The organism is Pseudomonas tumuqii, assembly GCF_013184545.1.
GTDB lineage: Bacteria > Pseudomonadota > Gammaproteobacteria > Pseudomonadales > Pseudomonadaceae > Aquipseudomonas > Aquipseudomonas tumuqii.
In genome coordinates this window covers 630,225-745,567 of the sequence record NZ_JAAOJA010000001.1, presented here as the reverse complement: position 1 = coordinate 745,567, position 115,343 = coordinate 630,225, and the positions used below count along the sequence as shown (strand labels likewise).

At 63.8% G+C, this 115,343-nt stretch carries 106 protein-coding genes, 1 tRNA gene and 1 pseudogene (2 of these 108 cut by a window edge); 41 read left to right on the top strand and 67 right to left on the bottom strand.

The genetic code is table 11. The features are described from left to right. The 5 genes in view from G9C89_RS03345 to G9C89_RS03325 are tightly spaced (at most 47 nt apart) and all read right to left on the bottom strand, a layout consistent with a single transcriptional unit that may run on beyond the window. Nucleotides 1-693, bottom strand: the 5' portion of a protein-coding gene (locus G9C89_RS03345) for an SGNH/GDSL hydrolase family protein (RefSeq protein ID WP_390623751.1). The gene continues 42 nt to the left of window position 1, outside the view; only the first 693 of its 735 coding nucleotides appear in the window; it begins with the start codon at nt 691-693; the stop codon falls past the left edge of the window. Continuing rightward, nucleotides 690-1,871, bottom strand: coding sequence for a formate-dependent phosphoribosylglycinamide formyltransferase (purT, locus tag G9C89_RS03340; RefSeq protein WP_172144404.1), 1,182 nt, complete (start codon nt 1,869-1,871; stop codon nt 690-692). The genes G9C89_RS03345 and purT overlap by 4 nt, the downstream gene beginning before the upstream one ends. A 47-nt stretch (nt 1,872-1,918) precedes the next feature. Continuing rightward, entirely contained in the window at nt 1,919-2,107 is a 189-nt protein-coding gene (locus G9C89_RS03335) for a DUF1289 domain-containing protein (RefSeq protein ID WP_372875458.1), read from the bottom strand. Beyond that, complete coding sequence (locus G9C89_RS03330; protein WP_172144402.1) at nt 2,107-2,631, bottom strand: gamma carbonic anhydrase family protein; 525 nt, start codon at nt 2,629-2,631, stop codon at nt 2,107-2,109. Before G9C89_RS03330 ends, G9C89_RS03335 begins: the two co-directional genes overlap by 1 nt. Before the next feature lie 42 nt (nt 2,632-2,673). Continuing rightward, complete coding sequence (locus G9C89_RS03325) at nt 2,674-3,276, bottom strand: CoA pyrophosphatase (RefSeq protein WP_172144400.1); 603 nt, start codon at nt 3,274-3,276, stop codon at nt 2,674-2,676. A gap of 167 nt (nt 3,277-3,443) precedes the next feature. Between G9C89_RS03325 and G9C89_RS03320 the strand changes: the two genes are divergently transcribed. From G9C89_RS03320 to G9C89_RS03305, 4 genes are all read left to right on the top strand, one after another. After that, nucleotides 3,444-4,001: an NUDIX hydrolase gene (locus G9C89_RS03320; RefSeq protein ID WP_172144398.1), complete on the top strand. Its 558-nt coding sequence runs from the start codon at nt 3,444-3,446 to the stop codon at nt 3,999-4,001. Nucleotides 4,002-4,020: 19 nt separating this feature from the next. Continuing rightward, a complete protein-coding gene (locus tag G9C89_RS03315) occupies nt 4,021-4,524 on the top strand; it encodes a L,D-transpeptidase family protein (protein WP_172144875.1) in 504 nt (167 codons plus the stop codon). Nucleotides 4,525-4,698: 174 nt separating this feature from the next. Further along, nucleotides 4,699-5,148 carry a MarR family winged helix-turn-helix transcriptional regulator gene (locus G9C89_RS03310; protein ID WP_172144396.1) on the top strand — a complete coding sequence of 150 codons (450 nt, stop codon included), beginning with the start codon at nt 4,699-4,701 and terminating at the stop codon, nt 5,146-5,148. Between the two features lie 229 nt (nt 5,149-5,377). Further along, entirely contained in the window at nt 5,378-5,806 is a 429-nt protein-coding gene (locus G9C89_RS03305; RefSeq protein ID WP_172144394.1) for an organic hydroperoxide resistance protein, read from the top strand. Nucleotides 5,807-6,119: 313 nt separating this feature from the next. On the opposite strand, the gene G9C89_RS03300 is transcribed toward G9C89_RS03305, so the two are convergent. The 3 genes from G9C89_RS03300 to purL form a co-directional block, all read right to left on the bottom strand. Further along, nucleotides 6,120-6,437, bottom strand: coding sequence for a Nif3-like dinuclear metal center hexameric protein (locus G9C89_RS03300; RefSeq protein WP_172144392.1), 318 nt, complete (start codon nt 6,435-6,437; stop codon nt 6,120-6,122). Between the two features lie 175 nt (nt 6,438-6,612). Next, a complete protein-coding gene (locus G9C89_RS03295; RefSeq protein ID WP_172144390.1) occupies nt 6,613-6,882 on the bottom strand; it encodes a CDGSH iron-sulfur domain-containing protein in 270 nt (89 codons plus the stop codon). Nucleotides 6,883-7,012: 130 nt separating this feature from the next. After that, nucleotides 7,013-10,909 (bottom strand): phosphoribosylformylglycinamidine synthase, encoded by a 3,897-nt coding sequence (purL, locus tag G9C89_RS03290; protein ID WP_172144388.1) that lies wholly within the window; start codon nt 10,907-10,909, stop codon nt 7,013-7,015. A 144-nt stretch (nt 10,910-11,053) separates the two neighbouring features. Here purL and mltF point away from each other — a divergent pair, with 144 nt between their 5' ends. Next, nucleotides 11,054-12,514: a membrane-bound lytic murein transglycosylase MltF gene (gene mltF, locus G9C89_RS03285; RefSeq protein WP_172144386.1), complete on the top strand. Its 1,461-nt coding sequence runs from the start codon at nt 11,054-11,056 to the stop codon at nt 12,512-12,514. Between the two features lie 205 nt (nt 12,515-12,719). Here mltF and tadA read toward each other — a convergent pair whose 3' ends face one another. The 4 genes from tadA to guaB all read right to left on the bottom strand — a co-directional run bounded on the left by tadA (nt 12,720) and on the right by guaB (nt 18,250). Beyond that, nucleotides 12,720-13,202 carry a tRNA adenosine(34) deaminase TadA gene (tadA, locus tag G9C89_RS03280; protein WP_178115412.1) on the bottom strand — a complete coding sequence of 161 codons (483 nt, stop codon included), beginning with the start codon at nt 13,200-13,202 and terminating at the stop codon, nt 12,720-12,722. Between the two features lie 78 nt (nt 13,203-13,280). After that, nucleotides 13,281-14,651, bottom strand: a complete 1,371-nt coding sequence (locus G9C89_RS03275; RefSeq protein WP_172144384.1) for a multicopper oxidase family protein — start codon at nt 14,649-14,651, stop codon at nt 13,281-13,283. Nucleotides 14,652-14,924: 273 nt separating this feature from the next. Beyond that, nucleotides 14,925-16,505, bottom strand: coding sequence for a glutamine-hydrolyzing GMP synthase (gene guaA, locus G9C89_RS03270; protein ID WP_172144382.1), 1,581 nt, complete (start codon nt 16,503-16,505; stop codon nt 14,925-14,927). A gap of 275 nt (nt 16,506-16,780) precedes the next feature. Further along, nucleotides 16,781-18,250: an IMP dehydrogenase gene (gene guaB, locus G9C89_RS03265; protein ID WP_172144380.1), complete on the bottom strand. Its 1,470-nt coding sequence runs from the start codon at nt 18,248-18,250 to the stop codon at nt 16,781-16,783. Nucleotides 18,251-18,419: 169 nt separating this feature from the next. On the opposite strand from guaB, the gene G9C89_RS03260 reads away from it, so the two are divergent. Then, nucleotides 18,420-20,543 (top strand): TonB-dependent siderophore receptor, encoded by a 2,124-nt coding sequence (locus G9C89_RS03260; RefSeq protein WP_172144378.1) that lies wholly within the window; start codon nt 18,420-18,422, stop codon nt 20,541-20,543. Between the two features lie 40 nt (nt 20,544-20,583). Here G9C89_RS03260 and G9C89_RS03255 read toward each other — a convergent pair whose 3' ends face one another. Continuing rightward, on the bottom strand, nt 20,584-21,135 hold the full coding sequence (locus tag G9C89_RS03255) for a sugar ABC transporter ATPase (RefSeq protein ID WP_172144376.1): 552 nt from the start codon (nt 21,133-21,135) through the stop codon (nt 20,584-20,586). Nucleotides 21,136-21,269: 134 nt separating this feature from the next. Here G9C89_RS03255 and xseA point away from each other — a divergent pair, with 134 nt between their 5' ends. From xseA to leuA, 4 genes are all read left to right on the top strand, one after another. Further along, entirely contained in the window at nt 21,270-22,649 is a 1,380-nt protein-coding gene (gene xseA, locus G9C89_RS03250) for an exodeoxyribonuclease VII large subunit (RefSeq protein ID WP_172144869.1), read from the top strand. A gap of 62 nt (nt 22,650-22,711) precedes the next feature. Beyond that, complete coding sequence (locus G9C89_RS03245; RefSeq protein WP_172144374.1) at nt 22,712-23,536, top strand: M23 family metallopeptidase; 825 nt, start codon at nt 22,712-22,714, stop codon at nt 23,534-23,536. Between the two features lie 45 nt (nt 23,537-23,581). Beyond that, entirely contained in the window at nt 23,582-24,124 is a 543-nt protein-coding gene (locus G9C89_RS03240) for a hydrolase (protein ID WP_172144372.1), read from the top strand. Nucleotides 24,125-24,449: 325 nt separating this feature from the next. Then, a complete protein-coding gene (gene leuA, locus G9C89_RS03235) occupies nt 24,450-26,120 on the top strand; it encodes a 2-isopropylmalate synthase (RefSeq protein WP_172144369.1) in 1,671 nt (556 codons plus the stop codon). Nucleotides 26,121-26,134: 14 nt separating this feature from the next. Here the strand turns inward: leuA and G9C89_RS03230 are convergent, their stop codons facing one another. Beyond that, a complete protein-coding gene (locus G9C89_RS03230; RefSeq protein WP_172144367.1) occupies nt 26,135-27,205 on the bottom strand; it encodes an SDR family oxidoreductase in 1,071 nt (356 codons plus the stop codon). A gap of 76 nt (nt 27,206-27,281) precedes the next feature. On the opposite strand from G9C89_RS03230, the gene G9C89_RS03225 reads away from it, so the two are divergent. Next, nucleotides 27,282-27,668 carry a MerR family transcriptional regulator gene (locus tag G9C89_RS03225; RefSeq protein WP_172144365.1) on the top strand — a complete coding sequence of 129 codons (387 nt, stop codon included), beginning with the start codon at nt 27,282-27,284 and terminating at the stop codon, nt 27,666-27,668. Here the strand turns inward: G9C89_RS03225 and G9C89_RS03220 are convergent. The 21 genes from G9C89_RS03220 to trmJ all read right to left on the bottom strand — a co-directional run bounded on the left by G9C89_RS03220 (nt 27,655) and on the right by trmJ (nt 46,323). Further along, a complete protein-coding gene (locus G9C89_RS03220) occupies nt 27,655-28,437 on the bottom strand; it encodes an amidohydrolase (RefSeq protein ID WP_172144363.1) in 783 nt (260 codons plus the stop codon). The genes G9C89_RS03225 and G9C89_RS03220 overlap by 14 nt on opposite strands. Before the next feature lie 14 nt (nt 28,438-28,451). After that, nucleotides 28,452-29,600, bottom strand: a complete 1,149-nt coding sequence (locus G9C89_RS03215; RefSeq protein WP_172144361.1) for a pyridoxal phosphate-dependent aminotransferase — start codon at nt 29,598-29,600, stop codon at nt 28,452-28,454. Between the two features lie 121 nt (nt 29,601-29,721). Next, nucleotides 29,722-31,194 (bottom strand): ribosome biogenesis GTPase Der, encoded by a 1,473-nt coding sequence (gene der / locus G9C89_RS03210; RefSeq protein WP_172144359.1) that lies wholly within the window; start codon nt 31,192-31,194, stop codon nt 29,722-29,724. 128 nt (nt 31,195-31,322) lie between these two features. After that, complete coding sequence (gene bamB, locus G9C89_RS03205) at nt 31,323-32,474, bottom strand: outer membrane protein assembly factor BamB (protein ID WP_172144357.1); 1,152 nt, start codon at nt 32,472-32,474, stop codon at nt 31,323-31,325. Continuing rightward, entirely contained in the window at nt 32,467-33,111 is a 645-nt protein-coding gene (locus G9C89_RS03200; RefSeq protein ID WP_172144355.1) for a tetratricopeptide repeat protein, read from the bottom strand. Before G9C89_RS03200 ends, bamB begins: the two co-directional genes overlap by 8 nt. 38 nt (nt 33,112-33,149) lie before the next feature. After that, a complete protein-coding gene (hisS, locus tag G9C89_RS03195) occupies nt 33,150-34,439 on the bottom strand; it encodes a histidine--tRNA ligase (RefSeq protein WP_172144353.1) in 1,290 nt (429 codons plus the stop codon). An 18-nt stretch (nt 34,440-34,457) separates the two neighbouring features. Next, entirely contained in the window at nt 34,458-35,570 is a 1,113-nt protein-coding gene (gene ispG / locus G9C89_RS03190; RefSeq protein ID WP_172144351.1) for a flavodoxin-dependent (E)-4-hydroxy-3-methylbut-2-enyl-diphosphate synthase, read from the bottom strand. 1 nt (nt 35,571) lies between these two features. Beyond that, nucleotides 35,572-36,552 (bottom strand): RodZ domain-containing protein, encoded by a 981-nt coding sequence (locus G9C89_RS03185; RefSeq protein ID WP_172144349.1) that lies wholly within the window; start codon nt 36,550-36,552, stop codon nt 35,572-35,574. Continuing rightward, nucleotides 36,552-37,310: a type IV pilus biogenesis/stability protein PilW gene (pilW, locus tag G9C89_RS03180; RefSeq protein ID WP_172144347.1), complete on the bottom strand. Its 759-nt coding sequence runs from the start codon at nt 37,308-37,310 to the stop codon at nt 36,552-36,554. Before pilW ends, G9C89_RS03185 begins: the two co-directional genes overlap by 1 nt. A 13-nt stretch (nt 37,311-37,323) precedes the next feature. Beyond that, nucleotides 37,324-38,472: a 23S rRNA (adenine(2503)-C(2))-methyltransferase RlmN gene (gene rlmN, locus G9C89_RS03175; RefSeq protein ID WP_172144345.1), complete on the bottom strand. Its 1,149-nt coding sequence runs from the start codon at nt 38,470-38,472 to the stop codon at nt 37,324-37,326. Nucleotides 38,473-38,496: 24 nt separating this feature from the next. After that, complete coding sequence (gene ndk / locus G9C89_RS03170) at nt 38,497-38,928, bottom strand: nucleoside-diphosphate kinase (protein ID WP_090504340.1); 432 nt, start codon at nt 38,926-38,928, stop codon at nt 38,497-38,499. A gap of 173 nt (nt 38,929-39,101) precedes the next feature. After that, complete coding sequence (gene iscX, locus G9C89_RS03165) at nt 39,102-39,302, bottom strand: Fe-S cluster assembly protein IscX (protein WP_090504343.1); 201 nt, start codon at nt 39,300-39,302, stop codon at nt 39,102-39,104. 22 nt (nt 39,303-39,324) lie between these two features. After that, on the bottom strand, nt 39,325-39,663 hold the full coding sequence (fdx, locus tag G9C89_RS03160) for an ISC system 2Fe-2S type ferredoxin (RefSeq protein WP_172144343.1): 339 nt from the start codon (nt 39,661-39,663) through the stop codon (nt 39,325-39,327). 2 nt (nt 39,664-39,665) lie between these two features. Next, the gene (gene hscA / locus G9C89_RS03155) at nt 39,666-41,531 is read right to left on the bottom strand and encodes a Fe-S protein assembly chaperone HscA (RefSeq protein ID WP_172144341.1); all 1,866 of its coding nucleotides are present in this window, start codon (nt 41,529-41,531) and stop codon (nt 39,666-39,668) included. 53 nt (nt 41,532-41,584) lie between these two features. Beyond that, nucleotides 41,585-42,106 (bottom strand): co-chaperone HscB, encoded by a 522-nt coding sequence (gene hscB, locus G9C89_RS03150; RefSeq protein ID WP_172144339.1) that lies wholly within the window; start codon nt 42,104-42,106, stop codon nt 41,585-41,587. 7 nt (nt 42,107-42,113) lie between these two features. After that, entirely contained in the window at nt 42,114-42,437 is a 324-nt protein-coding gene (iscA, locus tag G9C89_RS03145; protein ID WP_090504353.1) for an iron-sulfur cluster assembly protein IscA, read from the bottom strand. An 11-nt stretch (nt 42,438-42,448) separates the two neighbouring features. Further along, nucleotides 42,449-42,835, bottom strand: coding sequence for a Fe-S cluster assembly scaffold IscU (gene iscU, locus G9C89_RS03140; protein WP_040261926.1), 387 nt, complete (start codon nt 42,833-42,835; stop codon nt 42,449-42,451). Between the two features lie 41 nt (nt 42,836-42,876). Beyond that, entirely contained in the window at nt 42,877-44,091 is a 1,215-nt protein-coding gene (locus tag G9C89_RS03135) for an IscS subfamily cysteine desulfurase (RefSeq protein ID WP_172144337.1), read from the bottom strand. Between the two features lie 49 nt (nt 44,092-44,140). Beyond that, nucleotides 44,141-44,632 (bottom strand): Fe-S cluster assembly transcriptional regulator IscR, encoded by a 492-nt coding sequence (iscR, locus tag G9C89_RS03130; protein ID WP_172144335.1) that lies wholly within the window; start codon nt 44,630-44,632, stop codon nt 44,141-44,143. A gap of 139 nt (nt 44,633-44,771) precedes the next feature. Further along, the gene (gene cysE, locus G9C89_RS03125; protein ID WP_172144333.1) at nt 44,772-45,551 is read right to left on the bottom strand and encodes a serine O-acetyltransferase; all 780 of its coding nucleotides are present in this window, start codon (nt 45,549-45,551) and stop codon (nt 44,772-44,774) included. After that, on the bottom strand, nt 45,544-46,323 hold the full coding sequence (gene trmJ, locus G9C89_RS03120; RefSeq protein ID WP_172144331.1) for a tRNA (cytosine(32)/uridine(32)-2'-O)-methyltransferase TrmJ: 780 nt from the start codon (nt 46,321-46,323) through the stop codon (nt 45,544-45,546). Before trmJ ends, cysE begins: the two co-directional genes overlap by 8 nt. A gap of 145 nt (nt 46,324-46,468) precedes the next feature. Between trmJ and suhB the strand changes: the two genes are divergently transcribed. Beyond that, a complete protein-coding gene (suhB, locus tag G9C89_RS03115) occupies nt 46,469-47,284 on the top strand; it encodes a type III secretion system regulator SuhB (RefSeq protein WP_172144329.1) in 816 nt (271 codons plus the stop codon). A gap of 85 nt (nt 47,285-47,369) precedes the next feature. Here the strand turns inward: suhB and G9C89_RS03110 are convergent, their stop codons facing one another. The 6 genes from G9C89_RS03110 to queA form a co-directional block, all read right to left on the bottom strand. Further along, the gene (locus G9C89_RS03110; protein ID WP_172144327.1) at nt 47,370-47,906 is read right to left on the bottom strand and encodes a glycine zipper 2TM domain-containing protein; all 537 of its coding nucleotides are present in this window, start codon (nt 47,904-47,906) and stop codon (nt 47,370-47,372) included. Nucleotides 47,907-48,016: 110 nt separating this feature from the next. Further along, on the bottom strand, nt 48,017-48,922 hold the full coding sequence (gene secF, locus G9C89_RS03105) for a protein translocase subunit SecF (RefSeq protein WP_172144325.1): 906 nt from the start codon (nt 48,920-48,922) through the stop codon (nt 48,017-48,019). A 9-nt stretch (nt 48,923-48,931) separates the two neighbouring features. Continuing rightward, a complete protein-coding gene (gene secD / locus G9C89_RS03100; protein WP_172144323.1) occupies nt 48,932-50,800 on the bottom strand; it encodes a protein translocase subunit SecD in 1,869 nt (622 codons plus the stop codon). A 62-nt stretch (nt 50,801-50,862) separates the two neighbouring features. Then, on the bottom strand, nt 50,863-51,195 hold the full coding sequence (gene yajC, locus G9C89_RS03095) for a preprotein translocase subunit YajC (RefSeq protein WP_172144321.1): 333 nt from the start codon (nt 51,193-51,195) through the stop codon (nt 50,863-50,865). Between the two features lie 39 nt (nt 51,196-51,234). Then, entirely contained in the window at nt 51,235-52,350 is a 1,116-nt protein-coding gene (tgt, locus tag G9C89_RS03090; RefSeq protein ID WP_172144865.1) for a tRNA guanosine(34) transglycosylase Tgt, read from the bottom strand. Nucleotides 52,351-52,364: 14 nt separating this feature from the next. Further along, entirely contained in the window at nt 52,365-53,414 is a 1,050-nt protein-coding gene (gene queA, locus G9C89_RS03085; RefSeq protein ID WP_172144319.1) for a tRNA preQ1(34) S-adenosylmethionine ribosyltransferase-isomerase QueA, read from the bottom strand. Nucleotides 53,415-53,526: 112 nt separating this feature from the next. Here queA and G9C89_RS03080 point away from each other — a divergent pair. The 3 genes from G9C89_RS03080 to G9C89_RS03070 all read left to right on the top strand — a co-directional run bounded on the left by G9C89_RS03080 (nt 53,527) and on the right by G9C89_RS03070 (nt 54,894). Further along, nucleotides 53,527-53,611 (top strand) — tRNA-Leu (locus tag G9C89_RS03080). A 458-nt stretch (nt 53,612-54,069) separates the two neighbouring features. Further along, complete coding sequence (locus tag G9C89_RS03075) at nt 54,070-54,282, top strand: cold-shock protein (protein WP_172144317.1); 213 nt, start codon at nt 54,070-54,072, stop codon at nt 54,280-54,282. A gap of 111 nt (nt 54,283-54,393) precedes the next feature. Beyond that, a complete protein-coding gene (locus tag G9C89_RS03070) occupies nt 54,394-54,894 on the top strand; it encodes an RDD family protein (protein ID WP_172144315.1) in 501 nt (166 codons plus the stop codon). A 48-nt stretch (nt 54,895-54,942) separates the two neighbouring features. Here the strand turns inward: G9C89_RS03070 and lptG are convergent, their stop codons facing one another. Continuing rightward, a complete protein-coding gene (gene lptG / locus G9C89_RS03065; RefSeq protein WP_172144313.1) occupies nt 54,943-56,004 on the bottom strand; it encodes an LPS export ABC transporter permease LptG in 1,062 nt (353 codons plus the stop codon). After that, the gene (lptF, locus tag G9C89_RS03060) at nt 55,997-57,118 is read right to left on the bottom strand and encodes an LPS export ABC transporter permease LptF (protein WP_172144311.1); all 1,122 of its coding nucleotides are present in this window, start codon (nt 57,116-57,118) and stop codon (nt 55,997-55,999) included. The genes lptG and lptF overlap by 8 nt, the downstream gene beginning before the upstream one ends. 143 nt (nt 57,119-57,261) lie before the next feature. Between lptF and G9C89_RS03055 the strand changes: the two genes are divergently transcribed. From G9C89_RS03055 to rlmF, 8 genes are all read left to right on the top strand, one after another. Beyond that, on the top strand, nt 57,262-58,761 hold the full coding sequence (locus G9C89_RS03055; RefSeq protein WP_172144309.1) for a leucyl aminopeptidase: 1,500 nt from the start codon (nt 57,262-57,264) through the stop codon (nt 58,759-58,761). Between the two features lie 55 nt (nt 58,762-58,816). Then, complete coding sequence (locus tag G9C89_RS03050; protein WP_172144862.1) at nt 58,817-59,236, top strand: DNA polymerase III subunit chi; 420 nt, start codon at nt 58,817-58,819, stop codon at nt 59,234-59,236. 10 nt (nt 59,237-59,246) lie between these two features. Beyond that, the gene (locus G9C89_RS03045) at nt 59,247-59,648 is read left to right on the top strand and encodes a DNA polymerase III subunit chi (RefSeq protein ID WP_172144307.1); all 402 of its coding nucleotides are present in this window, start codon (nt 59,247-59,249) and stop codon (nt 59,646-59,648) included. Nucleotides 59,649-59,825: 177 nt separating this feature from the next. Next, the gene (locus tag G9C89_RS03040) at nt 59,826-62,675 is read left to right on the top strand and encodes a valine--tRNA ligase (protein ID WP_172144305.1); all 2,850 of its coding nucleotides are present in this window, start codon (nt 59,826-59,828) and stop codon (nt 62,673-62,675) included. Between the two features lie 327 nt (nt 62,676-63,002). Further along, nucleotides 63,003-64,379: a sodium:proton antiporter NhaD gene (nhaD, locus tag G9C89_RS03035; protein WP_172144292.1), complete on the top strand. Its 1,377-nt coding sequence runs from the start codon at nt 63,003-63,005 to the stop codon at nt 64,377-64,379. 72 nt (nt 64,380-64,451) lie between these two features. After that, nucleotides 64,452-64,748, top strand: a complete 297-nt coding sequence (locus tag G9C89_RS03030) for a winged helix-turn-helix domain-containing protein (protein ID WP_172144280.1) — start codon at nt 64,452-64,454, stop codon at nt 64,746-64,748. Between the two features lie 134 nt (nt 64,749-64,882). Beyond that, the gene (locus tag G9C89_RS03025; RefSeq protein ID WP_172144278.1) at nt 64,883-65,443 is read left to right on the top strand and encodes a VTT domain-containing protein; all 561 of its coding nucleotides are present in this window, start codon (nt 64,883-64,885) and stop codon (nt 65,441-65,443) included. 99 nt (nt 65,444-65,542) lie between these two features. After that, the gene (gene rlmF, locus G9C89_RS03020) at nt 65,543-66,559 is read left to right on the top strand and encodes a 23S rRNA (adenine(1618)-N(6))-methyltransferase RlmF (protein ID WP_172144276.1); all 1,017 of its coding nucleotides are present in this window, start codon (nt 65,543-65,545) and stop codon (nt 66,557-66,559) included. 67 nt (nt 66,560-66,626) lie between these two features. Here rlmF and G9C89_RS03015 read toward each other — a convergent pair whose 3' ends face one another. The 12 genes from G9C89_RS03015 to G9C89_RS02960 form a co-directional block, all read right to left on the bottom strand. Beyond that, nucleotides 66,627-67,871, bottom strand: coding sequence for an SLC13 family permease (locus G9C89_RS03015; RefSeq protein WP_172144274.1), 1,245 nt, complete (start codon nt 67,869-67,871; stop codon nt 66,627-66,629). Between the two features lie 226 nt (nt 67,872-68,097). Next, nucleotides 68,098-68,256, bottom strand: a complete 159-nt coding sequence (locus tag G9C89_RS03010) for a hypothetical protein (RefSeq protein ID WP_172143309.1) — start codon at nt 68,254-68,256, stop codon at nt 68,098-68,100. Between the two features lie 80 nt (nt 68,257-68,336). Next, nucleotides 68,337-69,092 (bottom strand): ABC transporter permease, encoded by a 756-nt coding sequence (locus G9C89_RS03005; protein WP_315852748.1) that lies wholly within the window; start codon nt 69,090-69,092, stop codon nt 68,337-68,339. Beyond that, the gene (locus G9C89_RS03000) at nt 69,089-70,033 is read right to left on the bottom strand and encodes an ABC transporter ATP-binding protein (RefSeq protein ID WP_172144272.1); all 945 of its coding nucleotides are present in this window, start codon (nt 70,031-70,033) and stop codon (nt 69,089-69,091) included. Before G9C89_RS03000 ends, G9C89_RS03005 begins: the two co-directional genes overlap by 4 nt. Further along, on the bottom strand, nt 70,030-71,196 hold the full coding sequence (locus G9C89_RS02995; RefSeq protein ID WP_172144270.1) for an ABC transporter permease: 1,167 nt from the start codon (nt 71,194-71,196) through the stop codon (nt 70,030-70,032). The genes G9C89_RS03000 and G9C89_RS02995 overlap by 4 nt, the downstream gene beginning before the upstream one ends. A gap of 7 nt (nt 71,197-71,203) precedes the next feature. Further along, entirely contained in the window at nt 71,204-72,124 is a 921-nt protein-coding gene (gene osmF / locus G9C89_RS02990) for a glycine betaine ABC transporter substrate-binding protein OsmF (protein WP_172144268.1), read from the bottom strand. A gap of 209 nt (nt 72,125-72,333) precedes the next feature. Beyond that, nucleotides 72,334-73,629, bottom strand: coding sequence for an ABC1 kinase family protein (locus tag G9C89_RS02985; RefSeq protein WP_172144266.1), 1,296 nt, complete (start codon nt 73,627-73,629; stop codon nt 72,334-72,336). Nucleotides 73,630-73,717: 88 nt separating this feature from the next. Next, nucleotides 73,718-74,143 (bottom strand): potassium channel family protein, encoded by a 426-nt coding sequence (locus G9C89_RS02980; protein ID WP_172144264.1) that lies wholly within the window; start codon nt 74,141-74,143, stop codon nt 73,718-73,720. Nucleotides 74,144-74,227: 84 nt separating this feature from the next. Further along, nucleotides 74,228-75,028 carry a substrate-binding periplasmic protein gene (locus G9C89_RS02975; RefSeq protein ID WP_172144262.1) on the bottom strand — a complete coding sequence of 267 codons (801 nt, stop codon included), beginning with the start codon at nt 75,026-75,028 and terminating at the stop codon, nt 74,228-74,230. A 113-nt stretch (nt 75,029-75,141) separates the two neighbouring features. Continuing rightward, on the bottom strand, nt 75,142-78,576 hold the full coding sequence (locus G9C89_RS02970; RefSeq protein ID WP_172144260.1) for an AAA family ATPase: 3,435 nt from the start codon (nt 78,574-78,576) through the stop codon (nt 75,142-75,144). Beyond that, nucleotides 78,573-79,793, bottom strand: a complete 1,221-nt coding sequence (sbcD, locus tag G9C89_RS02965; RefSeq protein ID WP_172144258.1) for an exonuclease subunit SbcD — start codon at nt 79,791-79,793, stop codon at nt 78,573-78,575. Before sbcD ends, G9C89_RS02970 begins: the two co-directional genes overlap by 4 nt. A 73-nt stretch (nt 79,794-79,866) precedes the next feature. Next, entirely contained in the window at nt 79,867-80,286 is a 420-nt protein-coding gene (locus G9C89_RS02960; RefSeq protein WP_172144256.1) for an Lrp/AsnC family transcriptional regulator, read from the bottom strand. 128 nt (nt 80,287-80,414) lie between these two features. On the opposite strand from G9C89_RS02960, the gene yjeH reads away from it, so the two are divergent. The 5 genes from yjeH to G9C89_RS02935 all read left to right on the top strand — a co-directional run bounded on the left by yjeH (nt 80,415) and on the right by G9C89_RS02935 (nt 86,289). Then, nucleotides 80,415-81,692 (top strand): L-methionine/branched-chain amino acid transporter, encoded by a 1,278-nt coding sequence (gene yjeH, locus G9C89_RS02955; RefSeq protein ID WP_172144254.1) that lies wholly within the window; start codon nt 80,415-80,417, stop codon nt 81,690-81,692. Nucleotides 81,693-81,814: 122 nt separating this feature from the next. After that, nucleotides 81,815-83,158: a TAXI family TRAP transporter solute-binding subunit gene (locus tag G9C89_RS02950; RefSeq protein ID WP_172144252.1), complete on the top strand. Its 1,344-nt coding sequence runs from the start codon at nt 81,815-81,817 to the stop codon at nt 83,156-83,158. A gap of 70 nt (nt 83,159-83,228) precedes the next feature. Continuing rightward, nucleotides 83,229-84,236, top strand: coding sequence for a nucleoid-associated protein YejK (yejK, locus tag G9C89_RS02945; protein ID WP_172144250.1), 1,008 nt, complete (start codon nt 83,229-83,231; stop codon nt 84,234-84,236). An 11-nt stretch (nt 84,237-84,247) separates the two neighbouring features. After that, complete coding sequence (locus G9C89_RS02940; protein ID WP_172144248.1) at nt 84,248-85,069, top strand: hypothetical protein; 822 nt, start codon at nt 84,248-84,250, stop codon at nt 85,067-85,069. Nucleotides 85,070-85,476: 407 nt separating this feature from the next. Continuing rightward, nucleotides 85,477-86,289 carry a DUF4344 domain-containing metallopeptidase gene (locus G9C89_RS02935; protein WP_172144856.1) on the top strand — a complete coding sequence of 271 codons (813 nt, stop codon included), beginning with the start codon at nt 85,477-85,479 and terminating at the stop codon, nt 86,287-86,289. Between the two features lie 21 nt (nt 86,290-86,310). Here the strand turns inward: G9C89_RS02935 and G9C89_RS02930 are convergent, their stop codons facing one another. The 4 genes from G9C89_RS02930 to G9C89_RS02915 all read right to left on the bottom strand — a co-directional run bounded on the left by G9C89_RS02930 (nt 86,311) and on the right by G9C89_RS02915 (nt 89,010). Beyond that, on the bottom strand, nt 86,311-87,246 hold the full coding sequence (locus G9C89_RS02930) for a glutathione S-transferase family protein (protein WP_172144246.1): 936 nt from the start codon (nt 87,244-87,246) through the stop codon (nt 86,311-86,313). Between the two features lie 65 nt (nt 87,247-87,311). After that, the gene (locus G9C89_RS02925; RefSeq protein ID WP_172144244.1) at nt 87,312-87,611 is read right to left on the bottom strand and encodes a GIY-YIG nuclease family protein; all 300 of its coding nucleotides are present in this window, start codon (nt 87,609-87,611) and stop codon (nt 87,312-87,314) included. 24 nt (nt 87,612-87,635) lie between these two features. Further along, nucleotides 87,636-88,346, bottom strand: a complete 711-nt coding sequence (gene pcsA, locus G9C89_RS02920) for a phosphatidylcholine synthase (protein WP_172144242.1) — start codon at nt 88,344-88,346, stop codon at nt 87,636-87,638. A gap of 193 nt (nt 88,347-88,539) precedes the next feature. Continuing rightward, nucleotides 88,540-89,010: a nuclear transport factor 2 family protein gene (locus G9C89_RS02915; protein WP_172144240.1), complete on the bottom strand. Its 471-nt coding sequence runs from the start codon at nt 89,008-89,010 to the stop codon at nt 88,540-88,542. 119 nt (nt 89,011-89,129) lie between these two features. On the opposite strand from G9C89_RS02915, the gene G9C89_RS02910 reads away from it, so the two are divergent. Continuing rightward, on the top strand, nt 89,130-90,083 hold the full coding sequence (locus G9C89_RS02910) for a GlxA family transcriptional regulator (RefSeq protein ID WP_172144238.1): 954 nt from the start codon (nt 89,130-89,132) through the stop codon (nt 90,081-90,083). 59 nt (nt 90,084-90,142) lie between these two features. Here G9C89_RS02910 and G9C89_RS02905 read toward each other — a convergent pair whose 3' ends face one another. Further along, nucleotides 90,143-91,012 carry an ATPase gene (locus tag G9C89_RS02905; RefSeq protein ID WP_172144236.1) on the bottom strand — a complete coding sequence of 290 codons (870 nt, stop codon included), beginning with the start codon at nt 91,010-91,012 and terminating at the stop codon, nt 90,143-90,145. A gap of 315 nt (nt 91,013-91,327) precedes the next feature. Between G9C89_RS02905 and G9C89_RS02900 the strand changes: the two genes are divergently transcribed. After that, nucleotides 91,328-91,645 carry a hypothetical protein gene (locus G9C89_RS02900; RefSeq protein ID WP_172144234.1) on the top strand — a complete coding sequence of 106 codons (318 nt, stop codon included), beginning with the start codon at nt 91,328-91,330 and terminating at the stop codon, nt 91,643-91,645. 25 nt (nt 91,646-91,670) lie between these two features. Here G9C89_RS02900 and G9C89_RS02895 read toward each other — a convergent pair whose 3' ends face one another. Then, complete coding sequence (locus G9C89_RS02895; RefSeq protein ID WP_172144232.1) at nt 91,671-92,663, bottom strand: NAD-dependent epimerase/dehydratase family protein; 993 nt, start codon at nt 92,661-92,663, stop codon at nt 91,671-91,673. 193 nt (nt 92,664-92,856) lie between these two features. Between G9C89_RS02895 and G9C89_RS02890 the strand changes: the two genes are divergently transcribed. Continuing rightward, nucleotides 92,857-93,915 carry a saccharopine dehydrogenase family protein gene (locus G9C89_RS02890; RefSeq protein WP_172144230.1) on the top strand — a complete coding sequence of 353 codons (1,059 nt, stop codon included), beginning with the start codon at nt 92,857-92,859 and terminating at the stop codon, nt 93,913-93,915. Nucleotides 93,916-94,013: 98 nt separating this feature from the next. Here G9C89_RS02890 and G9C89_RS02885 read toward each other — a convergent pair whose 3' ends face one another. Continuing rightward, the gene (locus G9C89_RS02885; RefSeq protein ID WP_172144228.1) at nt 94,014-94,919 is read right to left on the bottom strand and encodes a LysR family transcriptional regulator ArgP; all 906 of its coding nucleotides are present in this window, start codon (nt 94,917-94,919) and stop codon (nt 94,014-94,016) included. A gap of 91 nt (nt 94,920-95,010) precedes the next feature. Between G9C89_RS02885 and G9C89_RS02880 the strand changes: the two genes are divergently transcribed. From G9C89_RS02880 to G9C89_RS02870, 3 genes are all read left to right on the top strand, one after another. Beyond that, nucleotides 95,011-95,622 carry a LysE/ArgO family amino acid transporter gene (locus tag G9C89_RS02880; RefSeq protein WP_172144226.1) on the top strand — a complete coding sequence of 204 codons (612 nt, stop codon included), beginning with the start codon at nt 95,011-95,013 and terminating at the stop codon, nt 95,620-95,622. 188 nt (nt 95,623-95,810) lie between these two features. Further along, nucleotides 95,811-96,392: a superoxide dismutase gene (locus tag G9C89_RS02875; protein WP_172144224.1), complete on the top strand. Its 582-nt coding sequence runs from the start codon at nt 95,811-95,813 to the stop codon at nt 96,390-96,392. Nucleotides 96,393-96,832: 440 nt separating this feature from the next. Continuing rightward, entirely contained in the window at nt 96,833-98,899 is a 2,067-nt protein-coding gene (locus G9C89_RS02870; RefSeq protein ID WP_172144222.1) for a putative bifunctional diguanylate cyclase/phosphodiesterase, read from the top strand. Between the two features lie 76 nt (nt 98,900-98,975). Here G9C89_RS02870 and G9C89_RS02865 read toward each other — a convergent pair whose 3' ends face one another. Together G9C89_RS02865 and G9C89_RS02860 are read right to left on the bottom strand one after the other, a co-directional pair. Beyond that, nucleotides 98,976-99,872 (bottom strand): GIDE domain-containing protein, encoded by an 897-nt coding sequence (locus G9C89_RS02865; RefSeq protein WP_172144220.1) that lies wholly within the window; start codon nt 99,870-99,872, stop codon nt 98,976-98,978. 3 nt (nt 99,873-99,875) lie between these two features. After that, nucleotides 99,876-100,448 carry a LemA family protein gene (locus G9C89_RS02860; protein ID WP_172144218.1) on the bottom strand — a complete coding sequence of 191 codons (573 nt, stop codon included), beginning with the start codon at nt 100,446-100,448 and terminating at the stop codon, nt 99,876-99,878. Nucleotides 100,449-100,682: 234 nt separating this feature from the next. Between G9C89_RS02860 and G9C89_RS02855 the strand changes: the two genes are divergently transcribed. The 7 genes and pseudogenes from G9C89_RS02855 (at nt 100,683) to G9C89_RS02825 (ending at nt 112,310) form a co-directional block, all read left to right on the top strand. Further along, complete coding sequence (locus G9C89_RS02855; RefSeq protein ID WP_172144216.1) at nt 100,683-102,017, top strand: imelysin family protein; 1,335 nt, start codon at nt 100,683-100,685, stop codon at nt 102,015-102,017. A gap of 157 nt (nt 102,018-102,174) precedes the next feature. Next, nucleotides 102,175-103,587 carry a di-heme oxidoreductase family protein gene (locus G9C89_RS02850; RefSeq protein WP_390623750.1) on the top strand — a complete coding sequence of 471 codons (1,413 nt, stop codon included), beginning with the start codon at nt 102,175-102,177 and terminating at the stop codon, nt 103,585-103,587. A gap of 10 nt (nt 103,588-103,597) precedes the next feature. Beyond that, on the top strand, nt 103,598-104,659 hold the full coding sequence (locus G9C89_RS02845) for an imelysin family protein (RefSeq protein ID WP_172144214.1): 1,062 nt from the start codon (nt 103,598-103,600) through the stop codon (nt 104,657-104,659). Nucleotides 104,660-104,671: 12 nt separating this feature from the next. Further along, entirely contained in the window at nt 104,672-105,781 is a 1,110-nt protein-coding gene (locus G9C89_RS02840; protein ID WP_172144850.1) for a DUF1513 domain-containing protein, read from the top strand. Nucleotides 105,782-106,496: 715 nt separating this feature from the next. Next, nucleotides 106,497-107,768, top strand: a pseudogene (locus G9C89_RS02835) (methyl-accepting chemotaxis protein); the annotation flags it as partial. Nucleotides 107,769-108,063: 295 nt separating this feature from the next. After that, nucleotides 108,064-109,200 (top strand): efflux RND transporter periplasmic adaptor subunit, encoded by a 1,137-nt coding sequence (locus tag G9C89_RS02830; RefSeq protein ID WP_172144210.1) that lies wholly within the window; start codon nt 108,064-108,066, stop codon nt 109,198-109,200. Between the two features lie 50 nt (nt 109,201-109,250). Further along, nucleotides 109,251-112,310, top strand: coding sequence for a multidrug efflux RND transporter permease subunit (locus tag G9C89_RS02825; RefSeq protein ID WP_172144208.1), 3,060 nt, complete (start codon nt 109,251-109,253; stop codon nt 112,308-112,310). A gap of 197 nt (nt 112,311-112,507) precedes the next feature. Here the strand turns inward: G9C89_RS02825 and G9C89_RS02820 are convergent, their stop codons facing one another. The 3 genes from G9C89_RS02820 to groL form a co-directional block, all read right to left on the bottom strand. Continuing rightward, a complete protein-coding gene (locus G9C89_RS02820; RefSeq protein ID WP_172144207.1) occupies nt 112,508-112,738 on the bottom strand; it encodes a hypothetical protein in 231 nt (76 codons plus the stop codon). Next, entirely contained in the window at nt 112,735-113,424 is a 690-nt protein-coding gene (locus G9C89_RS02815; RefSeq protein ID WP_172144206.1) for a lipopolysaccharide kinase InaA family protein, read from the bottom strand. The genes G9C89_RS02820 and G9C89_RS02815 overlap by 4 nt, the downstream gene beginning before the upstream one ends. 408 nt (nt 113,425-113,832) lie before the next feature. After that, on the bottom strand, nt 113,833-115,343 hold the 3' portion of the coding sequence (gene groL, locus G9C89_RS02810) for a chaperonin GroEL (protein WP_172144205.1). The gene runs 133 nt beyond the window's last position; only the last 1,511 of its 1,644 coding nucleotides appear in the window; its start codon lies off the right edge, out of view; it ends in the stop codon at nt 113,833-113,835.

Genomic DNA, 115,343 nt, shown 5'->3' with positions numbered 1-115,343 from the left:
GGCCCAGATCCGGTAACCGAGGCTCGATGGGTGATAACCGTCGGGCGCCAGGAACTCCGCCGAAAACTCCAAGCTCAGTGGATGATGCCCCACCCCGAGGCGCCCGGCGAGCTGGCGCAGGCTGGCATCCAGCAAGGCGGCACGCATGCCGAGCACGCGCCGCAACAACCAGGGCAAGGCGCTGAAATGCTGCAGCGGCGGCACTCCGCTGAACGCCACCTGAGCACCACGCCGAGCCAACGCCTCGGCCATGCTGGCTAGCGCAACGCGCCAGTGCTGCAGCGAAGTGAGATGGGTGGTGTCGTTGACGCCGAAGACCAGCAGCACCAGATCGAACGGCTCGTCCAGCACCTGCGGCAACAACCGCTCACAGGCCTGCGCGGCGGTGATGCCATTCTCACCACAGGCACGCCAGGCCACCGGCCTGCCTTGCCGAACGGCCAGCGCCTCGGCCAACTGTCCCACCAGCGCCGCCCGCAAGCAGCTCACGCCAACCCCCACCACCGTGGACTCACCCACCACCAGCAAGCGCAATGGCTCGCCCGCCAGGTCAGCCCCGGCCAACCCGCGCTGCGGACCTTCGGCCGGCGGCAGCCTGAGTGCCTGCCTGCGCGTGCGCATGGCCAGCGGCACCAGCACGGGCGCCAGCGCCAGCACAGTCAGCCACCAGGCATAGGCGCGCAGAGGACTCACAGTTCGACGCTGACCGCCTGCGCCGCACGAGTGGCCTTGGCCCGCGCCGCCGGCAGCGACTCATCGCGCGCCAAGGCCACGCCCATGCGCCGCTGACCACTGACTTCGGGCTTGCCGAACAAACGCAGCGCCGTGTCCGGTTCGGCCAGCGCCGCACCGAGATTGGCAAAACTGACCTGCTGCGAATCACCCTGCACCAGTAGCACCGCCGAAGCGGAGGGGCCGAGCTGACGAATAAGCGGAATCGGCAGGCCGAGTATGGCCCGCGCATGCAGGGCGAACTCGGACAGATCCTGGGAAATCAGGGTGACCAGACCGGTATCGTGGGGCCGCGGCGAAACTTCGCAGAACCAGACCCGATCGCCCTTGACGAACAATTCGACGCCAAACAGACCGCGACCGCCCAGCGAGCCCGTGACGGCCAGGGCAATGCGTTCGGCCTCGGCCCGGGCCTTCGCGCTCATCGGCTGCGGCTGCCAGGATTCCTGATAGTCGCCCTTGACCTGACGATGGCCGACCGGCGCACAGAAGCTGGTGCCGCCGGCATGCCGCACCGTCAGTAGGGCAATTTCGTAGTCGAAATCGATAAAGCCCTCGACGATGACCCGCCCCTTGCCGGCGCGACCACCCGCCTGGGCATACTCCCAGGCCGCCGGCAGGTCATCGATGGTTTTCAGCAGTGACTGGCCCTTGCCCGAGGAACTCATGATCGGCTTGATCAGACAGGGAAAGCCGATCTGCTGCACCGCCACCCGGCACGCCTCGAGCGAGTCGGCGAACTGATAAGGCGAGGTCGGCAAACCCAACTCTTCGGCCGCCAGGCGACGGATACCCTCGCGGTTCATGGTCAACTGCGCGGCACGCGCGCTGGGAATCACGGTAAAACCTTCGCTCTCCAGCTCGACCAGCGTCGCCGTGGCAATCGCCTCGATCTCGGGAACGATGTAATGCGGCTGCTCCAACTCGATCACCGCACGCAACGCCGCACCATCGAGCATATCGATCACATGGCTGCGGTGCGCCACCTGCATCGCCGGGGCATTGACATAGCGATCCACGGCGATCACCTCGACGCCGAGGCGTTGCAGTTCGATCACCACTTCCTTGCCCAGCTCACCAGCACCGCAGAGCAAGACGCGGGTCGCACTCGGCGACAATGGGGTTCCGATACGGGGCATGAGGATTCCTCGAACTAACAGGGATGAAAGGCCACCAGGCGGCGGAGTTAGAGCAGTACACCCTGGGCTTGCGCCCGCGCATGGCAGAGCAGCAACACCTGACGACGCTCGGCATTGTCCATGCGACTCCAGCGGGTGATTTCGGCAACGTTACGCTGGCAACCGATACAGATGTCGTCATCGTCCAGCGCGCAGACCTGCACGCAGGGCGAGGCGACGGGGCGTTCGTGCTCCATCAGTCGTCCTGCTCGACCAGGTCGCGGGCGTAACGCTGGGCGTTGTGCACATAGTGCGCAGCGCTGGCCTCGAGCATGTTCTTCTGCGCCTCGCTCAGCTCGCGCACCACCTTGCCCGGCGAACCGACCACCAGCGAACCGTCGGGAATTTCCTTGCCTTCGCCGATCAGGGTATTGGCGCCGATGATGCAGTACTTGCCGATTTTCGCACCGTTGAGTATCACCGCATTGATGCCGATCAGGCTGTAATCGCCGACCGTGCACCCATGCAGCATGGCGTTATGGCCGATGGTCACGCCCTTGCCGACCGTCAGCGGAGAGCCCATGTCGGTGTGCATCACGGTGCCGTCCTGCACGTTGCTCTGCTCGCCGATGTGGATCAGCTCGTTGTCGCCGCGCAACACCGCGCCGAACCAGACACTGGCGCCCTGCTCCAGCTTGACCTTGCCAACCAGCGTGGCATTCGGTGCCACCCAGCTCTCGGGGTGGACGTCGACGCTGGATTGCCCCAGGCGATATTTCATTGATTGACCCTCGTCTCGCGATTGATGTGCGCTTTCGCGCAATTAGCGGAGCGTGATGAAATGTTCAGGCGGCTGGTGCAGCTTGATATCGGCGTCATAGACCAGGTTGACCAGCTCCACCAGCATGATCGCCGTAAGCCCCCAGATCTTGTATTCGCCATACCGGTAACTCGGCACGTACCAGCTCTGCCCGAGGTAGTCGATGCGATGGGTCATCTCGCGCGGATCGCTGCGGAAGAACTCCAGGGGCACCGAGAACACCGAGGCGATTTCGTCATCGTTGGCCAGGTATTCGACGTAATCCGGCACCAGCCCGACGTAGGGCGTGACCTGAATGCCGTGCCGCGAAACCAGGGTGCTGAGCGGCCCGACCACCTCGACCAGTCCCGGCGCCAGGCCGATTTCCTCTTCGGCCTCACGCAGCGCGGTACGAATCAGATCGGCATCTTCCGGATCCCGTCGACCGCCGGGAAAAGCCACCTCGCCGCCGTGAGTGGACAGGCCGCTGGCGCGCAGGGTCAACACCACTTCCGGTTGGTCGTTGCGGGTGAGCGGAACCAGCACCGCCGCCTCGGGGAAGTTGCGGTCGGTCTCCAGAAGACGCGGGTTATAGCCGCGCACGCGTTGGAGCAGTTCGTCCAGCATGGAGATTCTCGGTCTTTATTCTTGTTTCGATGATTGCACGAAAGCCACCCTCGGCCCAAGCCCCGCAACGCTGGCGACTATCATTCAGATAGCCGAGGCAGCACCTGATCGCGCTTGCCGCCCAGCCCCCTCGCGCGCCAAGATATGGGCAGCAAAGAGGATTCGCCATGAAGTTCTGCAGCCAGTGCGGCAGCCCTGTAACCCTGATGATCCCCGCGGGCGACAACCGCTTGCGCCATGTGTGCGAGCACTGCCACACCATTCATTACCAGAACCCGCGCATAGTCGCGGGCTGCCTGCCGGTGTGGGGCCAGCGCGTACTGCTGTGCCGCCGCGCCATAGAACCGCGCCGCGGCTACTGGACCCTGCCGGCCGGCTTCATGGAGAACGGTGAAACCCTGGAGCAGGCCGCTGCGCGCGAAACCCACGAGGAAGCCTGCGCCCGAGTACGCGACCTGAGCCTCTATACCCTGTTCGACCTGCCGCACATCAATCAGGTGTACCTGTTCTTCCGCGCCGAACTGGTTGACCTGAATTTTGCCGTCGGCGAAGAGAGCCTCGAGGTGCAGCTATTCGAGGAATCCGAGATTCCCTGGTCGGAGCTGGCTTTCCCGACTGTCGGGCGTACCTTAGAATGCTACTTCGCTGACCGGCAGCAGCACGTCTACCCGGTACGCAACGAGCCGCTGGAAGCCTTGCGTGCGCACCACAAGAAAGTTCATTGATCCCTGGGATACCGTTCCGATGCGCTGGTTGTTCATTCTGCTCTGCCTATCCCTTACCGCTAATGTGCACGCCACTGCTACGCCCTTGCAGAACGCCCCGTCGATCGACAAGGTGCTGGTGGTCAAATCGGAACGCCGACTGCACCTGATCAGCCGCGGCGAAACACTCAAATCCTACCGCGTGTCCCTCGGCAAACAGGCCAACGGCGCCAAACGGCGCGAGGGCGACCTGCGCACACCGGAAGGCATCTATTGGATCGACTGGCGCAGGACCAGCGAGAAATACCAACTGTCCCTGCACATCTCCTACCCCAATGCCCGCGACCAGGCCCACGCCCGCGAACAAGGCGTGTCCCCGGGCGGCATGATCATGATTCACGGCACGCCGCTGGATGAGGAATATCCGGAGTGGTTCTTCCACACCCTGGACTGGACCGAAGGCTGCATCGCCCTGAAAAACGACGACATGCGCGAAATCTGGAAGCTGGTCAAGGACGGCACCTTGATCGAGATCAGGCCCTGAAGGTCGCACGCCCTTCTCCTGCAGATCATGACTTGGCGCTTGCACCGTTCACTCGACGTTGGATTTCGGCCAACCCCACCCGTCAGCTGGTACGCGTCGCGTCCGCAAATATTTGCACACGCTAATCTTGCGCGCTAACTTGTTGTGCCAATCACCTGATCGCGGGACCGCCCCATGACACAGCCGCAAACCTGCGCCGCGCTATTGCTGGACAACCAGCTGTGCTTCGCCCTGTATTCGACCTCCCTGCTGATGACCAAGGCCTACAAGCCGCTGTTGCAGAGTATCGGCCTGACCTACCCGCAATACCTGGCCATGCTGGTGCTGTGGGAACGCGACGGCATCACCGTCGGCGAGATCAGCGCCCGTCTGCTGACCGACCCCGGCTCGCTGACGCCACTGCTCAAGCGCCTGGAAGCCGAAGGCCTGCTCAAGCGCACCCGCAGCAGCGTTGATGAGCGCGTGGTCGAGCTGTACCTGACCGAACGGGGCCGCGCCCTGCAGCAGCAGGCCGAGCGCTTCCCCGCTTGCATAGTCGAGGCCAGCGGGCACAGCACGGCCGAGCTGATGGCGCTCAAAAAGGAAGTGCTGGCCCTGCGCGACAAGCTACAACAGTCGATCTGACCCTGGTACCGGCGCACCCGAGCGTCGGGCGCCCCCCCTTGCCTCTGCCCCGACCCGCCCCCGCCTGAAATCCGCGCCCAGCCTGGCTTATTCCAGAACATACAAATACCTATAACTATTTAATCTTACATATATCTTGCGCGCTAAACTTAATCGCACTAAATTTCTGATCACGCACTTACTTAGTGCGCAAACATTTAAACCGCAAAATTAATCTGGAGACATCCCCATGCACCCCATCAAGGCCCTCTACACCGCTACCGCCACCGCCACCGGAGGCCGTGACGGCCGCGCCGTTTCTTCCGACGGCATCCTCGACGTGAAACTGACCACCCCGCGCGAACTGGGCGGCCAGGGCGGCGCAGCGACCAACCCGGAACAGCTGTTCGCTGCCGGCTACTCGGCCTGCTTCATCGGTGCGCTGAAATTCGTCGCCAGCCAGAAGAAACTGGCCCTGCCGGCAGACACCTCGATCACCGGCAAGGTCGGTATCGGCCAGATCCCTGGTGGTTTCGGCCTGGAAGTAGAACTCGACGTCAGCCTGCCGGGCCTCGAACAGGCCGCCGCCGATGAACTGGTCGCTGCTGCCCACCAGGTCTGCCCGTACTCCAACGCCACCCGCGGCAACATCGAGGTGCGCCTGAACGTCGCTGTGTGAAACGCCCATCCAGTGGTCGATGCGTTTAGTCGTTCCCTGAGATTCTGAGCCAAGGCGTTGTGACGAGTCATGGGCGGTCCGGGCGGCGATCCGTTCGGAGCGCAGCGACAGCCCGCCAGCTTTTGCGCGGCGCCGATGAACCATGGTGCACGGCCTGCGGCGAGTGAACGCCTACGGATCGCGGGTTGCTCGAGGTAATCGGTCGGCGCGCAGGCCGCCATGCGTCAGGCCGGCGCCGAGCTGAAGCAGCACCTGCAGTAAGCGGAAACGCAAAAGCCCCGGCAGTGCCGGGGCTTTTGTCATGGAAAATCGTTCAGAACTGCAGGTCGGACAGGCGCCACACATCGAACGCCGGCGTCTGGTAGGGATGCGTCTTCTTCATGGCCTTGACCACGTCGTGGATCAGCTCGTCGGCCACCACCAGCTCCACCTTCCACTCCGCCACCTCCTCGACGTGGCCGAGTTGGCCGAGGAACGGCTCACTGCCCTGCAGCGGGCGGAACTGGCCCTTGCCCAACACCTGCCAGCAGCAGCTGTCGTACTGGCCGACACGCCCGGCCCCCGCGGCGAAGACCGCAGCCTTCACCTCTTCCAGATGGCCTTGCGGGACATAGAAACACAGCTTGTACATCGAGTTCTCCATAATGCATCGACGAATACAGCAACCTTAAGCCGCTCTGCCAAAGCGATAATGGCATTTTGCCTCATCGCTTTCGCGTGGCCTAGTTCGCAACTCTGCATTGGAGCGCCAGAATGGCGGATCATCCATTTCCTGATTAGAGCAATTGGCCATAAGCCGAGGCGGCTTAATCACCCATGGCGAAGCGGCGCCAACGCGCTTTCAGGCCTTCGGCCGGCGGATTGTGACTGCCGTCGCAGTAAGGTAGGCGCTGCGATCGGCCACAGCGGCAGAGGAGAAGAAATTGCTGACGCACGGGTTCCAGGCGCAGGCCTTCGGCACAACCGGCAGAGCAATCGGGAAGCGCGGTCGAGCGCCCGCAGCGGCATAGCAGATGGGTTTCACCAGGGTTGACCTGGCGGACTTCGGGAAGCGCGGCGGAATCGGGCTCGGTCATGGGTAGCGCAATCCGGGATAACTCTCGAACACGCCCGGAGTGCATCCGGGCTCCAGCCCTCTCCAGCCCTCTCCCGCCCCTTCGGAGCACCCTCCCCCATAAATGGGAGAGGGTCGGCAGAAGAGCCGGGTCAGTCGACCCAGACCCGCGCGTTGCGGAACATGCGCAGCCAGCCGGCATCTTCCTGCCACTCGTCCGGCTGCCAGGAGTTCTGCACGGCGCGGAAAACCCGCTCCGGGTGCGGCATCATGATGGTCACCCGGCCGTCGCGGCTGGTCAGGCCGGTAATCCCGCGCGGCGAGCCGTTGGGGTTGGCCGGATAGGTCTCGGTGACCTTGCCGTGGTTGTCGATGAAGCGCATGGCCACGCAACCGGACAGATCGGCTTCGAGCAGGGCTTCTTCGTTCTCGAACTCGGCATGGCCCTCGCCATGAGCGATGGCGATCGGCAGGCGCGAGCCGGCCATGCCGCGCAGGAAGATCGACGCCGACTCCTGCACCTGGACCATGGCCACCCGCGCCTCGAACTGCTCGGAACGGTTGCGCACGAAGTGCGGCCAGAACTCGCTGCCGGGGATCAGTTCGTGCAGGTTGGACATCATCTGGCAACCGTTGCACACGCCGAGGGCGAAGCTATCCTTGCGCTCGAAGAACGCCTGGAAGCCATCGCGGGCACGACTGTTGAACAGGATCGACTTGGCCCAGCCCTCACCGGCGCCGAGCACGTCGCCATAGGAGAAGCCGCCGCAGGCGACCAGCCCCTTGAATTCGTCGAGGCTGACGCGGCCACTGAGGATGTCGCTCATGTGCACGTCGATCGCGCTGAAACCGGCCCGATCGAAGGCGGCGGCCATTTCCACCTGGCCGTTGACGCCCTGCTCGCGCAGCACCGCGACTTGCGGACGCAGGCCCTTCTTGATGTAGGGCGCGGCGATGTCCTGGTTGACGTCGAAAGCCAGCTTGACGCTCAGGCCGGGATTGTCTTCCTCGAGCAGCGCATCGAACTCCTGTTCGGCACACTGGGCGTTATCGCGCAGGCGCTGGATCTGATAGCTGGTTTCGCTCCACTGGCGCTGCAACAAGCGCCGCTGGCCGGCGAATACCGGCTGGCCGGCGAAGCTGATGCGCACCTCGCCATTGTTGACCGGCTGGCCGATCACCGCGACGCAGTCACCCAGACCGGCGGCGCTGAATTGCGCCAGGATGTCCGGGGTGGCGTCCTGGCGCACCTGAATCAGCGCGCCCAGCTCTTCGTTGAACAGCACGGCCGCTAATTCGTCAGGGCTACCGGCGAGTGAGTCGAGCGCCAGGTGGAGGCCGCAATGGCCGGCGAAGGCCATTTCCAGCGCGCTGACCAGCAGGCCGCCGTCGGAACGGTCATGGTAGGCCAGCAGGTGACCATCGGCGTTCAGCCCCTGAATCACCGCGAAGAATGCCTTGAGGTCTTCGGCGTCGTCGACGTCGGGGGCCTGCTTGCCGATCTGCCCGTATACCTGGGCCAGAATCGAGGCGCCCATGCGGTTCTGCCCGCGACCCAGGTCGATCAGGATCAGGTCGGTTTCGCCCTTGTCCATGCGCAGTTGCGGCGTCAGGGTCTGGCGGATATCGCTGACCGGGGCAAAGCCGGTAACGATCAGCGACAGCGGCGAGGTCACGCTCTTCTCCGCGCCGTCATCCTGCCAGCGGGTCTTCATCGACATCGAATCCTTGCCCACCGGGATGGTGATCCCCAGCTCCGGGCACAGCTGCATGCCGACGGCCTTGACCGTGTCGTACAGGCGCGCGTCTTCGCCGGGGTGACCGGCGGCGGCCATCCAGTTGGCGGACAGCTTGATGTCGGAAATCCTCTCGATCCGCGCCGCGGCCAGGTTGGTCAGGGTTTCGCCAATGGCGATCCGCCCCGATGCGGCCGCATCCAGCAAGGCCAGCGGCGTGCGCTCGCCCATGGCCATGGCTTCGCCGGTGTAGACGTCGAAGCTGGTGGCAGTGACCGCACAATCGGCCACGGGCACCTGCCACGGACCGACCATCTGGTCGCGCGCGACCAGGCCGGTGATGGTACGGTCGCCGATGGTGATCAGGAAGCTCTTGCTGGCCACCGCCGGGTGATGCAGCACGCGGGTCAGGGCGTCGTCGATGGCCAGGCCACTGGCATCGAAATCATCGCCCAGCTCGGTTTCGTGGCTGGCCGAACGGTGCATGCGCGGCGCCTTGCCGAGCAGCACATTGAGCGGCATGTCCACCGGCTTATTGCCGAAATGGCTGTCGGCAACGGTCAGGTGCGGCTCTTCGGTGGCCTCGCCGACCACCGCGAACGGGCAACGCTCGCGCTCGCAGATCGCCTTGAACCGCTCGAAGTCGGCGGCGTCGACCGCCAGCACGTAGCGTTCCTGGGATTCGTTGCTCCAGATCTCATGGGGCGCCATGCCCGGTTCGTCATTGGGCACATTGCGCAGTTCGAAACGTCCACCGCGACCGCCATCGTTGACCAGTTCGGGGAAGGCATTGGACAGGCCGCCGGCACCGACGTCATGGATGAAGCTGATCGGGTTCTGCTCGCCAAGCTGCCAGCAGCGGTCGATCACTTCCTGGCAGCGCCGCTCCATTTCCGGGTTTTCGCGCTGCACCGAGGCGAAATCCAGGTCGGCCGAGCTGGTCCCCGTGGCCATCGACGAGGCGGCGCCGCCGCCCAGACCGATCAACATGGCCGGGCCACCGAGCACGATCAGCTTGGAGCCGATGGTGATCTCGCCTTTCTGCACGTGATCGGCGCGGATGTTGCCCATGCCGCCAGCGAGCATGATCGGCTTGTGGTAACCCCGCACCTCGAGGCCGCGCGGGGTATCGACCGCCTGCTCGAAGGTGCGGAAATAACCGGTCAGCGCCGGACGGCCGAATTCGTTGTTGAACGCCGCGCCGCCGAGCGGGCCTTCAATCATGATGTCCAGCGCCGTGACGATGCGCTCCGGCTTGCCATAGGGCACTTCCCACGGCTGTTCGAAGCCCGGGATCTGCAAGTTGGATACGCTGAAACCGGTCAGCCCGGCCTTGGGCTTGGCGCCGCGGCCGGTAGCGCCTTCGTCGCGGATCTCGCCGCCGGAGCCAGTGGCCGCCCCCGGAAACGGCGCGATGGCGGTCGGGTGGTTGTGGGTTTCCACCTTCATCAGGATGTGCACCTGCTCCTGATGGGCGGCGTACTGACGGGTTTCGGCGTTCGGGTAGAAACGCCCGGCGGTATGGCCGACGATCACTGCGGCATTGTCTTTATAGGCCGAGAGCACGCCTTCGCTGTGCAGCTCATGGGTGTTCTTGATCATGCCGAACAGCGACTTTTCCTGGCTTTCGCCGTCGATGTCCCAGCTGGCATTGAAGATCTTGTGCCGGCAATGCTCGGAGTTGGCCTGGGCGAACATCATCAATTCGATGTCGTGCGGATTGCGCCCCAGATCGTTGAAACTGCTGACCAGGTAATCGATTTCGTCTTCGGCCAGGGCCAGGCCCAGCTCGACGTTGGCCTGTTCCAGGGCGGCGCGGCCACCACCGAGCACATCCACCGCGGTCAGCGGCTTGGGCCCGGCGTGACTGAACAGCGCCGCGGCGCCTTGCAGATCATTCAGCACAAACTGGGTCATGCGGTCATGCAGCAAGCCTGCGACCAGTTGCAGCTCGGCTTCGTTCAAGTCACCGGCGATGTAGTAGGCGATGCCGCGTTCGATGCGCTGGATCTTCGCCAGGCCGCAGTTGCGCGCAATGTCGCTGGCCTTGCTCGACCAGGGCGAGATGGTGCCGAAACGCGGAATGGTCAGGAGCAAACGTCCGCTAGGCTCCTGCACCGGCACGCTCGGGCCGTACTTGAGCAGACGGGCCAGCACCTGTTCTTCATCGGCGCTGAGCACCCCGGTGACATCGGCAAAATGCGCGAACTCGGCATACAGCCCAGTCACAGCGGGTACTTTGCTGGTCAGTTGCTCGAGCAATTTACCGTGGCGGAAAGCAGAAAGGGCGGGAGCGCCGCGCAGGATCAACATCGGGGACAGCCTCTGGGAAGGGGGTGTACTTTGAGGCCGTGCATTCTAGCCTAAAGCGCTCGCCGCGGCACCCGTAGCGGTGCCAGAACTATCGCCTGCACTGCCGAGATATGGTGAGCAGCACGCTTTGCGTATACTGCGACAATGTTTGCTCAATCTGCGTTCCGCACACGCTGCGCCAACTGGCTGTCGGTGATCGGAATCCTCCTAGTGCTCGTCAGCTGCGCTGAAGCCCCCAGCGCCCTCGAGCGCGTCAAGGCGGAGGGTGTACTGCGGGTGATCACCCGTAACAGCCCGGCCACCTACTTCCAGGATCGCAACGGCGAAACCGGCTTCGAGTACGAACTGGTCAAACGCTTTGCCGACGACCTGGGCCTGGAGCTGCAAATCGAGACCGCCGACAACCTCGACGAGCTGTTCGCCAGCCTCGGCAAGGAAAATGGCCCGGTACTCGCCGCCGCCGGCCTGGTAGCAAGCGACGGACGGCGGCAGGTCGCGCGCTTCTCCTCGCCTTATCTGGAAGTCACCCCACAAATCATCTACCGCGACGGCCAGCGGCGCCCCACTCGTCCGGCCGACCTGATCGGCAAGCGCATTCTGGTCCTCAAAGGCAGCAGCCACGCCGAGCAATTGGCCAAATTGAAGGTCGAACTGCCGAAACTGAACTACAAGGAATCGGCTGAGGTGGAAGTGGTCGATCTGCTGCGCATGGTCGACGAGGGGCAAATCGACCTGACTTTGGTCGACTCCAACGAGCTGGCGATGAATCAGGTGTACTTCCCCAACGTGCGGGTGGCCTTCGACCTCGGCGACTCGCAAAACCTGGCCTGGGCCGTCGCCCCCGGCGAAGACAGCAGCCTGCTCGACGAGATCAACAGCTTTCTCGAGCGCGCCCAGCAGAACGGCAGCCTGCAACGCCTGAAGGAACGCTATTACGGCCACGTCGACGTGCTGGGATACGTCGGCGCCTATACCTTCGCCAAGCACCTGCAACAGCGCCTGCCCCGCTACGAGAAACATTTCCGCCAGGCGGCCCAGGTCAATCAGGTCGACTGGCGCCTGCTGGCCGCCATGGGCTATCAGGAATCACTCTGGCAACCGACCGTCACCTCGAAAACCGGGGTGCGCGGCCTGATGATGCTGACCCTGCGCACCGCCCAGGCCATGGGCGTGTCCAACCGGCTCGACCCCAAGCAGAGCATCGACGGCGGTGCCAAGTACATCGTCCACGTCAAGGATCAGTTGCCCGCGAGCATCAAAGAGCCGGATCGGACCTGGTTCGCCCTGGCCGCCTACAACGTCGGCGGCGGCCACCTGGAAGATGCACGCAAGCTCACCGAAGCCGAGGGCCTGAACCCGAACAAGTGGCTGGATGTGCAGAAGATCCTGCCGCGCCTGTCGCAGAAAAAATGGTACAGCAAGACCCGCTACGGCTACGCCCGTGGCGGCGAGCCGGTGCATTTCGTGCGCAACATCCGCCGCTATTACGACATCCTCACCTGGGTCACCCAGCCGCAGCTGGAAGGCAGCCAAGTGGCCGCCAGCAACCTGCACACCCCTGGGGTGAACAAGACGCCGCCGGAGGAAGAACTGCCGCCGCTGTAACGCCTGCCGGATTACGCGGCGCTTGACCCAAACGCCTCGCCGTCACCCACCAGCAGGATGGCGCGGACCGCATAGGCTGAGCGCAGCGATCCCCATCACGGCGAATCGCCTCAGCTTGGTAGCCTGACGCCTGCACCTGCCCACCCCGGATTGCGCCTAGGCTTATTCGGGCTGCAGGCTGGTGAGCTACAGGGCAGGACGGTTTCTACCGCGTTGCGCGGCGCGCCTTGAAGAACTCGCTGAGTACCGCGCCACACTCCTCCGCCAGCACCCCACCCTCGATCAGCACCCGATGATTGAGAAATGCCTGACTGAAGAACTCGCCACGACTCAGCGCCACGCCGGCCTTGGGTTCGGTAGCGCCATACACCACCCGCTGAATCCGCGCGTGGACGATCAACCCGGCGCACATGCTGCACGGCTCCAGGGTCACATACAGGGTGCTGCCCGGCAGGCGGTAGTTGTCGACGGCCTGCGCCGCCGCGCGGATCGCCACCATTTCGGCATGCGCACTGGGGTCGTGGCTGGATATCGGGCAGTTGAAGCCGCGACCGATGATCGCGCCATCCTGCACCAGCACCGCGCCGACCGGCACCTCGCCCAGGACCGCCCCCTCGGCAGCCAGGGCCAGGGCCTCGCGCATGAAATAGGCGTCGCGACTGCGGTCGATGATTTGTGCTCTTCTCATGGGTTGAATCCGTAGGGTGGAAAACCGCGAAGCGTTTTCCACCAAAAAAGCCGGTGGATGTAAAAAGCGACATCCACCCTAGGCCACCTCGATGGAGGCCATCAGGCCGGTTTCCATATGGTCGATCACATGGCAGTGGAACATCCACACCCCAGGATTATCGGCGACCAGCGCCACCCGCGCGCGCTCGTTCTTGCCCAGCAGGTAGGTGTCGGTGAAGTAGGGAATGACCGGCTTGCGGTTCGAGGCCAGCACCTTGAAGGTCATGCCATGCAGGTGGATCGGGTGCTGGTACTGGCTGAGGTTGCGCAGCTCGAAGATATAACTCTTGCCCAACTGCAGGCAGGCGATGGGCTTATCGGCACAGCCCTTGTCATTGCTGTCCCAGGCCTGGCCGTTGATCTGCCAGAAGCTGTGCGCCGCGCCCTGCGCCAGGCCGACCGAAACCGCGCCAACCCATTCGAAGTTGAAGCTCAGGGTTTCGGCAGTGGCCAGGTCCGGCTCGGCAATCGGGTTGGCCGGCAGCGCCGGCGGCCAATCGGCGAGCGCTTCCGACGAAGCGACTGCGCGCAAGGTGGCCAGGCGCAGCGGGCCATTGCGCAGCGACCATTCGGTTCCGGCCATCGGCACCTGCAAACCCAGCTCGATGCGCATGCCTGGCCCCAGCCAATACGCCTTGCCCAGCGGCCGCGGCTCGACCGGATTGCCATCCAGTGCATAGATCCGCGCATCGGCGCCCGGCAGATTGAGGCGGTAAGTCAGGGTGTTATCCAGATTGAGCACGCGCAGGCGCACCACCTGCCCGGCCGGCAACTCCAGGATCGGCGCATGCGCACCATTGACCGTACTCAGCCGCCCCGGCGTGCCGCCGCGCGCAGCCTCACGGGGCACGCTGAAATCACTGAAAGCGCCCTGCTCGTCGACATGCCAGCTTTTCAGGCTCAAGGTGCGCTCGTGGCGGAAACCGCTCGGTTCACGCTCCTCGACAATCAGGGCGCCGACCAGGCCACGGCCCAGCTGCTCGCTGCTGGCAGTGTGCGGGTGATACCAGAAGCTGCCGGCATCGGGGGTGATGAAGTCGTAGTCGAAGTATTCGCCCGGCAGCACCGGCAGTTGCGACACATAGGGCACGCCGTCCATGGCCAACGGCAGGCGGATGCCGTGCCAGTGGATGGTGGTCGGCACCTCCAGCTGGTTGATGAAGCGCACACGCAAACGCTCGCCCTGCCGGCAGCGCAGCTCCACACCCGGTGCCTGGCCGCCGTAGGCCCAGGCCGGGGTGAGATGCCCCGGCACCAGCTCGAGATCCAGCGGTGCGGCGATCAGCTCGTAGTCATGGGTCGTCAGGTTTTCCGGGCGACCCAGCCAGTAGCGCACGCCGCCGGTACCGAGGCCTACGGCAGTCAAACCGAGCAGGCCACCGAGAATTTGTCGACGTGTAAATGACATGGGTACAGACACCTCTAGATAAGGGGGGACTTTCTAGAACAACACGCTGGGCCCATCGGGGAAATCAAGGTAGGCATGTAATAGCCGGTCTCTGATGGACCGGCTTTTTAGAAGCTTTAAAAACGAACAGGCGATGCAGAAAAAGGGTTACTGGGCTAAGGCTAGGCAAGGCGCCCCGAAGCTTTTAAGCGCAGCGTACTGCAGTACGTGAGCATTAAAAGCGAGGACGCAACGCCGCATGGCCGACGACCAGGAAGCCGTCCCGCTAATGCATCACTCCCACTCGATGGTCGCCGGCGGCTTGCTCGACACGTCGTAGGTGACGCGGGAGATGCCTTCGATCTCGTTGATGATGCGGTTGCTGACCTTCTCCAGCAGCTCGTAGGGCAGGTGCGCCCAGCGTGCGGTCATGAAGTCGATGGTTTCCACCGCGCGCAGGGCGACGACCCAGGCGTACCGACGGCCGTCACCGACCACGCCGACCGACTTGACCGGCTGGAACACCACGAAGGCCTGGCTGGTCTTGTGGTACCAGTCGAAGTTGCGCAACTCTTCGATGAAGATGTGGTCGGCGCGGCGCAGGATATCCGCGTACTCCTTCTTCACTTCGCCGAGGATGCGTACGCCCAGGCCCGGGCCCGGGAACGGGTGGCGGTAGACCATGTCGTAGGGCAGGCCCAGCTCCAGGCCGATACGCCGCACTTCGTCCTTGAACAGCTCGCGCAATGGCTCGACCAGCTTGAGGTTCATTTCCTCGGGCAGGCCGCCGACGTTGTGGTGCGACTTGATCACGTGGGCCTTGCCGGTCTTGGCGCCGGCCGACTCGATCACGTCCGGGTAGATGGTGCCCTGGGCGAGGAACTTGATGCTGTCCAGCTTGCTGGCTTCGGCATCGAAGACATCGATAAAGGTACGACCGATGATCTTGCGCTTCTTCTCCGGGTCGGCTTCGCCGGCCAGGTTACCGAGGAACTGTTCTTCGGCGTTGGCACGGATTACCTTGACCCCCATGTTCTCGGCGAACATGGCCATCACCTGCTCGCCTTCGTGCAAGCGCAACAGGCCATTGTCGACGAACACGCAGGTCAGCTGGTCGCCGATCGCCTTGTGCAGCAAAGCCGCGACCACCGAGGAGTCGACCCCGCCGGACAAGCCCAGCAGGACATTGGCACTGCCAACCTGGGCGCGCACCTGGGCGATGGCGTCTTCGACGATATTCGACGGTGTCCACAGCGCCTGGCAGCCGGCGATTTCCAGGACGAAACGCGAGAGGATGCGCCCGCCCTGCTTGGTGTGGGTCACTTCGGGATGGAACTGCACACCGTAGTAGCCCCGCGCGTCATCGCACATGCCGGCGATCGGGCAACTCGGGGTACTGGCGAGAATATGGAAACCTTCCGGCAGCTCGGTGACCTTGTCACCGTGGCTCATCCACACATCCAGGCCGAACACGCCATCGTCGTCGACATGGTCTTCGATACCCTGCAACAGGCGGCCCTTGCCGACGATATCGACGCGGGCATAACCGAACTCGCGCAGATCCGAGCCCTGCACCTTGCCGCCGAGCTGCTCGGCCATGGTCTGCATGCCATAGCAGATGCCCAGTACCGGTACGCCGAGGTCGAACACCGCATGCGGCGCCCGCGGGCTATCGGCTTCATGCACCGACTCCGGACCACCGGCGAGAATGATCCCGCGCGGGGCGAAGGCACGGATGTCCTCGTTGCTCATGTCGAACGGATGCAGCTCGCAATACACACCGATCTCGCGCACACGACGGGCGATCAGCTGGGTGTACTGGGAACCGAAGTCGAGGATCAGGATGCGGTGGGCGTGAATGTCAGGATGAGCCATGGCCGTCTCTCGTAGCGGAATTCACAAATGACAAGGGGCTGCCCCGTCGTTCTCAACAGCAACAGCCCCGTGCCTGAACAATTTCAAAAATGGATTTGCCACGTCGCGAGCGCAGTGCCCGCAAGGCAGCGCCCGATCCCTTCGGGCTCGCTGCATTCACCCCATCCATGGGGATCGCGGAAAGTAGCGAGCAAGCGCAGTTGACTGGAGCCAATGAGCATTGCGAGCTGCTTCCAACACCGCATGAGCCAGCGCAGCAGCGATCCGGCGGTTTTTCAGCCGACCCGGTAGTTCGGCGCTTCCTTGGTGATCTGTACATCGTGCACATGCGACTCGGCCATGCCGGCACCGGTGATGCGCACGAACTGCGGCTTGGTGCGCATCTCTTCGATGGTGGCGCAGCCGGTATAACCCATGGAGGCGCGCAAACCGCCCATCATCTGATGAACGATTGCGCTCATCGCGCCCTTGTAAGGCACGCGGCCTTCAATGCCTTCCGGCACCAGCTTCTCGGCACCGGCAGAGGAGTCCTGGAAGTAGCGATCAGAGGAGCCCTGGGCCTGGGACATGGCGCCCAGCGAGCCCATGCCCCGATACGCCTTGTAGGAACGGCCCTGGAACAGTTCGACTTCGCCCGGCGCCTCTTCGGTACCGGCCAGCATCGAGCCGATCATGACGCAGGAGGCACCGGCAACGATGGCCTTGGACAGGTCACCGGAGAAGCGGATACCGCCATCGGCGATCAGCGGCACGCCGGTGCCTTCCAGCGCGGCGGCGACATTGGCCACGGCGGAGATCTGCGGCACACCCACCCCGGCAACGATGCGGGTGGTGCAGATCGAACCTGGACCGATACCGACCTTGACCGCATCGGCGCCGGCTTCGACCAGAGCCTTGGCAGCATCGCCGGTGGCGATGTTGCCGCCGATCACCTGCACTTCGGGGAAGTTCTGCTTGACCCAGCGCACCCGATCGATCACGCCCTTGGAGTGACCGTGGGCGGTGTCGACGATGATCACATCGACACCCGCCGCCGCCAGTGCGGCAACCCGGTCGCCGGTATCGGCACCGGTACCGACCGCCGCGCCGACGCGCAGACGACCCTGGTCGTCCTTGCTGGCCAGCGGATAGGCCTTGGCCTTCTCGATATCGTTGACGGTCATCATGCCCTTGAGGCGGAACTGATCGTCGACGATCAGCACGCGCTCGATGCGGTGCTTGTGCAACAACTTGCGCACCACCTGGGTGTCTTCGCCTTCCTTGACCGTGACCAGACGCTCTTTGGGCGTCATCACGTCGCGCACCTTGGCGCTCATGTTGGTCTCGAAACGCACGTCACGCGAGGTGACGATGCCGACCAGATCACCGTGGTGCAGCACCGGCACGCCGGAAATGTTGTTCTGCCGGGTCAGGTCGAACAGGCCGCCCACCGTGGCATCGGCCTCGATGGTGATCGGATCCTTGACCACCCCGGACTCGTAACGCTTGACCTTGCGCACCTCGAGAGCCTGCTGCTCGATGGTCATATTCTTGTGAATAATGCCAATGCCACCCTCCTGGGCCATGGCAATTGCCAGACGGGCCTCGGTAACGGTGTCCATTGCAGCGGAGAGCAACGGAATATTCAGTTCGATACCACGAGTCAAGCGAGTCTTGAGACTGACATCCTTCGGCAGAACATCGGAGTAACCAGGAACAAGTAGAACGTCGTCGAAGGTAAGAGCTTCTTGACTGATACGCAGCATGGCGGGGGCTCCCAGGCGGGAAATTGGAAGCGCGCCATTATACTCAGGCAGGCCCTTGCACTCAATGCAAAGAATGACTTAGGCAAAGAGGGATTTCAGCATGCTATCCAGCCGCGGAGAAATATCCATATAATAATGATTCTCAAAAACATGTGCATTCGAGTAGCAAATGACCCGCCCTTACCCCGCCTCCGGCCAGCCACAATGGCGCGCCACCCTGCTCGCCCTTGCCTTGATACCGGGCGCCAACTGCCTGGCGGCGCAAACCGTCAGCGAACTTGAACTGCCCAGCCAGGAAATCACCGCAGTCCGCGAAGCGCAAGACGGCTACAGCGCCAAGACCGCCAGCACCGCGAGCAAAAGCAGCGTACCGATCATGCAGGAGGCGCAAGCCGTGCAGGTGGTCACCGCACAGCTGATCGACGACTACCAGGTACAAAGCCTGGACGACGCGATGAAGTTCGTCAGCGGCATGACCCAGAGCAACACCCTGGCCGGCACCCAGGATGGCTTCGTCAAGCGCGGCTTCGGCAGCAATGCCGATGGTTCGATCCTGCGCGACGGTATCCGCTCCAGCCTGTCGCGCAACTTCAGCGCCACCAGCGAGCGGGTCGAAGTGCTCAAAGGACCGGCCTCCCTGCTGTATGGCGCACTGGAACCGGGCGGTTTGATCAATGTGATCAGCAAACAACCGCAGTACCAATGGCGCAGTACCGTCAGCGGCGAAAGCACCAGCTTCGGCGGCGGCAACGCCATGCTCGACGTGACCGGCCCAGTGGCCGACAGCGGCCTGGCCTTTCGCCTGATCGCCGAGCGGCAGCACGAGGACTACTGGCGCAATTTCGGCACCGACGAATACAGCCTGGTCGCCCCGTCCCTCAGCTGGACCGACAACGACCTGCGCCTGACCCTGGCTTACGAGCGCAAGGAGTACTCGACACCGGTGGACCGCGGCAGCGTGATAGTCGACGGCAAGCCGGCCAGGACCGACTATGCCAAACGTTTCAACGAGGCCTGGGCGCAGGCCGAGGGCAGCGACGAGCTGGTCACCGCCAGGGCCGAGTACCAACTCAACCCCGATTGGCTGAGCCGCCTGACCTATGGCTGGAACAACGAGCGCTACGACTATGCCGAGGCGCGCCCCGACAGCCTGCTGGCGGATGGCGCCCTGCGCCGCCGGGCCGATGGCAGCGAACACGACAATCAGACCCAGTACCTGGCCTGGGACTGGATCGGCCAGAGCGACTGGCTCGGCCAGCGCCACGACCTGCTACTGGGGATCGATAGCGAACGGCTCGACAACTTCCGCGGTGACACCTACCGCGGCGCCCGCAGCGGCGCCCGCAGCGGCGGTTTCAACATCTATCAACCGGTCTACGGCAACCTGGCCGAGCCGTCGGTAATCAGCAACGTGCAGAGCGACAGAAGCGATGAACTGCATTCGCAGTCGCTCTACCTGAAGGACAACTGGCACCTGAATCAGCAGTGGATTCTGGTGCTGGGCGGGCGCTACCAACGTTTCGAGCAACTGTTCGAGCAAGGCCGCGGCGACGACCATGCCAAGACCACCGACCGCCAGGACAGCACCTTGCTGCCGTTCGGCGGCCTGGTCTACCAGCTCAACCCGCAGGTTTCCCTGTACGGCAACTACAGCCGCTCCTTCGTGCCCAATGCCTCCGACACCGACAGCGGGCAAGCCTTCGACCCCGAACAGGGGCGCAGCTACGAACTGGGCGTCAAGCTCGACCTGGCCGGCCTCAGCGCCAGCGCCGCGCTGTTCGATATCGAGAAGAAGAATGTGCTGGTCAGCAACAACGGCGTCTCGGAGGCCGCCGGCAAGGTCGGCTCGCGCGGGCTGGAAATCGATATCAGCGGGCGCATCGCCGAACGCTGGGAGCTGCTCGGCACCTATGCCTACACCGATACGGCAATCCTCGACGACCCGCAAAACCGCGGTAACCACCTGGTCAATGCGGCCCGCAACATCGCCAGCCTGTACCTGACCCACCACCTCGCCCTGCCAAGCGAGGCCGGGCACTGGCGGGTCGGCGGCGGCGCCCGCTACGTCGGCGAACGGGCCGGCGACAACGCCAACAGCTTCTGGCTGGACAGCTACAGCGTGGCCGACGCCTTTATCGCCTGGGACAGCCGGCTACTGGGCGACAAGACGCGCCTGCAGCTGAACGTGCGCAATCTGTTCGACCAGGAGTACTACCCCTCCAGCGGCGGCAACCTGCGGGTTGCCGTCGGCGAACCGCGCGAAGTACGCCTGCAGGCCAGCGTCGAGTTCTAACAGGCCGTTCAGGCTCAAGGACGAGCCCCATGCGCTTCCGTCAGCTATCTACACGCACCAACGTGATGGGATAACCCAAGCGTTCGGCGAACTCGTCGAGAAAATCTGGCTTGAAGATCGCCTCAGCCCAGTTATTGAAGATAAACCCCAGATTGGAAAAACCGCAGGGCTGCAGAAACAGGAAGCCATTGATGTCATCTTCGTGCCCGCACTCCGGGCAGGTGAAGTTGTCGCTATGGCCGGGCATCCACTCCTCCAGACGATCGAACAGCGCCGCGCCAACTTCCTGGCGACACTGCGGACAACCGGCCTCCTCGAGAAAGTCGTGCAGCGGGGTATAGATGCAGCGCTTGTAGATGATCTCCAGCCCATTGACCGGCTGGCCGAAAGGCAACAACTGCGGCTGCTCGACCACCTGCCGGGCCCCCGGGGCAACGGCATAGGCCATCTTGTTGAACGTCCGGCCACAGGTGCTCAACTGCTCCTCGATGACATTCTGCTGCACCAGCCAGCGCACGATCGCCCGCGCCCTGGCTTCATGCCCGGGGAAACTGGAGATTTTCGGCACTATGATGGCTTGCTGTTCGCGCATGGCGCACCCTCGAACTGACTGAAAGCCGCGCAGCTTAAAGAGCGCCTCGCAGTGGTCAAGGCAAACCTCGCTCATCCGCTGCTGCGCAACTTTCGCTATATGGCGGGCCCGGCAAAGCCTTTATCATGCCGAACATGATCAAAGACCCGTTCCAACGCCTGAACCTCGACCGCGAAGTGCTCAGCGTCAGCCAGCTCAACAACCGCGCGCGCCTGCTGCTGGAGGATGTATTTTCCAGCATCTGGGTCGAGGGGGAGATTTCCAACCTGGCCAAGCCGGCTTCCGGGCATATCTACTTCACCCTTAAAGATAGTCAGGCCCAGGTGCGCTGCGCGCTGTTCCGACAAAACGCCGCGCGGGTGCGTCAGGCGCTGCGCGATGGCCTGGCGGTCAAGGTGCGCGGCAAGGTCTCGTTGTTTGAAGGGCGCGGCGATTACCAGTTGATTGTCGACAGCGTCGAGCCAGCCGGCGACGGCGCCCTGCGCCTGGCCTTCGAAGCCCTGAAGGAAAGACTCGGCGCCGAGGGCCTGTTCGCCACCGAGCGCAAAGTCGCCCTGCCGGCCCACCCCAGGCGCATCGGCATCGTCAGCTCGCCGACCGGCGCGGTCATTCGCGACATCATCAGCGTGTTCCGCCGCCGCGCCCCGCAGGTCGCCCTGACCCTGATCCCCACCGCCGTGCAAGGCTTGGATGCCAGCGGCCAGATCATCCGCGCCCTGCAGCTGGCCGATCGCCAGGGCTTCGATGCCCTGATCCTGGCCCGCGGCGGCGGCTCCCTGGAAGACCTCTGGTGTTTCAACGAAGAAGCCGTGGCGCGCGCGGTAGCGGCCTGCGTCACGCCGATCGTCTGCGCGGTGGGCCATGAAACCGACGTCTCCATCTGCGATTTCGTCGCCGATGTGCGCGCGCCAACCCCCTCGGCCGCCGCCGAACTGCTGGCCCCCGACGCCAGCGAGCTGGTGCAACGCCTGCACAGCCTGCAGCGCCGCCTGGTCATGCGCATGCACAACCGCCTGGAGCGCGAACGCCTGCGCTTGGATGGCCTGACCCGGCGCCTGCGCCACCCCGGCGAACGCCTGCGCCAGCACGCGCAACGCCTGGATGACCTGGAAATGCGCCTGGCGCGCGCCTTCGAACGCCAACTGAACACTCGCCGCGAGCGCCTGGTGCGCCTGCAAACCCGCCTGGCCGGCCAGCATCCCGAGCGCACGTTGCAACTGCTGCGCCAGCGCCTGGGCAGCCTCGCCGAACGCCTGCCCCGGGCCATGCGCGAAGGCCTGAAGGAACGCCGCCTGCAGCTGCAAAGCCAGGTGCAGACCTTGCAGGCGGTCAGCCCGCTGGCCACCCTCGGCCGCGGCTACAGCATCCTCCTCGACGAGCGCGGCCGGGCCGTGCGCCGCGCCGCCGACACCCACAGCGGTCAGCGCCTGAAAGCGCGGCTGGCCGAGGGCGAGCTGGATGTGCGGGTCGAGGACAACCATATCCAGCCGACGACCCTGTCGTTGCTGGATTAACCTGAACGCCGCATTCACCGTTAACCGGTGGAACAAATCCACACTGCCCCCCTGGATAGCCCATGCGTTTGATTGTCTTGCTAGTCGCCTTCTGCCTCGCCCTGCCGCTGCATGCCGAAGGCTTTATCAGCCGCCTGCTGCACAAACCGGTGCCCGGCGGGGTCGCCGTAGTCGATCTCGGCCCCAGCGCCAGCGCGCCCAGCGTCACTTACCTGGGCAAACCGCTGCTGGTGATCTATGAGGACGGCCAGCGCTGGATCGCCCTCGTCGGCCTGCCCCTGACGACCAAACCCGGCAGCCAGCAGATCCAGGTGAACGGCAAGCGGACCCTGAGCTTCCAGGTCGCCAGCAAGCACTATGTCGAGCAGCGCATCACCATCAAGAACCAGCAACAGGTCAACCCCAACGCCGCCAATCTCAAGCGCATCGAGCGCGAACTGGCCGAGCAGACCCGCGCCTACCAGCAATTCAGCGCCCGCCAGCCGAGCAACCTGCTGTTCGACAAGCCGGTCAACGGACCGCTGTCCAGCCCCTTCGGCCTGCGCCGCTTCTTCAACGGCGAGGAGCGCAACCCGCATTCCGGCCTGGACTTCGCCGCCAACCGCGGCACCCCGATCAAGGCGCCCGCGGCCGGCACGGTGATCCTCACCGGCGACTACTTCTTCAACGGCAAGACGGTGTTCGTCGACCACGGCCAGGGGCTGATCAGCATGTTCTGCCACCTCTCGGAAATCGGCGTGAAGGTCGGCGATGAACTGCCCCGCGGCGGCGTGCTCGGCAAGGTTGGCGCCACCGGCCGGGCCACCGGGCCGCACCTGCACTGGAACGTCAGCCTGAACGATGCGCGGGTCGACCCGGCCATCTTCATCGGCGCGTTCAAACCCTGAAACACTGCCGTGATGCAGTGACTTGGCCATAACGAGGGACTACCGATGCGCATCAACGCCGCGACTTCAACCCTGCTGATCATCGATATCCAGGCCCGCCTGTTCCCGGCCATCCATGACAGCGCCGCCCTGGCGGAAAATGCCCTGTGGCTGCAGCAGGTGGCGCAGCGCATCGGCGTGCCCGTGCTGCTCACCGAGCAGTACAGCAAGGGTCTGGGGCAGACGATCCCGTCCTTGCGCGATGGCCACCAGGCCTCGGCCATCATCGAGAAGCTGCACTTTTCTGCGGTCAGCGACGGCGAACTGTTCAAGCGTCCTGGCGGCGCACGAGCACAGTTCGTGGTCTGCGGCAGCGAAGCGCATGTCTGCGTGCTGCAGACCGTGCTCGACCTGCTCGTCCAGGGCCGCCAGGTCTTCGTGGTGGCCGAGGCTGTCGGCTCGCGCCAGGCCTCGGACAAGGCGCTGGCCCTGGCGCGCATGCAGCAAGCCGGTGCCAGTATCGTATCGCGGGAAATGGTTGCCTTCGAATGGCTGGAACAGGCCGGCAACCCGCTGTTTCGTGAAGTGAGCAAGGCCTTCATTCGCTGACGCAGCGGACTCATGGCATGCGCAACCATGGCTGCGGATAGAAACCGCCGCGCAATTGCCGAGAATACCCGCGCCACTCCACGCAATAAAAAACCACAAATAAAGCGCTAACGACCTTTATCACCAATTTTCAAGCGATGCTTGCCAGCTTTAGCCCCACTGGTTAGGGTTTACGCCATGAACACTAACCACACCCTCTTTCTCCTGCGGCAACACGCCAACCTCTGCCTGGTTAGCCAGCGACTGCGTGACTGAACCGCACCGCCTCACTCACCTCGATTTCGCCTGGCCACCCTCCTGCGGCCGCCGCTAAAAGGATTGCACCATGAGCATGCGCAAAGACCCGTCCAGCAAGTACCGCGCCTTCCCGGCCATCGATCTGCCGGATCGCACCTGGCCGTCGAAGACCATCAGCGAAGTACCGATCTGGTGCAGCTCGGACCTGCGTGACGGCAACCAGTCGCTGATCGAGCCGATGGACGCGGCGAAGAAGCTGCGCTTCTTCAAGACCCTGGTGCAGGTCGGCATCAAGCAGATCGAGGTGGGCTTCCCTTCCGCCTCGCAGACCGACTTCGACTTCGTGCGCACCCTGATCGAAGACGGCCATATCCCCGACGACACCTGCATCCAGGTGCTGACCCAGGCCCGCGAAGACCTGATCAGCCGCACCTTCGAGTCGCTCAAGGGCGCCAAGCAGGCCATCGTCCACGTCTACAACGCCACCGCACCGAGCTTCCGCCGCATCGTCTTCAACCAGGACAAGGCCGGCGTAGTCGCTATCGCGGTGAATGCCGCACGGATCATCAAGAACCTCGCCGAACAGCAGCCGCAGACCCGCTGGACCTTCCAGTACTCGCCGGAGATCTTCACCTCCACCGAGCTGGCGTTCGCCGTGGAGGTCTGCGATGCGGTGCTGGACGTGTGGCAGCCGACCCCGGACAACAAGGTCATCCTCAACCTGCCGGCCACCGTGGAAGTGGCCACGCCGAACGTCTACGCCGACCAGATCGAATGGTTCGGCCGCCATATCAGCCGCCGCGACAGCGTGCTGATCAGCCTGCACACCCACAACGACCGCGGCACCGGCGTGGCCGCCAGCGAACTGGGCCTGATGGCCGGCGCCGATCGCGTCGAAGGCTGCCTGTTCGGCAATGGCGAGCGCACCGGCAACGTCGATCTGGTCAACCTGGCGCTGAACCTCTACACCCAGGGCATCCACCCCGGCCTGGATTTCTCCGACATCGACAACGTGCGCAAGGTGGTCGAGGAGTGCAACCAGCTCCCCGTGCACCCGCGCCACCCCTATGTCGGCGACCTGGTGCACACCGCGTTCTCCGGCTCGCACCAGGACGCGATCCGCAAGGGCTTCAGCCAGCAGGACCCGAACGGCATCTGGGAAGTGCCCTACCTGCCGATCGACCCGGCCGATATCGGCCGCAGCTACGAGGCGGTGATCCGGGTCAACAGCCAGTCGGGCAAGGGCGGCATCACCTACCTGCTGGAGCAGGAATACGGCATCTGCCTGCCACGGCGCATGCAGATCGAGTTCAGCCAGGTGGTGCAGAAGGAAACCGACCGCCTCGGCCTGGAAATGAGCGCCGCGCAGATCCACCAGCTGCTCGACTGCGAATACCTGCAAGCCACCACGCCCTATGCCCTGAAAGGCCACCGCCTGCAGGAAGAGAACGGCACCAGCGCGGTCGACGTGGAAATCCTTCATGCCGGCGAAAGCCAGCACTGGCGCGGCATCGGCAAGGGTCCGCTGGAAGCCCTGGTCGCCGGCTTGCCGGTGACCGTGGAGATCATGGACTACAGCGAGCACGCCATTGGCGCCGGCACCAACGCCAAGGCGGCGGCCTATATCGAACTGCGGGTCAACGGCGGCCGCGCCCTGTATGGCGTGGGCATCGACGAGAACCTGACCACGGCGAGCTTTCGCGCCCTGTTCAGCGCCTTGAACCGCGCACTGGCCCAGGCCGAGGCGCAGGCAGCCTGACGCCTTCCCCGCCGCTAATGGCGGGGAAGCCCCTCCTTGCTCAGGTAGCGTGCCGTGGCCTGCAAGGCCTGGGCGATATCCGGCCAGAGCAACTGATGCCGCTGCGCCAGTGCCTGGGTCGCAGCAGTATCGAAGCGTTTACGCTGGATAAAGTCCAGCGACTCGGGATCGGTGCGCAGCAGCCTGGGCACGCCCGGCACCTGCAATAACAGGCGCAACAAGGGTATTGGCAGATGTCGCCGCGGCGCGCTGACAGCCAGGCTCTGCGCCAGTTGCTGCAACATGCCCTGCAGATTCGGCGTGTGCCGATCCAGCGCCAGAATCTCCTGCCCCGCCTGATCCGCATCGAAAGCGGCGGCCACCATCAGCTCAGCCAAGAAATCCACGCAGACCAGCGGCAACCAATGCGCCGGCGAGCCCGGTATCGCCCCCAGCACGCCGCTGGCAAGATTGCCGATCAAGCCCGCCAGCGGCTGCGCCGGCAATATATGCCCAGTCCGGCTGTGGCCACAGACGGTCGCCGGATGCACCACGGTCAGCTCGGCGTCCAGCTCGCGCATCCGCGCCAATACCCGGAAATGCGCCTCCAGCTTGCTGCCCTCATAGGCCCCGGTTCGCCGATAGACCCTGCGCCAGTCGGTAGCCGCGGGGTTCTGCAGGTCGATGCCGATGCGCTGCAGGTGCTCGTGATTGGCCAGCATGAAGCCGCCCACCATCAGCAAACGACTGCGCTGGCCGGCCGCCAGTTCCGCCACTGCCAGGGCACCCTCGACATTCACCGCTCGCGCCTGCTCGGCCGACAAGCCCCAGGCGAACTGCACGCCAAGGTGAAACACCACAGCGGCTCGGCGCAGCTGTTCAGCCGCGGCTGCATTCAAGCCCAAGCCGGGTGCGCTCAAATCGCCCGCCACCGCGCCAAGCAGACCGCCGTCACCACCCAGCCGATCGATCTGCATGCGCAGCGCCGGCAAACGTTCCGGCGCGCGCAGCATGACCGTCACCGGATGCCCCTTGCGTGTCAGCGTGGCCAATAGATGCTGACCGATAAAGCCACTGCCGCCGGTAACAAAACATTGCTGATGCATGACCAATCCGCCTGAGTCGTTGATGACCCGCGCAGGCTAAACTGTCGAGCACACTCTACAGTCAAGGGATATTGCGATGCGCATTGGCGAACTGGAAAAACGCAGCGGGGCCAGCCGGCATACCCTGCGCTATTACGAAAGCCTCGGCCTGATCAGCGCCCAGCGCCGCGACAACAACTATCGCGAGTACAGCGCCCAGACCTTGAGCGACCTGGGCTTTATCCAACAGGCGCAGAGCCTGGGCTTCTCCCTGGGCGAGATCGGCGAAATACTCCGGGCCCGCCGTGAGCAGCAGCTGGATTGTGCCCAAGGCGCACTATTGGTGGCGAAAAAGCTGGCGGAGGTGGAACAGAAGATTGCCGACCTGCAGAGCCTGCGCAGCTTTCTATACAGTGAACAACAGCGCCTGGAAGCCAGCGCTGCCGAACAGGCGCGCCTGGCGCAGTTGACTACTGCAGGGTGAAAGGGTCGGCATCCTGATCAGCCGGGAAACGCTGGCGATAGGCGGCCAACTGCGCAGCCGACAGCAGCACCCGGAACACCCCGGCTTCGGCTCCCGCCTGCAGCAGGCTGTCGCCCTGAAAATCCAGCACCTGGGAATCGCCGCTGTAGGCATGCCCCTTGCCGTCCTGACCGATGCGGTTCACCGCCGCCACATAACACAGGTTTTCGATCGCCCGCGCCGGCAACAAACGGTTCCAGTGCTGACGTCGCGCCGCCGGCCAGTTGGCGACATACAACAGCAGGTCGGTGCTGTGCGGGTCACGGCTCCAGACCGGGAAACGCAGGTCGTAGCAGATCAGCGGACGAACCCGCCAACCGTTCAGCTCCAGCAGCAGCTGATGTTCACCCGCCGCGTAGTGCTTGTGCTCGCCGGCCATGCGAAACAGGTGGCGCTTGTCGTAATGCGCCAGGCTGCCGTCCGGTCGCGCCCAGAGCAGACGATTGCGGTAGGAGCCGTCGGCCGCCTGGATGATCAGGCTGCCGCAGATCACCGCCTGCAGGCGCGCCGCCTGGTCCAGTAGCCACTGGCTGGTCGGGCCGTTTTCCGGCTCGGCCAAAGCCGCCGAGTCCATGGAGAAACCGGTGCTGAACATCTCCGGCAGCACGATCAGGTCGGCGCCGCGGGCCTGCTCCAGTAACAGCTGAAACTGCGCGCGATTGGCGGCCGGATCCTGCCAAGCCAACTCGCTCTGGATCAGCGCCAGTTCGAGATCGGATTTATTGCTCATCGAGACTCCACTGCCTAGACAGCGCATAGTTTTTCCGCCGCCTGCGCCAGGGTTTCCTCGCGCTTGGCGAAGCAGAAGCGCACCAGGCGCAGATCCTTGGGCGGCTGCTGATAGAACACCGACACCGGAATGGCCGCCACGCCATGCTCGCGGGTCAGCCACTCGGCCATCGCCAGATCGCCCAAGTCTGGACGAATCAATGAATAGTCGGCCAGCTGGAAATAGGTGCCGGCGGCGCGAGTGAAACTGAAGCGCGAACCCGCCAACAGATCGCAGAACAGGTCACGCTTGGCCTGGTAGAACGCCGGCAACTCCTCGACATGCTCGGGATGCTCGGCCATGAAGTCGGCCAGCGCCCACTGCAGCGGGGTGACGCCGCAGAAGCTGACGTACTGGTGCACCTTGCGCAGCTCGACGCTCAAGGCCGGCGGCGCCACCACATAGCCGGTCTTCCAGCCAGTGACGTGATAGGTCTTGCCGAACGAGCTGACCACGAAGGCACGCTGGTACAGCTCCTCATGGGCCAGCACGCTGGCATGCCTGACCCCGTCGAACACCAGATGCTCATAGACTTCGTCGCTGATCAGGTAGATATCGCGCTCACGGATCAGCGCCGCCAACTGCTCCAGCTCGGCCGCCGAGATCAGCGCGCCACTGGGGTTGTGCGGGCTGTTGAGGATGATCAGGCGGGTCCTGTCGCTCAGGGCATCGCCCAGGCGTTGCCAGTCGATGGCGAAGTCCGGCAGCGCCAGCGGCACATGCACGCAACGCCCCCCGGCCAGCTCGACCGAGGGTTCGTAGCTGTCGTAACAGGGGTCGAAGACGATGACTTCATCGCCGGGCCGAATCAGCGCCTGGATGGCACAGAAGATCGCCTGGGTCGCCCCCGGCGTGATGGTCACTTCAGTGTCGGCGCTGAGGTTACGGCCGTAACTGCGGGCAATCTTGGCCGCCACCTGTTCGCGCAAGGCCGGCAAGCCGGTCATCGGCGCGTACTGGTTATGGCCGGCGGCAATATGCCGGCCGACCGCCTCACGCAAGGCTTGCGGACCATCGAAATCGGGAAAGCCCTGGGACAGGTTGAGCGCACCGGTTTCCATGGCGAGCTGCGACATGCGGGTGAAGATAGTGGTGCCGACTTGCGGCAGCTTGCTGATGATCATCGATGACGATATCCCTGGATCAAGCGCCGGGCGTGAGCGCTACTGATGCGGCAGGATAGCCCAACCCCGGGAAAGGCAAAAGGCACCCGCAGGTGCCTTTGTAGAGCGTCAGGTTACCGGTTCAACGCTTGTCCTTGCGCTTCTTCTCGGCTTTCTTGTGGTGACTCATCAAACGGCGCTTCTTGTTCACCTGGCGGTCGGTGAGGGTGTTCTTGTTGCCCTCGTAGGGGTTTTCGCCGCCCTTGAACTCGATGCGGATCGGCGTGCCGACCAGCTTGAGCACGCGCCTGTAGGTGTTTTCCAGGTAGCGCACATAGGACTTGGGCACCGCATCGACCTGGTTGCCATGGATCACGATCAGCGGCGGGTTGGCGCCACCGAGGTGGGCATAGCGCAGCTTGATCCGCCGATTGTTGACCATGGGCGGCGCGTGATCGCCGACTGCGTCTTCGAGAATCTGGGTCAGGCGGTTGGTCGGCCAGCGGGTGATCGCCGACTTGAACGAGTCCTGCACCGACTTGTACAGATGGCCGACACCGGTGCCGTGCAGGGCCGAGATGAAGTGGATGTCGGCGAAGTCGACGAAGAACAGCCGCCGCTGCAGTTCGGTCTTCACGTAATCGCGCTCGCTGGGCTCCATGCCGTCCCACTTGTTCAGGGCGATGACCAGGGCGCGCCCGCTTTCCAGGACGAAGCCGAGCAGGTTGAGGTCGTGGTCGACCACCCCCTCGCGGGCGTCCATGACGAATACCACGACGTTGGAGTCCTGGATCGCCTGCAGGGTCTTGACCACCGAGAATTTTTCCACCGCCTCGAAGATCTTGCCGCGACGGCGCACGCCGGCGGTATCGATCAGGGTGTACTTCTCGCCATCGCGCTCGAACGGAATATAGATGCTGTCGCGGGTGGTACCGGCCTGGTCATAGACGATGACCCGGTCTTCACCGAGCATGCGGTTGACCAGGGTCGACTTGCCGACGTTGGGCCGGCCGATGATCGCCAGCTTGATCCCGTCCTTCTCGCTCGGGCCCGGGATGCGCTTGGCTTCCTGACCTTCGAGGACGATCTCTTCCTCCTCGTCCTCTTGCGGCTCGGTTTCATCCTTGGGGAAGGAACCCAGCACGGCTTCGAGCATCTGGGTGATGCCGCGGCCGTGGGCGCCGGCAATCGCCAGGGCTTCGCCCATGCCCATGGAGGCAAACTCGGCGCGTGCCAGGTCGGGGTCGATATTGTCGACCTTGTTGATCACCAGGAAGCTGTGCTTGTTGCGCTTGCGCAGGTGCTCGCCAATCATCTGGTCCGAGGCCGACAAACCGGCGCGGGCGTCGACCATGAACAGTACGGCATCGGCCTCTTCGATGGCGTGCAGCGACTGCTCGGCCATCTTCGCGTCGATACCTTCTTCGTCACCGGAGATACCGCCGGTGTCGATGACGATATAGGTGCGCCCCTGCCACTTGGCCTCACCGTATTGGCGATCACGGGTCAGACCGGACAGGTCGCCGACAATCGCGTCGCGGCTTTTGGTCAAGCGGTTGAATAGGGTGGACTTGCCGACGTTCGGGCGGCCCACCAGGGCAATTACGGGAACCATTAGGCTCTCCACTTCGTTATTTCAAAAAATACAAAAGCCGCTGCATGGGCAGCGGCCGGAATTCACAGCGCGAAATGACCAGCTGCACCGTCTTGCCGTGCAGCCTGGCCAAGCCCGCTAGCAGTAGCTCACTTGACGGTCAGCGCGACCAGTTTGCCACCATTACCGAATGCATACAGCCAGTCACCGACCACCAGCGGACGAGCGCGCAGGCCGTCCCTATCGACGCGCGCACGACCGACGAAACGTCCATCTACCTGACTGATCAGGTGCAGGTAACCTTCCAGGTCGCCGACGGCGATGTAGCTGGAAAACACTTCCGGGGCCGAGAGCTGGCGACGCGCCAAGGCATCGTTGCTCCACAGTGCCGAGGACGAACGCTCGTCGATGCCTTCTACCGTACCGTTGGCCAGGCTCACATAGACGTTGCCGAAGCCCTGGGCCACACCCACCGAACTGGAAGCTTCGCGCTGCCACAGCACACGCCCGCTTTCCATATCCAGCGCCGCGACACGGCCCTGATAGCTGACCACGTACAGGTTGCCACCCGACAGCAGCAGGCCGCCGTCGATGTCCACCACGCGTTCAAGCTCGGAGCGGCCTTGCGGAATCGCCACGCGCTGTTCCCAAACCGGGATGCCGCGCTGGGTATCGAGGGCAATGACCTTGCCACTGGACAGGCCGGCGATGGCCAGGCTGTTGGTCAACACCGGGCTGCCGGTGCCACGCAGGGTCAGGACTGCCGGGGTGTTTTCAAAGATCCAGCGCTGGCTGCCGGTGTCGGCATCCAGGGCAATCAGACGATCGTCCTGGGTCTGCACCAGCACGATGTCGCCATTGATCGCCGGGGCTGCGAGCACTTCACTGCTCACCTTGGCGCGCCACTTTTCCTCACCGGAGCTGGCATCGAGGGCAATGATCTCGCCCTTGAGCGTGCCGACAAGCACCAGGCCGTAACCGGCACCCACGGCACCCGAGACCGGCAGTTCCAGGTCTTCTTTCCAGAGCACCTTGCCGGTCGTGCGGTCGAGCGCCATGACCAGGCCTTCGACATCGGCGGCATAAATACTGTCACCCTCGACAGCGGGCACCAGCATGTTGAAGGTTTTACCCTGACCTTCACCGATCGAACGGCTCCACTCTTTCTGCAGTACCACTTCTTCTTCGAAGTCAGGCAGCTCGGCGGGCGGTAATTCCTTTTTACTGTTGCTGCTGCAACCCACAGCCAAAACGGCCAGGGCCAGCAGTGCGACATTTTTCCAACGCATCACGTCACGCATCCCCTTTGGCCAAATCGTCGAGCTTCATTTGCAAGCCACCCACAGCGGCCTCTTCGGCGAGCGCTGCCTTGGCTTTTACATAGGCGGCATAGGCGTCATCGTTGCGCCCCAGCTTCACCAACAGATCGCCTTTGAGCTCTTCACGGCTGGCGAGATAGGCCTGATCGGCATCGCCCTCGAGCAGCTTGAGGGCCTCTTCGACCTTGTCCTGCGCGGCCAGAACACGGGCCAGACGCTGACGGGCCAATTCAGCCAGGGTGTCGTCCACCGGCTTGTCGACAATCGCCTGCAACTCGGCCGCAGCATCGTCCAGCTTGCCGGCTTCGACTGCCACCTTGGCGACGAACAGGCTGCCGTACTGGGCATAGTGCGTGCCGGCAAAATCGCTCTTGAGCGTGTTGGCCAGTTCGGCGACCTTGGCCGGATCAGGCTGGCCACTCGGGTTCAACGCGGTTTCCAGCAGCTGCTGATAAACCATCGAAGCGCCATGCGACTGGCTGGCCTGGTACTTTTGCCAGCCCTGCCAGCCAAACACCACCACCAGCGCCAATACGCTGCCAGTGAGCAATGGCTTGCCGTTGCGCTGCCACCAGTCCTTGATTACCGCCAGCTCTTCATCATCGGTACGCGAAACCACCCCAGATACTCCTATTCGCTAAATCGCTTAACAGCCTGTCAGGCCTGCAAGACGCAGGTCGCCAAATGGTCGGCCAATGCCGCCCAGGCGATACTTTGTTGTTCACCCTGGCCCCGCAGCGGCTTGCAACCTACCACTTGCTGGGCCAGTTCGTCTTCACCCATGACCAAGGCGTAAAGCGCGCCGCTCTTGTCGGCCTTCTTCAATTGACTCTTGAAACTGCCCGAGCCGGCATTGACCTGCAAACGCAGACCCGGCAGTTGATCGCGCAGGCGTTCGGCCAGGGTCAAGGCCGCCAATTCCGCCGGCTCACCCAGGGCACACAGGTAGACATCGACCTGCCGGGCGATTTCTGCCGGCACTTTATCCAGGGTTTCGATCAGCAGCACCAGGCGCTCGATGCCCATGGCGAAGCCCACGCCCGGCGTCGGCTTGCCGCCCATCTGCTCGACCAGGCCATCGTAGCGACCGCCGGCGCAGACCGTGCCCTGGGCACCGAGCTGATCGGTCACCCACTCGAACACGGTCTTGCTGTAGTAATCCAGGCCACGCACCAGCTTGGGGTTGATCACATAAGGAACGCCAGCCGCATCCAGGCGCGCCTTCAGGCCATCGAAATGCAGCCGCGATTCGTCGTCCAGGTAATCCGCCATCTTCGGCGCATCGGCCAGCAGCGCCTGGGTTTCCGGGTTCTTGCTGTCGAGCACGCGCAGCGGATTGCTGGTCATGCGCCGGCGGCTGTCTTCATCGAGCCGCTCGGCGTGGGCCGTGAGGTACTCGACCAGGGCGTCGCGATAGACCGCCCGCGCCGCGCTGGTGCCCAGGCTGTTCAGCTCCAGGGTGAGCGCATCACGAATACCGAGCAGGCCCCACAGGCGCCAGGTCAGGATGATCAACTCGGCGTCGATATCCGGGCCATCGATATTGAAGACTTCCACACCGATCTGGTGGAACTGGCGGTAGCGTCCCTTCTGCGGGCGTTCGTGACGGAACATCGGCCCGATGTACCAGAGTTTCTGGGTCTGCCCGCCACCGGCCAGGCCGTGCTCGAGCACGGCGCGCACGCAGGCGGCGGTGCCTTCCGGACGCAGGGTCAGGGAGTCGCCGTTGCGATCTTCGAAGGTGTACATCTCTTTTTCGACGATGTCGGTCACTTCGCCGATCGAGCGCTTGAACAGCTCGGTGAACTCGACGATCGGCATGCGTATCTGCCGGTAGCCGTAGCCATCCAGCAGGCGCGCCACGCTGTCCTCGAAGTAACGCCAAAGCGGGGTCTGCTCGGGCAGGATATCGTTCATGCCACGAATGGCTTGCAGGGACTTGCTCAATTCATTTCCTTAACAGTGTTAGCTGCGCACGATAACCGCGGCGTCAGCAGCGACCTTCTCGGCCGCCTTCTGGCGTATCAGCTTTTCCAGCTCATCCACCAGGTTGTCGTTGTTGAGTTTCTGCGCCGGCTTGCCATCGATATAGATCAGGTTGCTCGGCGAGCCGCCAGTCAGGCCGATATCCGCTTCCTTGGCTTCGCCCGGGCCGTTGACCACACAGCCGATCACCGCGACATCCAGCGGCACCAGCAGGTCTTCCAGGCGGCCCTCGAGGTCGTTCATGGTCTTGACCACATCGAAGTTCTGCCGCGAACAGCTCGGGCAGGCGATGAAGTTGATACCGCGCGAACGCAGACGCAGCGACTTGAGAATATCGAAACCGACCTTGATCTCTTCCACCGGGTCAGCGGCCAGGGAGATGCGGATGGTATCGCCAATCCCTTCGGCCAGCAGCATACCCAGGCCAACAGCCGACTTCACCGTGCCGGAGCGCAGGCCACCGGCCTCGGTGATGCCCAGGTGCAAGGGTTGCTCGATCCGTTTGGACAACAGCCGATAAGCCTCCACCGCCATGAATACATCGGAAGCTTTGACACTGACCTTGAAGTCCGGGAAATTCAGGCGATCCAGGTGCTCGACATGGCGCAGCGCCGACTCGACCAGGGCTTCCGGGGTCGGCTCGCCGTATTTCTTCTGCAGGTCTTTCTCCAGCGAACCGGCGTTGACCCCGATGCGAATCGAGATGCCGCGATCACGGGCAGCCTCGACCACGGCCTTGACCCGATCTGCACGGCCGATATTGCCCGGGTTGATGCGCAGGCAATCGACGCCCAGCTCGGCCACCCGCAGGGCGATCTGGTAATCGAAGTGGATATCCGCCACCAGCGGCAGGCTGACCTGCTGCTTGATTCGGCCAAAGGCTTCGGCGGCGTCCATGTCCGGCACCGAAATACGCACGATATCGGCACCGGCATCTTGCAGGCGACGAACCTGCGCCACGGTTGCAGCCACGTCGTTGGTATCGGTGTTGGTCATGCTCTGCACGGCGATGGGGGAATCGCCGCCCACCGGGACCGAGCCAACCCAAATCTTGCGCGTCAGGCGACGCTTGATCGGCGATTCGCAATGCATGTTACTGACCACCCAACTTGATGCGCGCGGTTTCACCCGTGGTAAAGGGTTCCAGGTCGACCGCCTGGCCGTTGTAGCTCACTTGCGCGCCCCGGGCAAAGCCCAGGCGCAACTCCAGCGGCGCCTTGCCGACCAATTGCAGACTCTCTCCCTTGCGCTTGAGCGCACTGACCAACACCTTGCCGCTGGCATCGGTCACCTGGGTCCAACAGTCGGCGACAAAGCTGACACCGACCATGCCCTCACCAGCCGCAACGGCCGGCGCCGCGGCAGTGTTGGCCGGTACAGGACTGACGGCGGCGGCAGCGGCATTCGTAGCCGGTTCGCTCTGCGCCACTTCTGCAGCCGGTTCAACCGCCGCCACCGCTGCCGGCTCTGCAGGGCTATCCACTTCAGGCTCTGCTGGTTCTTCGCTGGTTGCAGGCGGCAGACTCAGTTCAGTCTCCCCCTGGGCCGCCAGCACGGCCTGATCCTCTGGCTCATCCAGAGGATGAATCTGCGTCGTCCCATCGGCGCCGTCTACTTCAACCTGCTCGATACTGGTAACCGGCGACTCATCGGCATGCCGTTCGGCCTGCTCTTGCCACCAGTAGAAACCGACACCAGCAAGCACCACCAACAAGGCAAAGCTGACGAAACGCAGGATGCTTTGCGAATAACGCACTGGCTCCTCGATATGACCCAGGCTGTGCACATCGCTGCCCACGGCATCGCTACCGGTGAACTGATCGAACTCCAGCACCAGACGACTCTGATCCATGCCCAGGAGTTTTGCGTAAGCGCGAACATAGCCGCGAGCAAAGGTGTTGCCCGGCAATTTATCGAAAGCACCGGCTTCGATCTGACTCAAGCGCAGCGGCGTGAGGTTAAGCTGGGCGGCCACTTCATCGACGGCCCAGCCCTTGCTCTCGCGTGCCTCGCGCAGTGACTCACCGGGATTGACGCGCTGGGCTGTTACAACTTCAGGATGCGCCGCTTTCATTATTGCTCCGACCGATATTGCTGATATTCCGGCGTACCGGGATAAAGACGTTTCAATTGCAGACCCAGGCTGGCAGCCGTGTCGCGGTCCTCGAAGATGGTCGCCAGATTCGCGCCGAGCAACAGGCTACGCGCATTCTGCTCGGCCAGCTGGCTGTAGCTATCGTAATAACCGCGCGCCGGCACATATTGTTTTTCCTCATAGAGCATCACGGCCATCTCGAGCAGCGCCCGTGGCTGGCGGCTATTGAGGCGCAGCGAGCGCTCGAAGTAAGTTTTCGCCTGCTCACGCTGATTGAGTTTGAGGGCCGTCAAACCGAGGTTTTCGAACACCCGCGAACGCTCGGGGTAAAGCGTATCCTGGGAAGCTTGCAGATAAAGCTCAAGCGCTTCCTGATAGCGTTCCTGCTCGAACAGGAAGCCCGCGTAGTTATTCAACAAGCGGGCATCGCCACTGCGTTGCGATAACGCCTTGCGATAATGTTCATCGGCCAGCTTGTATTCCATTTCGCGCTGAAACACCAACGCCAGCGCGGCATGTGCATCCGCACTGGACGGGTCGAGCTCAAGCGCCTTTTTCAACGGGACCTTGGCGCGCTCGCCAGCGCCTTGCTGCAGATAGCCAAGCCCCAGCTGGATGTAGGCATCACGCGCATCATCACGTCCCTTGTCGGTTCTCATCGGGTCGACATCGCCAGTCGACACACAGCCTGCCAACAGGCTGGCGATCAACAAGAACAGCGCTGGGCGCAGGGTCATGGGTATCCTCTCTTCAAGTTCGATTGGCGGCGGAACTCGGCGTCTCGGCCTCGCTACTCAACTCACGCACGGCAATATAGCGTTCGCTACGACGGGTACGATCCATCACCTGGCCGACCAACTGGCCGCAGGCAGCATCGATGTCTTCGCCGCGCGTGGTGCGCACGGTGACATTGTGCCCGGCTTTATGCAGCAGATCCTGGAAACGGCGAATGGCATTGTTGCTCGGCCGCTCGTATCCCGAGAAGGGGAAGGGATTAAACGGAATCAGGTTGATCTTGCAAGGTACATTTTGCAGAAGTGCGATCATCTGCTCAGCATGCTCAGGTTTATCGTTGACATCCTTGAGCAGGGTGTACTCGATGGTCAGTACACGTTTCTCGCCGAGGCGCGCGACATAACGCTGGCAGGCCGCCAGCAACATCTCCAGCGGGTACTTCTTGTTGATCGGCACCAACTGGTTGCGCAACTCATCGTTCGGCGCATGCAGCGACAGCGCCAGGGATACATCGATGACTTCGCCCAACTTGTCGATCATCGGCACCACGCCCGAGGTGGACAAGGTCACCTTGCGCTTGGAGATGCCATAGCCGAGGTCGTCCATCATGATTTTCATGGCGGCGACCACGTTGTCGAAGTTCAGCAGTGGCTCGCCCATGCCCATCATCACCACATTGGTGATGGCGCGATCGACCTTGGCCGGCACGCTACCGAACGACTTGTTGGCGATCCACACCTGACCGATCACTTCGGCGGCCGTCAGATCGCTATTGAAACCCTGCTTGCCCGTGGAGCAGAAGCTGCAATCCAGTGCGCAACCAGCCTGCGACGACACACACAGGGTGCCGCGCGAACCTTGCGGGATATACACGGTTTCCACACAACTGCCTGACGCCACCCGCACCACCCACTTGCGCGTGCCATCAGTGGAAATATCTTCGCTGACCACTTCCGGGCCACGAATTTCAGCACAGGCCTTGAGCTTTTCACGCAAGGCCTTGCTGACGTTGCTCATGACATCGAAATCATCGACGCCAAAGTGGTGAATCCACTTCATCAACTGACCGGCACGGAAACGCTTTTCCCCGATGTCCTCGAAGAACTGTTCCATTTCTGCCTGGGTCAGACCCAGTAGATTGATTTTGCCGGTAGCTTCAGTCATGGCTTCACCCTCGCACGCGTCGCCTTAGCGAATGCGCGCGCACACCTCGGTAGCGGAGAAGAAGTAGGCGATTTCGCGGGCGGCGGACGCCTCGGAATCGGAACCATGTACCGCGTTCTCGTCGATGGATACGGCGAAATCGGCACGAATGGTGCCGGCAGCCGCTTCTTTCGGGTTGGTGGCGCCCATCAGCTCACGGTTCTTGGCGATGGCATCTTCACCTTCCAACACCTGAACGATGACCGGACCCGAGACCATGAAAGCCACCAGATCCTTGAAGAAACCGCGCTCGCTGTGCTCGGCATAGAAACCGCCAGCTTCGCGCTCGGACAGCTGCACCATCTTCGAGGCGACAATGCGCAGACCGGCTTTTTCGAAACGGCTGACGATCTCGCCGATAACGTTCTTGGCAACAGCGTCGGGCTTGATGATGGAAAAAGTACGTTGAACAGCCATGTGTAACTCCAGAAACGATGGGTAATACGAAAAATTAAACCCGCGAATTATACGCGGGTTCTGGTTGATTGCATAAGAGCAGCGGTGAGTGGCAAGCCGTAAGCCTCAAGTAGCAACCGCCAGAGCACGGGACTCGCGGCGAATGCCGGCTCGCTTGCCGCTTGCGGCCGACCTCACTCGGCCTCTTCGATCCAGGCGGCCTGAATGGCTTCAAGCACTTTCTCGCCACCGCGCTGCGGATCGTCGGAGAAATCCGGCAAAGCCAGCACCCAGCTATGCAGATCGACAAAATTGACGAAACGCGGGTCGACGTCAGGTTTGCTTTCCGCCAACTGGATCGCGATTTCCAGCACATCGGACCATTTGAGGCTCATGACCTGCTCCTTTGCCGAATACTCAGTGCCCTTCGGACACTTGATTGATGGTGTACCTGGGGATTTCTACCACCAGATCCTGCTCATCCACCACCGCCTGACAAGACAGCCGCGAATTAGGCTCCAGCCCCCAGGCCTTGTCCAGCATATCGTCCTCCAGCTCGTCGGATGGCTGCAGAGAAGCGAAACCCTCGCGAATCACCACGTGACAGGTCGTGCAGGCACAGGACTTCTCACAGGCATGCTCGATGTCGATACCGCTACGCAACGCGACGTTGAGCACGGTCTCGCCCGGCTGCGCTTCGATCACCGCCCCTTCAGGGCAGTGGTCGGCGTTGGGCAGAAAGATCACCTGCGGCATGCTTATTCCTCGATTTCATTAAGACTACGGCCAGCCAATGCGGCTTTGACCGTGGCATCCAGGCGACGAGCGGCAAAGGCATCGGTCACCCGGGTCAAACGTTTGGTTTGCTGCTCGATGGCCAGGCCATCGTTTCCGGCCATCAGTTCGCGCAACTGCTGGACTTGCGCATCGATAGCCAGGCGCTCATCGACATCCAGCAGACGCTCGCCATCAGCAAGCAAGGCGGCCTCTACCGCCTCCAGCAGACGCTGGGCATCCACCTGCTGCTCACGCAACACACGGGCGACCTTGTCGTCACTGGCATTCTGGAAAGAGTCCTGCAACATGCGCGCGATTTCGCCATCGGTCAGCCCGTAAGACGGCTTGACCTGGATGCTCGCCTCGACACCCGAGGCCAGCTCGCGGGCCGCCACGCTGAGCAGGCCATCGGCATCGACCTGGAAGGTCACACGGATCTTCGCCGCACCGGCGACCATCGGCGGAATGCCGCGCAATTCGAAACGCGCCAGGGAGCGACAATCGCTGATCAGCTCGCGCTCACCCTGCAGCACATGAATCATCATGGCCGTCTGGCCATCTTTATAGGTGGTGAAGTCCTGCGCCCGCGCCACCGGGATGGTGGTGTTGCGCGGGATAACCTTCTCCATCAGCCCACCCATGGTTTCCAGGCCAAGCGACAGCGGAATCACGTCCAGCAGCAGCAGCTCCTCACCATCACCACGCTGGTTACCCGCCAGGGCATCGGCTTGGATCGCGGCACCAATGGCCACCACCTGATCCGGATCGATATCGGTCAGGGGCTCGCGGGCGAACATCTCGGCGACCGCCTGGCGCACCCGCGGCACGCGCGTCGAACCGCCGACCATGACCACCGCCTCGACCTCTTCCAGCTCGATCCCGGCATCGCGCACGGCACGTCGACAGGCCTTGAGGCTGCGCGCCAGCATCGGCTCGATCAACGCTTCGAACTGCTCGCGACTCAACTGCCCCTGCCAGGCGCCATGACGGAGTTGGGCCGCAGCACAAGTGGTCAGGGCTTCCTTGGCCACGCAGGCGGCTTGCAGCAGGCTGCGCTGCTCGCCCGGATCGAGGTCGGCAGACAAACCGGCCTGTTCGACCATCCAGCCAGCAATCGCATGATCGAAGTCATCGCCACCCAGGGCACTGTCACCACCGGTGGCCAACACTTCGAACACACCGCCGGTCAGGCGCAGAATGGAAATATCGAAGGTGCCGCCGCCCAGGTCATAAATCGCCACCACGCCTTCGGCATGCTGATCCAGCCCATAAGCCACAGCAGCTGCGGTCGGCTCATTGAGCAAGCGCAGTACATTCAGACCGGCCAGACGCGCTGCATCCTTGGTGGCCTGGCGCTGGGAGTCATCGAAGTAGGCCGGCACCGTGATGACCGCACCGACCAGCTCGCCACCCAAGGCGGCCTCGGCCCGCTGACGCAGCACCTTGAGGATCTCGGCAGACACTTCGACCGGGCTTTTCGGCCCCTGCACGGTATCGATAAAGGGCATGTGCGACTCGCCCTCGACAAAGCGATAGGGCAACTGTTCGCCCAACTGCTTGACGTCAGCCAGGCCGCGACCCATCAGGCGCTTGACCGACAGCACGGTATTCAGCGGATCAGCGGAGGCGGCCAGCCTGGCAGCCTCGCCGACTTCGACACGATCGGCGTGATAGCGCACCGCCGATGGCAGTATGACCTGCCCAGCAGCATCGGCGATCGGCTCGGACAGACCACTGCGCACCGCAGCGACCAGCGAATTGGTGGTGCCCAGATCAATGCCCACCGCCAACCGACGCTGGTGGGGCTGGGGGCTCTGTCCGGGCTCAGCGATCTGCAGTAAGGCCATGATTAATAAATGCTTATCTGTATATCAGGCGTGCCAGGTTGGCTGCGCGAGGGTTAATCGTCGAGGCGCTCTTCCAGCTGGCGAACCTCGTGGGAAAGCTTGTCGAGAAACTGCATGCGGCGCATCAGGCGCTCGGCCTCGGCGCGACGCTGCGCATCATCCCAACAAACGGCAAAGCGCTCGTTCAGCTCATCCTGAGCAATCTTCAGGCGGCGCTTGAACGTCGCCACACCCGGCAAGTCGGCGCTGTCCTGCAGATCTTCCAATTCTTCGCGCCAATGCATCTGCTGCAGCAAGAAGTCCGGGTCTTGCACCGTAACCTCCAGGGGCAATTCCGGCCCACTCAGCGCGAGCAGGTAACGCGCGCGCTTGGGTGCACTTTTCAGCGTGCTATAGGCCTCATTGAGGCTGGCCGAATGCTCCAGCGCCAGGCGCTGCTCACGATCGGAGGCATCGGCAAAGCGGTCCGGATGGACATTGCGCGCCAGCTCGCGATAACGCACAGCCAGCTGCTCAAGATCCAGACGGAAGCTCGGCTTGAGATCGAACAGGGCAAAATGACAAGGACTACCCACAAACGCCTCAGATGTTGAAGCTTTCGCCGCAGCCACATTCGCCACGCACGTTAGGGTTGTTGAACTTGAAACCTTCGTTCAAGCCTTCTTTGACGAAGTCCAGCTCGGTGCCGTCGAGGTACACCAGGCTCTTGGGATCGATGATCACCTTGACCCCGTGAGTCTCGAACACCTGGTCTTCGCTGTCGGCTGCGTCGACGAACTCCAGCACATAAGCCAGGCCCGAGCAGCCAGTGGTGCGAACACCCAGGCGAATACCCTCACCCTTGCCACGCCCTTCAAGCGAACGCTGCACGTGCTGAGCGGCAGCTTCGGTCATGCTGATAGCCATCGACAACCTCCTTAGAGCAAACCTTTCTTCTGCTTGTAATCACGCACGGCCGCCTTGATGGCGTCCTCGGCGAGTACCGAGCAGTGGATCTTCACCGGCGGCAACGCCAATTCTTCGGCGAGCTGGGTGTTCTTGATGGTTTCCGCCTCATCCAGGGTCTTGCCCTTCATCCACTCGGTGGCGAGGGAACTGGACGCGATCGCGGAACCGCAGCCATAGGTCTTGAACTTGGCGTCTTCGATGACACCCTGCTCGTTGACCTTGATCTGCAAGCGCATTACGTCACCGCAGGCCGGCGCGCCGACCATGCCGGTACCGACATCCGGGTCTTCGGCATCCATCTTGCCGACATTGCGCGGATTTTCGTAATGGTCAATGACCTTTTCACTGTAAGCCATGCTGGTATTCCTCTCTCATCAGGGGCTGCTCAACGGCAGCTTTAGTGTGCTGCCCACTCGACCTTGGACAGATCCACACCCTCTTTGAACATATCCCACAGCGGCGACAATTCGCGCAGCTTGGTGACCGCCTCGCGAACCTTCTGCGCGGCGTAGTCGACTTCTTCTTCGGTGGTGAAACGGCCGAAGGTGAAACGGATCGAACTGTGCGCCAGCTCGTCATTACGACCGAGGGCGCGCAATACGTAAGACGGCTCCAGCGAAGCCGAGGTACAGGCCGAACCCGACGATACCGCCAGATCCTTGAGCGCCATGATCAGCGACTCGCCTTCGACATAGTTGAAGCTGAGATTGAGGTTGTGCGGCACTCGCGAGGTCATGCTGCCGTTCACGTACAGCTCTTCCAGGCCATCGAGCTGCGCGAAGAAACGATCACGCAACGCCTTGATGCGCTGGTTTTCCTGGACCATTTCTTCCTTGGCAATGCGGAAGGCTTCGCCCATGCCGACGATCTGGTGAGTCGCCAGGGTGCCGGAACGCATACCGCGCTCATGGCCACCACCATGGGTCTGGGCTTCCAGACGCACACGCGGCTTGCGGCGCACGTAGAGCGCGCCGACACCCTTGGGGCCATAGGTCTTGTGGGCCGAGAAGGACATCAGATCGACCTTGAGCTTTTCCAGATCGATTTCCACCTTGCCGGTGGACTGCGCCGCATCGACGTGGAAGAACACCCCGCGCGAGCGGGTCAGCTCACCGATGCCGGCGATGTCATTGATGGTGCCGATTTCGTTGTTCACGTGCATGATCGACACCAGAATGGTGTCCTCGCGCAGCGCCGCCTCGACCATGGCTGGGGTGATCAGCCCGTCTTCGCCCGGCTCGATATAGGTCACTTCGAAGCCTTCGCGCTCCAGCTGGCGGGTGGTGTCCAGCACCGCCTTGTGCTCGATCTTCGAGGTCACGATGTGCTTGCCCTTGCCACTGTAGAAGTGCGCAATGCCCTTGATCGCCAGGTTGTCCGACTCGGTGGCACCGGAGGTCCAGACGATCTCGCGCGGGTCGGCATTGACCAGCTCGGCGACCTGGCGGCGACCATTCTCAACAGCCTCCTCGGCCTTCCAGCCAAACACATGGGAGCGCGATGCCGGGTTGCCGAAGTTGCCATCGACCAGCAAACACTCACTCATCTTTTGTGCCACACGCGGATCGACCGGAGTGGTGGCGGAATAATCGAGGTAAATCGGCAATTTCATTGAGCTTCTCCTAATCAGGTTTCTGGCCACGCGGGCCGGCACCCCACGTTCAATCGACGGTGGATGCTTCAATCTTATCCAGGTGCGGCATCCTGCCATTGCTGCGGCGCTGATCCTGGCACTGCGCGATTTCCTGCACTTCGCGGCGCGTCACCAGATCAGCCAAACTGATCCCACTGAGGAACTCATGAATCTGCTGACTCAGGTCGCACCACAAATGGTGGGTCAGGCAGGTATCGCCGCCATGGCAATCGCCCTGGCCCTGGCAGCGCGTGGCGTCGACCGATTCGTTGACCGCATCGATCACCTCGGCGACCTGGATGCCCTGCATCTCGCGCGACAACTGATAGCCCCCACCGGGACCACGTACGCTGGAAACCAGGTTGCTACGGCGCAGCTTGGCGAATAGCTGTTCGAGATATGACAGGGAGATACCCTGACGCTCGGAAATATCGGCCAGGGACACCGGCCCATGCTGCGCATGTAGCGCCAAGTCGAGCATGGCGGTAACGGCATAACGGCCTTTGGTGGTCAGTCGCATGAAGGGTTACCACGGAGTAGCGATTTGCGGCGAGTATGCAATTCCCGAGTATTTAAGTCAACTATAAGACCTAGGGTTTTACTCGGGATTAGCCGCAATCGGAGGGCGCCCAGCATAGCAAACCACTGGCCAGGACGCATCAAGCCGCCGGCTTGCCATCCTGATCCTTGCACACACCGACGAAGTCCTCGTCACGCAGGGCCGGCAACTCCTTGGCGCGGTAGTCGCTGCCCAGTTCGTTGAGCGCCTTGCACATGCCCTCCAGGCGCCCGTCAACCGCCTGCAAGTGATCGAGCAACTGGCCAATGGCGCGCGCCACTGGATCCGGCATGTCCTGACCGACACCATAGGCATCGAAGCCCAGCTTTTCCGCCATGGCCTGGCGCTTGGCCGCCTGCTCGTCATCCACCTTGACGATGACCCGCCCGGGAATACCGACGGCGGTCGCCCCCGCCGGCACCTCTTTGGTCACCACCGCGTTGGAACCGATCTTGGCACCCGCACCCACCGTGAACGGCCCGAGCACCTTGGCCCCCGCACCGACCACCACGCCATCTTCCAACGTCGGATGACGCTTGCCCTTGTTCCAGCTGGTGCCGCCCAGGGTCACCCCCTGATACAGGGTGACATCGTTGCCGATTTCGGCCGTCTCGCCGATGACAATGCCCATGCCATGGTCGATGAAGAAACGTCGACCGATCTTCGCCCCCGGATGGATCTCGATCCCGGTCAGCCAGCGCCCCAGATTGGAGACCACCCGCGCCAACCACTTCCAACCGGAGGTCCACAGCGCATGGGCCAGACGATGCAGCCAGACCGCATGCAGACCCGGATAGCAGGTCACCACCTCAAGCGCATTGCGCGCCGCCGGATCGCGATGGAATACGCTCTGGATATCTTCCCGCATGCGCTCAAACATCAGTTTTCCCCTGCTTATGGTGCTCACCACGCGCCGCCTTGACGGTTTCCGTCAGAATGCCACGCAAGATATTCATTTCCAGCTTACTGATACCACTACGACCGTACAGGCGCCGCAAGCGGCTCATCAAGTGCCGCGGCTTGGCCGGATCGAGAAAGCCGATCTCGACCAGGGCGAGCTGCAGATGCGCATAAAAGGACTCCAGCTCATCCGTCGTCACCGGCTGGGAACTCTGAATCGCCGTGGTCTCCAACTTGAGCGTCTTGGTCGGTTTATTCTGCGCCGCCAACCAGGCCATGCGCACCTCATAGGCCAGCACCTGGACTGCCGCCGCCAGGTTCAGCGAACTGAAATCCGGATCGGACGGAATGTGCACATGGAAATGGCAACGCTGCAGTTCCTCGTTGGTCAGGCCTGCGTACTCACGACCGAACACCAAGGCCACTTCGGCGCCTTGCAGGGCCTGCTCGCACGCCGCCAGTCCGCACTCGCGCGGATCGAGCAACGGCCAGGGAATGCGTCGATCGCGCGCACTGGTCCCCAGCACCAGACTGCAACCGACCAGCGCCTCTTCTAGCGTGCCGACCACCTGCGCGCCCTCAAGAATATCGGTCGCCCCCGAGGCCCGGGCCACCGCATCGCCACTGGGAAAATCTATCGGATCGACCAGCACCAGGCGCGACAGGCCCATGTTTTTCATGGCGCGCGCAGCACCGCCGATATTACCGGGATGACTGGTATTAACCAGAACCACTCGAATATTTTGCAGCAACGCAAACGCTCACATGGGCAGCCAAGGGCAGCAAAGCTTACAGAACCACCCAGGGTAATGCCATGCAAGACACAGACGGCACTTCATCAACCAGCCTTTTCTGCTAATATGGCCGGCTTTCTTTAACGACCCAGGTGAATCGCCCATGCAGCCCATGCTGAATATCGCCCTGCGCGCAGCCCGTAGCGCCGGTGAAATGATTTTCCGCTCGATCGAACGCTTGGACGTCATCTCGGTCGACGAGAAAGATGCCAAGGATTACGTGACCGAGATTGATCGCTCTGCCGAGCAGTTGATCATCCAAGCGCTACGCAAGGCTTATCCGACCCACGGCTTCCTCGGCGAAGAAGGCGGCCTGATCGAAGGCAGCGGCGACGGCGCCGATTACCTGTGGATCATCGATCCGCTGGACGGCACCACCAACTTCATCCGCGGCGTGCCGCACTTCGCCGTCAGCCTGGCCTGCAAATACCGCGGCCGGCTGGAGCATGCAGTGGTCATCGACCCGGTGCGCCAGGAAGAATTCACCGCCAGCCGCGGCCGTGGCGCCGCCCTCAACGGTCGCCGCCTGCGCGTCAGCTCACGCAAGAGCCTGGAAGGCGCCCTGCTCGGTACCGGCTTCCCGTTCCGCGATAGCCAGCTCGACAACCTGGAAAACTACCTGGGCATGTTCCGCAACCTGGTTGGCCAGACGGCTGGCGTTCGTCGCGCCGGTGCCGCCAGCCTCGACCTGGCCTACGTGGCCGCAGGCCGTTTCGATGCCTTCTGGGAATTCGGCCTGTCCGAATGGGACATGGCAGCCGGCGCCCTGCTGATTCAGGAAGCAGGCGGCCTGGTCAGCGACTTCACCGGCGGCCACGAATTCCTCGAGAAAGGCCAGATCGTCGCCGGCAACACCAAGTGCTTCAAGGCCGTTCTGACGGCCATCCAGCCGCATCTTTCCGCCTCAATGAAACGCTGATGGCGCGATAAATAAAAACCGGCCAACGGCCGGTTTTTTATTACCCAGAAAAAAGCGCCCCGCAGGGCGCTTTCCATTTGCAGGGTTACTCGACCGTTTCGGCCAATACCAACTGCCCATCCTTGACCGGAATCCGACTGCCCGGATCGCTGTTCATGCGCACCCGCCCTTCCTTACCATCCAGCTGATACTTCACGTCATAACCGATCACTTCCTCGCTGGTATCGGTCACGGTACGGCAGCGGTTTTCAGTGGTGGTATAGGTGGCGCCGGCCTGCATATTTTCCTGCACCTTGTTACCGGCGTAACCACCACCGACAGCACCGGCCACGGTGGCGATCTTCTTGCCAGTACCGCCACCGACCTGATTACCCAGCAAACCGCCAACGACCGCACCGATAGCCGTACCGGCAATCTGATGCTGATCCTTTACCGGCTTCTGCCGGGTCACGGTAACGTCCTCACAGACTTCACGCGGCGTCTTGATCGTTTCCTTGATCGGCTGCACAGCTAGAACTTCCGCGTACTCGGGACCACTCACCAAGTTGTAAGTGGCGACCGCACCACCTGCCGTTACACCGACAGCCCCCAGCACAGCACCAACGAGCATTGATTTGTTCATGAGAACTCCTGATTTTCACTTATTCGGCGCATGGGCCTGATCTCCGAACCTTGGACCGGGGCGACGTGCAGCAAGTTCAATCCCCGCGCACAGCGCCCGCTCAGCCAGACTCAGGGCCGCTCATCGACCTCTTCGGTCGCCACCGGCGGAATCAGATCCTCGACAGTCAGACTCAGCCAAATCAGCGCTGCGTTGGAGATATAAATCGACGAATAGGTACCCACCAGCACCCCCACGAACAACGCGAACGCGAAGCCGAACAGATTATCGCCGCCGAAGACCAGCAAGGCGCCAATAGCCAGCAAGGTCGAGATCGAGGTAGCCAGGGTGCGCAACAGGGTTTGCGTGGTGGAGATATTGATGTTTTCGATCAAGTCGGCCTTGCGCAGCACCCGGAAATTCTCGCGCACCCGATCGAAGACCACGATGGTGTCGTTCAACGAATAACCGATGATCGCCAGCAGCGCTGCCAACACCGTGAGATCGAAGGTGATCTGGAAGAACGACAGAATGCCCAGGGTGACGATGACGTCATGCACCAGCGAGACGAAGGCGCCCACGGAAAACTTCCACTGAAAGCGAAAGGCCAGGTACAGCATGACCCCGCCCAGCGCCAGGAGCATGCCCAGGCCGCCCTGGTCACGCAGTTCCTCACCCACCTGCGGCCCGACGAATTCGACCTTCTTCACCTGCAGCTTGTCGCCCGCCTGCTGCAGCACAGCGGCAACCTTATTACCCAAATCCGGGTCATCGCCTTGCATGCGCACCACCACCTCGGTAGTGGCACCAAAGCTCTGCACCACGGCATCGCCATAGCCGGCGCCCGCCAGATGCTGGCGAATGTTGCCAAGGTCTGCCGGCTGCTCATAGGCCAGCTCGATCTGCGTACCACCGGTAAAATCCAGGCCAAAATTCAGGCCTTTGGTGGCCAGACTACCCAACGCGATAAAGGTCACGAGCAGGGTGAGGGCGAGCGCAATCTTGCGCACGCCCATGAAGTTAATTACACGACTCATCTCAGCCCCTTAAATCCACAACTTCTTCAGGTCACGCCCGCCGAAGCTCAGGTTGACCATGGCTCGCGTCACCAGAATAGCGGTGAACATCGAGGTGAGAATGCCCAGCGACAGTGTCACCGCAAAGCCCTTGACCGGACCGGTACCCATGGCGAAGAGGATCCCACCCACCAACAGCGTGGTCAGGTTGCCGTCGATAATCGCCGAGTATGCGCGATCGAAGCCCTCGTGAATGGCCCGCTGCACCGACATGCCGTTGGCGATTTCCTCGCGAATCCGCGAGAAGATCAGCACGTTGGCATCGACCGCCATACCCATGGTCAGCACGATACCGGCGATACCCGGCAATGTCAGGGTGGCACTCAGCAGCGACATCAGCGCCAGCAGCAGCACCATGTTGAAACCCAGGGCAATGGTCGCCAGCACCCCGAAGACGCGGTAGATGGCGATCATGAACAGCGAGACGAAGAGCATGCCCCAGAGCGAGGCATCGACACCCTTGCCGATGTTGTCGGCCCCCAGACTCGGACCGATGGTGCGCTCTTCGGCGAAGTACATGGGCGCCGCCAAGCCGCCGGCACGCAGCAGCAGCGCCAGCTCGGTCGACTCGCCCGGACCGTCGAGACCGGTAATCCGGAACTGGCTACCCAGCGGCGACTGAATGGTCGCCAGACTGATGATCTTCTTCTCTTCGATGAAGCTCTGGACGGCGACTTCCTGCTCGACGCCATCGACAACCTGGCGCAGGTAGCGCACGGTCGGCTTCTGCTCGATAAAGATCACCGCCATGCTGCGCCCGACATTGCTGCGCGTCGCCCGGTTCATCAACTCGCCGCCATGACCATCCAGACGAATGTTCACCTGCGGACTGCCATTCTCATCGAAGCTGGCCTGGGCGTCGGTCACCTGATCGCCGGTGATGATCAGCTCACGCTCCAACTCGGCAGGCGGACGCCCCTCCTCGCGGAACTCGAAGGCCTCGGTCGAGGCCCTCGACGCATCGGGGGCGGCAGCCAGGCGAAACTCGAGGTTGGCCGTCTTGCCCAGAATACGCTTGGCCTCGGCGGTGTCCTGCACCCCCGGCAACTCAACCACGATACGGTTGGCGCCCTGACGCTGAACCAGCGGCTCGGCCACGCCCAACTCGTTGACCCGATTACGCACGGTGGTCAGGTTCTGCTTGATCGAGTATTCGCGGATTTCCGCGAGCTTGGCCTGGGTCAGGGTCAAGCGCAGCACCTGCAAATCGTTACGCTCGACCGTATTCAACTCGAAATCGGAGAACTCCTTGCGAATCAGACTCTCGGCCTTTTCCAGGGTCGCCTCGTCGACGAAACCCAGCTGAATTGCACCGTTGAGCTCAGGCAGGCTGCGGTAGCGCACACGCTCCTTGCGCAGCACGCTCTTGACTTCTCCCTCGTAGACCTTGCGCCGCGCATCCAGCGCCTTGTCCATATCCACTTCCAGCAGGAAGTGCACACCACCGGACAAGTCCAGACCCAGCTTCATCGGCCCCGCACCCAGGTTGCGCAACCAATCGGGGGTGGTCTGCGCGAGGTTCAAGGCCACCACGAACTCTTCGCCCAAGGCCTTGCGCACCACATCCTTGGCCGGCAGCTGATCGGCCTGACTGGTCAACCGGAGCAGGCCGGCACGGCCCTGCGCGGCCAGACTCGAAGCCTTGACCTCAATCCCCGCTGCCTGCAAGGCACGAGTGGCGCGCTCCAGATCAGCTTGCTCGACCTGCATGGCCGTGCTGTTGCCGCTGATCTGGATTGCCGGATCATCTGGATACAGGTTGGGCGCGGAATAAAGAAAGCCGATAGCCAGCACAGCCAGGATCAGCAGGTACTTCCAGATAGGGAATCTATTGAGCATGACGCCGCCCGTTATGACGCGGGGCGCCTTAAGCGCCCCGTCGGATGGTAAGAGTGTGCCGCTTAAATAGCTTTCAGCGTGCCCTTGGGCAGGGTCGCGGCGATGGCCACTTTCTGAATCTTCAGCTCGACGGTGTCGGACACTTCCAGCACCACGAAATCATCGCTGACCTTGGCCACTTTGCCGGCGATACCGCCGCTGGTCACGACTTCGTCGCCCTTCTGCAAGGTGCCGAGCAGATTCTTGTGCTCTTTGGCACGTTTGGCTTGGGGACGCCAGATCATCAGATAGAAGATGACCAGAAAGCCGACCAGAAACACCCACTCGAAACCAGAACCAACCGGACCAGCTGGGGCAGCGGCATCGGCATAAGCGGCAGGGATCAAAAAGCTCATGTAACACTCCTGTTGGAAACTATTTAATAACGTTGATTATCAGTCCAGCGCCGGGACCGGCAGGCCACGACGGGTATAGAAGGCATCGACAAAGGCGGCCAATGTACCCTGTTGAATAGCCTCGCGCAAACCAGCCATCAGCCGCTGATAGTGCCGTAAGTTGTGGATTGTATTCAGCATGCTGCCCAGCATTTCGCCACATTTATCCAAATGGTGCAGGTAGGCACGGGAGAAATGCTGACAGGTATAGCAGTCACAGGTCGCATCGAGTGGCGAATCGTCATGCCGGTGCACCGCATTGCGAATCTTCAACACTCCGGTCTCGACGAACAGATGACCATTGCGCGCGTTGCGGGTCGGCATCACGCAGTCGAACATGTCGACGCCGCGGCGCACGCCCTCGACCAGGTCCTCAGGCTTGCCCACCCCCATCAGATAGCGCGGCTTATCGGCCGGCAGCAGCGCGGGCAGGTAGTCCAGCACGCGGATCATTTCTTCCTTCGGCTCGCCGACCGACAGGCCGCCAATCGCCAGCCCATCAAAATCCAGCGCATTCAGACCCTCCAGCGAACGCATGCGCAACTCTTCATGCATGCCGCCCTGCACGATACCGAACAGCGCCGCCGTGTTGTCGCCGTGCGCCTCCTTCGAGCGCTTGGCCCAGCGCAGCGAGAGTTCCATGGAACGCTTGGCCACATCGAATTCGGCCGGATAAGGCGTGCACTCGTCGAAGATCATCACGATGTCCGAGCCCAGATCGCGCTGCACCTGCATCGACTCTTCAGGGCCCATGAACACCTTGGCGCCATCCACCGGCGAGGCGAAATACACCCCCTCCTCCTTGATCTTGCGCATCGCCCCCAGGCTGAACACCTGAAAGCCACCGGAGTCGGTAAGGATCGGCCCCTGCCACTGCATGAAATCGTGCAGATCGCCGTGACCCTTGATCACTTCGGTGCCCGGCCGCAACCACAGATGGAAGGTATTGCCGAGGATCATCTGCGCGCCGATCGCCTCGATGTCGCGCGGCAACATGCCCTTGACCGTGCCATAGGTGCCCACCGGCATGAACGCCGGCGTCTCGACCACACCACGGGGGAAGGTCATGCGCCCGCGTCGCGCCTTGCCATCGGTCGCCAGCAATTCGAAAGACATCCGGCAGGTGCGCGTCATACGTGATCCTCTGGCCCGCGTGGCGCGGGGTTGCGGGTGATGAACATGGCATCACCATAACTGAAGAAGCGATAACCTTCGGCGACCGCACTTTTATAGGCCGCCATGGTTTCCGGGTAGCCGGCGAACGCCGATACCAGCATCAACAAGGTCGATTCCGGCAAATGAAAATTGGTTACCAAAGCATCGACCACATGCAGCGGCCGGCCCGGGTAGATAAAGATGTCGGTGTCGCCGCTGAACGCCTTGAGCACGCCATCGCGCGCCGCGCTTTCCAGCGAGCGCACGCTGGTGGTACCCACTGCCACCACACGCCCGCCACGGGCACGGCAAGCCGCCACGGCATCGACCACCTCCTGACCGACCTCCAGCCACTCGCTGTGCATGTGGTGATCTTCGATGCGCTCGACCCGTACCGGCTGAAAAGTCCCGGCCCCGACATGCAGGGTCACGAAGGCGCTCGCAACCCCCATCCCGGCGATGGTCGCCAGCAGCGCCTGATCGAAATGCAGGCCCGCAGTAGGCGCCGCCACTGCACCGGAGCGCTCGGCATAGACGGTCTGATAGCGCTCACGATCGGCGGCCTCATCCGGACGATCTATATAAGGAGGCAGCGGCATGTGACCGACCCGTTCGAGCAACGGCAAAACCTCTTCGGCAAAGCGCAACTCGAACAGCGCGTCATGCCGCGCCAGCATCTGCGCTTCACCGCCGCCATCGAGCAGAATCGTCGAACCCGGCTTGGGCGATTTGCTCGAACGCACATGGGCCAGCACGCGATGACTGTCCAGTACCCGCTCGACCAACACTTCGAGCTTGCCGCCAGACGCCTTCTGCCCGAATAGCCGCGCAGGAATCACCCGGGTGTTGTTGAACACCATCAAATCGCCGGGGCGCAAATACTCCAGCAGATCACTGAACTGACGATGCGCCAGCGCACCACTGGGCCCATCCAGCACCAGCAAGCGACTGGCGCGGCGCTCGGCGAGGGGATGGCGGGCAATAAGAGCGTCAGGCAGCTCGAAATCAAAGTCGGCAACGCGCATGTTCGGAAGGGGTCGTCTAGCAGGGCGGCAAAGCTTACCGGAAATAGTGCACTCTGACCACGCAAGTGGATTGACCAAGCCCCGAGGCATCCCTATACTTCGCCGCCATTGTGCCCCGGTGGCGGAACCGGTAGACGCGGCGGATTCAAAATCCGTTTTCGAAAGAAGTGGGAGTTCGAGTCTCCCCCGGGGCACCATATTTAGCGTCAAGCACTACCAGAAACACTCGAAGAACCGGCCCTGGAGCCGGTTTTTTATTGCCTGCGATTTCCCCTGCCCTTACCAGTCCACGGGAAGATAGATCGGCGAGCAGATTGGGTTCGGTCGAAGAATCCATTCTCGCCGGAGGCGATTCAGGCAACGGCTTGCAGTGCGCGCTCACCCACCGGCGAGCACGGCCGAAACGCCTATTGCAGCGGCACAAAATCCGCCTGATTACGCCTGAAACACAGGCCTGGCGGGGGTTGGCATTTGCCTTTGAGTTAGCGTAGAGTGTTTTCCACTGTGTTTGCATGGGTCGCCGTAAATCATGGCCTGGTGCAGTAGATCATCCAGATCCGCTACATCCCGTTCGACGTCGCACTACTCCTTGCAACCAGTCTCAGTCCTCTATCGATGGAGGCTGTCATTAACTAAAGTTTCAAGGAAATAAGACATGTCGAATCGTCAGCACGGTACCGTCAAGTGGTTTAACGACGAGAAAGGTTTTGGCTTCATCACTCCTGAAAGCGGTCCGGATCTATTCGTGCATTTTCGCGCGATCGAGGGCAACGGTTTCAAGAGCCTGAAAGAAGGCCAGAAAGTCAGCTTCGTTGCTGTTCAAGGTCAAAAAGGCATGCAGGCTGACCAGGTTCAAGTCCAGGAATAACCCTGCAGTTTTGAAGAACCCCTGATGGCAACGTCGGGGGTTTTTTTATGCTCCCGAATACCGCGATCGCACCATCCAGACTTAGCGCTTTATTGCATATCGAGCCCGCACATGCCCAAACACCTGCTGCGCCCGCAGGGTGATTTTCCCTCTGCCGGATTAATCCGCCGCCTGGCTGCCATGTTCTATGATTTTTTGCTGTGCCTGGCTCTGCTGATCGTCGTGACCTTTGCCTACAAGCTGATCCTGATGGGGTTCTACGGCGAAGCGCAGCTCAAACAGCTCTCCGATGCCGGCGCACTGGATGGCGACCCGCTACTGTCCACCCTGCTGGTACTCAGCCTGTTCGGTTTCTTCGCCAAGTTCTGGACGCACAACGGCCAGACGCTGGGCATGCAGGTCTGGGGCATTCGGATCCAGAACGCCGACGGCACGGCCATCAGTCTATGGCAGGCATTGCTGCGCTTCCTGGTCGCCATCGCCTCCTGGCTGTGCCTGGGTCTGGGGTTTCTCTGGGTGCTCTGGGACAAGGACAAGCGCAGCTGGCATGACATCTACTCCGCCAGCCGCACGGTGCAATTGCCGAAGAATATCCACAAGAACAAGCCGTAGAAAAACGAAAAAGCCGGCTCAGCGCCGGCTTTTTATCGACTGCAGCAACTAACCTGCGCGGCGCAATAGCCAGACACCGGCCAAGGCGCAAACCGCCGCGGGAATCAGCACGGCGAACAGCGGCGAGAAACCGAACACCAGACTGGAAGGCCCGAGCAGGTCCTGGGCGATGCGGAACACGAAGCCCACCACCACGCCGGTAAAGACCCGCTGGCCCAGGGTCACCGAGCGCAAGGGACCGAAGATGAAGGAGATCGCCAGCAACACCAGCGCGGCAGTCACTGCCGGCTGCAAGACCTTGCTCCAGAATGCCAGCCAATACTGACCGTTATTCAAACCCTGCTCGGCCAGGTAATGGATATAGCGCCACAAGCCGGTTACCGACAACGCTTCAGGCTCCAGCACCACAGTACCGAGCAACTGCGGGTTCAACTCGACGTCCCAGCGTTCATTCGGTGCTTTTACCACCTCGGTGCTGCGCTCACGGAAACGCGTGGTCGCCACATTTTCCAGCTGCCAGTGATCGCCCTGATACTGCGCGCGCCGGGCAAAGCTGGAAGACAGCATGTGGCGCTGGTCATCGAAGCGATAACGGGTCACGCCCAACAAGACGCCATCAGGCTGCACCGCATTGATATGCACGAATTCTTCGCCCTGGCGGTGCCACAAGCCGCGCCTGGAGCTCTGCGCCTCGCCACTGCCCTGAGCCATGGCACGATCGGCCTGAGCCTGGTTTTCGCTCCAGGGCGCCAGGTACTCGCCGATCAGAATGCCGGCCAGCATCAGCACCAGCATTGGCTTCATCACCGCCCAGACGATGCGTCCGATCGAAACCCCGGCGGCGCGCATGATGGTCAGCTCGCTGTTGCTGGCCAGGCTGCCCAGGCCGATCAGACAACCGATCAGGGCCGCCATCGGCAGCATCTCGTAGACCCGCCGCGGCAGGGTCAGAAAGACGTACCAGGCCGCCCCCTGCAAACCGTAACTACCCTCGATATCGCCCATCTCGTCGATGAAGGCAAACAGCAATGCCAGGCCGACGATGACCCCCAGCACCGTGAGGATCGCGAAAAATACCTGGGTGCCGATGTAGCGATCCAATCTAAGCATGAGCCACCTCCGACCCGGCGCGGCGACTCGCCCATTTCAGGCGCAACGGCTCCCAATAGAGCAGCACAAGTCCAATCAACAGAAATACTCCATGCACCCACCACAAGCCTAACGCCTGAGGGATTCGTCCTTTGTCCAGGGCGCTGCGTGCAGCGATCAGCAGCGCCAGGTACGTCATATACAAGAGAATGGCCGGCAGCAGCTTGAGAAAGCGGCCTTGCCGTGGATTGACCCGCGACAGCGGCACCGCCAGCAGGGTCACGATGAACACCAGCAGCGGCAGCGACAGGCGCCACTGCAGCTCGGATTGCAAGCGCGGATTATCACTGCCGATCAGGTCACGGGTCGGTACGGCTTCACGCTCACTGATCTCGCCACTGACCGATGGCTTGGGCAACAGCACGCCATAGGTGTCGTACTGGACCGCCCGGTAGTCGGCCTGGCCTGGATTGCCGTCGTAGCGGTAACCGTTCTGCAGAATCAGATAGCGACTGCCATCGGCCTGGATTTCCTGGCGTCCGCTTTCCGCCACCAGCACGGTGATGCCGCGCTCCTTGTCGCCCTCACGGGAAAACCGCTTCTCGGAGATGAAGATGTCGGCCAACTCACCGCGATCCGCCGACAACTCCTTGGTATAGGTCACCCGCGAACCGTCCTTCATGGCCTGGAAACGCCCAGGCACCAGGGTATCGAACTCGGTCAGGGCATCCTGCTCGTTGAAAATCTTCGCCACCTGCGCCACACCCTGCGGCGCCAGGCCCATGCTCAACCAGGCCACCAACAGGGCGACCAGCAGAGCCGGCGCCAGGCTGTAGACCAGCAAGCGCTGCTGGCTCATGCCCGTGGCCGAGAGGACTGTCATCTCGCTGTCGAGATAGAGCCGGCCGTAGGCCATAAGGATGCCGAGGAACAGTCCCAGCGGCAGGATCAGCTGCAGGAACCCCGGCAGGCGAAAGGCCATGATCATGAACAGTACGCCAGGGTCCAACAACCCCTGGGCCGCCTGCGCCAGGTACTTGATGAAACGGCCACTCATTATGATCACCAGCAGTACGGCACTCATCGCACTCAAGGTAACCAGCACTTCACGGGACAAATAACGGAACACGATCAAACCAGACACTCCAGGGTTGTCAGGCTCAGGCGGCTACGATCACACTAGCCGCACTGTTTGCCGGTTCGCACACAGACGAACCATCGAAAAAATAACCGGCATTATCCTGCAATAACGCCTCATTGTCTTGGGAACACCACGCCATGGAATTTATTGTCAAAAGCGCTCGCCCGGAAACCCTGAAAACCGCCACCCTGGTCATTGCCGTCGGCGAAGGCCACAAGCTCGGTGAAACGGCGAAAGCAATTGATAAGGCCAGCGCCGGGGCGATCAGCGCCCTGCTCAAGCGCGGCGACCTCGCCGGCAAACTTGGCCAGACCCTGCTCGCACACAACCTGCCCAATCTCAAGGCCGAGCGCGTACTGCTGGTCGGCAGCGGCAAGGAAGCTGAACTGTCAGACCGCCAACTGCGCAAAATGCTCACTGCCGTGTATGGCGTATTGAAGACCCTGGGCGGCAGCGATGCGGTGCTGGCCCTCGGCGAACTCCAGGTCAAAGGCCGCGACGCCTATGGCAAAGCCCGCCTGATCGTCGAAAGCCTGGCCGATGGCGGCTATCAGTTCGATCGTTTCAAGAGCGAGAAGGCCGACGCCAAGGCCTTGAAGAAGCTGATCCTGCTCAGCGACAAGTCCGACCAGGTCGAGGTCGAGCGCGCGGCCAAGCATGCCCAGGCGATTGCCGGCGGCATGGCGTTCACCCGCGATCTCGGCAACCTGCCGCCGAACCTGTGCCACCCCAGCTACCTGGCCGAAGAGGCCAAGACCCTGGGCAAGACCTACAAGAACCTCAAGGTCGAGATTCTCGACGAGAAAAAGCTCAAGGAACTCGGTGCCGGCGCCTTCCTCGCCGTGGCTCAGGGCAGCGACCAGCCACCGCGGCTGATCGTGCTCAACTACCAGGGCAGCAAGAAAACCGACAAACCCTTCGTCCTGGTCGGCAAGGGCATCACCTTCGATACCGGCGGCATCAGCCTCAAGCCCGGCCTGGGCATGGACGAGATGAAGTACGACATGTGCGGCGCGGCCAGTGTCTTCGGCACCCTCAAGGCCGTGCTCGAACTGCAACTGCCGATCAACCTGGTGTGCCTGCTGGCCTGCGCCGAGAACATGCCCAGCGGCGGCGCCACCCGTCCCGGCGACATCGTCACCAGCATGAGCGGGCAGACCGTGGAGATCCTCAATACCGATGCCGAAGGCCGCCTGGTGCTGTGCGACACCCTGACCTACGCCGAACGCTTCAAGCCGCAGGCCGTGATCGATATCGCCACCCTCACCGGCGCCTGCATCGTCGCCCTGGGCAGCAATACCTCGGGCCTGATGGGCAACGACGAGCAACTGGTGCAGCAGCTCCTCAAGGCCGGCCAGAGCGCCGACGACCGCGCCTGGCAGTTGCCGCTGTTCGACGAATACCAGGAACAGCTCGACAGCCCCTTCGCCGACATCGCCAACATCGGCGGGCCGAAGGCCGGCAGCATCACCGCGGGTTGTTTCCTCTCGCGCTTCGCCAAGAAGTACCACTGGGCGCACCTGGACATCGCCGGCACCGCCTGGATCAGCGGCGGCAAGGAAAAAGGCGCCACCGGCCGGCCAGTGCCACTGCTGACCCAGTACCTGCTGGATCGCAGCGACAAGGCTGCCAGCTGACACGACATGCGGCAGGGCCCCGGCCCTCGCCCGCTCCTACGCAATCTGGAGACCGATAGTGCGCATCGAGTTTTACGTCCTCTCCTCCGCCGCCCCGGCAGACCGCCTGCGCGCCGCCTGCCAGTTGGCGATGAAAGCCTGGCGGCATGGCTTGCCGGTGTTTCTGCGCGGTTGCGACAGCGCGCAATGCACGGCGCTCGACGAACTTCTCTGGCGTTTCAAGGCCGAAGCCTTCGTGCCGCACAATTTGCATCAGGACGACCCGCAAGCGCCGGTGGTAATCGGCCTGGATGAGGAGCCGAACACCCGGCAAGGCGTGCTGATCAACCTGAACCCGAGCCTTTCACCCTTTGTCGAACGTTTCAGCCGGGTGATCGAGATCGTCAACCAAGAACCCGATCTATTGTCCGCCTGCCGGGAGAATTTCCGCAGCTACCGCCAGCGCGGCTATGATCCGAAACGAGTCGAACTTTAAGTTCTGCACCATGGACACACCAAAACCACCGCAAAAACCCACCCATCTGCTGGACGACCTCGAGTCGATCCGCCAGCTGCTGGATGACGACAACCTCGATCCGCCACTGCTGACCGATTCGATCGACCCGGACAGCATTCCGCTGCTCTCGGACATCGTCACCCCGCCGCCAGCACCGCGTCAGCCGCCAGTCGCCGAGCCCGTCCCGGCGCCCCAGGCCAGGCCCCTGCGCAGCAGCATCCAGCAAACCTTCAACCGCGACAGCGAGTTGAACCGCCTGGACAACGAACTGCGCGCCGCCGCCGAGCTGATTCTGCAGGATGTGATCGACGACTTCGTGCCGCAGATCGAAGCCGAACTGAAACGCCGCCTGCAGGCCCGCCTGAGTCGCCTGCTACCGCCGCGCAAGTAACAATCCCCGTAGCCCGTATGCAATCGGGGCTGTGAAGAGCCTTCCCGGATTGCATCCGGGCTACGAGCTGATCCGCCCCACCAGTCCGCAACTCCCAGCCCGGCCTTACGCCCCACGCACCTTCCCCGCTATACTTGTCGGCTTTTCCGATCAGCCGTCATAAGGGTCCCGCCGCGCATGGACAAGACCTACCAGCCGCACGCCATTGAAACCGCCCTGTACCAGAACTGGGAGGCGAACAACTATTTCGCTCCGCAGGGTTCGGGCCAGCCCTACACCATCATGATCCCGCCGCCGAACGTCACCGGCAGCCTGCACATGGGCCATGGTTTCAATAACTCGATCATGGATGCGCTGATCCGTTTCCGCCGTATGCAGGGCCGCAAAACCCTGTGGCAACCCGGCACCGACCACGCCGGCATCGCCACGCAGATGGTGGTCGAGCGTCAGCTGGCCGCCCAAGGCGTCAGCCGGCATGACCTGGGCCGCGAAAAATTCCTGGAGAAAGTCTGGGAATGGAAGGAAGAGTCCGGCGGCACCATCACCCGGCAGATCCGTCGCCTGGGCAGCTCGGTGGACTGGTCGCGCGAGCGCTTCACCATGGACGACGGCCTGTCGGAGGCCGTGAAAGAAGCCTTCGTGCGCCTGCACCAGGACGGCCTGATCTACCGCGGCAAGCGCCTGGTCAACTGGGACACCAAGTTCCATACCGCGATCTCCGACCTGGAAGTGGAAAACCACGACGAGAAGGGCAGCCTGTGGAACCTGCGCTACCCGTTGGCGGACGGCAACACCACGGTTGACGGCAAGAATTACCTGATCGTCGCCACCACCCGCCCGGAAACCATGCTCGGCGACAGCGCCGTCGCGGTAAACCCGCTCGACGAACGCTACCAGGCGCTGATCGGCACCTTCGTCGAGCTGCCGCTGGTTGGCCGGCGCATCCCGATCATCGCCGACGACTACTGCGATCCCGAATTCGGTACCGGCTGCGTGAAAATCACCCCGGCCCACGACTTCAACGACTACGAAGTCGGCAAGCGGCACAACCTGCCGCTGATCAACATCTTCGACAAGGACGCCGCCGTCCTCGCCACTGCCCAGGTGTTCAACGTCGACGGCAGCGTCAACAGCGAAGTCGATGGTAGCCTGCCGGGCGAATACGCCGGCCTCGATCGTTTCGTTGCGCGCAAACAGATAGTCACTGCGTTTGAGGCCGCCGGCCTGTTGGAAAGTATCGATGCCCATGCGCTGAAAGTGCCGAAAGGCGACCGCTCCGGCACCATCATCGAGCCGTGGCTGACCGACCAGTGGTACGTCTCCACCAAACCGCTGGCCGAACCGGCCATCAAGGCCGTGGAAGACGGCGCGATCCAGTTCGTGCCCAAGCAGTACGAAAACATGTACTTCAGCTGGATGCGCGACATCCAGGACTGGTGCATCAGCCGCCAGCTGTGGTGGGGCCACCGCATTCCGGCCTGGTACGACGATGCCGGCAACGTCTATGTCGGCCGCGACGAAGCCGAAGTACGCGCCAAGCACAACCTCGGCGAGCAGCCGCTGCGCCAGGACGAAGACGTCCTCGACACCTGGTTCAGCTCGGGCCTGTGGACCTTCTCCACCCTCGGCTGGCCGCAGCAGACCGAGGCGCTGAAGACCTTCCACCCCACCGACGTGCTGGTCACCGGCTTCGACATCATCTTCTTCTGGGTCGCGCGGATGATCATGCTGACCCTGCACCTGGTGAAGAACGACGACGGCACGCCGCAAGTGCCGTTCAAGACCGTCTACGTGCATGGCCTGGTCCGCGATAGCCAGGGCCAGAAGATGTCCAAGTCCAAGGGCAACGTGCTCGACCCGCTGGACATCGTCGACGGCATCGACCTGGAATCCCTGGTGGCCAAACGCACCAGCGGCATGATGCAGCCCAAGCTGGCGGAAAAGATCGCCAAGCAGACCCGCGCCGAGTTCCCCGAAGGCATCGCCGCCTACGGCACCGACGCCCTGCGCTTCACCAACCTGGCGCTGGCATCCACCGGCCGCGACATCAAGTTCGACATGGGCCGGGTCGAGGGTTATCGCAACTTCTGCAACAAGATCTGGAACGCCGCCAACTTCGTCCTCGAGAACACCGATGGCCAGGACTGCGGAATCAATGGCGAGGCAGTCGAACTGTCCTCGGTGGATCGCTGGATCATCTCCGCCCTGCAGCGCACCGAAGCCGAAGTCACCCGCCAGCTCGATGCCTTCCGCTTCGACCTGGCGGCGCAGGCACTCTACGAATTCATCTGGGACGAGTACTGCGCCTGGTACCTGGAGCTGGTCAAGCCGGTGCTGTGGGACGAGAACGCCTCCATCGAACGCCAGCGCGGCACCCGCCGCACCCTGGTGCGCGTGCTGGAAGTGGCCCTGCGTCTGGCCCACCCGTTCATGCCCTTTATCACCGAAGAAATCTGGCAGCGGATCAAGGCGCAAGCTGGCGTCAGTGGCGAGACCATCATGCTGCAGGCCTGGCCAGTGGCCAACGAGAGCCGCATCGATGCCGCCGCCGAAGGCGATATCGAATGGGTCAAGCAGCTGATGCTCGGCCTGCGCCAGATCCGCGGCGAGATGAAGATCTCCATGGCCAAGCGCATCGACGTCATCCTGCAGAACGCCAGTGCGGAAGACCTGCGCCGCCTGGCCGACAACGCGCCGCTGCTGAACAAGCTGGCCAAGCTGGAATCGGTGCGCGTGCTGCAAGCCGGGGAAGAGGCGCCGATGTCTGCCACCGCCCTGGTCGGCGACATGCAGGTACTGGTGCCGATGGCCGGGCTGATCGACAAGGACGCCGAACTGGCGCGCCTGGACAAGGAAATCGTCCGCCTGGACGGTGAAGTCAAGCGCGTCGGCGGCAAGCTGGCCAACCAGGGCTTCGTCGCCAAGGCGCCGGCCGAGGTACTCGACAAGGAGCGCGCCAAGCTGGCCGAGGCCGAGCAGGCCCTAGGCAAGCTGGTCGAACAGCGCGAGCGCATCGCCAGCCTGTAAGCCATAAGCAAACTGCAAACCCCAAGCCCGCCGTCGCCAGACCGCGGGCTTTTTCCTTCGCACAGAGCCCACCGGGCTTGTGCCACGCCGATACGCCCCGGTGCACTGCCTGCGGCGAGTAGCGCCCTGCGGCCAGCCGCAAACCAGGACCGCCCTCGGCAAATCAAAAGCCTTTCTTGTCGCTCGTCAAGGCACTGCGACATTTAGTCACGATTAACGCCCCCAAGACCCCCAACGCCTTCCAGTTGCCTGCCTATTGGTGCATCCTGCCGCCCATTATTTTACTAATCATTTCAAACCTTAAACCTCTGACTGGAAACCTCGCCTATGTATGCCTACATGCTTATGGCCGTGATCTTCGTGCTCGGCTATCTATGCATCGCCTTCGAACACCCCCTGAAAATTGACAAAGCCGCCTCGGCGCTGCTCACCGCGATGCTGGCCTGGACGGTGCTGGTGCTAAGCGCCGACAGCATCCTGCCGCTGATTGAAGCAGGTGCCCACGCGACCAATAACACTGATCTGGTGGTTGGCGAACTGCGTCACCACCTCGGTGAAATCTCCGAGATCCTGTTCTTCCTGATGGGCGCCATGACCATCGTCGAACTGATCGACGCCCATGAAGGCTTCAAGGTCATCACCGACCGCATCCGCACCAGCAAGCGCGTGCAACTGCTGTGGACGATCGGTTTCATCACCTTCTTCCTTTCGGCCGCGCTGGACAACCTGACCACCACCATCGTCATGGTTTCCCTGCTGCGCAAGCTGGTCAAGGAACAGCACGAGCGCTGGTTCTATGCCGGCATCGTGGTGATCGCCGCCAACGCCGGCGGCGCCTGGTCGCCGATCGGCGACGTGACCACCACCATGCTGTGGATCGGTAACCAGATCACCACCAGCGGTATCGTCGCCCAACTGTTCCTCCCCAGCCTGGTCTGTCTGCTGGTGCCGCTGATCTTCCTCAGCCTGACCATGAAGGGCGAGTTCGAGCGTCCAACGGTGAAACTGACCAAGGAGGAACGTCGCGACCCGACCACCCCGTTCGAACGCAACCTGGTGTTCATCCTCGGCATCGGCGCGCTGGTGTTCGTCCCGGTGTTCAAGACCGTCACCCACCTGCCGCCCTACATGGGCATCCTCCTCGGCCTCGGCGTGCTCTGGGTGGTTACCGAAGTGCTGCACCGCGGCAAGAATGCGGAAGACAAGCACCCGCTCTCGGTGGTCGGCGTACTGCGCCGCATCGACATCACCAGCGTGCTGTTCTTCCTCGGCATCCTGCTCGCCGTCTCCAGCCTGGCCACCGCCGGCCACCTGACCCAGGTCGCCAGCGCGCTGAAGGACAGCCTGGGCAACGTCTACGCCATCAACATCGCCATCGGCCTGCTCTCCTCGGTGGTCGATAACGTACCGCTGGTAGCCGGCGCCATGAAGATGTACCCGCTGATCAGCCCGGAGGCCCTTGCGGCGGCCGGCGGCGATGGCTGGCTGGGTAACTTCGTGGTCGATGGCGCGTTCTGGGAGCTGTTGGCCTATTGCGCCGGCACTGGCGGTAGCTGCCTAATCATCGGCTCGGCGGCCGGCGTGGCGGCAATGGGCATGGAGAAGATCAACTTCATCTGGTACCTGAAGAAGATCAGCCTGCTGGCCCTGCTCGGCTACCTGGCGGGTGCCGCGACCTATATAGGCCTCGCCATACTGGCCTGACCGCCACTAGCCGCTTAGGCTGGGGGGTGCGTCTGTACAGCGGCGCACCCTTAGCGCAGGAGCCCTCGACCGATGGACGTGAGCAAAACCAAAACCAGTTTCTACCGCCGCCTCTATGTTGCCTGGCTGATCGACAGTGGCAGCGCCTGCAGCGTGCCGGCCCTGATCGACGCCACCGGCATGCCCCGGCGCACCGCCCAGGACACCCTGAGCGCACTGGCCGATCTGGATATCGACTGCGTCTTCGTCCAGCAGGCGGGCGAGCGCAACAATGCCGGGCATTACGCCATTCGCGACTGGGGGGCGATCGACCCGCAGTGGATCGCCGCCAACCTGGCGCAGATCAAGGCCATACTCGGGTATCCCTGAGCAGTGAAAGCTTGTGAAAAAACTCGCGCCTACTGCGACCGCCTCCAGGCGCTCGCTGCTGGCGTTGCGCTACGAACAGCTGGAGACGCTCTCGGCTGCGGCGCTCGATTTTTTCACAATCTCTGAGGCCCGCTATGCGCAGCACCCACCGACTGTTACTGGTGCTCCTGTTCCTGCTGGGCCTGTTCCTGCTGTTCGAGGCCCTGGGTATCCGCGCCCGGTTCAGCCTGCAAGCCCTGCAGGACTTGATCCTGATGCACCCGGTCAGCGGCCTGCTGCTGTTCATCCTGCTGTTCGCCCTGGGCAACCTGATCCAGATTCCCGGCTGGATCTTCCTCGCCGCCGCGGTGCTGGCGCTGGGTCGGCTCTATGGCGGCATCGCCACCTACCTGGCCGCCATCGTCTCCTGCGTGTTCACCTTCCTGACCATCCGCTACCTGGGCGGCAACGCCCTGCGCGAACTCGACAGCCGCCTGGCCCAGCGCCTGCTGGCCGGCCTCGATCGCCACCCACTAATCAGCATCGTCGCCCTGCGCACGCTGTTCCAGACGGTGCCGGCACTGAACTACAGCCTCGCCCTGTCCGGCGTGCCTTTTCGCACCTACCTGCTCGGCACCCTGCTCGGCCTGCCGCTGCCGATCGCACTGTACTGCCTGTTTTTTGATTACCTGGCGAGGTGGCTGGATATCGCTTAGCCACCACTGGATTTGCGCGCAATCGAGCACACTCTTTTTCAGCACGACCGCAGCAGCTATGGGAAAATGCCGCGCTCCGCCCCTGCCGATACCGCCAGCATGTCATCGCCGACCCAACGTCCCAGCCGCAAACCTGCCGCGCCCCGCCCTCCTGCCCCGGCCAAGCCCGATGCCGGCAAGGGCCAGTTGCACCCGCGCAACCGCCACCAGGGTCGCTACGACTTCCCCGCGCTGATCGAGAGCAGCCCGGAGCTGGCGGCCTTCGTGATTCTCAACCCGTACGGCAAGGAGAGCATCGACTTCGCCAACCCGGCGGCGGTCAAGGTGTTCAACCGGGCGCTGCTCAAGCAGTTCTACGGCATCGAACATTGGGATATTCCGGCGGACTACCTGTGCCCGCCGATTCCGGGGCGCGCCGACTATCTGCATTACCTCGCCGATCTGCTGGCCAGCGGCAATGGCGGCGAGATCCCGCGCGGCGCCCAGGTGCGCGCACTGGATATCGGCGTCGGCGCCAACTGCATCTACCCGCTGCTGGGCAACCGCGAGTACGGCTGGCAGTTTCTCGGTTCGGATATCGACGCCAGCGCCATTGCCTCGGCCAAGGCCATCGTTCGGTCCAACCCCGGCTTGGCCAGCGCCATCGAACTGCGCCAGCAGACCGATGGCGCGCATATTTTCCAGAACCTGCTGCAGGCTGACGAACGCTTCGACCTGAGCCTGTGCAACCCGCCCTTCCATGCCAGTGCCGAGGAGGCCAGTAGCGGCAGCAAGCGCAAGTGGCGCAACCTGGGCAAGCTCGACCCCAAGCGCAAGCTACCGGTGCTGAATTTCGGCGGCCAGGCGGCGGAGTTGTGGTGCCAGGGCGGCGAAGCGGCCTTCGTCAGCCGTCTGATCAAGGAAAGCGCGCAGCATTCCCAGCAGGTACTGTGGTTCACCAGCCTGATTTCCAAGGCGAGCAACCTGCCCGGCGTCTATGCCGCCTTGAAAAAGGCCGGTGCGCTCGACGTGCGCACCGTGGAAATGGCCCAGGGGCAGAAGCAGAGCCGCTTCGTCGCCTGGACCTTCCTCACGCCGCAGCAGCAACAGGACTGGCGGCAAGAACGCTGGAAGTAGGATGGGTTGAGCGCAGCGATACCCATGCCGACCGCTTTGCAAGTAGCCCGGATTGCAGCCGTAACCCCTACCAGGGCAACCAGCCACCGTAGCCCAGCCACAAACCGGCCGCCGTCATGCTCAGCAGCGTCACCGGGAAACCGCTGCGGGCGAAGTCGACGAAGCTCAGCGCCACGCCCTGACGCCGCGCGCTTTCGGCGACGATCAGGTTGACCACGCTGCCGATCAGCAGCAGGTTGCCGGCCAGAGTCGACATCACCGCCAGGCCGACCAGCAGCGACGGCGCCGCATCCGGCAGCAGACCCAGCAGCAACACCACGAAGGGCACATTGCCGATCAGGTTGCTGGCCAGCAGCGAGGCGGTCGCCAGCCCCATTACCCCCTCGGGCAACAGCCCGTACTCGCGTAGCGTCGTGGCTAACGCGGCTACCTCCGGCAGGCCCAAAGCGGCGCCGGTGACCACGAACAGCCCGGCGAACAGCAACAGCAGATTGAGATCGACCTTGTGCACATAATCGCGACTGTCGACCCGGCGCGAAATCATCAGCAGGGCGGCGATCAGCAGCGCCGACAACTCGCGGGGGATCTCCGTGGCAAACAGCCCAAGCAATACCAGGCTGGCCAGCAGCGGCTTGAGATAGCTGTGCGCGCCATAGATCCGCTCGACCGGCGTCTCCTCGAGAGCCAACGCCTGCAGTACGCCCCAACGCCTGCGCCATTGCAGCCAGATGCAGGCGTAGGTGATCACCAACCCGGCCAGCGCCGGCGGACCTGCGATAAACGTGAACGACCAGAAATCCAGGCCGCCGGCCTGACCGATCAGGATGTTCTGCGGGTTGCCGATCAGGCTGGCCGAGGAACCGGCGTTGCAGGACAACGCCAGGGCCAGCAGAAACGGGCGCGGATCGAGGCCACGGGCCAACAGGCTGTGACACAGCAGCGGGGTCAGGGCGAAGGCGACGATGTCGTTGACCAGCAGCGCCGACAGTATGCCGCCGAGCACCACCACGCCGCCCAGCAACAGTGCCGGGCGTTGCGCATGGTGGCTGAGCTGGGCGTTAAGCCAGGCATAGACCCCGGAGAAATCGAACTGCGCGGAAATCAGCATCAGCGCCAACAGCAGCAACAGCGCCCCGGCATCCAGATGGCTGGCCGCCTCGCCTGGCGATTGAACCCCGCAGAACAGCAGCACTACCGCCGCACAGCCGGCGATCCAGCTGCGGTCGACGCGCAGACCCGGAATGCCTCCCGCGGCCATGCCCAGGTAGGTCATGACGAACAGCCCCAGCACCACCCATGACGTTAGCGCCATGCTGCCCCCACCCATCAAGCGTTAGCGCCTTCACGCGCATGATCGAGGTTGTGCTTGGCGACCGCGCGTGGCGCCGCAGCACTCTAGCTGCAGCGGCACGCCGGGAGAAGCCGGGCAAGACGGCGGGCGATAAAAATACTTGGCCAAAGGTACGCTGCTGCGCCTGCAGCACCCTGCTGGCGCTTGCTCGCGCTCGATCTCCCCGGACCGCATTCGGGCTACGCATCTACTTTGCCTGGCGGGTTCCCGGCGCGCGCCGTTGCAGCTGCTCGAACAGGCTGTCGACCGCCACGGCCAGCAGGCCGATCAGGATCGCGCCCTGCAGGATGAAAGCCGTGTTGCCGGTGACCAGTTGTGTAGGGTGGATGACGCTTTTTTCACCCACCATCGCTGTTGGTGGATGGGTGAAGCGTCATCCACCCTACGAGGTCGCGGGTCTTGCAAATAAACATAGGATCTACCCATTCACTTTGCCTGGCGGGTTCCCGGCGCCCGCCGTTGCAGCTGCTCGAACAGGCTGTCGACCGCCACGGCCAGCAGGCCGATCAGGATCGCGCCTTGCAGGATGAAGGCCGTGTTGCCGGTGACCAGTCCCGAGATCACCGGGTCACCCAGGGTACTGGCGCCGATGGTGGAGCCGATGGCCGCGGTGGCGATGTTGATGGTCACCGAGGTACGGATGCCGGCCAGGATAACGTTCAGCGCCAGCGGCAATTCCACCTGGCAGAGCACCTGCAACGGCGCCATGCCCATGCCGCGCGCCGCCTCCAGCACCGCCGGATCGATGCCGCGCAGGCCCGCCAGGCTGTTGCGCAGGATCGGCAGCAGGCCATAGAGCATCAGGGCGAACAGGGTCGGCCCGCTGCCGAAGCCGAGCGCTGGCACCGCCAGGGCCAGCACCGCCACCGGCGGTATGGTCTGGCCGATCGAGGCGACCTGGCTGACCAGCGGCAGAAAATCCGCGCCCCAGCGCCGGGTCACCATGATCGCCGCGCCCACCCCGACCAGGCTGGAGACGCAGGCCGCCAGCGTCACCAGCAGCAGATGGCTGCCGAGCAGGTCGATGAAGGCGGCGCGGGCGTAGATCACCGTGCGCCTGTCCGGCTCGATCAGGCGAAACAGCCCGTCCAGTTCGGCCAGTCCCAGCGCCGCCGCCAGCAGCAGGGCCAGCCACAGCAGCGGCGGCCAGCCACCACCGCGCAACACCGCGAGTTTGCTCACTGAGGCCGACTCATCAGCGCGTCCAGCTGCAACACGCCGATTTGCCGACCCTGCTCATCGACCACCGGCAGGCTGCTGCAGCGGTGCCAGAGCATCAGCGACAGCGCCTGACGCAGGTTGTCCGTGGCCTTGACCCTGGGCCCGGCGGCCGGCGCGGCGGCCGTGACCATGGCCTGCATCAGCGCCGCCACGCGCAGCAGTCCGGCCTGTTTGAGGCCGCGTTCCTGGCCGCCAAGCAGGTTCTCGACGAAGGCATTGGCCGGTTTGGCCAGCAGCGCCTGCGGACTGTCCTGCTGGACGATCCGGCCCTTGTCCATCACCACGATACGGTTGGCCAGTTTGAGCGCCTCGTCCATGTCATGGGTGACGAAGACGATGGTCTTGCGTACCTGCGACTGGATGCGCAACAGCTCGTTCTGCAGGCTCTCGCGGGTGATCGGGTCGAGTGCGCCGAAGGGTTCGTCCATCAGCAGAATCTGCGGATCGCCGGCCAGGGCGCGGGCCACGCCGACCCGCTGGGCCTGGCCGCCCGACAGCTGATGGGGATACTTGCCGGCGAACTCGGCCGGCGCCAGTTCGAGCAACTGCAGCAATTCCTCGACCCGCTGGCGGATGCGTGCGACCGGCCAGCCGAGCAGACGGGGCACCACGGCGATGTTGCGCGCCACCGTCCAGTGCGGAAACAGGCCGGTGCTCTGGATCGCATAGCCGATACCGCGGCGCAGTTGCTGCGGGTCGATCTGCTCGATGTCCCGGCCATCGATGCGGATGCTGCCGGCCGAATGCGCGATCAGGCGGTTGATCATGCGCAGGGTGGTCGACTTGCCGCAGCCCGAGGTGCCGACCAGCACGCACAGCTCGCCGGTTTGCACGGTCAGGCAGATATCGTCCACCGCCCGGGTCTGGCCAAACAGCTTGCTGACGTTGCTCAGCTCGATCATCGCCGCGCTCCGCTGGAAAAGCGTTCGCCCAGCAGGCTGAACAGGCCGTCCGCCAGCAGCGCCAGGACGATGATGGGCAAGGCGCCGAGGATGATCAGGTCCATCGCCGACTGGCCCAGGCCCTGGAAGATAAAGGTGCCGAAGCCGCCCGCGCCGATCAGCGCCGCCACCGCGGTCAGGCCGATCGCCTGAATGCTGGTGACCCGCACGCCCTCGATGATCAACGGCATGGCCAGCGGCAGGCGCACCTGGAGGAACACCTGAGCGGGGCTCATGCCCATGCCACGGGCCGACTCGATCACGCCGGCCTCGACCTCCTGCAAGGCGACGCAGGTGTTGCGCACGATCGGCAGCAGGCTGTAGGCGATCAGGGCGAGCAGCGCCGGCGCCCAGCCGATACCGCGGATATTCAGCTGCTGGAGCAGGGGAAACTGCGCCGACAGGTAACTCAGCGGCGCGATCAGCAGGCCGAACAGCGCCAGGCTGGGAATCGTCTGGATAAAACTCAGCAGGCCGATGCTGCCCTTTTGCGCCCGCGGATAACGCTGCAGCCACAGGGCGATGGCGCCGCCGAACAGCAGGCTCGAACCCACCGCCGCGCCCACCAGGCCCAGATGGCTAGCCAAGGCGGCGCCGAACTGGCTGCGGCGCGACTGGTACTCGCGCAGCAGCGCCAGCGGCTCCAGCCAATCCTGCTGGGCCAGCCAGCCCAGCAGCGCAGCCAGGACCAGGGCACCGCCGAGCAGCCAGACACGCGAAAGACGCAGGCGCTGCTGCAGCTCGATCAGCAGCAAGCCGAGGAGGAACAGCAGGCTCCAGTAACCGGCGCCAATGCCGACCCGCGCGTAGGGCAGGTCCGCGCCTATGTGGCGCTCGATGCTCCAGGCCAGGCTCAGGGGTAATTGCAGCAACAGCAGCCACACGATCGCCAGGATCGGCCAGTAGGCCGGACGCGGCGACCGCAGCGCCAGCAACGCGCAGGCCAGCAACAGCCCCGTGAGCAGCAGCGCCCAGACCGGCCCCATGGCCGCCAGCAGTCCCAGGCCACTACCCGGAGCGATGCGGTTGGGCTGAATGCTGACGAAATCCAGGCTCCACAGCAGTGTCAGCGCCAGCAGCGCCAGCACTGGGATGACTCTATTGCTCCGCAGTGGCAGGCTCATGCCGGCATCATTGGTCCAGGCTGTCGAGGAACTCCGCCGCCACTTGCGCCGGCTCGGCGCCCTGCACCGCCACCTCGCCATTGAGGCGCTGCAGGGTCGGCAGATCCAGGGCGGCGAAGATCGGCTGGAGAATCCCGGCGATCTGCGGGTATGCCGCGAGCACATCCGCACGCACCACGGGTGCCGGCTGATAGACCGGTTGCACGCCGCGGGTGTCTTCCAGCACCAGCAGATCGAGGGCGCTCAGGCCGCCATCGGTGCCGTAGGTCATGGCCGCGTTGACCCCGTTGGTCTGCAAGGACGCGGCGCGGATGGTCGCCGCGGTATTGCCGCCGGCCAGGATCAGCAACTGCTCGGACCTGAGCTTGAAGCCGTAGGCCTGCTGGAACGCCGGCAATGCCGTCGGCGACTCGACGAACTCGGCGCTGGCGGCGAACTTGAAGGCGCCGCCGCCCGCCAGGTAGCGGGCCAGGTCGTCCAGCGTCTTCAGGCCATGGGCGCGCGCCAGGTCGCCGCGCACGCTCATCGCCCAGGTGTTGTTGGCGTTGGCCGGCTGCAGCCAGACCAGTTGGTTGGCCTCGAAGTCCAGTTGCTTGACCTTGGCGTAGCCCTGTTCGGCGTCTTTCCACAGGCTGCTGTCGGCGCTGTCGAAAAAGAATGCGCCATTGCCGGTGTACTCCGGGTAGATGCCGACCTCACCGGCGAGCAGGGCGCCGCGCACGATGTTGGTGGCGCCGAGCTGGGTGCGATCCTCAACCGGCACCCCGCCACGCTTGAGTGCCTGATAGATCAACTGCCCCAGCACCGCGCCCTCGGTATCGATCTTTGAGGCGACCACCACGGTCGGTTGCGCCTGCGCCGCGCCCAGCACAGCCCACAGCGCCAGCAGCGAAAGCACCCGCCCCAGTTGCTTGCCCAATAAAGACATGGTTTATCCACCCTGTTGGTTGACGACCTGGAACAATCGACTCGGCAATCCGCCCGAGCAGCGTCTCGGGAACCTGGCCTGCTGTGTATGACCATAGGTGCGCAACAATCACAGAGCAAATCGTCGTCATCGCCACGCGTTGTCAAAGGCGCTGTACTGGTTAGCCGGCCGTTGAACAATGGCAACGTAGCCAGTTTTTCAACGGTCCGTCAGCGGCTTCGCGCAACCGCCATCCGCTCATGCAGCAGATCCGCCAGCGGCAAGGCCACAGCCAGCCGACTGAGATTCCAGTAATGCCCTTCCAGGGTGCGGTTGACCAGCAGGGTGGCCGGCGCCGGTTGCAGGCTGCCGAGCGCGCCCAGCACATCCGGCAACAGTGCCTGCACCTGTTGGTGCAGCGGCGTGGCGGCGAAATCCCAGCGTTTACCCGGCTGCAACAAGGGTCCGAGCAACCCATGCAACTGGCGGTACAGGCCATAAGGGGTGGTCGATTGCGGCTGGCGCGTGCCCAGTGCCTGGAAAGCCCGCTCCAGCTGTTCGCCATCGCGCGCCTGCAGCGCCTGGTAGGTCTGTACATAGGCGCCCAGCAACGCGGGCGACAACGCCTGCACGCAGCCGAAGTCATACACCACCAATTCGCCGGTGGCGGTGTAGGCGAAATTGCCCGGATGCGGGTCGGCATGCAGCAACCCCAGCTCGAAGGCCTGCGCACTCAGCCAGCGCACCAGGGTCAGGGCCAGGCGCTCGCGCACCGCGGCGCTGGCCTGGCCGACCTCGGCAAAGGGCAAGCCGGGCTCTTCGCTCAACGCCAGTACGCCCGACCGGCACAGATCTTCCTGCGGCTGCGGCAGGCGCAACCCCGGCCAGTCGGCGAAGTGCGCGCGGAACTGCTGCAGGCGGCGCATCTCCGCCGGGTAATCCAGCTCGGCGGCGATCACCGCTGCCAGCTCTCGATAGACCCCTTCCAGCTGTGCGGCCGGCGCGCGGAACAAACGCCCGAGTGGCAGCAGACGACGCAGCTGGCGCAGATCCGCCGCGCAGATCTCGGCGATACCGGGATACTGCACCTTGAGCACCAGCGCCCGCCCATCCAGCGCCACCGCGCGGTGCACCTGGCCGAGCGAAGCGGCGGCAAACGGCTGCTCCTCGATGCGCTGGAAGAACTGGTGCAAATCATCGCCATAGACCTGCTGCAAGTGCCCCCGCAACGCCTCGAAAGGCAGCGCCGGCACCCGGTTCTGCAGATTGCCCAAGGCCTGCGCGACCGGTTCGGGTAGCACCTCGTGCCATTGCGAGGCCATCTGCCCCAGCTTGAGCACCGGGCCTTTCATCTCGCCGAGCACAGTGCCCAGTTGCTCGGCCACCGGCTGCCAATCGATAGCCGTCTGCCCCAGGCTCAGGCGTTGCCCGAGCAGACCGCCACCGATGCGCGTGGCGGTGCCGGCCAGCTTGAAAAAACGTCCGAGCGCGGAAGCTGCAGGAGGAGTAACCGGAGGCTTGGCCATTGGCGATGCTCGTCAGAACCCACAGTGATCATGCGCCTGCATGGGGGACGGTTACCAACGGACAATCCTGTCAGCAAAAATGCCCGCACTATCGGGTATTCCAGAAGCGCTGCATTTCGACGAAGAGAAAAGACGCAGTCCAGGTAATCAGCACCAGCCCGGTGAGTGATTCGATACCGGTCAAGAAGCGCAGGTCGCCGTGCGGCTGGATATCGCCTAACCCGAGGGTGGTGAAGATCGTGAAGGAGAAATACACAGCGTCCATCAAGCTGCCATTGAAGTTGCCTTCCAGGTAGCCCCAGCCATCGGCGCGGTGCATCAGGTAGTAGGCGATGGCGAATATCCACACCTCGAACGCATGGGCCAGCAGAGCGCCACCGACCCCCAGCACGATGCGAAAGCGATGGAGCACCTGAATGCGTGGCAGCAGCAATGTCAGCCGATACAGGAACTCGTAGTGGATGATGACCGCGGTTATCACGATCAGGGTATTAACTAGAAGTACGACGATCACTGGCGATCCTGCGGTGAATGATGTTGATGGACACAGATTGAACGACCGGGCAATCGCTGCCTGTGCTCGGCAATGCCGACGCGCTTAGGGTACAGACCGGGCCAGAAAAGCCTGCATCAGTAGCTGATACTCCGGCGACTCGCGCTGGCGCCCTATTTCGGCCCAGATGACCTCGGCCATCGCCGGGTTTGCGCCGACGTAGGCATTCGACAGCATCAGGTAATAGGCCTTCTCCTCGAGCGGCAATTTTACCTTCTCGATGGTTGCCGCCAACTGCGGATGGGCCTGCAGGAGAAAATCGGCGCGCAGGCTTTGCAGGGCCGCCGCCTGCACCCGAGCATGCCCGAGCATCTGCAGGAGTGCCAGGGGATCGCGACTGGTTTCATCCACTTCGGCGCCATGCTCGCGGATGAAGTCGACGATGGAGAAACCACTCAGCGAGCCGATGCGGCCATCGAGCTGACGGAACGCCTTGCCGTTCCAGCCCACCTGGCTGTCCTTACGTCGGTACAGGGCATAGATCGAGGTATGCAGGCGCTTGCGCTCGTCCAGGCGACCATCGGCATCCAGCGGGTAGCGGCCGATGGCCAGACGCTCGGCCTTGTAACTGGAGGCGAATGCACCGTCGTAAAACCCGCGTTCCAGGCCGGCGAGACAGCGGTTCCAGGGCACCGGGACGAACTCGAAATGCAGCCTCAGGGCCTGCTCGACCAGGCCGAGCAACTGCAGGTTGAGGCCGGACCCGTCGCTCAGCACCCAGGGGTAGGAATCCTGATCCTCGTAGCACAGCTTCAGCGCCGAGCCATCGGCAGAAACGGCGGCCGCAGCTGGCAGCACACCTGCAAGTAGACAACCCAGGACAACACAGAAAAAGGCCTTGGCCAATGCGCGATGCTCCATAAGCGTAACGAGGGTTGCCTGCCCTGGGTAGCCGGGCACCTTCTTCCTGAGATGTGGCAAGTATAGGTATAAGCATGGCCCAGCCACGTTGCCGCAGATCAATCGCCCCGAGCGGGCACGGCAAAGCGCCGGTCCAGCCCGCTGTAGCCCATGCCCACGCCCTTGTGCACTTTCAGTTGCACGGGAATCCGCTCCTTCATCGCTTCCACGTGGCTGATCACGCCGATCATCTTGCCGCTGGCATTCAGGCTGTCGAGGGCATCCAGGGCGATTTCCAGGGTTTCGCCGTCGAGGGTGCCGAAGCCCTCGTCGAGGAACAGCGAATCGATGCTGGTCTTGTGGCTGACCAGATCGGACAGCGCCAGGGCCAACGCCAGGCTGACCAGGAAGCTTTCGCCACCGGACAGGGTCTTGGTGTCGCGGGCGACATCGGCCTGCCAGGTGTCGATCACTTCCAGTTCCAGCTCGCCGCTGCCGCGCCGGGCCAACTGGTAGCGGCCGTGCAGGCGTTCGAGTTGCTGGTTGGCCAGGTAGACCAGGTGATCGAGGGTCAGGCCCTGGGCGAACTTGCGGTACTTGGCGCCGTCGGCCGAGCCGATCAGGCTGTTGAGTTGTTGCCAGAGGTCGTACTCGCCCTGCTTGGCGGCAATTTCGGCGAACAGGCTCTGCTGATTCTGCCGCCGCGCATCGTCGCCCTGCAGTTGCGCGCGGATTTCGCCCTGGCGCTGGGTCAAGGTTTTCAGCTCGGCGCCGAGCAGCTGCAGGCGCTCTTCGAGCTGTTCGCACTCGAGTTCGCTGGCCGGGTTGGCCTGCAAGGCGGCCAACTGGTGGTCGGCGGCGACTTTCAGCGCCTGGGCCTCGGTCAGGGATTTATGCAGACGCTCCTTGAGCTGAATCAGCGCACCGCGCTGCTGCTCGTCGAGCAGCGCGGCCTGGAAGGCGCCCTCGTCGCCGAACGGGCTGGCGGCCAGGGCCGCCGCCCACTGCTGCGCTTTGGCCTGCAGGTCCTGCTGATCCTCGCTCAGCCGTTGCGCCTGGGTCTGTTGGGTGCCGTGCAATTGCTGCTGACGGCTGTGCTCCTTGGTTAGCTGCGCCTCGGCTTGCTGCAGGGCGGCCAGCGCATCGGCAACCGCGGCCAGTGGCGGCGGCTCGGCCTGCTGCAATGCCGCCCAGCGCTGCTGCCAGTTGCCGTGCAGTTCGCGGGCTATGCCGAGGGCGTGTTCCAGTTCGCGCTGCTCACCCTCCAGCTGCTGACGCTGTTGCTGCGCCTGCTGCCAGCTGTGCCACTGCGTTTCACGCTCGCGCAGCCAGGCGGCGCCGTCGCTCGGCAAGCTGTAGCCGAATGCGGCCAGCTCCTCGCTCAGGCTGCTGTCGCGTTCGCTGCGCTGGCGCTGCAGCTGCTCCAGGCGCATGGCGATATCCGCCAGTTGGCTGTCCTGATGCTGCAACTGCTGGCTGGCCAACGCCTGCTGTTGCTGCACGGCGGCGCAGCTTTGTTCGAGTTGCTGGCGCAGCGTGCGCGCGCCTTCCAGCGCTACCTTGAGCCGATCGAGTTGCTCGAGGCTGCGCTGGATCGCGTCCAGCTCGGCCGCCTGCTGCCCTTCGTATTCGGCCAGGGCCGCCGCATCGGCCAGCGCAGTGCCGAGCTGCGCGGTCAACTGGTGCCAGCGTTCGCCCTGCTCCATCTGTTCCTGGCGGTTGCGTTGCAGCTGTTGCCGCTGCTGTTCGAGCTGGCTGGCCAGGGTCGCCAGTTCACTGGCCAGGCGCTGACCGCTGGTGGTCAGGGCTTCCAGCTCGGCCTTCTTCGCCAGCAGGGTCTGCTGGGTGGCGCTGACGTCCAGCGCCTGGTAGGCGGCAATCGCCGGGTGCTGGTGGGAGCCGCACAGCGGGCAGGCTTCGCCTTCCTGCAACTGCGCGCGGTAGGTTTCCAGGGCCTGGATGCGCTGTTCCTGCTCCAGCAGTTTTTCCTGGTCGCGCACCTGCTGCTGCAAATCCTTGTAGCGCGCGCGCAGGGCCATCACCTCGACATCCTTGGCGGCGTGCTGGCCGTGCAACTCGCTCAGCTTGGCGTCCAGCTGCACCTGCTGTTCGAGCAGTTGCTGGCGGCTGGCGGCAAGCTGCTTGAGCTGGGCCAGCAGGCCGCTGTGGCGGTGCAGCAGCTGCCAGCGCTCGCGCAGGGTGGCTTCGCTGCGCCCGGCCAGCAGGCCATCGAGCAGGCGCTGCTGCTCGCCTTCCGCCCGTTGCGCCTCAAGCAGGCGCAGCTGTTCGGCGCTCAACCGGGCGGCCTGCTCGGCCAACTGCATCTGCAACGCCTGCACGGCTTGCACGGACTGCTGCTGGCGGTTGCCGAGCTGCTCGAGGTCCACGGCCAACTGCTGGCGCGCCGCGAACTGGCTACGCCAGGCGCCCAGTTGCTCACCGAGCCGGCCGTGTTGCGCCTGCTCGGCCAGGCGGGTCTCCAGTTGCTGGCGCTGCGCGGCCAGGTGGTCGCGCGCCTGCTGGCGCTCGCCGAGCAGTTGCTGACTGAACTGGCGGGCCTGCCACAGGCATTCGGCGATGCGCTGGGCGGCCTGCTGCTGCTCGGCCCGGGTCTGCTGCAAGGCCTGTTCGCTCTGGCGCACGGCCTGCTGCGCCTGCTGCCAAGCGCGATGGATCGGCTGCAACCTGGCGGCCGGTTCGCTGGCGGCCAGTTGCGCCAACTGTGCCTGGGCAGCCTGCAATTGCTCTTGCGCGCGCTGCTCGGCGACGGCGGCGCCTTGCTGCTGGCCGTGCGCCTTGGCCAACTCGTCGCGCCATTGGCGTTGGCGCTGCAGTTCGGCATGCTCGGCATGCAGGCGGCTGTCTGCGCCTCCCAGGCGTTCGGCTTCGCCCTGCAGTTCGCGGCGTTGCTCGTCGCTCAACAGCTCGACGCCTTCGGCCCTGGCGCGCAGCTGGTCGAGGGCGACCTTGACCTCGCGGGTCTGCTCGAACACGCGCTGGGAAATCTGCCCGTAGATATCGGTGCCGGTCAGTTCCTCCAGCAACTCGGCGCGCTGGTTGGCGCCCGCCTCGAGGAAGGCGGCGAAACCGCCCTGGGCCAGCAGCATGGACTTGGTGAAGCGCTCGAAGTCCAGGCCGGTGAGGCGCTCGGTCTCGCGCAGCTTCTCGTTAATCTTGTCGGTGAGAATCGTGCCATCGGCCGCCGCCAGCTCCACCTTGGGCGCCTGCAGCGCACCCTCGGCCTTGTCGCGGGCGCGGCGCTGGCTCCAGAACGCCCGGTAGCGCGCGCCCTTGACCTCGAATTCGACCTCGGCCAGGCAGTCGCCAGTGTGCCGGGTCATCAGCTCGTTGGCGCTGGCCGACACGCTGCTCATGCGCGGCGTGCGGTGGTACAGGGCCAGGCAGATGGCGTCGAGCAAGGTGGTCTTGCCGGCGCCGGTCGGCCCGGTGATGGCGAACAGGCCGTTGTCCTTGAACGGCTCGACGGTGAAGTCGATCTTCCATTCGCCCTTCAGCGAGTTGAGGTTCTTCAGGCGCAGGCTGAGGATCTTCATGCCTGGCCCTCGCGCAGTGCGCCGACCACCCGGCGGTACAAGGCGAGCAAGGGTGCCTGCTGCGCATCGTCCAGGGTTTCGCTGCTCAGGCGCTGGGCGAACACCTCCTCCACGCTCAGCTCGTCCAGGGTTTCCCGGGCCTGGCCCTGCAACGCGGCCACGGCGTTGCCGCGCTCGCGGCGGATGCGCAGCACCTCGACCGGCAGGCCCTCGCACAGCGCGGCGATGCGTTGCTGCAAATCGCTGAGGTAGTCATCGCTGCTCACCTGCACCTCCAGCCACACCGGCAACTCGCTGCTGCCCTGCTGCGCGGCCTCGGCAATCGCCTGTTCCAGCTCCTTGAGCGAGCCGCGCACGGACAGCAACGGCTGGAAACGCGGCACCGGCAGCGCGGTAACGCTGCGCAAGCCACTGCCATCCAGCTCGACCAGCAACACTTCCTTCTGCTGCCTGGCCTCGTCGAAACTCAACGGCAGCGGCGAGCCGCAGTAGCGGATATGGTCCAGGCCGCCGACCTTCTGCGGTCGGTGGATATGGCCCAGGGCGATATAGGCCGCCGGCGGGAAGGCGCTGGTGGGGAAGGCCTCCAGGCTGCCGACGTAGATCTCGCGCACCGACTCGCTGGCGCTGGCGCCCACCGTGGTCAGGTGCCCCGTGGCGATGATCGGCAAGTCGCCGCCCAGCTCGTCACGCCTGGCCTCGGCCAGGGCATACAGCGCCTGGTAGTGCTGCTGGATCGCCTGCTGCAGCGACAGCTGCTTGTCCTGCGCACTCTGTCCGGCCTGGCTCTGCAACACGTCGCGCGGGCGGATAAAGGGGATGGCGCAGAGCAGCGCGCCGGGCCTGCCATCGCGTTTTTTCAGTACCAGCAGCTGCTCGCTCAGATCCCCGCAGACGCCGGGGATCACCCGGGTATCCAGCTGCGCCAGCAGGGTCTTGCTCTCGCCGAGCATGGCCACCGAATCGTGATTGCCGCCGAGCACCACCAGCTCGCAGCCGCTGCCACGCAGCTCGACGATGAAGCGGTTGTACTGCTCGCGGGCATAGCTGGGCGGCGCACCGGTGTCGAAGATATCGCCGGCGATCAGCAGCGCATCGACCTCATGCCCGCGCACCTGCTCGATCAGCCAGGCGCAGAAGGCCTGGTGTTCGGCCTGGCGAGTCTTGCCCATGAAGTGCTGGCCGAGGTGCCAGTCGGAGGTGTGGAGGATGCGCATGGGCGGGACTACCGGGCTGAGAGGTTGTGAAAGGGTCGCGGGGGAAACACCGCCAAGGCGCCGGCGGGTCGGCTCAAAATGCCCAATCCTTGACCACCACATGGGTCTTGACCTTCTGCATGCCGGGGTAGTTTTCGATCTCCCCGCGGATCTCGCTGAAGCGCTGCATCGAGGGTGCCTCGATATACACCAGCATGTCGGTCTCGCCGCTGATGCCGCTGCAGCGGCGTACTTCGCTGAAGCTGCGCATACGCTCCACGTAGTTTTCGCAGCGCCCGCCCTGGTAGAACAACTCCAGGTAGGCCTTGATCCCGGCATCGGCCGGGGGGGCGACCTGGGCATGGTAGCCGCTGATGATGCCGCGCTGCTCCAGCTGGCGAATGCGCTCACTCACCGCCGAGCGCGACAGGTTGACTGCACGGGCAATCTGGCTCACCGGCACCCGTGCATCGGCGCGCAACAGGGCGAGAATCTGCTGATCGAACTTGTCCACTTGGGCTCTCGGTAAAAGGCAATTTGCCGGTCAATTCCGCCAGTTCGTCGGACAAAGCCGACGCTTCGCCAGCATCCTGCAGCAGGCGGGCGAATTATCATGGCGAACGAAACGTCAGAGCATACAACATGAGCCGCCTGAACCAAGAACTGGGCCTGCTGCAAGGCATCGGTCTGCTGAGCACCTCGCTGCTCGGCACCGGGATTTTCGTCGTCCCGGCGCTGGCCGCCACCGCGGCAGGCGCGGCCTCGTTGTGGGCCTGGATGATCCTCATCGCCCTGGTCCTGCCGATTGCCTTCACCTTCGCCCAACTGGGTCGTCACTATCCCCATGCCGGCGGTGCGCCGCACCTGATTGGGCGTGCCTTCGGCCCGCGCATGGAGCGCCTCAGTGCCTGGCTGTTCCTCGCCGTGTTGCCGGTCGGTTTGCCGGCGGCGCTGAATATCGCCAGCGGCTTCTGGCAGGCCGTGGTCGACTTGAGTCGCGGCCAGGCGCTGGCCATCCAGCTCGCCACCCTCGGCGCCATCCTGCTGCTCGGCCAGCGTCCGGCCAAGGCCTCGGGGCTGGTGCAGGGCCTGATCGCCGTGGCCATCGTCGGCAGCGTCGGGCTGATCTGGTGGGTCGGCGACTTGCCCCTGAGCAGCCAGCCGCTGCTGCCGCCCATCGCGGACTCCTGGCACCTGCTGCCCGCCGCGCTGGGGGTGATGTTCTGGTGTTTCGTCGGCATCGAGGCCTTCACCCACATGGGCGAGGAGTTCAAGAACCCCGCACGCGACTTTCCCCTGGCCCTGCTGTTCGGCGTACTGCTCGCCGGCCTGGTGTACTGGGCCTGCTCGGTCGCGGTGCTGAGCTTTCAGGCGTACGGCGATGTGCACAGCGACGCCGCCTCGCTGCCGCGCCTGTTCGATCTGCTGCTGGGCGAGCACGCGCGCTGGCTGATCGCGGTAGTCGGCTACCTGGCCTGCTTCGCCTCGATGAACGTCTACATCCAGGGTTTCGCCCGCCTGATCTGGAGCCTGGCCGACGAAGGCAAACTGCCGGCTCGCCTGGCCCGGCGCAACCACCACGGCGTACCCGCCCGCGCCCTGCTGCTGGTGGTGCTGAGCTGCGCCCTGTGCGCCGGCCTGGCCGGCCTGCTCAACCTCTCGGTGGACGACCTGATCCGCTACGCCAACGGCAACTTCGTGGTCATCTACCTGTTGAGCATGGCTGCGGGCGCAGTCTTGCTGCGCGGCGTCTGGCGCTGGCTGGCTGGCCTCAGCACGCTACTCTGCGCGCTGGTACTGGTCATGCTCGGCGGCGATGCCTGGTATGCCCTGGGCTTGTTTGCCTTGCTGGCGCTGCTCGATTGCGGCCGCAGTTTGCCCTTGCGTCGTTTGCTGGGCGAAACACCACCCTCGGCCTGAACAACCTGCAGGCGCGAATTCATTCGCGCCTGCAGCCAATCCCTTCGACTATTCGCCGGCAAAGGTGACCGCGCGCGCCGCCTGCCTCTATCCTTGGGCAAAGAACGTCGAAAGGAAGCCCCATGCGCCGCGTGCTCAAAGACCTGAAGATCATGCTCCTGGCCAACCTGTGGATAGTCCCGGTGCTGGCCGCCTTGATTGGTGCGGTGTTCTATTTCGTCGCCCCGCCGCCGCCGATGAGCGCCCGCATGGCCACCGGTGCCGAGGGTGGCGGTTACCGGATCTTCGCCGAGAAGCTCAAGCAGGAGCTGGCCAAAGAGGGTTTCGAGCTGACCCTGGTGCCCAGCGCCGGTTCGCGGGACAACCTCAAGCGCCTGCTGGCGGCGGATAGCCAGGTCGAGATCGCCCTGGTGCAGAGCGGCCTGGAGCGCCAGCTCGACGCCGCCGACCATGCCCGCCTGCACAGCCTGGGCGCGGTCTATCAGGAACCGTTGTGGCTGTTCTACCGCAGCGGCCTCGACCTCGAGCGCATCGCCGACCTGCTGCCGCTGCGCCTGGCTATCGGCAGCGCCGACAGTGGCACCCTGGCCGCGACCGAGGCCATCCTCGGCGCCAATGCGATCACCCCCGAGCAGTACCCGCCGAGCTGGCAAACCACGGGCGGCGGCAAGGCCGGCAGGGCCCTGATGGCCGGCGAGCTGGACGCCGCCTTCTTCATCGGCCCGGCGGAAAATGCCCTGGTCCAGCAACTGGCCGCGCACCCCGACCTGAGCCTGGCGACCTTCCGCCGCGCCGCGGCCTACGAGGCGCGCCTGCCGTTCCTCAAGCGGATCACGGTCGGTGAAGGCCTGCTCAACCTGGCGCAGAACGCGCCCGCCCGGGACACCGTCACCTTGTCGGCGGTGGCCACCCTGGTGATCAACCAGAACTTCCATCCCGGCCTGGCTCCGCTGATCCTCGAGGCCGCCCGCGAGGTGATGAAGCACGGCAGCCTGCTGGATCAGGCCGGCGCCTTTCCCAGCGCCGAACCGCGCACCTTCGCGCTGTCCGGCGACGCCGAGCACTACTACAACAACGGCCTGCCACTGCTGCAGCGCTACCTGCCGTTTCGCATCGCCTCGCTGGCCGACCGCTACATCATCCTGCTGATTCCCCTGCTGGTGGTGCTGATCCCGCTGTTCAAGGCGGTCGGCCCACTCTACCGCTGGCGCATCCGCGCGCGCATCTACCGCTGGTACAAGTACCTGCGCGAGATCGACCGGCAACTCGATGCCGGCACCCTGCCGGAACGCCTAGACGCCGAAGTCGCGCGCCTGGAGCAACTGGAGGACGAACTGGCCAAGGTCGAGGTGCCGCTGTCCTACTCCAACGAGCTGTACGAGCTGCACGTGCACCTGCGCTATGTGATCGAGCGACTGCGCACCTTGCAGCAACGCCGAGCGCCCCGGAGCGAGCCAGTCGGGTAAACTGCGCGGCAATTGCTAGCACCAGTTCTGCCACCGTCTGCCCAACGCTTAACGCATCAAGAGACCGCCCATGCCGATCCGCCACTGCATCGTCCACCTGATCGACAAGAAACCCGATGGCAGCCCCGCCGTGCTGCACGCCCGCGACACCGAACTGGGCGCCTCGCAGGCCATCGAGAACATGCTCGCCGACCTCAACGAGAGCTACAACGCCAAGCAGGGCAAGGCCTGGGGGCTGTTTCATGCCGAGTCCGGCGCCTACCCGTTCAGCGGCTGGCTGAAGCATTACCTCGACGGCGGCCAGGACTTTGCCGCCTTCAGCCGCCAGGCGGTCGAGCACCTGCAGAAGCTGATGGAGGAATCCAACCTGTCCACCGGCGGCCATGTGCTGTTCGCCCACTACCAGCAAGGCATGACCGACTACCTGGTGATCGCCCTGCTGCACCACAGCGAAGGCGTGGCGGTCAACGAGGCGCTGGACGTGACCCCGGCCAAGCACCTGGATCTCGGCCAGTTGCACCTGGCGGCACGGATCAACATTTCCGAATGGCAGAACAACGCCAATTCCAAGCAGTACATCTCCTTTATCAAGGGCAAGAACGGCAAGAAGGTCTCGGAGTACTTCCGCGACTTCATCGGCTGCCAGGAAGGCGTCGACGGGCCGGGCGAAACCCGCACCCTGCTCAAGGCCTTCAGCGACTTCGTCGAAAGCGAGGACCTGCCGGAAGAAGCTGCCCGCGAGAAGACCAAGACCCTGGTCGACTACGCCAGCAGCCAGGCCAAGATCGGCGAGCCCATGGGCTTGCAGGAGTTGTCCGGGCTGATCGACGAGGAGCGTCCGCGGGCCTTCTACGAGCATATCCGCAACAAGGATTACGGCCTGTCGCCGGAAATCCCCGCGGACAAGCGCACCCTCAATCAATTCCAGCGTTTCACCGGTCGCGCCGAAGGCCTGTCGATCAGCTTCGAGGCCCACCTGCTCGGCTCGAAAGTCGAATACGACGAGAGCCAGGGCACCCTGATCATTCGCAACCTGCCGACCCAACTCACCGACCAGCTGAAACGCCGCAAAGACTGAGGCACTGCGCCATGTCACGCCTGCCCGACGCTGTTCTCGACGATTGCCGACTCGATCCGGCGGCGCCATTTGCCCAGGATCCGGCGCGCGACTTCGGCCTGGACAGAAAGACCGCGCAACTGGCCCTGCCCGAACTGCGCGCCTGGCTCAACGATCAGCAGCGGCGGCTCTGGGCCAACGGCCAGGATGCCCTGCTGCTGGTGCTGCAAGGCCCGGACTGCGCCGGCAAGGACGGCGTGATCAGGCGCGTGCTCAACTGTCTCGACCCGCAAGGCCTGCGCCTGCACAGTTTCAAGCAACCGAATGCCTGCGAGCGACGGCATGATTTCCTCTGGCGCTATCAGCAAAGGCTGCCCGCTCCCGGACTGCTCGGGGTGTTCAACCGCAGTTACTACGAAGGCCTGGCCAGCGATCTGTTCGACGGCCTGATCGACGCCGCCGAACTGCCGGCGCGCCTGCAGCGCGTGCTGGCCCTGGAAGCGGGCCTGCCGGCGCAGCGCCTGCATCCGCTCAAGTGCTACCTGCAGATCTCCCGTGACGAGCAGAAGGCGCGCCTGCTGCAACGCCTGCAGCGCCCGGACAAACGCTGGAAACTGCGCCCCAGCGATCTGCTGGCCTACCGCGAATACGCTGAGCGCCAGCACCGCTGGAGCGAACTGCTGACGGCCAGCCACAGCCAGTCGGCGCCCTGGTATGTGATCCCGGCCGAGCATCGCTGGCTGCGCGACTGGCTGCTGGCCAGCCTGCTGGCCCGCGAGTTCGAGCGTTTGCAGCTCGAATGGCCGCAGCGCCCGCCGCCCTTCACAGCGGCCGACCTGCAGGGTGCGGACTAGCGCCGCTGCGCTTTAGCCGCAGCCGCTTTTATCAAACTAAAAATAACTCATTGTTTTATATATAGAAATTAAATCTGCACAAAGACTTGTAGGAGCCAGCTTGCTGGCGATCCTTGCAGATCAAAAGCATCGTCGGAGCGCCGAACCGCAGCAAGAACTAGGCGTCCCCCTGGCTCCTACACAGTTTGCTGCGCGACAGCGCGGCGTCGAAGACGGAGCAGGCCGTCCCACTCGTTCAGCCCCACGCCCGCCAGGCTGCTAGAGTCAGAGGTAATGGTTCTACCGTCTGCCGCGAGGAGCCGGGGATGAAACCGCCCTGCAGCCAACCCAGCCCTGCGACTCTGGGTCGCCGCCTGGTTGTGCGCGCCACGCTCTGCCTGGCACTGCTACTGACCGGTGCGGCGGGCATGGCCACTGAAGAACCGCCACCGGAAGCACTGCGCAGCGACAGCGCACGCTTCGTCGCGGTGAATGCCGAGTTCACCCTGACGCACGAAATGGGCCACCTGCTGATCGCCGAACTGGATCTTCCGGTGCTCGGCCGCGAGGAGGATGCCGCCGATCAACTCGGCTTCATCAGCCTGTTCCTCGCCTCCGGGCGTCAGCGCGACGCCGATTTCTACGCCAAACTGCTGGACATCGCCGATTACTGGCGGCTGGAATGGCAACGGGCGAAACCGGAGCATGAGGAAGTGTATGCCTGGGCCAGCCATGGGCTCGACGCCCAGCGCTTCTACAATCTGGCCTGCCTGATCTACGGCAGCGATCCGGATCGGCTGGAATGGGTGCCCAAGATCACCGGCTTGCCGGTGGAGCGCGCCCTCTACTGCGACCAGGAATACGCCCAGGTGCGCAAGGCCCTGGCCTGGGTCGAGCAACAACACGGCCGCCGCCCGGGCGAGCCGATCGGCCATCGTATCCAGGTGATCTACGAGCTGCCGAGCCTGCGACTGGAAGAGAGTCAGCGCCTGCTCGAACAGATCCGCCGCTCGGGCGAAGTGGAGGCCATCGCCGCCCGCGCCAGCGAGACGTACCGCCTGCCCCGTGATCTGGTGCTGCGCCTGGCCAGCTGCGGCGCGCCAGACTCCTGGTACAGCCGCACCGGCGGCGAACTGGTGCTGTGTTACGAACGCCTGGAGCACTTTCAGCTGCTTGCCGTGCAGTTGCCGCGCCTGCGCCAGGCGGCCTTGCAAGCCTGCGACAGCTGTCGCAGGCCATAGCCAAGCGCGCCTCAGCGCGCCTCAGCGCGCCTCGATGCGGAAACCCATGCGCGGAAAGTGCACATGCACAACCCCGGCACGCGGGTCTTCGCGGCGCAGGATCAGCTCTTCGCTGCCACTGAACAGCAACTCGCCCTCGACCGGATCGACCCCGTAATCGATGGCCGCAATGGCCACCCGCTGGCCGACCTCGAAGCCATTGGGGTCAGTCAAGGCCTCAGCGGGAAGCTCTGCCGGGGTAGCCTCGCGCGCGATCACCACGGCCTCTTCGCCGCTCATCTCGCTGTGCGAACCATGGCCGAAACCCAGCACCCGACCGAGCCAGGCCGCCACTGCCGGATACTCGTCAACCAGCGGCGCGGTCACCGGGGTGCCGCGCAGGAACCACAGCGGGTGGGCCATGGCGAAGTCGGCCAGCGACGGCTCGCCGAACAGGAAATCGCCCTGCTCGCGCTCCAGTTGTTGCTGCAAACGGCTCATCAGCACCGGCCATTGGTGCTTGGCCTGTTCCAGCGGCAGGCGGCTGGCATTGCCGCCACTGAACAGCCCGGCGCGGTCGGCCAGGAAGCCCTTGATCGCCTCGGGCGGCAGCTTGCCGAAGCGCACGGCCACCGACTCCGGCTGGAATACCAGGCTCACCGCATGCTGGAACACCAGCGCGTCGGCCCACTGGGCGAAGCTGGCGACATTGAATTCCTGGCCTTCGGGAAGCAACGCCGGCGTGGCTTTTTCCGCCTCCAGACGCCGGGCGATCAGCGCGGTGTCGCAATAGATGTCGGCCCCGACCTGCAGCACCGGGGTCTTGCGGTAGCCGCCGGTCAAGGCGGTCAGATCCGGCTTGGGCATCACCGCGGGGATCAGCACCGAGCGCCAGGACAATTGCTTGAAGCCCAGCATCAGGCGCGCCTTTTCGGCAAACAGCGAGGTGGGGTAATGGTGCAGGATCAACTCGTGCATGACAGGCTCCGCAACTATTCAGAAAGCCGCCAGCTTACCTGTGCAGTCCACTGCGGCCTACCCGCTCAGCTTGATAGCGCACCATCAGCCACAGCGATAAGACTGCCGCCGGCCACCAGCACTTCCTTGGCCGGTTTGCCCAGGCGCTTGATCGCCCGCTCCCGGCGCAACGCATCGCCCTTGCCCGCGCAGGCTTCGATGTAGACCAGTGCCATCGCCGGGCTGGAATAGAAGAAGCGGGCGCCTTTGCCGCTCTGATGCTGGGCGAAACGCCGCTGCGGGTTGTCGCTGATACCGCAATACAGCGCGCCGTTCTGCGCCCGCACCAGATAGACGAACCAGGCCTTACCGCTGGCCTCAGTCATTGCCGACAGCGCCCAGGCACGGACTCAGAGCGACCATTCGCGGACCGTGCGCCACAGACAGATACCGACGAAATAGGCGGTAGCCAGCCCCCAGACCAGCAGCAACCAGGCCTGGTTGAGTGGGTACTGCACAATCAGCAAGGCACAGGCCGCCATCCACAGCAGGGTCACGCCGATATTCAGCGGCATGAATTGCTTGACCCGAAACGGGTGGAGAAACTTCATCTTGGTCAGGGTCAGGCCCGCCAGCACCAAGATGGTGACGAGGCTCAGCCAGGGAGCGAAATCCAGCAGGTAGAGGTAGACAATCACCACGTTCCAGGCCGCGGGAAAGCCGACGAAGTAGTTGTCCTTGCTCTTCATGTTGAGGTTGCAGAAGCAGAACAACGACGACAGCAGGATCACCCCGAGCGACAACAGCAGGGTGTACTCGGGCAGGGGAATGAAGCGATAGACGAAGATCGCCGGGATGAACACGTAGGTGAGGTAGTCGATCACCAGATCCAGGGTCGAACCATCGAAGTGCGGCAATACGCCCTTGACGTCGAATTTGCGCGCCAGGGTGCCATCCAGGCCGTCCACCAACAGCGCCGCCCCCAGCCAGAGCAGGCAGACCTGCGGTCGACCATCGAGCACGGCCAACAAGGCCAGCAACCCCAGAATCACCCCGCTGGCGGTGACGGCATGCACGCTCCATGCCTTGGCTTTGCTGGCGGACAGCAACATTACACTCATGATCAGGCTTCCTGGCGCATTGGCTCTCGTCTGGCAGCTGAAGGACAACTGCACTTAATTGGGCCGCGTTCAGCAACGGTCTGTTATTCAACGAACAGTCCAGCTTTACAAGCTGCGCCTGAAGTCGCTGATGGTTCAGACCCAAAGCCTACCATTGCGTTCGTTGTTGCGGCGAAAAGCCCTGCACCCAGGATTATCGAGACGCCCTGAACTGCGCCAAGCCCTTGGCCGCCTGACGCCGAATGGCGTTCTGCACCGACGGCGCCCAGCCCAGCAACAGCCCCTTGCCGCCCAAGGCCTGGCGCGCCCACCGCCACAGGTCGAACTGGTCGCGATGCTCGACGATCTTGCCGTCGCGAAAGACGAAGTGGGCATCGATATGGTTGACCACTGTCCTGCCGGTCTGGCTGAACAGGTAGGTCGCCACCCACTGGGCGCTGCCCTGCCGCTCGTCGGCCTGGACATTGCTAAAGGTCAGCGAGAAATTTTGCGCCCGCGCCGTCAGCATCCGCCACATGTCCGCCGCTGCGCTGCCCCGCAAATCCTCGAACACCGGATCGCTGAAGCGCACATCCTCGGCATAGCATGCCGCCATGGCCTCGGCGTCGCGCTGCTGGAAGGCCTGATAGAAGCGCTTGATGAGTTCGGCGTTGGGGTGAGTCATGAGCACGGTTCCAGAGGTGAGAGTGTCCTCAGTATTGTCGGCAAAGAGATCGATGGCGATTGGCGCATACGCCAACTTTGTGTCAATAATCGCCACAAACCACCCATGACTCACTCGCCATGCTCAGCATCGCACTCTACGTCTGCCGGCAAACCGTCTGCTCCAGCCTGAGCATGGCCTGCGATGCCTTTGCCCTGGCCAACCACCTGGCCGCCAAGCCGCTGTTCAGGCTGCAGCGCTTCAGCCTGGATGCCCAGCCGGTCGACCTCGACTTCGCGCGCATCCAGGTCGACGGCGGCCTGGCGCTGGCCGAGCAGGCCGACCTGCTGATGCTGCCGGCCACCGGCAGCGCCATCGACCTGAGCCTGGATGCCAATGCCGCCTTGCTGCCCTGGCTGGCGCAACGCCCGGCCAGCCAAGCAATCGCCAGCCTGTGCAGCAGCGCATTCCTGCTCGGCGCCGCCGGCCTGCTCGATGGCCGGCGGGCCACCACCCACTGGGCGTTGGCCAGCCAGTTCCGCCAGCGCTTCCCGCAGGTACACCTGGAAATCGACGAACTGCTCTGCCACGACGGCAACCTGCACAGCTCGGGTGGCGCCCACGCCGGGCTGGACCTGTGCCTGTACCTGATCGAGCAGCATGCCGGTGAGAGACTGGCGCAACAAGTCGCCAACGCGCTGGTGTTCGACACCCAGCGCGGCCAGCAGTCAAGGTTTGCCCCGCTGCTGCCGGCCAGCAGCGCCGCCGCCAGCCCGCTCGCCCCGTTGCTGCAGTGGATGCAGCAGCATCACGCCGAGCCGATCGATCTCAAGCGCCTGGCCGCACAGGCCAATTGCTCGCCGCGGACCCTGTTGCGCCGCTTCAAGACCAGTACCGGGCTGACGCCCAACGACTACCTGCAGCGCCTGCGCATCGGCGCCGCACAAAACGCCCTGCGCCAGCCCGCGCACTCGCTGGAACAGGTAGCCGAACAGGTCGGTTATGCCGATCGGGCGACCTTCGCCAAACTGTTCAAGCAACTCTGCGGCGAAACCCCGGGAGCGTTCCGCCGACGCATGTGCCAAGCGCCCTGAGCGCCCGAACCGACAGGCGCTCATGGTGGAGACACTCAGGGCTGGATTAACCGTGCATATCAGCGCGCGTCGATTTGCTGTTGCAGGTTCTGGATCTGGCCCTGCAGGGTGCTGATGTTGCGGGTCATCTGCGCGCGGAAGGCATCGAACTCGGCGGTGTTGCCACTGCTGCTCGCTGCCGGACGCTGCTCCAGCTCGCTGCGCAGCACCAGCAGGTCCTGCTCCAGACGGCCAATGGCCTGATTCGGGTTGCCGATCTGTTTCAGCGCTTTGATCTCGTCGCTCAGGTTTTTCAGCTGACCTTCGAATTGGGCCGACCCGGCTTGCGCGGTTTTCAAGGAAGCCTGTTCGGCTCGCAACAAAGCCTGGGCGTTTTTCAGCGCCATTTGCTCGCTGCTCAGGCTCTTCAGGCTGCCGGCGACTATGCTGGTCGCGCCCTGCTGAGCTTTAAGCTCGGCCGTCAACTGCTCGATGCGCTTGTCCTGGCCGCCCTGCTGACCGGCCACGCTCTGCTGCTGCTTGCTCAGTTCGGCCAGTTTGCTTTCCATCTGCTTGACTTGCAGCTTGAGCGCTTCACTGCCGCTGGTGACCGTGGACTCGGTCGCCACCACCTTGCCGCTAATGTCCAGGATGCGACCGGCAGCATCCTCGCTGATCCGCGCGAAGCTTTCCTGGGTGGCCACCAATTGCTGCTCCATCAGGCTGATCTGCTGAAAACTCCACCAGCCCAGCCCACCGAGGGCAATCGTCAGGGCGCCGACCAGCGCCCACAGCGCGCCGGTACTGGCCGCCTTGGGTGCCGCCGCAGCGGCGCGCGATGGCGCCCCCCTGGGGGATTCGTGATGATCCGTATCGAAATCATCACGATCAAGCATATCGGTGGTCAGGCTGGGCACATGATCAAGTTCGTCGTGGGCATCGTTACGCATGAGTAAACCTTTAAAAAACGCTGAAGAAGCGAAATGCCGGCCAGTATAACGGTTAGTGCGCGACGCTTCAGTGTCGCGCCAAGCCGGTGCAAGACGCACCGAGGCGGAGCGCGGCACAGACACAGTGACCGGCTGCAGGGCGCACAGTTCCGCACGCTGTGAACTGGTACGCGCTTTGCAATCCCCCATGTGCGACCCGCTCACAGCGTCAGGGTCTGATGGAGGCGGCGACCTTGACGCTTTCTACCGACAGAACGCGCTTGGTGTCCTGCAGGATGAGCGACACCCAGCCACTGCAAAAACAGGGGAAGGCACATGGAACTGAACCGAGAAGTGTTGGACTGCATGAAGCGTTTGCGCCGCAGGCTGCGCGAAGAACTGGCGGTGGATATCCGCATGAGCCAGCCGGATGCGATCACCACGATGCTCAGCGCCTGCCTGACCTCGACCAGCGAAGAGACCCGCCAGCTCGGCCAGCTCCTCGCCCAGTACAGCGACCAACCGTTCGCCCCTGCCGCCGAGGGCTCGACGCCCCGTCTGCAGGCCGGTCATCCACTGCTGAATGAAGAGCCACAGGCCAAACCGACAAGCGGTTCGCTGCGCATGTACCGCGGCCAACGGGTCTACGTCTGAGCGCCTGCGCCTGGGTTGAGAGCCTTCAGCCGGGATGATGGGCCTTCCACCACAGGCAGAACTCATCCAGCGCCGTCCACAGGCTGACCTGCGGCTCATAGTCGAGGAACTCGCGCGCGCGGCTGATATCCAGTGAAAAGTCCTTGGCCATCATCGCCACCCCCAGACGAAACAGGGTTGGCTCAGGGCGGCCGGGCAGCAGCTTGCACAGCCCTTCGTTGAGCGTCGCGGCGCCATAAGCCAGGGCGTAGGGCAGATGCCGGGTGACTGGCGGCAGCTCGAGCTGGCGCAACACATAGTTGACCGCATCCCACAGCGGCACCGGTGCGCCGTTGCTGATGTTGTAGGCCTTGCCCAGCGCCGGGCCGGCAGCCAGCAGGCAGCTGAACAAGGCATCGTTGAGGTTCTGCATGCTGGTGAAGTCGACCCGGTTCAAGCCGTTGCCGATGATCGCCAGGCGCCCCTTGCGCTGCATATTGATCAGCCGCGGAAAGATGCTGGTATCGCCGGCGCCGGTGACCGAGCGCGGGCGCAAGGCCAGCACCTCCAGACCGAACTCCTGGGCGCCGAACACCTGCTGTTCGGCCAGGTACTTGGTCTTGCCGTAATGATCGAAGAAACGCTTGGGCACCTGCTCTTCCTTGATTGCCACATGCGACTGGCCATCGAAGTAGATCGACGGCGAGGACAGGTGCACCAGCCGCCGCACCTGCTGCTTCAGGCAACCTTCGATCACGTTCTCGGTCACCAGCACATTGGCCCGCTGGAAGTGCTGATAGTTGCCCCACACGCCTACGGCGCCGGCGCAGTGCACCACCGCCTCGACGTCATGACAGAGCCGCTGCGCCAGTTCGGGATCGGACAAGTCGCCCTGGATGAACTCGGCGCCGCGCTTGACCAGATGCTCCACCCCTTCCGCCCGGCGGCCATTGACCCGCACACTCAAGCCCTGCTCCAAGGCAAAGCGGGCGAAACGTCCGCCGATGAAACCACTTGCACCGGTAACCAGAATCTTCATCGCCACTCCCCGCCGTACCTGACCGTCTGCGCACTCTAGCAGTGCCGACGCCGGCGCGCCGTGTCGCAACACGCCAGAACAGCGACCGGACGAACCAGGCGTTTGCCACCCGGACAGACGACAGCCGGCTGCTAGCTACTACGCTGTTACCCAGCGCTGCCTTACAGAAGTCAGGCATGAACAGGAGTCAGGCATGAGCACGAACAACTGGATGATCTACGGCGCCAACGGTTACACCGGCCACCTGCTGGCCGCCGAGGCGCAACGCCAGGGGCTGACGCCGATTCTGGCCGGACGCAATCCGGCGGCGGTGCATGCCCTCGGCAGCCTGCTCGGTCTGGAATGCCGGATATTCGACATTCACCAGCCCGAGCGCGCTCGCGCAGCACTGGCCGACGTGGCGCTGGTCGCCCACTGCGCCGGGCCCTTTTCCGCCACCAGCGCGCCGATGCTCGATGCCTGCCTGGCCAGCGCGACCCATTATGTCGATATCAGCGGCGAGATCGGCGTGTTCGAGGCGGCCCACGGGCGTGACCGGCAAGCCCGGGAGGCCGGGCTGGTGGTCTGTCCCGGCGCCGGCTTCGACGTCATCCCCAGTGATTGCCTGGCCGTCTGCCTGCACCAGGCACTGCCCGACGCCAGCCAGCTGGCCCTGGGGTTCGACACCGCCAGCGGGCTCTCGCCGGGCACCGCAAAAACCATCGTGGAAGGCCTCAAGCTCGGCGGCAAGGTGCGCCGCGCGGGCATCGTCAGCGAAGTACCGCTGGGCTATAAGCGCCGCCAGATCGACTTCGGCCGCGGCGCGAAGTCCGCGGTCAGCATCGCCTGGGGCGACGTGGCGACTGCCTACTACTCCACCGGCATCGGCAACATCGAGGTCTACCTGCCGGCGCCGCCGGCCCTGGCCATCGGCATGCGCCTGCTCGACCCGCTGCGCCCACTGCTCGGCCTGGATGCCGTCCAGCGCGGGCTCAAGTTCCTGGTCGAGAAAGGCCTACGGGGGCCCGACCAGGTCAGCCGCGAACGCCAGCGCAGCTGGCTGTGGGGCGAGGTACGCAACGCCGCCGGCGCAATCAAGACCGCCCACCTGGAAACGGCCAACGCCTATGAGGTAACCGTGCAGGGCGTGCTGCTGGCGGTCCGTCACCTGCTCGCCTACAGCGGCCCTGGCGGCTACTTCACGCCCACGCAACTGCTCGGCCCGCGCTGCGTGGAGCAGCTGCCGGGCTCGGGCAAGATCCTACTGTCCTGACCGCCCCGCGGTGGCCGCGAGCTTAACGTGTGTGGGAGGGGCTTCAGCCCAGCGTTAGGCAAACCGGGCAAGGTGGACTAGAGCGGATTGCCACCCCCCTACGCAACGGTTTGCCCCGGTGGTACCAGGCACGCGCCGGCCGTCTTGTGCAAATGATCGGTCAGGCGGTTGAGCAGCTCGCCGCCGTTGCGCCAGTGATGCCAGTACAGCGGCACGTCAACCGGCCGCTCGGCGATCAACTCGACCAGCTCGCCACGGGCCAGTTCATTCAATACCTGCTGTTCCGGCACCAGGCCCCAGCCAAGGCCGCCCAGGGTCAAGCGCACGAAGCCCTCGGACGACGGACAGAGGTGATGCAGAAAGCCCCCCTCGACGCCGAGTTCGGCCAGGTAGCGATGCTGCAGCAGGTCATCCGGGCCAAACACGATGCCCGGCACCTGCGCCAGCGCCGCCGGAGTGACGCCCCGGGGAAAGTGCCGGGCAATGAATGCCGGGCTGGCCAAGGCACGGTACCGCATGGCGCCGAGGGCCTGACTGCGCGCACCCGCCACCGGCCGGTCGGTGGCGCATACGCAAGCCGCCACATCACCGGCGCGCATGCGCTTCAGGCCGACGTCCTGATCCTCCACCAGCAACTCCAGCAACAGCCGGTGCCGGGCACAAAACTCGCCCACGGCAGCGGCCCACCAGGTCGCCAGACTGTCGGCGTTCAAGGCGATGCGCAGGCGCTCGGGCACCCCGCCTTCGTCCAACGCCGGTACCTGCGCCTGCACATCGCGCTCGAGCAGACGCACCTGCTGCACATGGTTGAGCAGACGCCGGCCAATCTCGGTGGGAGCCGGCGGCGTGGCACGCACCAGCACCGGCTGGCCAACCCGCGCCTCGAGCAGCTTGATCCGCTGCGATACCGCCGATTGTGACAAGCCCAGCACCTGGGCCGCCCGCTCGAAACCGGCCTGCTCCACCACCGCCGCCAGGGCGGCCAGCAGCTTGTAATCGAACAAATCAGTTCTCCTAATGAGCAATCAGCAAGATTGATTTTTCTTATACAGCCAAGCCACCCAAACTGACCAGCATTCGACAGGAGAGAACCCTATGTGGCACAGCTATCTGAATGGTCTATTGGTCGCCGCCGGACTGATCATCGCCCTCGGCGCGCAGAATGCCTTCGTCCTGGCGCAAAGCCTGCGCCGCGAACATCACCTGCCGGTGGCCTTGCTCTGCGTGGCCTGCGATGCCCTGCTGGTGACGGCCGGGGTCTTCGGTCTGGCTGCGCTGCTGGCGCAGAACCCGCTACTCCTGGGTGTCGCCCGTTGGGGCGGCGCGGTCTTCCTGCTCTGGTATGGCGCCCAGGCCCTGCTGCGCGCCTGCCGCCCGCAGGGGCTCGATCAAGCGGCAGGGGCCACCCCGCGCTCGCTGCGCGCCGTGCTGCTCGCGACACTGGCGGTGACCCTGCTCAATCCCCATGTGTATCTCGATACCGTGCTGTTGATCGGCTCGCTCGGCGCCCAGCAGAGCGTGCCCGGGGCCTATGCCATGGGCGCTGCCAGTGCCTCGCTGATCTGGTTCCTCAGCCTCGCACTCGGCGCCGCCTGGCTGGCCCCGCAACTGGCGCGACCGCTAACCTGGCGCCTGATCGATCTGGCCGTGGCGGTGATGATGTTCGCCATCGCCTGGCAGTTGCTGACCGCGCCCGCCGCAGCCTGAGTCAGCCAGCCGACAAGCCCGCGGCAGCCACCTCAAGTTGGTTTTCCACACAGTTCCCGCGTGTTTAAGCCGCGGGCCCGGTGCTATGATTCCGGGCTCGCGGCGCAAAGAGATAACTCCCGCCGCTGATATGGCCGCCCGTGATCGGCTTCGCGAACACCGCACCTGACCTGATTAGGAGATCAACCATGGCTTTCGAATTGCCGCCACTGCCGTACGCACATGACGCCCTGCAGCCGCATATTTCCAAGGAAACCCTGGAATACCACCACGACAAGCACCACAACACCTATGTCGTGAACCTGAACAACCTGGTGCCTGGCACCGAGTTCGAAGGCAAGACCCTGGAAGAGATCGTCAAGACCTCTTCGGGCGGCATCTTCAACAACGCCGCTCAAGTCTGGAACCACACCTTCTACTGGAACTGCATGAAGCCCAACGGCGGCGGTCAACCGACTGGCGCCCTGGCCGACGCGATCAACGCGGCTTTCGGTTCCTTCGACAAGTTCAAGGAAGAGTTCAGCAAGGTTTCCATCGGCACCTTCGGTTCCGGCTGGGGCTGGCTGGTGAAGAAGGCCGACGGTTCCCTGGCCCTGGCCAGCACCATCGGCGCCGGCAACCCGCTGACCAGCGGCGACACCCCGCTGCTGACCTGCGACGTATGGGAACACGCCTACTACATCGACTACCGCAACCTGCGTCCGAAGTACGTCGAAGCGTTCTGGAACCTGGTCAACTGGGACTTCGTAGCGAACAACTACGCGGCCTGAGACCCGTTATTGCGCGAGCCCCAGGGCTCGCGCCAGTAGCAAGAAGCCCGGCTTAGCAGCCGGGCTTTTTCTTTCCACGGCGCGCCGCACCGCCGCGCTGCAGCTTCGCCCCAACCCCGAGGCCGAGAGTGCCATCCGCACCTCGCCGTGCTGCCTGACAACAGAGTAGGATCAATGCCCGACTCGACATGCCGGGCGACGACTCGCGGAACAGACCGCGTGCCCATGTGGTCAGTGAAATAAATCAGCAGATACCGCTCAAGTACTCAGCCCTTTGCACCGACATATTGGAGAGACTGCAAATGCCCTGCCGCAGTCGCGCCAGAGCGGCTCACCGGTCGACTACTGTGCATTGATGTAATGGCCCTTTGACGACAACCGCGAGTTTGCTAATACTCACAGCGGTCTGACGCCTCTGGCATCGAACAAGGAACCGCCATTTGAAGCTGGAACTCAAGAACAGCCTGTCTCTGAAGCTGCTACGTGTAGTGCTGCTTTCGGCGCTTGCCGTTGGGGTGGTATTGAGCTGCGCGCAAATTGTCTTCGATGCGTACAAGACCCGCCAGGCCGTGACCAACGATGCCCAGCGCATTCTCGGCATGTTTCGCGACCCCTCGACCCAGGCGGTTTACAGCCTGGATCGCGAGATGGGCATGCAGGTCATCGAAGGCCTGTTCCAGCACGAATCGGTACGGGTGGCGGCCATCGGCCATCCCAACGAGCCGATGCTCGCGGAAAAGTCCCGTGAGCTGGCGCAATTACCCACCCGCTGGCTGACTGACCCGATCCTCGGCCAGGAACAGAGCTTCACCACCAAGCTGGTGGGCCGCGGCCCCTACAGCGAGTATTACGGCGACCTCAGCATCACCCTCGACACCGCGCGCTACGGCGAGAGCTTCGTCACCAGCTCGGTGGTCATCTTCATTGCCGGGGTGCTGCGCGCGCTGGCCATGGGTCTGGTGTTGTACCTGGTCTACCACTGGCTGCTGACCAAACCCCTGTCGAAAATCATCGAGCACCTCAGCCAGATCAACCCGGATCGACCCAGCGCCCACAAGCTGCCGATGCTCAAGGGCAACGAGAAAAACGAGCTGGGCCTGTGGATCAATACCGCCAACCAGTTGCTCTCCTCCATCGAACGCAACACTCACCTGCGCCGCGAGGCGGAAAACAGCCTGCTGCGCATGGCCCAGTACGACTTCCTCACCGGCCTGCCGAACCGCCAGCAACTGCAACAGCAACTCGACCAGATCCTCGATGATGCCGGTCGCCTGCAACGCCGGGTTGCCGTGCTCTGCGTCGGCCTGGATGATTTCAAGGGCATCAACGAGCAGTTCAGCTACCAGACCGGCGACCAGCTGCTGCTGGCCCTGTCCGACCGCCTGCGCAGCCACAGCGGTCGCCTCGGCGCCCTGGCCCGCCTGGGTGGTGACCAGTTCGCCCTGGTCCAGGCCGACATCGAGCAGCCCTATGAGGCCGCCGAACTGGCGCAAAGCGTGCTGGATGACCTCGAGCAGCCCTTTATGCTCGACCAGCAGGAAGTGCGCCTGCGCGCCACCATCGGCATCACCCTGTTCCCGGAAGACGGCGACAGCACCGAGAAACTGCTGCAGAAAGCCGAACAGACCATGACCCTGGCCAAGAGCCGCTCGCGCAACCGCTACCAGTTCTATATCGCCAGCGTCGACAGCGAGATGCGCCGCCGCCGCGAGCTGGAGAAGGATCTGCGCGAAGCCCTGGCCCTCAACCAGCTGTTCCTGGTGTATCAACCCCAGGTGGACTACCGCGACCACCAGATAGTCGGGGTCGAAGCGCTGCTGCGCTGGCAACATCCGCAACATGGCCTGGTACCGCCGGACCTGTTCATCCCGCTGGCCGAGCAGAATGGCACCATCATTGCGATCGGCGAGTGGGTCCTCGACCAGGCCTGCCGGCAACTGCGCGAATGGCACGATCAGGGCTTCAGCGAACTGCGCATGGCGATCAACCTGTCCACCGTGCAGCTGCACCACGCCGAGCTGCCGCGGGTGGTCAACAACCTGATGCAGGTCTATCGCCTGCCGCCGCGCAGCCTGGAACTGGAAGTCACCGAAACCGGCCTGATGGAAGACATCACCACCGCCGCCCAGCACCTGCTCAGCCTGCGCCGCTCCGGTGCACTGATCGCCATCGACGACTTCGGCACCGGCTACTCCTCGCTGAGTTACCTGAAAAGCCTGCCGCTGGACAAGATCAAGATCGACAAGAGCTTCGTCCAGGATCTGTTCGAAGACGAAGATGACGCCACCATCGTGCGGGCCATCATTCAGCTCGGCAAGAGTCTCGGCATGCAGGTGATCGCCGAGGGCGTGGAAACGGTCGAACAAGAGGCCTATATCATTGCCCAGGGTTGCAACGAAGGTCAGGGCTACTTCTACAGCAAGCCGCTGCCGGCCCGCGAACTGACGCTGTTTCTCAAGCAGGCCCGGCGCCTCAACCAGGCCGTCATCAACCCAGCCACCCTGTAGCAACTGACCGGGGCGGCGACCCGCCTTCGCCCGCTACGTTAAGGTGTGGCAGGCGGAAAAATCGCCGCCAGCCGCGCTAAACCACCCTCACCCCGAGCAACCAGGCCGTCGCCAAAGCGCCGACCACGCAGAGCGCGGCGCCGCCGGCCGCCTGCCAATGGAAATGCCGCGCCAGCTCGTCTTCCCCGGCATTGGCCAGGAGGAACGGCCGCGATTCGGCAGGTTTGCCCAGGTGGTGCTGCGCCGGTTGCGCACTCTCCTGATGGTGGCGGTCTTCGGCCTCCAGTTGCGCCGCCAGACGCACGCGGTTCCACTCCTGCTCATCCAGCTGACCGTTGCGGTCACTGTCGAAACGCTGCAGCAGACCGCTGAAATCACCCTTCCACTCACGGATCACCGCGCTCTGCGCCGCCGCCAGGTCGCGGGCCTGGCGACCGCCGCCAGTGCTGCGAAAATCGCCGATGGCATACAGCGGCTGGCCGACCTGCAAACGCTCCTCGCTGTAGCGATAGCGCCTGCCGCTGCCCAACCAGCCGAGCAATCCGCTCTTCGCCGGCCCCATCGGATGGCGCAGCTGGCCTTGCCAGACTTCGCGAAGCGCCGGGCGCACCTCGGCGCCGCGCGGGTCGATCAGGCAGTCGCCGGTGCCATCGCTCAAGCGCAGCCAGGCTTCGCTGCTGCCACTCTCGACCACCCGCCAGCTGCGTTTCTTGCCGCTGGACTGGTATTCCTCGATCCTGAAGCGCCACCACAGGCACGGCTTGCCGGTCAGCGGAGCACGCAGCTGCGTATCGGCCAGCGCAGCCAGCACGCCATAGAACTCGGCATAGCCCTGGGCCGCCGAGCGGATCTTCGAAGTCGGGGTGTCGAGTAGATGGCGCGCCTGGGACCAGCGTTTCAGGCTCCACCAGGCGCCACCGACAGTTGCGCCGCCGCTGAGCAGCAGGCTGAGCAACAGTCCGTCGAGCGCCACGACTTAACTGAACAGCGACTTGAGATCGACGTCGGCCTTCTCCGCATCGCTGAACTCCAGCAACTCGCCGGCCTTGAAGGCGAAGGCCCGGGCGATCAACACGTCGGGGAACTGCTCGATGCGCACGTTGTTCAGGTTGACCGCCTCGTTGTACAGCTCGCGCCGGTCGGCGATGCCATTCTCCAGGCCACTGATGCGCAGCTGCAGGTGCTGAAAACTGTCGTTGGCCTTCAGTTCCGGGTAGTTCTCGGCCAGGGCGAACAACTGCCCCAGGCCGAGACGCAGGCCACTCTCGGCCTTGCCCAGGGCGCCGAGATCATGCTGTTCGCGGGCACTGGCGACGGCATTGCGCGCGGCAATCACCCGCTCCAGGGTGCGCCCTTCGTACTGCATGTACTGCTTGCAGGTCTCCACCAGCTTGGGCAGCTCTTCGTGGCGTTGCTTGAGCAGCACATCGATATTCGCCCAGGCCTTGCTCAGCCCGTGCTTCAAACGCACCAGGGCGTTGTAGAGAATCACCGCATAGGCGGCGAGCAGAAGCAGAATCACGAGAACGGCAACACTGGTAAGACTCATGCGGTTAGCTCCATAACGGTGGGCCATGGCTGCTAGCAGCCGGTCGGACTTAGGTGGAAAAGCCGGATGCTGGCATTCTAGCGGCATCGGCCCGGAAGGATGGAGACCGGGCGCACGGCTTTATGCGATTTAATCGCAACGACCCTTTGCGCAAAATGCAAATCTTTCGCATTATGTTGCAGTTTTGCGTACGCACCCGCGTACACCTCTCATCTCCATGCAAAGGATTTCGTCATGATTCGTATGCCCCTGGCTTCCGCCAGCCTGCTGGCCATCGCTATCTCCCTCGCCGGTTGCGGCGAAGACAAGGCACCCGTCAGCCAAACCCCGGCACCTGCCGCCAGCAGTGCCAGCGCCCCGGCCGCCGCGACCAGTCAGATCGACGAAGCCGCCGCCGCAGCCGTGGTCGGCCACTATGCCGACCTGGCCCTGGCCGTCTTCAGCGATGCCGCCAGCACCGGCAAGGCGCTGCAGGGCGCCATCGACGCGCTGCTCGCCAACCCGAGCGACGCCACCCTGCAAGCCGCCCGCGAAGCCTGGCTTGCTGCACGCGCGCCCTACATGCAGTCCGAAGTGTTCCGCTTCGGCAACGCCGTGGTCGACGACTGGGAAGGCCAACTCAATGCCTGGCCGTTGGACGAAGGCCTGATCGATTACGTGGCCACCGACTACCAGCACGCCCTGGGCAACCCGGGCGCCACTGCCAACATCATCGCCAACACGCACATCCAGGTCGGCGAAGACCAGCTCGACGTGACCACGATCACCCCGGAACTGCTCGCCAGCCTGAACGAGCTGGGCGGTTCCGAAGCCAACGTCGCCACCGGCTACCACGCCATCGAATTCATGCTCTGGGGCCAGGATCTGAATGGCAGCAACCCGGGCGCCGGCGCGCGTCCGGCCAGCGACTTCGTGGTCGGCGAAGGCGCCACTGGCGGCAACAACGAGCGCCGTCGCGCCTTCATCAAGGCGGCTGCCGATCTGCTGGTCAGCGACCTCGATGCGATGGTCGTGCAATGGCAAGCCGGCAATGCCGACAACTACCGCGCCAAGCTGCAAGCCGAATCGGCCGAGAACGGCCTGCGCAAGATGCTCTTCGGCATGGGCAGCCTGTCCCTCGGCGAACTGGCCGGCGAGCGCATGAAGGTCGCGCTGGAAGCCAACTCCACCGAAGACGAGCACGACTGCTTCAGCGACAACACCCACAACTCGCACTTCTATAACGGCAAAGGCATTCGCAACGTCTACCTGGGCGAGTACAAGAAGGTCGACGGCACCACCCTGACCGGCCCGAGCCTGTCCGCCCTGGTGGCCAAGGCCGACGCCGCGGCCGACAGCACGCTCAAGACCGACCTCACGACGACCGAAGCCAAGTTGCAGGCCCTGGTCGACAGCGCCGATAACGGCCAGCACTTCGACCAGCTGATCGCCGCCGACAATGCCGCCGGCCAGCAGATCGTGCGCGACGCCATCGCCGCCCTGGTCAAGCAGACCGGCGCCATCGAACAGGCCGCCGGCAAGCTGAACATCGGCGACCTCAACCCGGACACCGCCGACCACACGTTCTAAATCGGCGCGCAACAACAGCCGGTGTGATCGCCCGATCGCATCGGCTTTTTTCTGCCTGCGACTTTTCGCCACCAACGCTAACGCAAATCGGTCTTATTTAAGCTCAGTTAGCCTGCTAAGCTTGGTCGCCTGACTTTTCTGCTGCGGATTCCTGTCGATGCCTGCCCCGCTCCCTCGCCTGCTGCTCTGCCTGCTCCTGGGCCTGGCCGGCTGTGACCAGTCGCCCCGCTTTACCCAGGCCGAGCCCGGCGAAGCGCTGTCCGCCGGCAGCGCCACCGTGTTCAAGCACGACCAGAATGCCTTCTCCCTGCCCTCGGCCAATCTGGCGCCCTCGCGCCGCCTGGATTTCAGCGTCGGCAACAGCTTCTTCCGCAATCCCTGGGTGATCGCTCCGGCCACCACCACCGCGCGTGATGGCCTCGGCCCGCTGTTCAACACCAACGCCTGTCAGAACTGCCACATCAAGGACGGCCGCGGCCACCCGCCCGGCCCGGATGCGCTCAGCGCCGCCTCGATGCTGGTGCGCCTGTCGCTACCGGCGGCCAGCGAGCACGCGGCAATCATCGAGCGCCTGGGCGTGCTGGCCGAACCGACCTACGGCGGCCAGCTGCAGGACATGGCCAACCCCGGTGTCGCCCCCGAGGGCAAGGTGCGGGTCAGCTACAGCCTGCAGAAAGTGCGCTTCGCCGATGGCAGTGCCGTCGAGTTGCGCCAACCGAAACTGCAGATCAGCCAGCTCGGCTATGGCCCACTGCATGCGGACACCCAGTTTTCCGCCCGCATCGCCCCACCGATGATCGGCCTGGGCCTGCTCGAAGCCATCCCCGCGGCGGCGATCCTGGCCAATGCCGACCCGGACGACAGCGATGGCGACGGCATCTCCGGACGCGCCAACCGGGTCTGGGACGATGCCCTGGAGCAAACGGTGCTCGGCCGCTTCGGCTGGAAGGCCGGACAACCGACGCTCAACCAGCAGAATGCCCACGCCTTCGCCGGCGACATGGGCCTGACCAGCTCATTGATCGCCGCGGACGACTGCACGCCAGCACAAACCGATTGCCGTACCGCCAGCAACGGCGGCGAACCGGAAGTCAGCGACAGCATTCTCGCCAGCGTGCTGTTCTACAGCCGCAACCTGGGCGTGCCGGCACGCCGCGATGTCGATGCGCCCGCGGTGCTCGAGGGCAAGGGGCTGTTCCACCAGGCCGGCTGTCAGCGCTGCCATACCCCGCAATTCACCACCGCCAGCGATGCCGCCGAGCCGGAGCTGGCCAACCAGCCGATTCGCCCCTATAGCGACCTGTTGCTGCACGACATGGGCGAAGGTTTGGCGGATAACCGCGCCGAGTTTCTCGCCACTGGCCGCGAATGGCGCACCCCGCCACTATGGGGCATCGGCCTCACCGAAACGGTCAACGGCCATACCCAGTTTCTCCACGACGGCCGGGCGCGCAACCTGCTGGAGGCGATTGCCTGGCACGGCGGCGAAGCCGAGACATCCAAGCAGAAGGTCCTGACCTTCTCAGCCAAGCAGCGCGCCGCGCTGCTGGCCTTTCTGAATTCGCTGTAAGGAGCTACCCATGATCCGTTCACCCTTGACTCTCGCCCTGCTGAGCCTGGCACTCAGTGCCTGCTCCCCCGCCGACCCGCAACAGGCTGTCAGCAGCGCCCTGGCCAACGGCGTGCTGCTGCCGGCCTATAGCAGCTGGGCCGAGGCCAATAGCCAGTTGGCCAACAGCGGCCAGGCCTTCTGCGCCGACGAGCAGACACTGAGCGACGCACGCCAGGCCTTCCTCACCGCGCAAAGCGCCTGGGCCAGCCTGCAGCCGCTGCAGATCGGCCCGCTGGCCGAAGGCAATCGCGCCTGGCAGGTACAGTTCTGGCCGGACAAGAAGAACCTGGTGGCGCGTCAGGTCACCGCCTTGCTCAAGAACAAACCCGAGCTGACCCCCGCCGATCTGGATAAATCCAGCGTGGTGGTGCAGGGCCTGACCGCTTACGAATACCTGGTGTACGACCCGGCCATCGACCTCGACAATGCCGAGCAGAAGGCCCGTTATTGCCCGCTGCTGGTCGCCATCGGTCAGCACCAGCAAACCCTGGCCGCCGATGTCCTCGAGCGCTGGCAAGCCAAGGAAGGCATGGCCGCGCAACTGCAAGGCTTCCCCAACGAGCGCTACGCCGAAGCTGGCGAAGCCGTGGCCGAACTGCTGCGTACCCAGGTCAGTGCCCTCGATGGCCTGAAGAAAAAGCTCGGCACCCCACTCGGCCGCCAGAGCAAAGGCCAGCCGCAGCCCTATCAGGCCGAGGCCTGGCGCAGCAAGGCCAGCCTGGCCAACCTGGCGGCCGGCCTGGCCAGCGCCGAACGCATCTGGCGCGGTGCCGAGCAGGACGGCGTGCAAGCCCTGCTGAGCAGCGATCAGGCCGCCCTGCAACAACGCATCGACGCCGCCTACAGCGACACCCGCCAGCGCCTCGCGGCCCTGCAACGCCCGCTCGGCGAACTGCTCGGCGACGACACCGGGCGCGGCGAGCTGAACGCGCTGTATGACAGCCTCAATGTCTTGCACCGTCTGCACGAAACCGAACTGGCGAACAGCCTCGGCATCCAGATGGGTTTCAACGCCCACGATGGCGACTAGGACATGGCCTTGATCACACGCAGAGCTTTTCTCGGCCTGACCGGCGCCACCCTGGCCGCCGGCGCAGTGGCTGCCGGCGCTTTCGCCGGCTGGACCCTGAGCGCCAACGGCGCGCGGCCCCTGCTGCTGTCCGCGCGCAACGATGCGGCCGGCAAGCACTATGCGGTGGGCTATCGCCTGGATGGCAGCCAGGTGTTCGCCACCCGGGTCAGCGAGCGCTGTCATGACGTGGTGGCGCACCCCAGCCTGCCGCTGGCGCTGTTCGTCGGCCGCCGGCCGAGTACCCAGAGTTACCTGCTCGATAGCCGTGACGGCCGTCTGCTGCAAACCCTGCACACCCCGGCGCAACGGCACTTCTACGGCCACGCGGTATTCCACAAGGATGGCGAGTGGCTATACACCACCGAGAACGACACCAGCGGTCCCGGCCGCGGCGTACTCGGCGTCTATCGCCTGCAAGGCAGGCAGCTGCAACGCACCGGCGAACTGTCGAGCCACGGCCTGGGGCCGCACCAATTGCTCTGGCTGCCCGATGGCGAGACCCTGGTGGTGGCCAACGGCGGCATCCGCACCGAAGCCGAGAGCCGGGTGGAGATGAACCTCGACAACATGGATTCCAGCCTGGTGCTGCTCAAACGCGACGGCAGCCTGCTGAGCAGGGAGCAGCTGCCCGAGCGGATGAACAGCGTGCGCCATCTGGCAGTGGCCAGCGACGGCACTATCGTCAGCGCCCAGCAATACATGGGCGACCCGGCCGATCCGGTACCGTTGCTGGCGATCAAACGACCGGGCCAGGCGTTCCAGCACTTTGCCCTGGGCGAAGCGCAACGCCAGGCGATGAACCAGTACAGCGCCAGCGTGGCCATCCATAACGAACTGCGCCTGCTGGCGCTGACCGCGCCGCGCGGCAACCGGGTGTTCATCTGGGATCTGGACAGCGCCGCCCTGCGCCTGGATGCGCCGCTGGCGGATTGCGCCGGGGTTGGCGCGGTGGCCGAAGGCTTTGTGGTCAGCACGGGCGTGGGTCGCTGCCGGCTGTACGATTGCCGCCGCAACACCATCACCGCCCAGCCGCTGCAACTACCCGCCGGGCTATGGGACAACCACCTGCGCCTGGCCTAGCAGGCTACAGCGACCCGCTGCAGGCGGCACCTATTAAAGAATACTGACGCCAGGCCGACTACTACTCGGCCAATCCCTGCGCCACTGACAACTACCAGGCCGCTGGAAGACAACCGGGCTCGGCTATGCCGTGCTGCAGCGTGACGAAGCGGATTATCCGCCGATAGCTGACCCTACCGGCGAGTGGAACGAGCAATGTTCATATACAGCTCGTAGACTGCGCGGCGCTTCTCAGCTGATTTCTGACTGGCCACGCGTCCGGCCTAACCCTACTCCGCTACCGGTTCAACGATCGTCCACTCCTCACCTGCTGCACAGACCGATTCTCACTCGCTATTTCGAGGTGTCACACAACATGCCCCAACAACGCTCCTTGCGTGCACAAATCCTCGGTCTGCTCGGCGCCAGCTTGATCCTGATCCTGCTGATTGCCCTGGCCAGCTTCACCTTCCTCTCCAACAGCATCCAGTCCTACCGCAACCTCGTCGACGGCACGCTGCACGCCGCGCGGCTGGTGGACAGTGCCAACGTCGAATTCAAGGTGCAGGTTCAGGAGTGGAAAAACGTTCTGTTGCGCGGCAAGAACCCGGCCGATCTGGATAAATACTGGAGCCAATTTCAGGCCCAGGAAGGCAAGGTGCAGGCGCTTTTGGCCGAACTGGTCGAGATTGCCGGCATGCAGCAAGACAGCACACTGCAAAGCCAGATCGAGCGCTTGCGCAACGAACACCAGGGCATGGGCAGCGCCTACGGCAAGGGTTATGCCGCATTTGTCGCTGGCGGAGCCGAGCCGGCAGTGGGCGACGCCGCCGTCAAAGGCATAGACCGCGCCGCCAGCGAACAGATGAGCACGCTGGTCAGCCAACTCAATCAACATGGCCAGACGCAGGCGCAGACCATCAGTGCCTCGGCCGAGCAGACGGTGTGGCTGGGCCTGACGGTGATGCTGCTCTCCAGCGCGCTGATCGGTCTGTTCAGCCTGTGGCTGGTCAACCGCAACATGATCACCCCGATCCGCGGACTGATCGAACACATCGCCCAGCTCAGTCAGGGCAACGTCGGCCAACGCCTCGACGCCAGCCGTCGCGATGAACTCGGCCGTCTGGCCGAGGCCGCCAACACCCTGCGTGATTTCCTCGCCGACACCTTCAGCCGCCTGCAGCAGAGCACGGTTAATCTGGACAGCGCCAGCAGCGAACTGAACACCATCGCCGCCCAGATGGCGCAAGGCACCCACGATCAGTTCTCGCGCACCGATCAGGTCGCCACCGCCATGCACGAAATGTCCGCCACTGCCCAGGAAGTCGCCCGCCATGCAGCCGCAGCGGCAAACGCTGCCGATGATGCCGACCAGTCGGCCCAACAGGGCGAACTGGTGATGCAGGCGACCATTCAGACCATCACCGGTATGCGCAGCGAGATCGCCAGCACCGCCGACGTGATCCGCCGCCTGGAAGCCGACAGCGGACGTATCGGCAAGGTGCTGGAAGTGATCCGCGGCATCGCCGAGCAGACCAACCTGCTGGCCCTCAATGCCGCCATCGAGGCCGCCCGCGCCGGCGAACAAGGCCGCGGCTTTGCCGTGGTCGCCGACGAGGTGCGCACCCTGGCCCAACGCACCGCCGAATCCACCGCGGAGATCAACCAGATCATCAACACGGTGCAGACCGGCGCGGTGAATGCAGTGCGCGCCATCGAAAGCGGGCAGAGCCGTAGCGAGGAAGGCGTGATCCAGGTCACCGAGGCCGGCGCCATGCTGCAGCGTATCACCGCCGCAGTGGAGGCGATCCGCGACATGAACCGACAGATCGCCACCGCCGCCGAAGAGCAGACCTCGGTGGCCGAGGACATCTCGCGCAATCTCAGCGAGATCACCGTGATCGCCACCAGCAACCAGCAGAACGTCCAGCGAACCGAAACCGCCAGCCAGAACCTGCACAGCGTGTCTGGTCAACTCCGTCAGGTCACCCAGCACCTGAACGCCTGATTCAGACCGCCAGCGGTTCAGAGGTTGGGAAAATATCGAGCGCCGTCGCGAGACCGTCTCCAAACGCCCGCTTCAGCGTTGCGCCAGCCCGGCGCAACGCTGAAGCGCCGGCGTGGACGCCAGCAGACCACGGCAGCACACGCTCGCCCTCGTCCACTCCCGACGATTTGCCAGACACGTCGTTGCGCGGCTTCGCCCCGCGCAACCGCAGCACTTTGACTCGCCCCGCCAGGGGTACTAATGTGCTCTTCTTGCCTATTCCCAGGCCCAATTCGCCTCGCCAAGGAACCGGAATATGTTGCTCCGCCGCATGTTGATCATGCTGGGCGTGGTCGCCCTCGTGGTACTCGCCCTCGCCGCCTATAAGGGCCTGGCCATCTACCGGGAAATCCAGCAGTTCGCCGCGCCTCCACCGCCGATCAGCGTCAACGCCGCAGACGCCGTCGAACGGCCCTGGCAGAGCCGGCTGCCGGCCATAGGCACGCTGAAAGCCTTCCAGGGTATCGACCTGACCGTCGAAGTCGCCGGCACCGCGCGCGATGTACTGTTCCAGTCCGGCGAGAAGGTCCGCCTCGACCAGCCGCTGATCCAGATGGACAGCGAGGTGGAACAGGCCAGTCTGGGCACCGCCCAGGCCGAGCTGGGGCTGGCGCAAGTCGAGTACCAGCGCGGACGCAACCTGGTCGCCCGCCAGGCCATTTCCAGGAGCGAGTTCGACCGGCTCTCCGCCGAACTGCAGAAAGCCAACGCCAGCGTCGCGCAACTGCAAGCCACCCTGGCGAAAAAGCGCATCCTCGCGCCCTTCGCCGGCACCATCGGCATCCGCCAGGTCGACGTCGGCGACTACCTGGCCTCCGGCACCACCATCGCCACCCTGCAGGACCTGTCGACCCTGTTCGTCGACTTCTTCCTGCCGGAGCAGAACGTGCCGCAATTGGCCATCGGCCAACGCGTGCGCGTCCAGGTGGCGGCCTACCCCGATGAGGTATTCGAAGGGCAGATCGACGCGATCAACCCCAAGGTCGAGGCGACCACGCGCAACCTGCTGGTGCGCGCCAGGCTGGCCAACCCGGACGAGAAGCTGCTGCCCGGCATGTTCGCCAACCTGCAGGTGCTGCTCGCCGGCGAGACGCCGCAGGTGCTGGTGCCGGAAACCGCGATCACCTACACCCTGTACGGCAACTCGGTGTACGTGATCGAAGCGCAGCATGCCGACGACGGCAGTCCGGCAAACGCGGCCGACGACCAACCGGTCCTGCAGGTCGAGCGCCGTTTCGTCGAGACCGGCGAACGCCGCGAAGGCCAGGTGGTGATTCTCAAGGGCCTGCAGGCCGGCGAACGGGTGGTCAGCGCCGGCCAGCTCAAGCTGGATAGCGGCGCCCGTGTGGTAATCGTCGCCGATGCAGTCGATGCCGTCGAAACCGCCGAATAGCCCAAACCGGCCAGCGGCGCGCAGAGCGCGGCTGGTGTAAAGGAACTGCCATGGCTTTTACCGATCCCTTTATCCGTCGCCCGGTGCTGGCAACCGTGGTCAGCCTGCTGATCGTCCTGCTCGGCCTGCAGGCCTTCGACAAGCTGACCATCCGCCAGTACCCGCAGCTGGAGAATGCCCTGATCACGGTCACCACCGCCTACCCGGGCGCCAATGCCGAGACCATCCAGGGCTACATCACCCAGCCCCTGCAGCAGAGCCTGGCCAGCGCCGAAGGCATCGACTACATGACCTCGGTGAGCAGGCAGAACGTCTCGACCGTGTCCATCTACGCGCGCATCGGTGCCGACAGTGATCGCCTGTTCACCGAGCTGCTGGCCAAGGCCAACGAGGTGAAGAACCAGCTGCCGCAGGACGCCGAAGACCCGGTGCTGAGCAAGGAAGCGGCCGATGCCTCGGCGCTGATGTACATCAGCTTCTACAGCGACCAGCTGTCCAACCCGCAGATCACCGACTACCTGTCCCGGGTGATCCAGCCCAAGCTGGCCACCCTGCCGGGCATGGCCGAAGCGGAAATCCTCGGCAACCAGGTGTTTGCCATGCGCCTGTGGCTCGACCCGCTGAAGATGGCGGCCTACGAGCTGAGCGCCAGCGACATCAACGACGCCGTGCGCCAGTACAACTTCCTCGCCGCCGCCGGCGAAGTGAAGGGCGAATATGTGCTGACCAGCATCAATGCCGGCACCGACCTCAAGTCGCCGCAGGCCTTCGCCGCCATCCCGCTGAAAACCATCGGCGACAGCCGCGTGCTGCTCGGCGATGTGGCGCGGGTGGAGATGGGCGCGCAGAACTATGATTCGATCAGCTCCTTCGACGGCACGCCTTCGGTCTACATCGCCATCAAGGGCACACCGAGCGCCAACCCGCTGGACGTGATCAAGGAAGTACGGCAGATCATGCCCGAGATCGAGGCGCAGCTGCCGCCGAATCTCAAGGTGTCCATCGCCTACGACGCCACCCTGTTCATCCAGGTATCGATCGACGAGGTGCTGAAAACCCTGATCGAGGCGGTGCTAATCGTCATCGTCGTGGTCTTCCTGTTCCTCGGCGCGCTGCGCTCGGTGCTGATCCCGGTGATCACCATTCCGCTGTCGATGATCGGCGTGCTGTTCTTCATGCAGCTGATGGGCTATTCGATCAACCTGCTGACCCTGCTGGCCATGGTCCTGGCCATCGGCCTGGTGGTGGACGACGCCATCGTGGTGGTGGAGAACATCCACCGCCATATCGAGGAGGGCAAGACGCCCTTCGATGCCGCCCTCGAAGGCGCCCGCGAGATCGCCGTGCCGGTGGTGTCGATGACCATCACCCTGGCCGCGGTCTACGCCCCGATCGGCTTTCTCGAGGGCCTGACCGGGGCGCTGTTCAAGGAATTCGCCCTGACCCTGGCCGGCGCGGTGATCATCTCCGGCATCGTCGCCCTGACCCTGTCACCGATGATGTGCGCCAAGCTGCTGCGTCACGAGGAAAACCCCAGCGGCCTGGCCCATCGCCTGGACCTGCTGTTCGACACGCTCAAGCACCGCTACCAGCGCGCCCTGCATGGCACCCTGGAAACCCGCCCGGTGGTGCTGGTGTTCGCCCTGATCGTGCTGTGCCTGATTCCGCTGCTGCTGATGTTCACCAAGAGCGAACTGGCGCCCGAGGAAGACCAGGGCATTGTCTTCCTCATGGCCAACGCACCGCAGCCGACCAACCTCGAGTACCTGAACCGCTATACCGACCAGTTCGTCGGGATCTTCAAGGAGTTCCCCGAGTACTACTCCTCGTTCCAGATCAACGGCTTCAATGGCGTGCAATCGGGCATCGGCGGTTTTCTGCTGACGCCCTGGAACGAGCGCGAGCGCACCCAGATGGAGATCCTGCCGCAGGTCCAGGCGCGCCTGAGCCAGATCGCCGGCCTGCAGATCTTCGGCTTCAATCTGCCCGCGCTGCCGGGCACCGGCGAAGGCCTGCCGTTCCAGTTCGTGATCAATACGCCGAACGATTATGCGTCGCTGCTGCAGGTCGCCGAACGGGTCAAGCAACGCGCCCTGGCCTCCGGCAAGTTCGCCTTCCTCGACATCGACCTGGCCTTCGACAAGCCCGAGGTGATGGTCGACATCGACCGCGCCAAGGCGGCGCAGATGGGCGTATCCATGGAGGATATCGGCCTGACCCTGGCGACCCTGCTCGGCGAGGGCGAGATCAACCGCTTCACCATCGACGGGCGCAGCTACAAGGTGATCGCCCAGGTCGAGCGCGCCTACCGCGACAACCCGGGCTGGCTCGGCCACTATCAGGTGAAGAGCGAAAGCGGCGAGATGCTGCCGCTGTCGACCCTGATCACCCTCAGCGACCGTGCGCGGCCGACCCAGCTCAACCAGTTCCAGCAACTCAACTCGGCCATCATCCAGGGCGTGCCCATCGTCAGCATGGGCGAGGCGATCGAGACCGTGCAGCAGATCATGGCCGAGGAAGCTCCGGCCGGCTTCGCCGCCGACTATGCCGGCGCGGCGCGCCAGTTCATTCAGGAGGGCAGCGCCCTGTACGCCACCTTCGGCCTGGCCCTGGCCCTGATTTTCCTGGTGCTGGCAGCACAGTTCGAAAGCTTCCGCGATCCGCTGGTGATCCTGGTGACGGTGCCGCTGTCGATCTGCGGCGCGCTGATCCCGCTGTTCCTCGGCTTCTCCAGCATGAACATCTACACCCAGGTGGGCCTGGTGACCCTGATCGGCCTGATCACCAAGCACGGCATCCTGATCGTCGAGTTCGCCAACCAGCTGCGCCGTCGCCACGGCTTGTCGCGCCGCGCGGCGGTCGAGGAAGCCGCGGCGATTCGCCTGCGGCCGGTGCTGATGACCACCGCCGCCATGGTCTTCGCCATGATTCCGCTGATCCTCGCCAGCGGCGCCGGCGCGGTGAGTCGTTTCGACATCGGCCTGGTGATCGCCACCGGCATGGCGGTCGGCACCCTGTTCACCCTGTTCGTCCTGCCCTGCGTCTACAGCCTGCTGGCCAAGCCGGACGCAGAGCCCGTTCCGACGCCGACAGCCGTAACCGAGTCTTGACCAGGCAGCGCCAGAAGCACTCGAGTGCGTGATAGGGGGAGATGCCTTGGCTTTTCGCGGGATGCCACAGGAATGACGACGAGCCGATTGAGGGGCTGAGCCCGGGTAAGTCAGCAGAAAAAGAAAATGCCGCGCACTTGACTCAAGTGCGCGGCATTGGCACGGCGGCAACGAGGCTTGTCAGATGGACCCTTCGCTCATTTCTGCCCGGCCAAGCTCTGTGACAGGCCGAACATGAACAGCAGCAAATCCTTATCCGGAGCAACCTGTTGCAGCGCTGCATCGGCGTTGCGTGGCAGTGGACAGTGCTCCGGGCCACTGGCATTACCCAGCATGACCGGGCCCGGCTCATGCCAGGCGGCGGCGGCCAATGAGGCCACGCCCAACGCCGCAACCAGGAAAACACCTCTAGCAATTTCTAACTTCATAACCGCAACCCCTTGATAGCGCTGCCAAACGCTTGCTGGTAAAGGTAGACCAATCGATCCCAATCACCAGCACTCCACGACGAATGGCGTTTAAGTTGCAGCATGTCGTGACGCGCGGCCCGGCGTGGACTGAAACGCCGTCGGCTTTTTTCCAGGTCCAACAGGGCCGTTTCGACCTCGATGCGCTCACCCACCTGCTCGACTCGCACGAACAGATGCTTCTGATAGAGGCAACCATGCTGCCAGCCCGCCCGGTGGAAACGCGCCAGCATGCTGGCCACTTGCTCCAGCAATTGCTCGTTGACCGCGACGCCGAAACGCTCACGACCGCCCCCAGCATACCAGTGATCGAGCTGCTGAAAGCCTTTAAGCTCCTCGGTCACCAGCAAACCACGCCAGAGGCCGGCAGCATCGCACTGCACGTCGCAATAGCGCAGGCACGGTGCCTTGACCCCGAGTAGCGGCAGGCTCAACAAGGCATCACGCTCACGCAGCACCGTGGGCCGACCGAAGGGATAACGCAGGCTGCGATAGGAGTGCCCGACCTGGCGCTTGGCATAGAGCACCTGGCCATCGTCCTGGTACAGACGCTGCACACCGCTCTCGCCACCGCGCCGATGATTCGGCTCCTCGACCCATTCACCCTGCAGTTGCCACCACTGTTCGAACGCCATCGCTACTGCCATTTCACCCGCCTGTAAGCCGAAAACCTCAACCTGACCGCATGTGGCCAACAGCCCTGGCCAGTCACCATCAGTAACAAACCAGCTCGCTGGGTAACCCATGGCCACTCCCGCGCTTAGGCGCAAAGAGCCCGGCCGCCCCTGGCTGCCTGGCCGCAGCAACCGCTGGTGTGCCGGTTGCAGTAAGAGTGAAACCTAACGCAATTTCCACACCACAAAAAATCAGGCTGGCGCAGACCAGCAGCCGCCCCTTCGCTAGCGACCCTGCCCTGCCGCGGCCCGCTCACTCGCCGCGCGACCAGGAAGCATGCCGTCAATTCGGCAACAAAGGTCGGCCGGGCTGATCTGCGCCCAATAAAAAACCCGCGCCGAGGCGCGGGTTTTTCAGGGACTGCCGGGGAGCAGGCTGGCTTACATCATGCCGCCCATACCACCCATGCCGCCCATATCCGGCATGCCGCCACCGGATTGCTTGTCGTCGACAATCTCGGCGATCATCGCTTCGGTGGTGATCATCAGGCTGGCAATCGAAGAAGCTGCCTGCAATGCCGAACGAGTCACTTTGGCCGGATCGAGGATGCCCATTTCGATCATGTCGCCGTACTCACCGGTGGCTGCGTTGTAACCGTAGTTACCCGAACCTTGCTTGACCTTGTCGACCACTACGCTCGGCTCGTCGCCGCAGTTAGCAACGATCTGACGCAGCGGCGCTTCGACAGCGCGACGCAGCAGAGCGATACCGACGTCCTGATCGGCGTTCTCGCCTTTCAGCTCGCTGATGGCCTGCAGGGCACGGACCAGGGCCACACCGCCGCCAGGTACCACGCCTTCTTCAACGGCTGCACGGGTGGCGTGCAGGGCGTCTTCAACGCGGGCTTTCTTCTCTTTCATTTCCACTTCGGAACCGGCGCCGACCTTGATCACGGCAACACCGCCGGCCAGTTTGGCCAGGCGCTCTTGCAGCTTCTCTTTGTCGTAGTCGGACGAGGTGTCTTCAACCTGCTTGCGAATCTGGGCAACACGCGCCTGGATGTCGGCTTGCACGCCAGCACCGTCGATGATGGTGGTGTTTTCCTTGCTCAGCACGACGCGCTTGGCGTTACCCAGGTGCTCCAGAGTAGCGCCTTCCAGGCTCAGGCCGACTTCTTCGGAAATCACGGTACCGCCGGTGAGGATGGCGATGTCCTGCAGCATGGCCTTGCGACGATCGCCGAAGCCCGGTGCCTTGACGGCAGCGACCTTGACGATACCGCGCATGTTGTTCACCACCAGAGTGGCCAGAGCTTCGCCCTCGACGTCTTCGGCGACGATCAGCAGCGGACGGCCGGCTTTGGCGACGGCTTCCAGTACTGGCAGCATTTCGCGGATGTTGGAGATCTTCTTGTCGACCAGCAGGATCAGCGGGCCGTCGAGTTCGGCGACCATGGTGTCCGGCTTGTTGATGAAGTACGGCGACAGGTAGCCACGGTCGAACTGCATGCCTTCTACGACCGACAGTTCGTTTTCCAGGCCCGAGCCTTCTTCAACGGTGATCACGCCTTCTTTACCGACTTTTTCCATGGCTTCAGCAATGATGTCGCCGATGGAGGTGTCGGAGTTGGCCGAGATGGTACCGACCTGGGCGATCGCCTTGGTGTCGGCGCACGGCTTGGATTGGGCTTTCAGCTGAGCAACGATGGCGATGGTCGCCTTGTCGATGCCGCGCTTGAGGTCCATCGGGTTCATGCCGGCAGCGACGGCTTTCAGGCCTTCGTTGACGATCGACTGAGCCAGTACGGTGGCGGTGGTGGTGCCGTCGCCGGCGTCATCGTTGGCGCGCGAAGCCACGTCCTTGACCAGCTGGGCGCCCATGTTTTCGAAGCGGTCTTTCAGCTCGATTTCTTTGGCGACGGAAACGCCGTCCTTGGTGATGGTCGGAGCGC

Coding starts and splice junctions, on each gene's coding strand:
- G9C89_RS02995 (WP_172144270.1), bottom strand. CDS start 71,196: ATGAGCCTGCCACTGCGGAGCAATAGAGTCATCCCAGTGCTGGCGCTG.
- G9C89_RS03055 (WP_172144309.1), top strand. CDS start 57,262: ATGGAATTTATTGTCAAAAGCGCTCGCCCGGAAACCCTGAAAACCGCC.
- G9C89_RS03305 (WP_172144394.1), top strand. CDS start 5,378: ATGCACCCCATCAAGGCCCTCTACACCGCTACCGCCACCGCCACCGGA.
- G9C89_RS03015 (WP_172144274.1), bottom strand. CDS start 67,871: ATGGCGCTAACGTCATGGGTGGTGCTGGGGCTGTTCGTCATGACCTAC.
- sbcD (WP_172144258.1), bottom strand. CDS start 79,793: ATGCGCATCCTCCACACCTCCGACTGGCACCTCGGCCAGCACTTCATG.
- purT (WP_172144404.1), bottom strand. CDS start 1,871: ATGCCCCGTATCGGAACCCCATTGTCGCCGAGTGCGACCCGCGTCTTG.
- fdx (WP_172144343.1), bottom strand. CDS start 39,663: ATGCCGCAGGTGATCTTTCTGCCCAACGCCGACCACTGCCCTGAAGGG.
- rlmF (WP_172144276.1), top strand. CDS start 65,543: ATGTCATCGCCGACCCAACGTCCCAGCCGCAAACCTGCCGCGCCCCGC.
- G9C89_RS02930 (WP_172144246.1), bottom strand. CDS start 87,246: ATGCACGAGTTGATCCTGCACCATTACCCCACCTCGCTGTTTGCCGAA.
- osmF (WP_172144268.1), bottom strand. CDS start 72,124: ATGTCTTTATTGGGCAAGCAACTGGGGCGGGTGCTTTCGCTGCTGGCG.
- lptG (WP_172144313.1), bottom strand. CDS start 56,004: ATGCTTAGATTGGATCGCTACATCGGCACCCAGGTATTTTTCGCGATC.
- G9C89_RS03245 (WP_172144374.1), top strand. CDS start 22,712: ATGCGTTTGATTGTCTTGCTAGTCGCCTTCTGCCTCGCCCTGCCGCTG.
- G9C89_RS02875 (WP_172144224.1), top strand. CDS start 95,811: ATGGCTTTCGAATTGCCGCCACTGCCGTACGCACATGACGCCCTGCAG.
- yajC (WP_172144321.1), bottom strand. CDS start 51,195: ATGAGCTTTTTGATCCCTGCCGCTTATGCCGATGCCGCTGCCCCAGCT.
- iscU (WP_040261926.1), bottom strand. CDS start 42,835: ATGGCTTACAGTGAAAAGGTCATTGACCATTACGAAAATCCGCGCAAT.
- G9C89_RS02895 (WP_172144232.1), bottom strand. CDS start 92,663: ATGAAGATTCTGGTTACCGGTGCAAGTGGTTTCATCGGCGGACGTTTC.
- secF (WP_172144325.1), bottom strand. CDS start 48,922: ATGAGTCGTGTAATTAACTTCATGGGCGTGCGCAAGATTGCGCTCGCC.
- G9C89_RS03070 (WP_172144315.1), top strand. CDS start 54,394: ATGCCCAAACACCTGCTGCGCCCGCAGGGTGATTTTCCCTCTGCCGGA.
- G9C89_RS03295 (WP_172144390.1), bottom strand. CDS start 6,882: ATGACCGAGCCCGATTCCGCCGCGCTTCCCGAAGTCCGCCAGGTCAAC.
- iscR (WP_172144335.1), bottom strand. CDS start 44,632: ATGCGACTGACCACCAAAGGCCGTTATGCCGTTACCGCCATGCTCGAC.
- G9C89_RS03230 (WP_172144367.1), bottom strand. CDS start 27,205: ATGCATCAGCAATGTTTTGTTACCGGCGGCAGTGGCTTTATCGGTCAG.
- G9C89_RS02985 (WP_172144266.1), bottom strand. CDS start 73,629: ATGGCCAAGCCTCCGGTTACTCCTCCTGCAGCTTCCGCGCTCGGACGT.
- ispG (WP_172144351.1), bottom strand. CDS start 35,570: ATGCATTGCGAATCGCCGATCAAGCGTCGCCTGACGCGCAAGATTTGG.
- G9C89_RS03000 (WP_172144272.1), bottom strand. CDS start 70,033: ATGATCGAGCTGAGCAACGTCAGCAAGCTGTTTGGCCAGACCCGGGCG.
- G9C89_RS02815 (WP_172144206.1), bottom strand. CDS start 113,424: ATGGCAGTAGCGATGGCGTTCGAACAGTGGTGGCAACTGCAGGGTGAA.
- G9C89_RS02910 (WP_172144238.1), top strand. CDS start 89,130: ATGCTCAGCATCGCACTCTACGTCTGCCGGCAAACCGTCTGCTCCAGC.
- G9C89_RS03275 (WP_172144384.1), bottom strand. CDS start 14,651: ATGTCATTTACACGTCGACAAATTCTCGGTGGCCTGCTCGGTTTGACT.
- der (WP_172144359.1), bottom strand. CDS start 31,194: ATGGTTCCCGTAATTGCCCTGGTGGGCCGCCCGAACGTCGGCAAGTCC.
- G9C89_RS03255 (WP_172144376.1), bottom strand. CDS start 21,135: ATGCGCGAACAGCAAGCCATCATAGTGCCGAAAATCTCCAGTTTCCCC.
- G9C89_RS02850 (WP_390623750.1), top strand. CDS start 102,175: ATGCCTGCCCCGCTCCCTCGCCTGCTGCTCTGCCTGCTCCTGGGCCTG.
- G9C89_RS03320 (WP_172144398.1), top strand. CDS start 3,444: ATGAAGTTCTGCAGCCAGTGCGGCAGCCCTGTAACCCTGATGATCCCC.
- G9C89_RS03300 (WP_172144392.1), bottom strand. CDS start 6,437: ATGTACAAGCTGTGTTTCTATGTCCCGCAAGGCCATCTGGAAGAGGTG.
- G9C89_RS02860 (WP_172144218.1), bottom strand. CDS start 100,448: ATGAGTCTTACCAGTGTTGCCGTTCTCGTGATTCTGCTTCTGCTCGCC.
- yejK (WP_172144250.1), top strand. CDS start 83,229: ATGCCGATCCGCCACTGCATCGTCCACCTGATCGACAAGAAACCCGAT.
- G9C89_RS02880 (WP_172144226.1), top strand. CDS start 95,011: ATGTGGCACAGCTATCTGAATGGTCTATTGGTCGCCGCCGGACTGATC.
- G9C89_RS02915 (WP_172144240.1), bottom strand. CDS start 89,010: ATGACTCACCCCAACGCCGAACTCATCAAGCGCTTCTATCAGGCCTTC.
- G9C89_RS03315 (WP_172144875.1), top strand. CDS start 4,021: ATGCGCTGGTTGTTCATTCTGCTCTGCCTATCCCTTACCGCTAATGTG.
- G9C89_RS02820 (WP_172144207.1), bottom strand. CDS start 112,738: ATGAAGTTAGAAATTGCTAGAGGTGTTTTCCTGGTTGCGGCGTTGGGC.
- secD (WP_172144323.1), bottom strand. CDS start 50,800: ATGCTCAATAGATTCCCTATCTGGAAGTACCTGCTGATCCTGGCTGTG.
- guaB (WP_172144380.1), bottom strand. CDS start 18,250: ATGCTGCGTATCAGTCAAGAAGCTCTTACCTTCGACGACGTTCTACTT.
- G9C89_RS03110 (WP_172144327.1), bottom strand. CDS start 47,906: ATGAACAAATCAATGCTCGTTGGTGCTGTGCTGGGGGCTGTCGGTGTA.
- G9C89_RS02845 (WP_172144214.1), top strand. CDS start 103,598: ATGATCCGTTCACCCTTGACTCTCGCCCTGCTGAGCCTGGCACTCAGT.
- G9C89_RS03310 (WP_172144396.1), top strand. CDS start 4,699: ATGACACAGCCGCAAACCTGCGCCGCGCTATTGCTGGACAACCAGCTG.
- G9C89_RS03025 (WP_172144278.1), top strand. CDS start 64,883: ATGCGCAGCACCCACCGACTGTTACTGGTGCTCCTGTTCCTGCTGGGC.
- ndk (WP_090504340.1), bottom strand. CDS start 38,928: ATGGCTGTTCAACGTACTTTTTCCATCATCAAGCCCGACGCTGTTGCC.
- G9C89_RS03075 (WP_172144317.1), top strand. CDS start 54,070: ATGTCGAATCGTCAGCACGGTACCGTCAAGTGGTTTAACGACGAGAAA.
- xseA (WP_172144869.1), top strand. CDS start 21,270: ATGATCAAAGACCCGTTCCAACGCCTGAACCTCGACCGCGAAGTGCTC.
- queA (WP_172144319.1), bottom strand. CDS start 53,414: ATGCGCGTTGCCGACTTTGATTTCGAGCTGCCTGACGCTCTTATTGCC.
- cysE (WP_172144333.1), bottom strand. CDS start 45,551: ATGTTTGAGCGCATGCGGGAAGATATCCAGAGCGTATTCCATCGCGAT.
- G9C89_RS03240 (WP_172144372.1), top strand. CDS start 23,582: ATGCGCATCAACGCCGCGACTTCAACCCTGCTGATCATCGATATCCAG.
- G9C89_RS02940 (WP_172144248.1), top strand. CDS start 84,248: ATGTCACGCCTGCCCGACGCTGTTCTCGACGATTGCCGACTCGATCCG.
- hscA (WP_172144341.1), bottom strand. CDS start 41,531: ATGGCCTTACTGCAGATCGCTGAGCCCGGACAGAGCCCCCAGCCCCAC.
- G9C89_RS03325 (WP_172144400.1), bottom strand. CDS start 3,276: ATGCTGGACGAACTGCTCCAACGCGTGCGCGGCTATAACCCGCGTCTT.
- G9C89_RS03040 (WP_172144305.1), top strand. CDS start 59,826: ATGGACAAGACCTACCAGCCGCACGCCATTGAAACCGCCCTGTACCAG.
- G9C89_RS03260 (WP_172144378.1), top strand. CDS start 18,420: ATGACCCGCCCTTACCCCGCCTCCGGCCAGCCACAATGGCGCGCCACC.
- purL (WP_172144388.1), bottom strand. CDS start 10,909: ATGTTGATCCTGCGCGGCGCTCCCGCCCTTTCTGCTTTCCGCCACGGT.
- G9C89_RS02830 (WP_172144210.1), top strand. CDS start 108,064: ATGTTGCTCCGCCGCATGTTGATCATGCTGGGCGTGGTCGCCCTCGTG.
- yjeH (WP_172144254.1), top strand. CDS start 80,415: ATGAGCCGCCTGAACCAAGAACTGGGCCTGCTGCAAGGCATCGGTCTG.
- mltF (WP_172144386.1), top strand. CDS start 11,054: ATGTTTGCTCAATCTGCGTTCCGCACACGCTGCGCCAACTGGCTGTCG.
- rlmN (WP_172144345.1), bottom strand. CDS start 38,472: ATGACTGAAGCTACCGGCAAAATCAATCTACTGGGTCTGACCCAGGCA.
- G9C89_RS03135 (WP_172144337.1), bottom strand. CDS start 44,091: ATGAAATTGCCGATTTACCTCGATTATTCCGCCACCACTCCGGTCGAT.
- G9C89_RS02890 (WP_172144230.1), top strand. CDS start 92,857: ATGAGCACGAACAACTGGATGATCTACGGCGCCAACGGTTACACCGGC.
- iscA (WP_090504353.1), bottom strand. CDS start 42,437: ATGGCTATCAGCATGACCGAAGCTGCCGCTCAGCACGTGCAGCGTTCG.
- suhB (WP_172144329.1), top strand. CDS start 46,469: ATGCAGCCCATGCTGAATATCGCCCTGCGCGCAGCCCGTAGCGCCGGT.
- G9C89_RS02855 (WP_172144216.1), top strand. CDS start 100,683: ATGATTCGTATGCCCCTGGCTTCCGCCAGCCTGCTGGCCATCGCTATC.
- G9C89_RS02935 (WP_172144856.1), top strand. CDS start 85,477: ATGGCCACTGAAGAACCGCCACCGGAAGCACTGCGCAGCGACAGCGCA.
- G9C89_RS02950 (WP_172144252.1), top strand. CDS start 81,815: ATGCGCCGCGTGCTCAAAGACCTGAAGATCATGCTCCTGGCCAACCTG.
- guaA (WP_172144382.1), bottom strand. CDS start 16,505: ATGGCTCATCCTGACATTCACGCCCACCGCATCCTGATCCTCGACTTC.
- G9C89_RS02925 (WP_172144244.1), bottom strand. CDS start 87,611: ATGACTGAGGCCAGCGGTAAGGCCTGGTTCGTCTATCTGGTGCGGGCG.
- G9C89_RS02970 (WP_172144260.1), bottom strand. CDS start 78,576: ATGAAGATCCTCAGCCTGCGCCTGAAGAACCTCAACTCGCTGAAGGGC.
- pcsA (WP_172144242.1), bottom strand. CDS start 88,346: ATGAGTGTAATGTTGCTGTCCGCCAGCAAAGCCAAGGCATGGAGCGTG.
- G9C89_RS02900 (WP_172144234.1), top strand. CDS start 91,328: ATGGAACTGAACCGAGAAGTGTTGGACTGCATGAAGCGTTTGCGCCGC.
- G9C89_RS03330 (WP_172144402.1), bottom strand. CDS start 2,631: ATGAAATATCGCCTGGGGCAATCCAGCGTCGACGTCCACCCCGAGAGC.
- G9C89_RS02905 (WP_172144236.1), bottom strand. CDS start 91,012: ATGCGTAACGATGCCCACGACGAACTTGATCATGTGCCCAGCCTGACC.
- tgt (WP_172144865.1), bottom strand. CDS start 52,350: ATGTCTTTCGAATTGCTGGCGACCGATGGCAAGGCGCGACGCGGGCGC.
- G9C89_RS03335 (WP_372875458.1), bottom strand. CDS start 2,107: ATGGAGCACGAACGCCCCGTCGCCTCGCCCTGCGTGCAGGTCTGCGCG.
- pilW (WP_172144347.1), bottom strand. CDS start 37,310: ATGACCCTGCGCCCAGCGCTGTTCTTGTTGATCGCCAGCCTGTTGGCA.
- iscX (WP_090504343.1), bottom strand. CDS start 39,302: ATGAGCCTCAAATGGTCCGATGTGCTGGAAATCGCGATCCAGTTGGCG.
- G9C89_RS03030 (WP_172144280.1), top strand. CDS start 64,452: ATGGACGTGAGCAAAACCAAAACCAGTTTCTACCGCCGCCTCTATGTT.
- G9C89_RS02825 (WP_172144208.1), top strand. CDS start 109,251: ATGGCTTTTACCGATCCCTTTATCCGTCGCCCGGTGCTGGCAACCGTG.
- G9C89_RS03215 (WP_172144361.1), bottom strand. CDS start 29,600: ATGATCATCAGCAAGCTGCCGCAAGTCGGCACCACTATCTTCACCCGC.
- G9C89_RS03220 (WP_172144363.1), bottom strand. CDS start 28,437: ATGAGCAATAAATCCGATCTCGAACTGGCGCTGATCCAGAGCGAGTTG.
- leuA (WP_172144369.1), top strand. CDS start 24,450: ATGAGCATGCGCAAAGACCCGTCCAGCAAGTACCGCGCCTTCCCGGCC.
- tadA (WP_178115412.1), bottom strand. CDS start 13,202: ATGAGAAGAGCACAAATCATCGACCGCAGTCGCGACGCCTATTTCATG.
- bamB (WP_172144357.1), bottom strand. CDS start 32,474: ATGCGTGACGTGATGCGTTGGAAAAATGTCGCACTGCTGGCCCTGGCC.
- G9C89_RS03045 (WP_172144307.1), top strand. CDS start 59,247: ATGGACACACCAAAACCACCGCAAAAACCCACCCATCTGCTGGACGAC.
- G9C89_RS03225 (WP_172144365.1), top strand. CDS start 27,282: ATGCGCATTGGCGAACTGGAAAAACGCAGCGGGGCCAGCCGGCATACC.
- nhaD (WP_172144292.1), top strand. CDS start 63,003: ATGTATGCCTACATGCTTATGGCCGTGATCTTCGTGCTCGGCTATCTA.
- G9C89_RS03185 (WP_172144349.1), bottom strand. CDS start 36,552: ATGAAAGCGGCGCATCCTGAAGTTGTAACAGCCCAGCGCGTCAATCCC.